Below are 107561 nucleotides of genomic sequence, written 5' to 3' on the forward strand. Positions count from 1 at the left end.
GATCGGCACCTATTGGGGCAATGTCCGCGGAATCGGCGAGCCGGTCGGCCTCAACGGCAAGACCAGCGGGATCATTCCCTTCGTCCGGGTGATGGACTCGCTTACGCTGGCCATTTCGCAGGGTTCGCTGCGCCGTGGTTCGGCCGCGTGCTACCTCGATATCTCGCATCCCGAGATCGAGGAGTTCCTCGAGATCCGCAAGCCTTCGGGCGACTTCAACCGCAAGGCACTAAACCTCCACCACGGCGTGCTGCTGACCGACGACTTCATGGAAGCCGTGCGCGACGGGGCCGAATTCGCCCTCAAGTCGCCCAAGGACGGCTCGGTCCGCGCGACGGTCGATGCCCGCGCATTGTTCCAGAAGCTGGTCGAGACCCGCCTGGCCACGGGTGAGCCCTATATCGTCTTCTCCGACACGGTGAACCGGATGATGCCCAAGCATCACCGCGACCTGGGGCTCAAGGTATCGACCTCGAACCTGTGCTCGGAAATCACCCTGCCGACGGGCAAGGACCACCTCGGCAACGACCGCACTGCGGTGTGCTGCCTGTCCAGCCTCAACCTGGAAACCTGGGAAGAGTGGAACAAGGACGAGGTCTTCATCGAAGACGTGCTGCGCTTTCTCGACAATGTCCTGCAGGACTATATCGACCGCGCCCCCGACGAGATGGCCCGCGCCAAGTATTCCGCGGCGCGCGAACGTTCGGTCGGCATGGGGGTGATGGGCTTCCATTCCTACCTGCAGAAGAAGGGCGTCGCTTTTGAAAGCGCGATGGCCAAGGCGCTGAACATGAAGATGTTCAAGCACATCGCCGCCAAGGCCGATGAGGCCAGCCTGATGCTCGCCCAGGAACGCGGCGCCTGCCCCGATGCCGCCGACATGGGCGTGATGCAGCGCTTCAGCTGCAAGATGGCGATCGCCCCGACCGCCTCGATCTCGATCATCTGCGGCGGCACCAGCGCCTGCATCGAGCCGATCCCGGCCAATATCTACACTCACAAGACGCTGTCGGGCAGCTTCGTGGTCAAGAACCCCTACCTTGAAAAGCTGCTGGCTTCGAAGAGCAAGGATTCGACCAACGTGTGGAATTCGATCCTCGAACGCGGCGGTTCGGTTGCGCACCTCGACTTCCTCTCGCCTGAGGAAAAGGCGGTCTACAAGACCAGCTTCGAGATCGACCAGCGCTGGCTGCTCGAATTCGCGGCCGACCGCACCCCCTATATCGACCAGGCCCAGTCACTGAACCTCTACATCCCCGCCGATGTCGAGAAGTGGGACCTGATGCAGCTGCACTTCCAGGCCTGGGAAAAGGGCATCAAGAGCCTTTACTACCTGCGCTCGAAGTCGGTCCAGCGCGCCGGGTTCGCCGGCGGCGTCGAAGCGGATAACACCGCCGAAGCGCCGAAGATCGAACTCGCCGCGCAGGAAACCGACTACGAGGAATGCCTGGCCTGCCAGTAATGGCAAGCCCGGTATCCGAGCGGCTGAAGGGAGCCTTGGCGATGGACCAGAAAGCAGGATGCAGCGCGGTCGGACTGGCCGTGGCGGCGGTGATCGTTGCCGCCTTCCTGATCGGCTGGCCGCAGTACCGCGTCTACCAGCAGCGGCTGGCGGGCGAGGCCGCGCTGGCCGAGGCGCAGAGCAGCCGCCAGGTCGCGATCCTCGAAGCGCGGGCCAAGAAGGAAAGCGCGATCAGCCTCGCCGAAGCCGAGGTGATCCGCGCCGAGGGGGCGGCCAAGGCCAATGCCATCCTGCAGAACTCGCTCGGCGGGCCCGAAGGCTACCTGCGCTATCTGCAGATCCAGGCGCTGGAGAACACCAAGTCCTCGCTGATCTACGTGCCGACCGAAGCCGGACTGCCGGTGACCGAGGCACGGCGCCTCGACCAGCGCTGACGGGTGGGTCTCGGCTCGCCCCTGACGCTCGGGATCGGGCTGGTCCTGCTGGCGGTCGGCGCGGTGACGCTGCTGGGCGCTCTGCGCGGCGATCAGTCGAACCAGCAGTCGGTCTATGGCCGGCGCATCGTCGGGATGATGCTGACCGCCGGGGGCCTCGCGCTGACGGTGTTCACCCTGGCGCTGGGGCACTGGTCTTGAGCCGCGCCGCGGCGGTTACAATTGGCGACACGGCAGGGGCTTGCCCCGCGTGCCGCGCTCGGCTTGTTGTTGCGAACGATTCGCAACAACCAAGGAGAATGATACGTGCGTAAATACCATCGCTGGCTTTCGGTGATTTTCGGGGTGTTCCTGCTGTGGATCTCGATCACCGGGGTGATCAGCCAGATCCCGATGTGGGGCGAAATGTTCGGCGGCGAGGGCGACGCCGATCGCCCGGTCGCGGCCGCGCCTGCGGTCCCGGCCGGCTTCACCTGCCCTGAAAGCATGGTCTGCCGCCCCAAGCCGAGCGGCAGCCGCTCGTGGGTCGGGGTGGTCCACCACCTCCATTCGGGCGAGACCTTCGGCCCGCTCGGCACGGTGATCGCCACCCTGTCGGGGCTGGCGCTGGTGTTCTTTTCCTTCTCGGGGCTGTGGCTCTACATCCAGATGTGGCGCAACCGGAAGGACCGTGCGCTCAAGCCCGGGTGGTTCTGGAAATGAGCCGCCGCGCTATCCCCAATTCGCTGCCGCGCCGCCCCTTTGGGCCTGTGCGCCTTCACCCTATACTGACCGCTTAACCGGAGTCGTTTCCCATGCCCCTGCTCGAAGCCCGCAAGACCTACAAGCCGTTCGAATATCCGTGGGCTTACGACATGTGGAAACGCCAGCAGCAGATCCACTGGATGCCCGAGGAAGTGCCCCTGGGCGAGGATTGCCGCGACTGGGCGCAGAAGATCAGCGACCATGAGCGCAACCTGCTGACGCAGATCTTCCGCTTTTTTACCCAGGCCGATATCGACGTGCAGAACTGCTATCACGAGCAGTACGGCCGCGTGTTCAAGCCGACCGAGATCAAGATGATGCTGGCCGCGTTCAGCAACATGGAAACGGTCCACATCGCCGCCTACTCGCACCTGCTCGACACCATCGGCATGCCCGAAAGCGAATACGGCATGTTCCTCGAGTACGAGGAGATGCGCAACAAGCACGATTACCTCGCCCAGTTCGGGGTCGACAATGACGAGGATATCGCCCGCACCCTGGCGATGTTCGGCGGCTTTACCGAAGGGCTGCAGCTGTTCGCCAGCTTCGCCATGCTGATGAACTTCCCGCGCTTCAACAAGATGAAGGGCATGGGCCAGATCGTCACCTGGTCGGTGCGCGACGAAAGCCTGCACTGCGAAGGCATCACCAAGCTGTTCCACGCCTTCGTGGCCGAGCGCAATTGCCTGACCAAGGCGGTCAAGGAAGACATCATCGACTGCTGTCAGAAGACCGTGCGGCTGGAAGATGCCTTCATCGACCTCGCCTTCGAACAGGGCCCGGTCCCGGGGATGAGCCCCAAGGAAATCAAGCGCTACATCCGCTACATTGCCGACTGGCGGCTGGGCCAGCTGGGCCTGCCGGCGATCTACATGGTCGAGGACCACCCCCTCCCCTGGCTCGCGCCGCTGCTCAACGGCGTCGAACACGCCAACTTCTTCGAAACCCGCGCGACCGAATATTCGAAGGGCGCGACCAAGGGCAACTGGCAGGACGTCTGGTCCAGCTTCGACCAGCGCCGCAAGGCCAAGGGCAGCGAAGTGATCGCCGCGAACGAAGCGGGCGAAGCCGGAAGCGAGCCGGATATGTTCGGCGGGGCCGGTGTGGCGGCGGAGTAGAGTTGCCGCCCGGGCATCCCCGGGCACTCCGCCCAATTTAACCGCGCGATGAAATTGCCGGTAGACTCGCCCTGCGCGCGCGGCCACCTTGGCGGGGCACAACGCACAGCAGGGAGAGAACGATGCCCGCCTATCTGGTTTTCATCAAGGAACTCGAACACGATGCCGCGACTATGGCCGACTATTCGGCCAAGGCCGGGCCATCGCTGGCCGGCCACGCCGGCACGCCGCTGGCCTATTACGGTGCGATCGAGACGCTTGAGGGGCCCGAGGCCAAGGGCGCGGTGGTGGTCCAGTTTCCGACGATGGACGAAGCGCGGGCCTGGTACCAGTCCGACGCCTATCAGGACGCGCGCAAGCTGCGCTTTGCCGGTGCAGACTATCGCGTGCTGCTGATCGACGGGCTCTAGCGCCGCACGCCCCGGCGGCAGGCAATGGCCTGTCTTCCCCGCATCACCTGCCGCCCGGCAGGTGGGCGGCGGGCTTGTTGATTCAGATCATGGCAGGTGCGCCGCGGCGTGTTATTCGGTCACGACAAGCAACCGGAAAGGACCGCTTCATGACCAGCCGCACCGCCACCGTCGTTCACCGCACCACCGTGATGCTGGGCATCGCCGCCGTGGTGGCGCTTGGCGCCTGTTCGAAGCAGCAAGCCACGGCGCCGGCCGAAGTCGAAGCCCCTTCGACCGATTTCATTGCCGAGAACCCGACCGAGCCTGCTGTCCCGGTCAACCTGCCGACCACCGCCATGACCAACGTTCCGGCCGGTGAGGCAGCGCCGGCCTCCTCGGCCAGTCCGACGAAGTAAGACCGCGCAGGCTCAGTCGCTCCAGCGCCGCTGCGGCGCCGCGCCCCCGCCGTGGACGCCCAGCAACACGCGCTGCATATCGCCCTGCTCGCGCCGCAGCAGCACCAGCAGGTAGGCCATCAGGAAGCCCCCGCCGAGCAGGAAGGCGGCGACAGCCAGCGCCCAGCCCCGGCCGCTCCACCCGTTGCGCCACCCGGTCCACAGGCCGGACAGCGCCAGCATGGTCATGAAATCGGCATTGAACTGGCCGGGCCAGTGGCCGCGCGCCATGTCGCCGAAGAACACCGGCAGCAGGTTCAGCCCGTCGCGCGCAATGACCAGCGCGGTGAAGGCGACCAGCGCGGTCCAGGCGAGGATCAGGTACAGGCGAAAGGCAGTCATCGGTCGGCTCCCCCAAGTTGCGTGCAGCATAACACCTTTGCCGCCGCGCGCGAGCCATCAGACGGGGGCTGCGTGCGCCGGATGGGATATCGCCTGGCCGGATGCCGGGCGGACTTCGCATTGCCAACGCTCCAGCCCGGTTGCACATTATGCAAATGATTCGATCAGCCTTTGCTCTGGTTTGCCTGTTCGCCGCCATGCCGGCGACTGCATGCAGCGTCGTCCGCACCTACCGTGTCCCGACCAATCTCGAGCTGGCTGGTAAGGCCGAGCTTATCGTGCTTGGCCGCGTAATCGGCGGACAAAAGATGAGCGATGGCACGATGGACGGCGTGAAAATCGTGATCCAGCCATTGTCGGCGCTGAAGGGGGCGCTGCCGCCCGCGCCGATCACGCTTCCTGGACTGTCGCTGGCACCGGACCGCTTTGCGATCCTGTCCAACCCCTATGAACTTCACCAGGCCCATCCGCTGTCATATATCGGGGGCTGCATTCGCTATATGTTTCCGATGGGAACTACGGCCCTGTTCTTCCTGTCGAAGGAGGACGGCAAATGGCGGCCGGCTGGTGGGCCTTTTTCGCGTTGGGCCGAGGATGCGCTCGACCCTCAGGGCCCTTGGCCATTGTTGACCGGGCTTTATGTACGTGCCGCCATTCTTCCCGAAGCGGAGCGCAAGGCGCTGCTCGAAGCGGAACGAGCGCGCTATGCGGCAAATGCTGCTGATCCGGTGAGCCGCTTGATCGCGGCCGATATCGAGCGTCAGCTCAAGGGGCCTGAAAAGCCTTGGAATGACCAGATGCAGGACATGATGGCAACGCCCGAACCGGCTGATCCTTCGACCACCAGTTCGGCGTCAGCGCAATCCGCAGCGCGACAGGCTGCGCTGGACGCGCGGGATGCTGCGGAAGCTGCCGCTGCCGAACTGCAGGCCCAGGCAAAGAGCAAGCGTCGCAAGTAAGGGCCCTTCCGCCAGACAGGACACCGCGATAAGCCTGCCCGCTAGACCGCCACGGCCAGTTCGGTCGCCTGCTGGATCGCGCGCTTGGCGTCGAGTTCGCCGGCCTCATAAGCGCCGCCGATCAGCTGCGCGGTTACGCCCCTTGCAACGAGATCGTCATAGAGCGACCGTTCGCTTTCCTGCCCGGCGCAGACGATGACCGTGTCGACTGCCAGCAACGACGGCTCACCGCCGATCGTGCAGTGCAGTCCGGCATCGTCGATCCGGACGTATTCCACGCCCGAGACCATCCGCACGCCGCGGCGCTGCAGGGTCAGCCGGTGCGTCCAGCCGGTGGTCTTGCCCAGCCCCTGGCCGACGGGGGTGGCCTTGCGCTGGAGCAGGGTCACCTCGCGGTCATTGCGCGCGACCTGCGGTTCGATCCCAGTCACCCCGCCGCGCGGGTGGTTGGTGAAATCGACCCCCCATTCGCGGGCGAAGACGTCGACGTCCATCGCCGCGCTGGTCCCGGCGTGGGTGATCAGCTCGGCCACGTCGAAGCCGATCCCGCCCGCGCCCATGATCGCGACCTTCTGCCCGACCGGCGCATCGCCGCGGATCACGTCGATGTAACGCACCACCTTGGGGTGATCGATCCCTGGGATGGCCGGGGTGCGCGGGGTGATCCCGGTGGCGACAACCACCTCGTCAAAGCCCTCCGCCGCCAGCGCCGCCGCATCGGCGCGGGTGTTGAGCCGCAGGTCGATCCCGTGGACTTCGATCATCCGCGCGAAATAGCGCAGAGTCTCGTGAAATTCCTCCTTGCCGGGGATGCGCTTGGCGAGGTTGAACTGGCCCCCGATCTCGCCCGCCGCGTCGAACAGCGTGACGCTATGGCCGCGCTGGGCGGCAATGGTGGCATAGGCGAGGCCGGCCGGTCCGGCCCCGACCACGGCAATCCGCCGCGGCGCAGCGGCCGGGGTAATCGCGATGTCGGTTTCGCGGCAGGCGCGGGCGTTGACCAGGCACGAGGTCAGCCGGCCGGTGAAGGTGTGATCGAGGCAGGCCTGGTTGCAGGCGATGCAGGTGTTGATCTGATCCTCGCGCCCGTCGAAGGCCTTGGCGACCAGTTCGGCATCGGCCAGCATCGGCCGCGCCATCGAGACCAGATCGGCGTCGCCGCGGGCCAGCACCTCTTCGGCCACCTGCGGCATGTTGATGCGGTTGCTGGTGATGACGGGAATCGACAGTTCCTTGCGCAGCCGCCCGGTCACCCCGGCAAAGGCCGCGCGCGGGACCATGGTGGCAATCGTCGGGACGAAGCTTTCGTGCCAGCAGAAATGGGTCGAGATGACGTCGACGCCCTCGGCCTCGAGCGCCTTGGCCAGGCTTACCACTTCGTCCCAGGCCAGCCCGCCCTGGAGCATGTCCATTGCCGAGATGCGGAAAATGAAGATGAAATCGGGGCCGACCGCGGCGCGCACGGCGCGCACCACCTCAACCGGGAAGCGCATCCGGTTCTCCCACGATCCGCCCCAGCGGTCGCTGCGCTGGTTGGTCTTTTCGACCAGGAAGGTGGAGATGAGGTATCCGGCCGAGCCGATGATCTCGACCCCGTCATAGCCCGCCGACTGGGCCAGCCGGGCGCAGTTGGCGAAGGCGGCGATCTGCTCGGCGATGCCCTCTTCGTTCAGCTCATTGGGCTGATAGCGCGCGATCCGCGACTTGACCGGGGACGGCGCAACGCAGTCCGGTGTCCCTGCCAGCGGCCCGGTATGCAGGATCTGCATGACGATCTTGACGTCGGGGGCGGCAGCGTGGACCGCGCCGGTCACCTGGCGATGCATCGCCGCGTCATTGTCGTTCAGCAGCTTGGCCCCGTGGCCCGCAACCGGGTGAGGGCCGATCCCGCCGGTGATGATCATCCCGACCCCGCCCTTCGCACGCTCGACAAAGTAGGCCGAAAGTCGTTCGGCCGCATCGGGCAGGTCTTCCAGGCCCGTGTGCATCGAACCCATCAGGATGCGGTTCTTGATCGTCTGGCTGCCGATCTGCAGCGGCGAGAAGACGTGCGGATAACGCGGGTGCGGGGTCATCGGGCGGCTTTCATTCAGGAGCATAGACGGGCGCGCGCTTTTCGATGAAGGCGCGCATGCCTTCGGCAAAGTTGGCGCTTTTGGCGCACATCAGCTGGTTGCGGTTCTCGATCGCCATGGCGCTTTCCAGGCTGCCCGCGTCGATCGCCATGACCAGCCCTTCCTTGGTCATTCTGAGGCCCATTGGCGAAGCGTGGAGCAGGTCGTCGATCCACGGCTGGGCTGCGGCCTCGAGCTGGTCGTCGGGGACCACTTCGGCGACCAGCCCGGTCGCCAGCGCCCGCGGGGCGTGAAGGAAGCGCCCGGTCAGCATCAGTTCGGAGGCGATCGACGCGCCGACCAGCCGGGGAAGGAAATAGCTGACCCCCATGTCGCAGGAAGACAGGCCGATGCGGATGAAGGCCGCGTTCATCCGCGCGCTTTCCCCGGCCAGGCGGATGTCGCTGGCCAGGGCAAAGGCAAAGCCGCCGCCGCAGGCCGGGCCGTGGATCAGCGAGACGATCGGCTGCGGGCAGCGGCGCATCTTGATGTAGACGTCGGCCAGCCAGCCCTGGAAGCCGAAGCCGCCGCCGAACGGCACTTCGCCGCGCGCATGCTCCTTGATGTCGAGCCCGGCGCAGAACGCCTTGCCCGCGCCGCGCATGACCACGACACGGACTGAGCCGTCGTGATAGAGCTTGCCGAAATAGTCGTTGAGCTCACCGACCATCGCCGCGTTGATGGTATTGAGCGCGTCGGGCCGGTTCAGCGTCAGCCAGTCGGCCGCGCCGCGCTTTTCGACCGTGATCGTCTGATAGTCGGCCGCCATGTCCCGCTCTCCCGCGTTTGTTTAATCGATCGATTAAACGGCTCGGGCAGGCAAGGCAAGCGGTTAGCTTTGCGCCGCGATCCAGTCGCGCACGGTCTCGGCGGCCTGCTGGACGTGGCCGGGCTGACCGAAGTAATAATGGTTGGCCCCGGCAATCGTGCGGTGTTCGATGCTGCAGCGGCTGGCCGCCGCCATCAGCCGCGCGGCGTGGCTGGGGGTGCAGGCATCGTCGGCGCCGTTTTCGATCACCAGCATCGGACAGGCGATCCGCGCCGCGCACTTGAGGCCGTCGGCCTGGCTATCGTCGTAGGACCACTGCGACAGCCACGAGCGCAGCGTGGTGAAGCGCGCCAGGCCGACCGGCCCGTCGTTGACCACGAAGGGATCGCCGAGCATGCAATGGTTCGGCATGCGCTCGTTGGGATCGACCGTGGGATCGAGCCAGCGCGGGTCCGCCATGGTCCCCTGGACGGTGAAGCAACGCTCGAGGTTCTCCAGTCCCTGGGCCTTCAGATCGGCCAGCTGGTCCTTGACCCAAGCGGTGATGCGGCGGTTGCGGGCGATCTGGCGAGCACGGTATTCGGTCAGGAAATCCAATGAATAGGGCGGCTTGGGGCCATCGGCAGCATAGAGGTTCCACGCCGGATTGCGCTCGAACGGGCGGCCTTCGTCCTCGATCGAGGGGTCCATCCACTCGGTCAGGGTCAGGTTGCGCGAAAGATGCGCGGCGAGCAGCATGACCCCGTCGGCCGGAATGAACTTTGCCGCGGTGAGGTCGTAAGGGTCGCCCGCCGGGGTGTGCGTGACGCGCGGATCCTGGGCTTCGGCCTGGTAGAACATCGACAGCGATCCGCCGCCCGACCATCCTCCGAGATAGACCTTTTTGTAGCCCAGCCGCTCTTTTGCATCGCGGACGCAGGCGCCCAGGTCCATCACCGCGCGCTCCATGATCAGCGCGGTGTCGTTGCCGCGATAGCGCGGGTTGCAGTAGATCGTGTGGACGCCCATTTTCGCCAGCTGGCCGACCAGCGGCAGATAGGCGCCACCGCCGATCGGGTGCGAAAAGATCACCACGCTGTCCGACGGCACATCGGGCTGGAGCAGCTGGCATTCGACCGCGACCTTGCCGATCGCGCCGCCATAGGTGTCCTTGAAGGCGCTCGTCTCGTCGAACACCACCAGGTAAGAAATCCGCTCGTAAGTACCTGCCATCTTTGCCCCCATCAGGACCGGAATTGTGCCAGCCGGTGCGCCGCTTCGTCCAGCATTACATCGTCCTTGGCAAAACAGAGCCGCAGAAAGCCGCGCTCGGGCTGCTCGGCATAGAAGGCCGAAACCGGGATCGCGGCAACGCGGGCCTCGGCGATCAGGCGCTGCGCCACCGCCTCGTCATCGGCCGGCAGACCCGAGGCAGCGAGATCGATGGTCACGAACCACGTACCGCTGGCGGGCAGCACGCAATAGCCGGCGGCGGTCAGGCTGTCGCACAACCACGCCCTTGCCGCGGCATAGCGCTGGCGGTGCGCGCGGTGCCAGTCCGGCGGCAGAGCCAGCCCTTCCGCCACCGCCCATTGCAGCGGGGTGGCAGTGGTGAAGGTCAGGAACTGGTGCTGCGCCGCCACCGCAGCGGCGAGCGGCGGCGCGGCCACGGCCCAGCCGACCTTCCATCCGGTCAGCGAGAAGATCTTGCCGGCCGAGCCGATCTTGACCGTCCGCTGCGCCAGTGCCGGAATGTCCAGCGCCGAGCAATGCGGCGTACCGTCGAGGATCATACCCTCCCACACCTCGTCGCAGACCAGCCAGAGGTCATGCGCCGCGCACAGGGCACCGATCGCCTCGAGGGTGGCACGGTCGAGCACGGTGCCGACCGGGTTGTTCGGGGTGTTGAGCACGATCCCGCGGGTCTTCGGCCCCAGCGCCGCAGCCAGTGCCGCCGGGTCGAGCGTCCAGTGCGGCGGGGCCAGGCTGACATAGCGCACCGTGCCCCCGGCCCGCGTGACCAGCGGGGCATAGGCATCGTAGCAGGGCTGGACCAGGATCACCTCGTCCCGCGGCGCCACCAGCGCCAGCAGCGCAGCCGCCAGCGCCTCGGTCGCGCCCGAGGTGACGACGATCTTTTCGGGATCGATCGCCTGCCCTTGCTCGCGCGCATAGAACGCCGCAATCCCGGCACGCAGCTCGGCCAGGCCGCGCATCGGCGGGTACTGGTTCGACCGCTCGGCCAGCGCACGCTGCGCCGCGGCGATCAGTTCGGGCGGATCGGGCAGGTCGGGGAAGCCCTGGCCCAGGTTGATCGACCCGGTCTCGCGCGCCAGGGCCGACATCCGTTCGAACACGGTGGTCGCGCGCGGTACGGCCAGTCGCTCTGCCAGGCTGGTCATCGCTGCGCCCGTGCCGGCAGGCGAACCTGCAGCAGCGCCAGCGCGGCGAGCATCAGGAAGCCGATCGCCGCGGCCTGGGCCGGGGCATAGGTCGCAAAGCGGTCATAGGTCGCACCGAAGCCGATTGCGCCGGTGGCGGTGCCGATCCAGCCGAGCCCCGACATTGCCCCGTAGATCGTCCCATAGCGTGCGAGGTCAAAGCGCCGGGCCACGAAGTAGGCGAAAATGCCGATATCGGCGCCCTGCAGCAGACCGATCAGCCCGGCAGCGAGCAGGACCGCAGCAGTGCCGCTCTGGCCGGAGAGCAGCAGGATGAAACCAAGCGCCGGAATGGCGTTGAGCATGGCGGCGACCAGCCGCGGATCGAACCGGTCGAGCAGCAGCCCGCCGCCGACCTTGCCCATCAGCTGTCCCACGGCAAAGGCCGATATGCCCAGCGCCGCGGTCGCCGCGCCGTGTCCCTGGGCCTGGATCATCGGCGATAGCTGGCTGATCGCGCCCGAGATCGCCACGGCGGCCAAGATGTTGGCCGCGGTCAGCAGCCAGAAGTCGGGCGCACGGAAAAACGACCGGTCGCCAGCTTCGGATACCAGCGACAGCGCCGGCACGGTGCGCAGCGGCTTGTCCGCGCTGCGCGGGAACAGCGCCAGCACCATTGGAATGCCGACCACGACGGCGATTGCCGCCAATGCGATATAGCCGCTGCGCCAGCCGTCTTCGCGTATGATCCGTTCGAGCAGCGGCGGCACGACAATCGTGGTGATCGATACACCCGCCCCGACCAGCCCGAGCGCCAGCCCGCGGGCAGCGCGGAAGTGGGCATTGACTGGCCGGGTCAGCACCACCACCGCACTGCCCCCGCCGACAAAGCCGACCGCGGCAATCGCCCCGGCCAGCCCGAGAATCGAGTTCACCCACCAGGCCACGAACAATTCGATCAGCCCGACCACCAGCGTGCAGCCAAGAAAAAGCGCCCGGAAGCCGATGCGATCGGCGAGATAGCCCATCACCGGCGCGCCCAGCGCCGCAGTGACGATCAGTGACTGGACCAGTCCGCCCTGCCCGCGGGTCAGCCCAAGCTCGTGCGAGATCGGCAGCAGGAACAGGCTGAAGGTGAAGAACATCAGCGACACCCCGGTGCCGTTGGCCACCGCGCAGGCGGCGACGATACGCCAGCCCAGGCGCCATTCGCCATCGCTCTGCGCCGGGCTCACTCCTCGACTGCGAAGGTAATCTCGGCGTGATCTTGCAGGCGCTTGACCAAAGCTTCGCCCAGCAGTGCGCCCGGGGTCGCCACCCCGCCCGGCGCGGTGCAGCTGAGCAGGGCGATGCCGGTTTCGGCGATCATCCGGCTGGTCGAACCATAGCCCGGATCATAGCGACCCTTGACCCCATAGCGCAGCCTTTTGCCATCAGGCCACTCGCCGATGAACAGTACGTCGTAGAAGCCGTTCTCGCGCTCTTCCTGGCTCGGCCCCTCGCCCGGTTTGGGCGGCTTGGCACCGAACGGGTTCTTGAGCATTTCACCGATCGCATGGGCGGCCTTCTCGCCAAGCTCGCCGGCGCTGGTCAGCATCATCTCGTCGTACTTGAAGTCGGCGCCATAGGGGTGGCCGAGCAGGAAATTGGTGCGGTGGACGTTCTTGGTATTGATTGTCGCCATGATGAACGGCGCGGCCCACTTGCCGACGCTCTCTTCGTATTCGGGCATCAGGCCCATCGGCTGCGACGGCCCTTCGAAACCCGGGGTCAGCCCGAACGGGCTTTGCAGGATCGGGATCAGCTTGGGGTTCTTGGCCACCGCCTTCATCGTTTCGGTCAGGCTCGCCGCAGTCCCGCCCGAGAACGTGCCCTGCATCCCCCGCACCCGGCCCTTGACCCGCGGCGCCGGGCTGCCGTGGCGCGCCACCGCTTCCTTCTGCAGCATCAGCACACCGAGATCGAACGGGATCGAATCGAACCCGGACGAGAACGCGATCCGCGCGCCAGAGGCCTTGGCCGCTTCGTGATAGGCGTCGATCATCTGGCGCATCCACGCCGGTTCGCCGCACAGGTCGGCATAGTCGGTTCCGGCTTCGACGCAGGCCTTGACCAGCGGTTCGCCGTACAGCTGGTACGGCCCGACCGTTGTCACCACCACCCGGGTGCTTTCCGCCATGGCCTTGAGGCTGGCGGGATCATCGGCATCGGCAACGATCAGCGGGGTGTCCGCCGGCGCGCCGATCAGGTCGCGCACTTCAGCGAGCTTGGAGGCACTGCGCCCGGCCAGGGCCCATTTCGGGCCCCCACTTTTTCCAGCGCCCTGATAGTGGTGCGCCAGGTATTCGGCCACCAGCCGCCCGGTATAGCCGGTCGCGCCGTAGACGACGATATCGTAGGGGCGTGATGCCTTTGCGGTGCCAGTCATGATCCTCCGTGCGGAGCGATCATCCCCACCAGCGGCGCTTGCGCACCTCGGGCACTCCGTCGCCATCGACATCGGTCACTACCGCGCCGGGGTCAACCCGTCCCGTACGCACCCCTTCGGCCATGCCCTCGGCGCGGGCGGCGCGCAGTTCGGCTTCGTGGGCCTGGCGCTGCGCCGTCAGCGTCGCGACCTCGCCCTTGCGGGCCAGCCGCATCCGGTCCCACGACCACCACATCTGGCTGTGGGCAAAGACCAGCAGCAGCCCGCCCATGATCGCCGCATTCTTCAGCGCCATGGTCAGCTGCATCGGATCGGAGAAGCGGCTGTGGAAGAACAGCGTGGCCAGCGCGGTGAAGCCGAACAGCAGAACCGCGGTCAACCGGGTCATCAGGCCAAGCGCCAGGGCCAGGCCGGCCAGCACTTCGAACATGCCGGTGGGAATGGCCAGGCCCGGGGGCAGCCCGGCGCCGGTGATCATCGCTTCGAACGTGGCAGGGCTCATCAGCTTGCCAATGCCCGAGACAATGAAGATCGCCGCAATCAGGATCCGTCCGATGACGGCAGCCAGGGTAGACATGACGAAGCTCTCCAACCGGTTGTGAAACCTAAACGACCACGCCGCGGTGAATGTTCCCGCTCAGAAGCGGTATTGCCGGCTGGCCAGATCGAACATGATCTCTTCGCTGCCGCCGCCGATCGCCATAACCCGCACCTCGCGGTAGATCCGCTCGATCCGGCTGCCGCGCATGAAACTGGCGCCGCCCAGAATCTGGCAGGCTTCGCGGGCACAGAATTCCATGGTCTGCGTGGCCTGAACCTTGAGCAGGGCGAAATCGCCGGGAAAGGCCTTGTCGTTCAGCACGCACCAGGCGCAGTGATCGATGAAGGCCTGGGTCGCCTGGATCCGCCGGACCATGTCGGCCAGCTTGTGGCGGATCACCTGGTTGGTCACCAGCGGTTTGCCGAAGGTCTCGCGCTGCCGTGCCCAGTCGAGCGCATCCTCGAAGCAGATCCGGGCAAAGGCATTGGCCTGCTGGCTCATCCCCAGGCGTTCGCCATTGAAATTGCGCATGATCCCGGCAAAGCCGCCGTTCTCCGGCCCGATCAGGTTCTCGGCCGGCACCTCGACTTCGTCGAAATGGATGGTGGCGGTATCGCTGGCGTGCCAGCCCATCTTGTCCAGCGCGGTGCGCGATACGCCGGGGCGGTCGGCTTCGACCAGCAGCAGCGAAATGCCGCCGATGCCGGGGCCGCCGGTGCGCACCGCCAGGGTGATGTAGTCGGCCCGCATGCCGGTGGTGATGAAGGTCTTCTCGCCGTTGACGACATAGTGCGCGCCCTTGCGCTCGGCCCGGGTGCGCAGGTTGGCAACATCGGACCCGCCGCCAGGCTCGGTAATGCCAAGGCAGATCAGTTTCTCGCCGGCCAGCACCGCCGGCGCGATCCGCTCCTGCAAATCCCTGCTGCCCATGGCCAGGATCGGCGGCAGACCGATCCCGTGGGTCATCAGCGAAGCGCAGATTCCACCGGCACCGGGGCGGGCCAGCTCCTCGGTCTGGACCAGGCTGTGGAACAGGGTGAAGGCGTCGCCGGTGCCGCCGAAGTGTTCGGGGTAGTTGAGGCCAAGGATGCCCGCTGCGGCGGCCTTGCGGTGCAGGTCGCGCGGTAGTTCGCCGGCGGCCTCCCATTCATCGACATGCGGCGTGATTTCCTGCGCGACGAATTTCCGCACCGTGTCGCAGACTGCTTCGTGGCTGTCGTCGTAGTGCGGGGATCGCGCGCGCCATTGATCGAACAGGGGGGTATCCATCGCCGTGCCTCTCCTCGTTTGCACGGGGATGTGGCACGATTTAATCGCGCGATGAAATGCAAAAATCTAGAGGCGCGGCAGGGTCACCCCGCGCTGGCCCATGTACTTGCCCGCGCGGTCGCCATAGCTGACCTCGCATGGCTCGTTGCCTTGCAGGAACAGGAACTGGCAGGCGCCTTCATTGGCATAGATCTTGGCCGGCAGCGGGGTGGTGTTGGAAAACTCCAGCGTGACGTGGCCTTCCCATTCGGGCTCCAGCGGGGTGACGTTGACGATGATCCCGCAGCGGGCATAGGTGCTCTTGCCCAGGCAGATCACCAGCACGTCGCGCGGGATGCGGAAATATTCGACCGTGCGTGCCAGGGCGAACGAATTGGGCGGAATGATGCAGCAGTCGGTCTTCATGTCGACGAAGCTGGTATCGGAGAAATTCTTGGGATCGACCACCGCCGAATGGACGTTGGTGAACACCTTGAACTCGTCCGCGACGCGCGCGTCATAGCCATAGGACGACAGCCCGTAGGAGATGCAGCCGCCCGCCTGCTGGCGCTCGACAAAGGGTTCGATCATGCCCGAACGGCGGGCTTCGTTGCGGATCCAGCGGTCTGAGAGAATCGACATGCCCGGTTGATCGCCCAAGCCCGCGCTTGCGGCAAGGCGAAGCCGCCCGCTTGTCCACCGAAGGCGATGATTGCTTCTATCGGCCATGCGCCTGTGTTAGTCGGCGGCCATGCCCGGGCAGCCCCCTTTCGACCGGCCCCGCTGGTATCGCGCCGCTTTGCGCCGACTCGGCACCCTGCCGCCTTCCGCGATCCTGGTCCTGCTGACCGCGGTGATCGTCGGTTTCGGCCTGCTGCTGGTGCAATCGTCCTTTGTCCAGCGCAGCGCCCGTCAGACCGCGCGGAGCGAGACCGACGCGATGATGGCGGTCAAGGCGGTCGAGCAATCGCTTCTCGACGCCGAAACCGGCCAGCGCGGCTACCTGCTGACCGGCGATCCGGGTTACCTGCGGCCCTATGATGCCGCCCGCGCGCGGATCGGCGACGAGGTCCGCACGCTCGAAGTGCAGCTGGGCACCAGCGGCAATCCCGAGGACGAGGATCGCCTGCGCGCCTTTGGCGGACTGGTTGACGGCAAGCTGGAAGAGCTGGACCAGACCGTGCGCTATGCCCGTGCCGGCAGCACCGATGCGGCGATCGAACTGGTCCGCACGGGCACCGGCAAGGCGACGATGGACACCCTGCGCCGCAATCTGGCGGCGCTCTCGGCCGGTCCGCGCATTCGCCGCGAGGCGGCCTTTGCCGCGGTCGACCGCGCCGAGGCGCGCCAGGTGCCCCTGCTCCTCGCCATGTGGGCCACGCTGGTGCTGCTGGTCTGGGCGGCAGTGCGCAGCGAGCGGCGGCGGGCCGAGGCCGAGGCCGTCGCCAGCCAGGCCGAACGCCTGCACCGCCTCAACGAGCAGGTGACCTTGCTTGCGCAGGAGCTCAACCACCGGGTCAAGAACCTGTTCGGCGTGGTCCTGTCGCTGGTCGGCATGGCCGGGCGCGACAAGGGCGAGAGCAAAGAGGTCATCGCCAGCCTGAGCAACCGCATCCATGCCCTGGCCCGGGCGCATAGCCTGGCCTTCGGCACCACGCCCGATGCCCTGACCGAACTGGAGCGCCTGCTCGGCGGGGTGCTCGACCCCTATCAGAACGCGGCGGAGGACCGCATCCGCTTGCGCGGCGGCCCCTGCGCGATTGCCGCCCAGCAGGTCACCCCGCTGGCGCTGATTGTCCACGAACTGGCGACCAATGCCGCCAAGTACGGCGCACTGTCGTCACCCGACGGGCACCTGGTGATCGACTGGTCCTGTGCGCCCACCGACAGCGGGACGACCCGGACCACGCTGATCTGGCGCGAAATGGGTGGTCCGCCGTCCCCGGCCGGCGGACCGGCCGATGCGGCCGCGGACGGCGGGTTCGGCACCCGGATGACCGATGCTGTGCTGCGCCAGATCGAAGGCACGATCGAACGCGACTGGCCGGAAAGCGGCGTGATCGTGACGCTCAGCTTTATCCGCAGCGGTCTTGAACGAGGCGACGACTGAGCGGTCAGACCCGGTGATACGCGCGGTACCAGTCGACAAAGGCGGGTACCCCCTGCTCGATTGCAGTGGTCGGCGCATAGCCAAGGTCACGGGTTATCGCGGTAATGTCGGCATAGGTCTTGTGGACGTCGCCCGGCTGCATCGGCAGGAATTCGATTTCAGCCGTCCTGCCGCAGGCCTCTTCAAGCAGGCCGACGACCTTCATCAGGTGTTCGCTGCGGTTGTTGCCGATGTTGTAAAGCGCGTGCGGCTTGACGCTGCCCCCGGCCTTTTCCGCGCCATCATCGGCAGGCGGATGGTCGAGGCAGGCCACCACCCCGGCGATGATGTCGTCGATGTAGGTGAAATCGCGGTACATCTCGCCGTGGTTGAACACCGGGATCGGTTCGCCCGCCAGGATCCGCCGGGTAAAATTCCACAGCATCATGTCGGGCCGCCCCCACGGGCCATAGACGGTGAAGAAGCGCAGCCCGGTCAGCGGCAGGCGGAACAGATGGGCGTAGGTTTCGCTCATCAGTTCGTCGGCGCGCTTGGTCGCGGCATAGAGCGAGACCGGATGATCGACCCGGTCCTCGACCGCGAAGGGCAGCTTGGCATTGCCGCCATAGACCGAGCTGGAACTGGCATAGACCATGTGATCCAGCCGGCGGTGGCGCGCAAACTCCAGCAGGTTGACGTGGCCGGCCAGGTTCGAGGCGACATAGGCCTGCGGGTTCTCGATCGAATAGCGCACCCCGGCCTGGGCGCCGAGGTGGACCACACGGTCGATCTCGTCCCCGGCCAGCGCGGCATCGAGCGCGGCCATGTCGCTGAAGTCGACTTCGTGGAAGGCAAAGCGGTTGCCCCCCGCCTCGGCCAGCGTCGCCACGCGGTCGCGCTTCAGGCTGACTTGGTAATAGGCATTGAGGTTGTCTATCCCCACAACCACGTCGCCCCGCGCCAGCAGCGCGCGCGACAGGGCATGACCAATGAACCCGGCGGCGCCGGTAACCAGAATACGCATTTGTCTTCCCTAACCGCGCCGCCTTATTTCATGGTTAACTCTCGGGTGGTAGGGGCGAAAGCGATGACCAAGCCCGCCAAAATCCTCATCGTGTTCGGCACCCGGCCCGAAGCGATCAAGCTGTTCCCGGTGATCAAGGCGCTGGAGGCCGATCCGCGCTTCGTGTCGGTGGTCTGCGTTTCGGCGCAGCATCGCCAGATGCTCGACCAGGTGCTGCAGATCGCCGGGATCGTGCCCGATCACGACCTTGACCTGATGCGCCCCGACCAGACCCTCGACGGCCTGACCGCCGCGCTGCTGACCGAGCTGGGCAAGGTGATGGACGCCGAACAGCCCGACCGGGTCATGGTCCAGGGCGATACCGCCACGGCCATGGCCGGGGCGCTGGCCGCCTATTACCGCAAGGTGCCGGTCGACCATGTCGAGGCGGGCTTGCGCAGCGGCAACATCTATCACCCCTGGCCCGAAGAGGTGAACCGCAAGATTATCGGCGCCATCGCCAGCCTGCACTTCGCCCCGACCGGGGTGAGCGAGGCGGCATTGCTGGCCGAGAACGTCCCCGCAGCCCGTGTCGACGTTACCGGCAATACCGTGATCGACGCGCTGCACTGGGTCACTGCCCGGATCGCCGCGCAGCCCGAACTGGCAGCAGGGCTGGCCGAGCTCGAGGCGCGCTTTGCCGGCAAGCGGATCATCGGCGTCACCAGCCACCGCCGCGAGAACTTCGGCGGGGGGATGGAAGCGATCGCCGCGGCGATCCGCCAGATCGCCGCGCGCCCGGATGTCGCGGTGATCTTTCCGGTCCACCTCAACCCCAATGTCCGCGCGGTGATGCACCGGGCGCTGGGCGGGCTGGGCAACGTCGCGCTGATCGAACCGCTCGACTATCCGCATTTCGCCCGGCTGCTCGCGATCGCCGAGATCATGCTGACCGACAGCGGCGGGGTCCAGGAAGAGGCCCCGGCGCTGGGCAAGCCGGTGCTGGTGATGCGCGAAACAACCGAGCGTCCCGAAGGCGTTACGGCCGGAACCGCCAAGCTGGTCGGCACCCAAACCGCTACTATCGTTACCGAAATCTTCACCTTGCTCGACGATAAGGCCGCCTACGAAAACATGGCGCGGGCGCACAATCCCTTCGGGGACGGGCACGCCGCGCAGCGCATCGTGGAGCGACTGGGGAATGAAATCGGACGTTAAACCGGACGTTTGTGTCGTCGGGCTGGGCTACATCGGCCTGCCCACCGCCGCCGTCGTGGCGCGCAGCGGCTGCAAGGTCCACGGCGTCGACGTGACCCAGGCGGTGGTCGACACGATCAACCGCGGCGAAATCCATATCGAGGAAGTCGATCTCGACGGGCTGGTCCACGGCGTGGTCCAGCGCGGACTGCTCAAGGCCTCGACCGAGATGGCCCCCGCCGACGTCTTCGTCATCGCCGTGCCGACCCCGTTCGACCAGGATCACGCGCCCGACATATCCTATGTCCTCGCCGCCGGTGAAGCCGTGGCCAGGGTGCTGAAGCCCGGCGACACGGTGATCCTCGAATCGACCAGCCCGGTCGGCACCACCGAACAGCTGCGCGACCTGATCGCGGCGCGGCGGCCAGACCTCAAGTGCCCTGACCTGACCGCCGAGACCCCGGACATTTCGATCGCCTACTGCCCGGAGCGCGTGCTGCCCGGCAAGATCCTCGAAGAACTGACCAACAACGATCGCTCGATCGGCGGGATCACTCCGCGCTGCGCGCGCAAGGCGCTGACCTTCTACAAGCTGTTCGTGCGCGGCACCTGCGTGGTCACCGACAGCCGCAGCGCCGAAATGACCAAGCTGGTCGAGAACGCCTATCGCGACGTCAACATCGCCTTCGCCAACGAACTGTCGATCGTTGCCGACCGCATGGGGCTTGACGTGTGGGAAGTGATCCGGCTGGCCAACCGTCACCCGCGGGTCAACATTCTGACCCCGGGGCCGGGGGTTGGCGGGCACTGCATCGCGGTCGATCCGTGGTTCATTGTCCACGGCGCGCCTGAGGACACCCCGCTGATCCGCACCGCGCGCGGGGTCAACGACGGCAAGATTCACCACGTGGTGCAGCGCGCCGAGGCGCTGATCGAAGCCCATCCCGGGCAAACGGTCGCCTGCCTTGGCCTGGCCTTCAAGGCCAATATCGACGATTTCCGCGAAAGCCCGGCCCGCGCCGTCGCTGCCCGCCTGGCGCGCAAATATGGCGCGCTGGTGCGCTTGGTCGAACCCTATGCCAGCGCCCTGCCGCGCGAGTTCGAGGGCACGGGGGCGCAGCTGATCGACATCGACACCGCTTTGGAGACCTGCGGCGTGCTGATCGTGCTGGTCGACCATGACCAGTTCAAGGCCGTACCGCTGGCCGAACGCGCGCGCCACCATGTCTATGACACCCGCGGTATCTGGCTCGACCAGCCCAAGCCCGCTACAAGCCAGGACCGCGAGAACCTCAAACTGGCGAGCTAGGCACGATGGAAACCGCCATTGTCTGGGTGGCAATCACCTTTTTGGCGGTCTGTCTGTTGCTTGTCGCCCGCTCCGACTGGCCGCGGCTTCAGGGCATCGGCCGCAGCGTGACCGCCGAAGTGGTCGGCCACCGCAGCCAGTACCACAACAATGTCCGTTCCTACGCGCCGATCTATCGCTTCGCCGCCGAAGGCGCCGAGCATGAGGTGATCGATCAGGTCTATGGCGGCAGCGAGCAGCCGCCTGTCGGGACCCGCATCGTGCTGTCCTATCCGGTGGGCCGGCCCGACCTTGCCCGCCCGCCCCGGCCATTGCTGTGGCTGGCAGTCTATGCCTTCCTGCTGTTTGCACTCGGCCTTATGCTGGCCAAAGCCTTCGGTTTCTTGTCAGACTAGATCGCCTCACGGCGCTCAGGGGAACCGGCAGCTTTGCGCCGGGTTAAGCCAGCAAAATCCCCTTTGCTTGGAGAGCCGCCATGGACGAACCCGAAGACCTGACCCCCGAAGCCCGCAACGCTTCGCAGGACGATGCCGCCGATCAGGCCCAGACCCTGGCGGATGAGGCGCTGGGCCGGAGCAGCGATTACGATGCCGGCGATACCGAGAAGGCCGAAAGCAATAGCGACGAAGATGACCCGTCGCTGCCCGATCTGGTCGATCACATGAACCAGATGGTCTCGAGCGGCCGGATCGACATGAGCGCGTTCCGCGGCGAACGTAATGACGACGATGTCGACGACGGCCTGGGCGAACAAGGCATGGAAGACGACTTCCCCCGCGGCGCGGAATAGGATTGCCGAACCTCCGTCAGCAGAAATCGTATGCAATTGATTGCAGGCTGGCCGCCGGCGTGTGATTGCTTACGACACGCGCAGATGGGAGGGCGGTGATGGACAGGCTTATCGGAGCGATCGAGGCGGGCGGCACCAAGTTTGTCCTGGCGCTGGCCCGCGGTGACGGAACCGTTCTGGCGGAAACCCGCATCGCCACGCGGACCCCGGCGGAATGCTTTCCCGAAGTGACCGCCTTTTTCGAACAGGCCAGCGCCGCGCATGGACCGATCGCCAGCTTCGGCGTCGCCAGCTTTGGCCCGATCGACGTCGACCCCGCCTCGCCCGCCTATGGCACGTTCACTACCACCCCCAAGCCCGGCTGGTCGGGCGCGCGGTTCCACGATGTGCTGACCCGCTTCGGCGCGCCGATCGTGGTCGATACCGACGTCAACGGCGCGGCGCTGGGCGAATGGGAAAAGGGCGCCGGGCAAGGCTGCCGGACGCTGGCCTATACCACGGTCGGCACCGGGATCGGCAGCGGGGTGCTGCGTGATGGCCAATCGCTGATGGGCTTCTCGCACTTCGAAAGCGGGCATATTCCGGTGCCGCACGACCGCGCCGCCGATCCCTATCAGGGGTTCTGCCCGTTCCACGGCGATTGCCTTGAAGGGCTGGCGGCCGGTCCGGCGATCAAGGCACGGTGGGGCCAAAGCCTGTCCGAGATGGCCAGCCCGGCGGACGAAGTGGATCTGGTCGCGGGCTATGTCGCACAGCTGGCGGTCAGCCTGGTGCTGCTCCACATGCCCGACCGGCTGATCTTCGGCGGCGGGGTGATGAAGACGCCGGGACTGATCCCGGCCTTGCGCCGCAAGACCGAGGCGCTGCTGGGCGGCTATATCAAGGCACCGCAGCTCGATCCGGGCCTTGAACGCTACATCGTCGGACCCGGGCTGGGCGACGAGGCCGGGATTACCGGGGCGATCGCGCTGGGGCGCAAGGCGCTGGGCTAAGCCGCAGCGCAGTTTGCGGCGATGTAGTCCTGATGGCTGGGCATGGCAGTGGCGGCCTGGGCCAAAGCCGCCTCCAGCTTGCGCAGATAGTCGGCGTGATCGGCCCCGCGCAGCGGCAGCAGCGGATCGGTCCCCTGCGGCACATTGCCCTGGCCGACGTGCACCGCCAGCCAGCTGGGCGGCCCGAACAGATCGGCCTCGCGCTGGACCAGTCGGCCATTGCGGCGGAAATGCTCGATTTTCCAGGTCACGGTATCGGGCACATCCATCGCCGCGCAATAGCGCCACAGCTCGCTGTCCTCGCGGCTGGTCAGCTTGTAATGCAGGATGATGAAGTCGCGGATCCGCTCGAACTCGGCAATGCCCAGGCGGTTATATTCGTCGATCACCAGCGGATCGAAATCGCGGTCGGGGAACAACGCGATCAGCTTGGCGATGCCGGCCTGGATCAGGTGGATCGAGGTCGATTCAAGCGGCTCCATGAACCCGCCTGACAGCCCGATCGCGACCACGTTCCTGTTCCAGAACAGGTTGCGCCGCCCGGTGACGAAACCCAATTTGCGCGGACTGCCCAGCGCCTCGCCGTCAAGATTGGCCATCAGCACGGCAGCGGCTTCGTCATCCGAAATGAACTGGCTGCAATAGACGTGGCCGTTGCCGGTGCGGTGCTGCAGCGGGATGCGCCACTGCCACCCGGCCTGGCGTGCAGTGCTGCGGGTATAGGGGGTGAAGGACTCGGACCGCGCACAGGGCACCGCCATGGCCCTGTCGCAGGGCAGCCAGTGGCGCCAGTCCTGATAGCCGGTCTGCAGCGCGCCTTCGATCAGCAGCCCGCGAAAGCCTGAACAATCGACAAACAGATCGCCGGCGATCTGCTGCCCGTCCTCAAGTACGACATGGCTGACCCGGCCATTCGCGCCGTCGAGCGCGACATCGGCGATCTTGCCTTCGATCCGCGTGACATTGCGCGCCTCGGCATAGCTGCGCAGGAACCGCGCATAGAGCCCGGCATCGAAGTGATAGGCATAATCATAGGTCGACAGCACGCTGCGCGGATCGGCCAGCGGCGGGGCGAACCTGCCCCGGCTGGCCGCTGCCCAGGCCATGCACAGGTCCTGGAGTTGGGGCGCATCACCGCGTTCCCGCGCGGCCAGCCAGTACTGGTGCAGCGGGACCATGTCGAAGTTGCGGCCAAAGCTGCCGAAGGGGTGAAAATAGCGGTGGTCCCGCTTGCCCCAGTCGACGAACTCGATCCCCAGCTTGAACGAGCCCTGGGTAGCGCGGACGAAGTCGTTTTCGGCGATGCCCAAGGTTTCGTTGAAGGTGCGGATCGGCGGGATCGTCGCCTCACCCACCCCGACCGTGCCGATCTCGTCGCTTTCGATCAGGGTAATGGTGCAACCGGTGCGGATGGCATTGGCCAGGGCCGCCGCGGTCATCCAACCGGCGGTGCCGCCGCCGACGATAACAACCGATCTGATCGCTTTGTCGCTGTGCATCTTGGTCCCCTAATGCGCCGGTCGGCGGATGTCGAAAGCGATGACCAGCCGTTCGCCCTGCGCGAAGGGAACGGTGCTGTGCCACATGGTCGAAGGGAACACCGCCAGCCGCCCCGGCGCCGGGGCGATCATGGCATAGGGTTCCAGCGCCAGACCCAGTTCCGGCGGCGGCGCGCCGAAGGCGATGTGTCCGGCGGGCGGCTGCCCCATCGCGTCCGCGCCGGGCAGGCTGACGTAGAACGCGGTCGAGAGCCAGCCCATCGCGTGAGTGTGCGCCACGTTGTGCCCCTGCGGCAGAAGCCGAACCGACCAGCTGCCCTCGATCAGCAGCTGGCCGCGCGGCGCGCTTAGCAGGGGATGATCGGGCTCGGGCGGGGGCAGGCCGTCGACATAGTCGCGGACCAGCGCAAGCAGCCGCGCCTTGATCGCCTGCAATTGCGGTTCGTGGCGCAGCAGGACCGAGCGGTCGGTCTGCGTTCCGCCGCGGACCGATTGCTCCAGGTAGGGCGCAGCGGCGGTATGCAGCCCGCGCAGAACATCCGCCAGCGACTCCAGTTCGGCGCTGCTGCAGCCGGTTTCGAGCGGGCGGATGAAACGGTCGGGACGGTCGAGCCACTGCGCGCGGTCGTCGTCCAGCAGGCGCCAGCACAGCGACAGGTAGGGCCAGTACAGCGTAGCCGAGGGACCGGCAGTCAGCGGTAGCGCCTCTGCTTCGGCCCGGCGCGGATCGCCGCTGCGCAGGGCATGGCGGATGCGGCACAGGCTGGAGACATCGCCGCGGTAGTGCGCCGTTGCCTCGATCAGCGCCGCGGCCGCCGGATCGCCGCTTTCCACCGCGACGAACAGGCGCGACACCTCCAGTGCGGGGGTGCGCCCAAGATGCCGCTCGGCCTCGTCCAGTACGGCCAGCGCTGCCGGCCACAATCGCGCCTGGGCAAGGTTGCGGAACCAGGCCAGCCACAGCGCATCATTCGCCGGCTGGGCGCGGCAGGCCGCGGCCAGGTGATCGCAGAAATGGTCGCGCTCGCCCGCGGTCCAGCGCAGGGTCGCCAGCGCCTTGTGTCCATCGAGCCAATCGGGATGACGCGCGAGCCGCGCTTCGAGCAGCGCGCGTGCCTCTTCGCTGCGGCCTTCCGAAATCAGCGCCAGCGCCTGGTTGCGCAGGATATCAGGATGGTCCCCGGCCAGCGCGGCGGCGCGGGCAAACAGCTCTGCTGCGGGGTAGCCCAGTTCATAGCAGGTCTGGGCCCAGCCGAAAGCCAATACAACGTCCTCGGGGAACGCCCGGACGGCGCGGTCAAAGACCTCCCGCGCCTCGCCATACTGCTGCGCGTCGCGCAGCGCGAAGCCTTGCTGGCGCAGCCGGGCAAGATCTGTTGCCGCTGTTTCCATGGTCCCTTTCCTGCGGCTGTCCGGCCGAGCTGGCAAGCCCGACACGCGAAGGGGAGACAGCCCCCCCAAGGCTGCCTCCCCCATCGCGACCCGGACTGCTCCGGTTCTGGATCAGAAGCTGTAGCGGACCGAAGCGGTGAAGGTGCGACCGATCGTCACCCCGCTGCCGATCACCCCGGCTGCGGCGTCGGCAACGTTGCCGGCCCCGCGCAGGTCGTACTTGTTGAACAGGTTGTAGGCCTGGACGCCCAGTTCGAGGTTCTCGATCGGACGGACCCGCAAGACTGCCCCAAAGGTGGTGCTGCCCGGATAGACATAGCCGTCATCGCCCAGCGTGTTGGTCTGGCCGCTGGCGTTGACCCCGAAGGAAGCCAGGTCACCGAAGTCGTAATTGGCCGACACGGTGTAGATGAAATCGGGGATGTTGGGCGAACGGCTGTAAGTGTTCGAACCCGAAGCGGCACGCGTCGCCTTCGAGAACGTCGCGTTGGCGACCAGCGAAAGCCCGCCGTTCTGGTAGGTGCCATAGAATTCGGCGCCGTAGGACTTGTACTTGGCGTCGATGATGCACCCGCCGGCAGCGCCGCCGCACTTGGTTGCCGACAGTTCGAAGGTCGACTGCTTGAAGTTGCCCTTGAGCAGCGTCAGTTCCGCCGAGAAGCGGCCGCCGGCCAGATCGCCGCGGGTCTTGATCCCGGCTTCGTACTGGTTGACGAAGTCGACCGAGGGCGAAACCCCGGCGGGCGCCAGCGAGCCGTCGGTCTTGAACTTCTGGCTGAAGGTCTGGCGATCGCCGTTGAAGCGCCCGCCACGCGAGGCGCGAACGAACAGGCTGGTGTTGGGGCTGACCTTGTACAGCCCGCCGATCGACCACGACGTGTAGTGGCGCGAATAGTCGAACACTTCCTGGGTGCCGCCAAGCCCGATGGTCGGGATGTTGACCACGACGGTCCCGCCGGTCACGGCGTTGGTGGTGGTCACCGGGGTGTTGAAGACCGGACCCGAGGCTGTGGTGTCATAGATGCCATCGCCGTTGGTGTCGGACATCAGCGTGTTGTTGATCCCGGTGCCCGAAGCCTTGACGTTGTCAAAGCGGACGCTGGCGTCGATCCCGAAATGGTCGGTATCGAGGTCAAGCGCGGCATACGGCGCGGTATCGGAATAGCTGTAGTCATAGCTGCGAGCGCAGCAATCGCCCCAGTTGTTGTTGTAGCCCGAGATGCCGTCGACGGTCAGCTTGGCCCCGGCGGCGGTGTAGAGATCGAGCCGTGCCGGGTTGTTGCCGCTGATCTCGCCCAGCGCCGGGTTGACGTGCCAGTCCATCGCGATCTTCTGGTTCATGTAGAACAGGCCGGCGCGCGCGGTCAGCTTGCCGCCCGCCATGTCGAACTTGCCCGACAGCGCCAGATCGTTGGCAAAGCTGCCGATGTCGCGGATGTTGGTCTGGAAGTTGGCGTTGTTGTTGACATAGGCGCCCGTGTAGAGCTGCCCCGCCTTGGGTCCGTTGGCATAGCGGATTTCGGCAACGGTGCCGCCGTTGACGGTCGATCCGATCACACCCGAAGCCTTGGCGACGTTGAGGAAGGCGTTGGCAAAGGCGCCGCTCATGTCGGTCCAGCGGGCGTTGTTGTCGACGGTGATGGCATCGTCGAATTCATAGTGGAACTGGTTCTGGATCGAGGTCGCCTTGGTGGTGATCCCGTCGAGCGGCTGCTTCGATACCGTGCCATCGTAGCCGACCACCGTCATGTCGCGGTTGAAGATCGAGATGTTCGACTGCCGGCGTCCATCGTAGTTGGCGAGAGGGCGGATATTGGAAACCTTGCCGCCGCTCAGCGTCGCGGTGGCGACGCCGCCGGTGTAGTTCGGCTCCTGCGTGTCGGCCCGCTTGAACAGCATCCGGAAGTAGCCCTTGCCGTCATCGAACTCCTTGGTGATGTTGGCCTTGATCTGATAGCTGTCCGAAACGTTGTAGCCCGAGTGGAGCGGGCCGCGACCGACCTTGAAGTATCCCCCGACGTGGAAATAGAGGCTGTCGGTGATGTGGCCGCCATAGCGCAGGTCGACCTTGTTCTCGTCGTAGTTGATGCCCTTGTTAAGCTGGATGTAACCGCCATCCTTCTTGCCGTAGTGGCTGATGTAGTTGATCACCGCGCCCGGCGCCTGCGACGCATAGGTCGAGGCCGAGCCGCCGCGCACGCCTTCGACGTTGGCGACGCTGGCATCGAAGTGGGTCCAGTAGTCGTTGTTGCCGAACTGGATGTCGCCGAACAGCACGGTCGGCAGGCCATCTTCCTGAATCTGGACGAATGGCGAACCGCCGGTGGCGACGGGAAGGCCGCGCACTGCGATGTTCGAGTTACCGGCCGGACCGGCGGTGCCGGCGACCTGGATGCCCGGGATCATGCGGAAGATTTCGGCTTCCGAGCTGGGCTTGAAGTTTTCGATCGTTTCGGCCGCGACGCTGGTCACCGAGATCGAGGTGTTGAGCTGGGTCTTGTCCTTGCCCGAAGCCGTGACGACGATCTGGTTGAGATCGCCGGTGTCGGCCTCATCAGCGACGGGGGCGTCCTGCGCCAGGGCCGGCACGGCGAATGCGCTGGCGGCAGCAACGGCGAATGCGGATGCGCAGACGCGCAGAATCGATTTCTTCATAACCTCTCCCTCGTTCACGTCGGGCGCTGGCCCGCATCATGTCGAGTTATGCGATTTGCACATGCAACAATCGATTGCAATGGTTTTTGTCAATCGATTGCAAATTAGTTTGTCCTGTGCCTAAACAACCACACCGCGCGGTCCTGCCCGGTGCCATCGCTACACCACCGCCGGCACGGCAGTTGACACACCGCCCCGTGCCACACATCTGCAGTCCACCGCTCCGCGTCCGAGGCCCGATCCCGAGATGAATGACCCCACACCCGTACCCGGACGCATCCGCAACATTGCCGAGCTGGCTCGCCTGGCCGGGGTATCGACCGGGACGGTGTCGCGGGCGCTGGCGGGAAGTTCGCTGGTCAACAAGGAAACGCGTGAACGGATCCAGGCCATGGCGCGCGAGCACGGTTTCCGCCCCAATCAGATGGCGCGGCGGCTGCGAGTCCAGGAAACGCGGGTTATCGGCGTTGTAGTTCCGTTGGGCCATGAACGCCGCCAGCATCTGTCCGATCCGTTCTTCATGGCGATCCTGGGCCACCTGGCCGATATCCTGACCGAGAACGGCTATGACATCATGCTCAGCCGCGTGATCCCCGATGCCGACGACTGGCTGGAACGGATCGTCTCTTCCGGCATGCTCGACGGGGTGCTGCTGATCGGCCAGTCGAACCAGTTCGAAGCGATCGAGCGCGTCGCGCAGTGGTATCGCCCGATGGTCGTCTGGGGCAGCCACCAGGCCGGGCAGACCCATTGCACCGTCGGTGTCGACAACCGCAAAGGCGGCCGCCTGGCCGGCGAATGCCTGATCGCCGCGGGCCGCACCCGGCTGGCCTTCCTCGGCGAAACCGTCGCGCCGGAACTGTCGATCCGCTATGACGGGCTGTGCGATGCGGCGGCGGCGGCTGGCCTGCCCGTGCCCCTCAAGCTCGACACCCATCTGGCATCGGACATCATGGCGGAAGAGATCGCCGCGCATATCGAACGGATCGGCACCGAGGTAGACGGGATCGTCGCCGGGTCGGACCTGATCGCGATGCACGCGGTGCGCGCACTGGCCGACAAAGGCGTGGCCGTGCCGCAGACCGTGTCGGTTACCGGGTTCGACGATCTGCCGCTGGCCGAGCAGACCATCCCGCGCCTGACCACGATCAGCCAGTCGATCGGCACCGGGGCACGCCACATGGTCGACCTGCTGTTCGCCCGGATCGCCGGCCAGGACGCCGCATCGATCGAGATGGACCCGGTCCTGATCCGCCGCGATACCGCCTGACCCGGCGGCGGATTATTCCAGCGGTGCTTCGGCCGACTGCTCGAACTGCACGGTCAGTGTTTCACCCTGCAAGCGGTGCTGCAGGGTCAGTGCCGTGCGCCCGTCCTGCGACAGCAATTCCAGGCTTCCACCATCGAGCCACAGATCGAACGCCGCGCTGCCATCGCCGTCCACCAGGCATTCGGCATCGAGGATCGGCGATACCGGATCGCGCCGCGCCGCAACCAGCCGGTTGCCGCGCCGCTCGAGCACCAGCTGGTGCCCCGCGGGATCGCCGATGACCAGCCTGAAGCCGATCGCACCGGGCAGCTCCAGCCGCACGGCTTGTTCGATCGTAGCGCCGTCGAGCGTTGCCACCGGCACCGCCGCGACTGCCGCCGGTTCGGGCTGCTGGCACAGGGCATAGCCTGTCCCGGCACGAACCAGTGACAGGCGGCGCGGCAGGCTCATCGCGCCGCGCCAGCCCTGCGTGGGCAACTTGCCCTGATAGGCATGGTTGCCCATCCAGCCGATCCACACCGGCCGCCCCGCCGCATCGCGCGGCTCGTGCCAGGCAACCGCGGCATAGAAATCGCGGCCGTGGTCGGCGACGTGCCAAGTCGGTTCATCTGGTACGAAGCGCACGCCGTCGAACCGTCCGGTCTGGTAGATCGCGCCCGAACCGGGTCCGTCGTGAAGCACGTCGACCTTGAACAGCCAGCGGGTTTCCGCGCTGCCTTCGACCGGCAGCTCGATCAGCAGCGGACATTCCCAGATCCGCCCCGGCGCCCCGGTCCCTTCGATCACCGAGAGCTCGTCCCAGTGCTTGAGATCGACCGAGCCATAGATCAGCGCACGGTTTTCGGCCGAAAGCACCACCACCATGATCCAGCGGCGGCTGGGTTCGTGCCAGAACACATTGGGATCGCGAAAGTCCGCCAGTCCGCGGTCGAGCACCGGATTTTGCGCGTATTGCTGCCAGGTCCGGCCCTTGTCGCTGCTCCAGGCCAGGGCCTGGCTCTGGTGGGCAGGACTGTGGTTGCTCGCCGCGGTGTAAAGCGCGATCAGCGCGCCCCGGCCGAAACCCGCCGCGCCCTTCGCGTCGATCACCGCCGCGCCGGAAAAGATCGCATGGTCGGCGGTTTCGGGAATCGCCACCGGCAATTCCTGCCACAGGGCCAGATCGCGGCTGACCGCGTGGCCCCACGACATGTGGCCCCATTCCTCGCCCTGCGGGTTGTACTGATAGAACAGGTGCCATTCGCCATGGGCGAAGACCAGGCCGTTGGGATCGCTCAGCCAGTTGGCGGCGGCGGCGTAGTGGTAGTGCGGACGCAAGGGTAATCCTGTGATCAGGCGATCGTGACGTGGTCGCCGGCAAAGGCCAGACGGAACGTGGGGGCGGGGGTGCCGCCGAACTGGCTGCGCAGCAGCGCGGGATCCTGCTCGAAGCTGCGGCCCTGCATCCCCCAATGGTCGATGAAGCTCCACACTTCGCCCTCGCCGGTGACCCACCAGCTGTAGCCCTGGGTGGGTTCGGTAGCGGGATTGCCGGCGACCAGGCCGGTGCCGTTGACCGGGCGGTAGGGGCCGTCGAGCCGGTCGGCGACCATCGCGTAAAGCCCATTCGGGCCGCTGACCTCGCCGGGGGCAAAGGTGCGGCGCTGGGTCGACCAGAACAGATAATAGTGCCCGTCGCGCACAATGATGTGCGGCCGTTCAAGCTCGTTGTTGACGCCCACCGCTTCGATCAACGGATCGGCCAGGTGCCAGACCCCGTCGGCGCCGCGCGTCGCCAGGCCGACCACGCCGTTGTAGGGATCGTCGTCCCAGCCGGCGCTGGCGGTGAACAATATGTGGCATGACCCCGTCGCCGGATCGCGGAACCAGGCAGGATCGCGAAACGCCTTTATCATGCCCGGCAGGCCCGCGGCCTCGGCGGCGAGCAGATAGCGCCGGCCATCGGGGCGGACGAGCTCGACCGGTTGCGCCCAGCCGCCCGGACCGTCCTGGCCAAGCCGGCCGGAGGCCGCGAACAGGCGCTGTTCGAACGATTGCGGCAGATCGCGCCGACCCGCGGCGGTGAAGAACAGGGTGACGCCCACCCCGTCGTCATGGAGCACGGCCGAACCGGCCCACTCGCGCGAGCCGGGGTTGAAGCCGTCAGGCAGGGCATTGCCATGATCGCGCCAGCCGTCCGGCCCGAGCGAGGCCAGCCGGATCCGCGCCGCATCGTGCCGCGCGCCCGGATCGGGAAAGCATGGCGCGCTGAGGAAGAACCAGTATTGCCGGCCCTCGATCGATGCGGTCCGGCCGTCCTCGTGCGCCAGCGGCCAGCTGTCCCACAGGTCGAGACCGGGAATCGCCGGGCGCACCGCATCGGCGCCGATCAGCGCAATTTCCGCGCCAGTGATCGCCGCGCTGGGCCGCCACGCGCTGCCGGTCGCAATGCCCGGGTGCGATCCATCCTTGGTTGCCTGGGTCATGTCGGCCATTCGGCTGTCTTGCTCCGCCATTGTCGTCAGACCGCCGCCTGGGCCTGCGGCACCGGGTTTTCACGCACCCGCCAGATCGCCACCGCGGCGCACAGCATCAGCACCCCGCTGAGCATCAGCACATTGCGCGGGTCGCCGCCCAGCAACGGTTCGTAGAACAGCCGCATGGTCGCGGCATAGATCAGCATCGGCGCGCAGATCATCACGTTGAACAGCCCCATGTAGACCCCGGTGCGTTCCGCCGGGATGGCATTGGCGAGGACGATATAGGGATTGCCCATGATGCTGGCCCAGCCCAGGCCAAAGCCGATGGCGGGGAGGAAGATCAGGCCCTTGTCGCCGATCTGCGGCAGGGCGAAGAAGGCCAGCGCCATGGCCACCAGGCAGGCACCGTGGAGCCGCGCCGCGCCATAGCGCTTGGCCAGGAAGGGCATCGCAAAGGCGGTGAGGAAAGCGATGAAGTTGTAGAGCGCACCAACCTTGCCATAAAGCAGCTGGGCGTGCTGGAACTCGAGGCTCTGGTTATCGGCGGTGTGGAACGCCGATCGCGCGACCGAATTGGTGGCATAGCCCCACAGCCCGCACATCGCGTACCACTGGAACAGGCTCATCCAGGCCATCGTGCGCATCTGCCGCGGCATGTCCTTCATTGCCCCGAAAATCTCGGCAAAGGTCGCGCCGACGCCCTTGGGCAGCGCGGCGATGCGGGCGCGTTCCTCATCCGACAAGGGCAGTTCGGGCACGCGCAACACCGACCAGGCGATCGTGGTGAGCGAGAGGAACGCCCCGATCCAGAACGAGATCACCACGAATTGCGGAATGGTCCCGCGCACGTCGGCGGTCTGGCTGATCCCCAGCCCGACCAGGATCGACGGCGCCAAATAGGCCAGCGTCTGGGCCAGCCCGGTAAAGGCGCTCTGGCTGAGGAAACCCCAGGTGCGCTGCTCGGGATCGAGCCGGTCGTTCACGTAAGCGCGGTAGGGCTCCATGGTCACGTTGTTACCGACGTCGAGCAGGAACATCAGCGAGAACGCCATCAGCACCGCGTTCGACAGCGGCATCAGGAACAGGCCGAGCGAACACATCAGCGCCCCGACCAGGAAATAGGGCGTGCGCCGCCCCCAGCGCCCGCCGGTGCGGTCGCTCATCACCCCGATGATCGGCTGAACCAGCAGCCCGGTCAGTGGTCCGGCAATCCCCAGCCATGAAAAGTCCGCCTCCTTGGCCCCAAGGTAACCCCAGATCGGCCCCATGTTGGCCTGCTGGAGTCCGAAACTGAACTGCAACCCCAGGAAACCCAGGTTCATTTCCAGGATGCGCACCAGCGAAAGGCGCGGTCTGCGGGTTTCCATTGCACTCTCCCAGTGCGGCTGTTGCGCCGCCTCTGCCCGGGCTATCGCACAACTCCGGACGCAGGGCAACAATCGATTGCAATCGATTGACGACGGTCAGCGACGAAGGCGTTCGGCGATGCGGGGAATGGAGCGGGTGAAGGGAATCGAACCCTCGTATTCAGCTTGGGAAGCTGCTGCTCTACCATTGAGCTACACCCGCCCGGGTGCGGGCGGCGCATTGCCACAGGGTCGGGGGGCGGTCAACCGGAGTCAGCCGCCTTGCTGGGTGCGCCCGCGCTCCATCACCGCACGGCGGCGGGCTTCGACCGATTCGCCGCTGACCGCGGCGTTGCGCGCGGATGAGACCTGCTGTTCATGGTCCATCGCCGCGCCGAAGGGCAGGGCATAGCCCTGGTCGATCAGCGCCTTGTAGGCCTGGATCATGCCGGGATCGGCGCTGGCAATATCGGCAGCAAGCGCCTTGGCGGCGGCCAGCAAGGCATCCGGTGCGACCACGCGGTTGACCAGGCCCCAGGCGCAGGCGGTCTGCGCATCGAGGAAATTGCCGGTCAGCGACAGCTCCTTGGCCCGGCTGATCCCGATCATCCGGCTGAGCTTCTGCGACAGCCCCCAGCCGGGCATGACCCCGACCCTGGCATGGGTATCGGCAAAGCGGGCATTGTCGGATGCAACAAGTATGTCGCAGGCCAGTGCCACTTCGAACCCGCCGGTGATCGCCACGCCGTTGATCGCGCCGATCACCGGCTTGCGGCACTGCTCGATCGCCTTGACCGGGTTGGCCTCGGCATTCTCCGCATTGGCCGCGCCCAGTCCGTCGACCCCTAGCTCCTTGAGATCGAGCCCAGCGGTGAAGGCGCGGGTACCGGCCCCGGTCAGCACCACGGCGCGGATGGAATCGTCGGCATCAACCGCGCGCATTGCCCCGGCCAGCTGGGACCGAAGGTCGCGCGAAAGTGCATTCATCGCCTCGGGCCGGTTGAGCGTGACCACGGCCACCGCGCCGTCGCGTTCGACAAGGACCAGATCGGCGCTCACATCCGGGTCCTTGCGCTCTGGCCATCGTCGATGCGGATCGTCGCGCCGGTGACGCATTCGCTGGACGGGGCGACGAGATAGAGCAGGGTCGAATCCATCTGTTCGGGCACCGGCACGCGCTTGCGCGGCAGATGCGGGGCAGGATCGCCGCCCATCCGCGCGAACATGCCGTCGGTCATTTCGGACACGAACATCCCCGGCGCGATGGCGTTGACGTTGATGTTGTAGTGCGCCCACTCAACCGCCAGCGCCTCGGTCATCCGGGCGATCGCGGTCTTGGTCACGGCATAGAGCGCCGCACCGCCGCCGTCGTAGCGGAAATGCGCGACCGAACTGATGTTGACGATCCGCCCGGGCTTTTCCGCCGCGATCAGCCGCCGCGCCACTTCGCAGGCGAGGATCCACGGCCCGCGCAGGTTGACCCCCAGTACCTGGTCGATAAGTTCGGTACTCATCTTGTGGGCGCGCTGGGCATCGGGCATTCCGGCATTGTTGACCAGGATGTCGACCGTCCCGAACGCGGCTTCTCCGGCCGCCACGGCAGCGACCACGCTATCGGCATCGGTCGCGTCCATCTGCACCGCCAGGGCCTTGCCGCCAGCCGCCTTGATCCTGTCCGCCAGCGCCTCGAGCCGGTCGAGCCGCCGCGCCGCCAGCACCACTGCTGCACCCTGGCTGGCCAACACCTCGGCAAAGCGCGCGCCCAGGCCTGAGGAGGCGCCGGTGACCAGGGCGACGCGGCCGGTCAGGTCGGTCGAATTATTGGGAAGGGGATAGTCGGACATTGCTGGATTTCCTCTGCCGGGTCTGCTTTGGGGGTAATTCAATCGCGCGATTAAACGCGCAGGTTCCATGCCAGGCAAGGGAAATTGCAATATGACCAGCGCGCGCGCACGCGAAATCGGAGAGCGGGTGGAACGCTTCGTCCGCGACGTCGTCATTCCGTACGAAAGCGATCCCCGCCGCGACCACCACGGCGCCCCGCTGGACGAACTGGTCTATGAAATGCGGGACAAGGCCCGCGCTGCCGGTGTCCTGACCCCCCATGTGCTGCCGGACGGCGGCCACCTGAACCAGCTGGAAACCGCATACGTGCTGCAAAAGTCGGGCCTGTCGCCGCTTGGCCCGCTGGCCTGCAACACCATGGCCCCCGACGAAGGCAACATGTACCTGCTGGGCAAGGTCGGCAATGCGGACCTCAAGGCACGTTTCCTGAAGCCGCTGGTCGAGGGGCGCGCACGCAGCGCATTTTTCATGACCGAGCCGGCGCTGGAGGGCGGGGCCGGTTCGGACCCGTCGATGATGCAGACCACCTGCCGGCTTGATGGCAACCATTGGGTGATCAGCGGACGCAAGAGCTTCATCACCGGTGCCGACGGGGCAACGGTCGGGATCGTCATGGCCAAGGCCGATGAAGGCGCCTGCATGTTCCTGGTCGATCTGCCCGATCCGGCGATCCGGATCGAACACGTGCCGAATACCATCGACAGCTCGATGCCCGGCGGCCACGCCACCGTGCTGATCGACAATCTGCGCGTCCCCGCGGACCAGATGCTGGGCGTGGCCGGCGAAGGCTTCAAGTACGCCCAGATCCGTCTGTCCCCTGCCCGCCTGTCGCATTGCATGCGCTGGCACGGCTGCTGCGAACGCGCACACGAGATCGCGGCCGACTATGCCAACCGGCGCATGGCCTTCGGCAAGGCACTGATCGACCACGAAGGCGTCGGCTTCATGCTGGCCGAAAACCTGATCGACCTGAAGCAGGCCGAACTGATGATCCAGTGGTGCGCGGGCGTGCTCGATACCGGATCGCTGGGGACGGCGGAAAGCTCGATGACCAAGGTCGCGGTTTCCGAAGCGCTGATGCGGATCGCCGATCGCTGCGTGCAGGTGATGGGCGGGATGGGCGTAACCGATCACACGATCGTCGAACAGGTGTTCCGCGAAGTCCGCGCCTTCCGCATCTATGACGGGCCGACCGAAGTCCACAAGTGGAGCCTGGCGAAAAAGATCAACCGCGACTGGAAGGCCGCACAGGGCGGTTGATCAGCCGCCCGCGGCCTCGATCACGTCGCGCAGGCGATCCTTGCCGAACCACATCTCGTCTCCAAGGAAGAAGGTCGGCACACCGAAAGCGCCGCGTGCCACCGCGCGCTCGGTGCTGGTGGCAAGCTCGGCCTTGACCGCGTCGTCCTGCACCGCCGCTCCCAGCGCCGCCTGATCAAGCCCGGCCTCGCCCAGCACGGCCGACCAGACCTCGGGATCGTCAAGCTTGCGTCCGTCCTGCCACAACGCGGTGTACATGGCCTCGCGGTAGGCCGGGCCGCAGCCCATTCGCTCGGCCGCAATCGCGCCGCGCATGGCCAGCAGTGTATTGACCGGGAAGTGCGGGTTGAATGCAAAGCCGGTGATCCCGTGGCGCGCCATGAAGCGGTCCATTTCGAGCCGGTCGTAGTTCACCTTAGCTGGAACATGACCATAGACCATCATCGGTGGTTTGTTGCCGGTGGCCTTAAAGAGCCCGCCCAGCAGCACCGGGACATAGCGGAACGTCACCTTGCCCTGCGCCTCGATCGCCGGGATCGCGCGGTGGACGAACCACGAATTGGGCCCGCCGAAGTCAAACAGGAATTCGATTTCGCGCGGCATCACCATGTCTCCCCATAGGGCCGGATCACCTGTTCGAAGGTCCAGGCACTTTTCGGCTGAGTGTAGAGCGACCAATAGGCCTGGGCCACGGCCTCGGGCGGCATCAGCAGATCGGGCTGGGCGGCCAGGGCGTCCGCACCGATCCGCTCACTCACGCGCGCACGGACCCATTCGGTATCGACCCCCGCATCGATCACCAGATGGGCGACGTGGAGTCCTTGCGGCCACAATTCGCGTGCGGCGCTTTCTGCCATCAGGCGCAAGCCGGCCTTGGCCGCGGCGAAAGCGGCATAGCCGGGGTTGCCGCGCAGCCCGGCAGTAGCGCCGGTGACGAAGATCTTGCCTCGCCCGCGCGGCGCCATGATCCGCGCCGCCTCACGCACTGCGGCGAACCCGGCGAAGCAGGCCATCTCCCAGACCTTGCGGAACACCCGGTCGGTTGTTTCGGCAATCGGGAATTGCACATTTGCGCCGACATTGAACACCACCAGTGCCAGGGGCGCGATAGCCTCAGCCTCGTCCAGAAAGGCCGCAACATCTTCGCTCTGCCGGGCATCCAGGCTGCGGCCGGTCACTGCCCCGCCAAGCAGCGGCACCAGCTTCTCGCCATTCCGGCGTCCGGCATGCACCGCAAAGCCCTCGTCGGCGAATTTCCGGACGATGGCCGCGCCGATGAAATCGCCAGCACCAATTACCGCCACCGACTGATGCGGCGCGCTCACTTGCGGTCCAGCGTGATGACGGCCGCAGTCATGCGCGACAGGCACACCAGCTTGCCCGCCTCGTCCTCGATCCGGATGGTCCAGACCTGGGTGGTCCGCCCAAGCGATTCGGGCCGTGCGGTGGCATAGACCCAGCCCGCATAGGCCGGGCGGATGTGGTTGGCATTGATCTCCATGCCCACCGCGGCATATTTTTCGCGATCGACGCAGTAGCTGGCCGCGACCGAGGCGATCGTTTCGGCCAATGCCACCGAGGCACCGCCGTGCAGACGCTGGAACGGCTGCTGAGTGCGCTGGTCGACCGGCATCCGGCCGCGGATCCAGTCATCGCCGCAATCGACAAATTCGATACCCAGGTGACCCGGCAGGGCATTCTCGCCCAGCGCGGTCATCGGCGAAAGTGGGGGACGCTGTCCTCCCCACCAGATCATTGCGTTGCTCATTGCAACGCAGACTGGCGCAGGCGGCACGGCGTGTAAACCGCTTATAGGCCGAGTTCGCTGAGCCCCGGATGATCGTCCGGTCGCGGACCCTGCGGCCAGTGGAACATGCGTTCTTCTTCACCGATCAGCAGGTCGTTGATGCTGGCGTGGCGCTCCGCCATGTGTCCGGTGTCCGAGAATGCCCAGTTCTCGTTGCCATAGCTGCGCCACCACTGCCCGGCATCGTCGTGCCACTCATAGGCAAAGCGCACCGCGATGCGGTTGCCGGTAAAGGCCCACAGCTCCTTGATCAGGCGGTAGTCGCGCTCTTTCATCCATTTGTCGGCCAGGAACGCCTCGATTTCGGCGCGGCCGGTCAGAAACCGGTCCCGGTTCCGCCAACGGCTATCCTCGGTATAGGCCAGGGCAACCCTGGCAGGGTCGCGGCCATTCCAGGCGTCTTCGGCAGCGCGGACCTTGAGTGCGGCGGTTTCGGCGGTGAAGGGCGGCAATGGGGGTCGCTGGGTCATCAGGTTTCCTTTTGAGAATTGGCCAAGGCGACACGAAGCCGCTCGTTTTCGGCGCGCAGGGCAATCACTTCGTCGAGCGTCGGCTGAAGCGCGGCGCGGACTTCCTGCTCGTTGTAACGCGGGGTGATGTGCTGCGGGCAGTTCCAGTCGAACCCGACCACGTCGATCACATAGGCCCGCTCGGCGATGGCACGGTAGCCTTCGGGCATCAGGCCGGCGACCGTGGCGGGTTCCTCGGCGGCGGTAACGATCCCGGCGTGGCCCAGGATCTTGAGCCGCCGCCGGTTCGGATAGTCCATCAGGAACAGCGACACGCGGGGATCGGCGATCAGGTTGCTGGTCGAGACATGCTGGCGGTTGCCGCGATAATCGGCAAAGCCCAGCCGGTTGCCATCAAGCAGCTTCAGAAAGCCTGCGGGGCCGCCGCGATGCTGGACATAGGGCCAGCCTTCGGGCGTCACGCTGGCCAGGTAGAAGCTGTCGCGCAGCGCGATGAACCCTGCCTCGCTGTCACCAAGCAGGTCGGGTCTGCCGTCCGCACCCGCTTCCATGCGGGCATAGGCATCGCGGCTACCATCGGCTGCCTGCAGCGCGCGGGCGGCATCGCTGAACAGGGTGTGGACATAGTTGCGGGCCATGTTGCGGCTCCTCAATTTGCCTTTGCCGGAATGCAGGCTGCGGGTGCCGGGGGCGTATGGCCGGCACCCGCATCCTGTCAGGCCGCCTTGCGGGCTTCTACGGCCGGAAAGTCGATAGCGGTCTGGAACACTTCGTTGAAGTAGTTGGTCCAGGTGTTCAGCGCGACGTGCTGGACAATTTCGACGATCTGCGCGTCGCTGTAGCCGGCGGCCCGGACCGCGGCGAAATCGGCTTCGGCGATGTGGCCGCGCAGCGCGACGACCTTGGCGGCAAAGCGCACCGCGGCATCGGCCTTGGGATCGTTGGAGGCGCCGCTGCGGTTGGCGGCGATTTCGGCGTCATCCAGCTTGGCAAGGTTCTTGCCGAGATAGGCGTGGGCCGAGAGGCAGTAGTTGCAGCCGTTGGCTTGGGCGACGGCCAGCGCGATCCGCTCGCGCGTCGCGGCTGGCAGTACGCCCTTGCCCAGCGCACCGGACATGCCGAGGTATCCTTCGAGCGCCTGCGGGCTATTGGCGATCAGGCGGAACATGTTGGGGACAGAGCCGAGCTGGGCCTGAACCGCGCCAAGCAGCGGCTGCGACTTTTCTGGCGCATCGGCGACGGTAGCGGGAGTGGGAATGCGGGACATGGTCAGTTGCCTTTCATTTTCCGGGGCGGGGGTTCGTCCGGTGAAAGGGAAATAGTCCTTTCTCTTTTTGAGGATTAGCCTGTAAGGTCTGGAGCTACCCTCTCAGATAACGGAAGATTACTTGGACCGGATCGATGCCATGAAGGCCCTGCTGGCGGCCGTTGACGAGGGCAGCCTTTCGGCCGCGTCGCGCAAGCTTGGCATGCCGCTTGCCACGATGAGCCGGAAGGTTTCCGAACTTGAGGCCCATTTGCGTGCGCAGGTTCTGATCCGGACCAGCCGCAAGTTGATCCTGACCGAAGTGGGCCAGGCCTATGTCACGGCGTGCCGGCGGATCCTCGACGAAATCGATGAAGCCGAGCGCGCCGCGGCCAGCGAGTACCGCGTCCCGCGCGGTCATCTGACGCTCGCGGCATCAGTGATGTTCGGGCAGGTCCACGTCGAGCCGGTGGTGCTGGATTTCCTTGAGGCCTATCCCGAAATCACCGTCCGGCTGATCCTGTCGGATACGGTCGCGAACATCCTCGACGATCACATCGATGCCGCGATCCGGGTCGGTACCTTGCCCGACAGCAGCATGGTCGCCCAGCGGCTTGGCGAGACCGGCTGGATCACCTGCGCCAGCCCGGCCTATCTGGCCCGGCACGGCACGCCGCAGACCCCGGCCGACCTTGCCGGGCACCGCTGCATCCTCTTCGAGGGGCATTCGAGCACACTGTGGTCAAGCGAGACCTGGCGTTTTGGCAGCGCCAAAGCGCCGCTGGCGGTGCCGATCCAGCCGCGCCTGCGGGTCAATACCGCCAGTGCCGCGCTGGCGGCGGCAATTGCCGGAACCGGCATTGTCCGCGTGTTGCGTTATCAGGCGGTCCGGGCGCTCGATGCGGGACAGCTGCAGATTGTCCTGCCGGACTTCGAACCCGATCCGATCCCGGTCCATCTGCTTCACACCGGTGGACCGATCCTGCCGCTCAAGCTCAGGGCGTTCCTCGATTTTGCCGCGCCGCGCCTGCGCGCGTCGCTGAAGGGTCAGGCCGGTTCGGCAACCTTTCGCCCGGCGCGCACCCCGTCATAGAGGAACTCGCTGCCGTCAAGGTCGATCGCCGGGAATTCGTTCTTTTCGGCCCAGTAATCCTGGTTGTGGCGCCATTCGGGCTTGTCGCCGCGCTTGGGCATCTTGTCGATGTCGCGCATCAGATAGTTGGGATTGAAGTTCTCTGCTTCGATCCACGGCAGGCGCGGCATGTTGTGATCCTCGTCGCGCGTGGTCACTTCGACCTTGCTGACGTGCAATTCGTCCATGTGCTTGAGCAGCCGGGTGACGAAATCGCCCAGCATGTCGACCCGCAGCGTCCAGCTGGCGCGGAAATAACCGAACACGTGGGCCAGGTTGGGCACCCCGGTGAACATCATCCCGCGATAGGTCAGGGTCTCTGCCCAGTCGACCGCGCGGCCATCGACGCTGAACGGGATCTTGCCCATGACCGAAAGGTGGAAACCGGTGCAGGGCACGATGATATCGGCCTCGATCTCCTTGCCCGAACTGGTCAGCACGCCCTTCTCGGTGAAGGTCTCGATCGTGTCGGTAACCACGCTGGCCTTGCCCGCCGCCACTGCCTGGAACATGTCGCCATCGGGCACGAAGGCCAGGCGCTGCTGCCAGATGCGATACTTCGGGGTGAAGTCGGGTTCGAACTTGAAGTCGGGCCCGGTATAGGCCTTGATCGCTTCCTGCAGCTCGGCAACGACGGCATCGGGTTCGTCCACGCAGCGGCGGCACAGCAGGTCCTGATCGTACATGATCTGGGCGCGGACGACGCGGTGGATGGTCGGCTCGTCGATCCCGCCCGAGCGCAGCTTGTCGGCCAACTCGTTCTGGTTGGGCGCGGCGAAGAAATAGGTCGGGCTGCGCTGCAGCATGGTCACGTGCGCGGCCTTTTCGGCAAAGGCGGGGACCACCGTCGCCGCGGTCGCACCCGAGCCGATCACCAGCACGCGCTTGCCGGCGTAGTCGATCTTCGGATCCCACAGCTGGGCGTGGACGAGCGTGCCCTTGAACCGGTCCATGCCGGGCCATTCGGGCAAGTAGGGAGTCTCGTGATCGTAATAGCCCTGGCACATCCACAGGAAGTTGCAGGTGAAGATATGTTCGGCGCCGTCCTTGGTCTGCGCGGTTACCGTCCACAGGCTGGTCTTGCTGTCCCAGCTGGAGGCTACGATGCGGTGGCCATAGCGGATGTGCTTGTCGATCCCGTTTTCCTCGATGACTTCGCGCATGTAGGTCAGGATCGCCTCGGCCGAAGCGATCGGCGTGCCGACCCACGGCTTGAAGCGGTAACCGAAGGTATAGAGATCGCTGTCCGAACGGATCCCCGGGTACTTGTGGGTTTCCCAGGTCCCGCCGAAGGTGTCCTTCATTTCGAGTACGGCATAGCTCTTGCCCGGGCACTGGTCCTGCAAGTGCCAGGCCGAACCGATCCCGGAAATCCCGGCGCCGACGATCAGCACATCGAAATGATTCGCGTTTGCCGGGGCGGCGGATGGGGTGGCTGCAGCGCTCATGGGCGTTTCCTCTCCGATTCTTAATTGCTCGATTAAACGCCTGATCGCGGGATTTGTGAAGCGGGTAATTGACCAGCGTCAAACTGAGCAGCGATCAGCGAATTGCAGGGGGCTCTCATCATTTTCCAAAGTGGAAAGTTTTCACTTGCCGAATCGGAAAGTGACGCCTATCACTTTCCAATATGGAAAATTATGGAGATCTGGAATGGACCGCAACGAGGCCTTGAAGGCACTTGATACGGTGCACGATGCCCGCGTGCAGCTGGCCCGGGCGATGGATTGCCCGCCGTGGCGCCACGCCGCCTTCGGCGCGGTGATGGCGGCGCTGGTCGCGGCCAATGCCGTGCCGCGAGCGTGGTTCGTCCCGCTGTTCGTGCTTTCGATGGCGGCCACGGTGTGGCTGGTGCGCAGCGACCGGCGCCGCACCGGCACCTTCGTCAACGGCTGGCGGCTGGGTCGGACCCTGCCGCTGTCGGGCGGGCTGTTCGTGGTCCTGCTGGCGCTGATCTTCATGGCGCGGCGCGGACAGGGCACCGCGTTCTTGACGCCAGCGGGGCTGATCGCGGTAGGCCTGTCGTTCGTCATCGGCACCGGCGTCAGCGTGTTGTGGCAGCGGGTCTATCTGGCCGAGCTGCGCGCCGGAGGCGCTGCATGAGCGGCGCGCTCGACATGGTGCTGCATCCCCCTACCCGGCTGCAGATCGCCGCGATCCTGGCCAAGGTCAGCGAAGCCGAATTCGGCAAGCTGCGCGACATTACCGGTGTCGCGGATTCGGTGATGTCAAAACATCTCTCAGCCCTGGTCGAGGCGGGCTACGTCACCTTGAAGAAGGCCCCGCTGGACGGACGCCAGCGGACCTGGGCGGCGCTGACGGCCAAAGGCGCGGCCGCGTTCAAGGGCCACCTGGCGGCGCTGCAGGCGCTCGCCGCGGGGGTGACCTAGCCCGCTGCCTGCCACTGCCGCACCGCTTCGAGCGGCCAGACCAGCATCAGCACGTTGAGCGTCAGGTTGTCGCGGATGAAGTACAGCGTGAACAATTCGAGAAACAGCGCGAGCGCGACGCTGGCCCAGACCGGCAGCTTGCTCGCCAGCCAGAAGCCCAGCACCATGAAGCCGATGTCGGACAGCGAATTGAGCACGCTGTCGCCTTCGTAGCCGAAGCTGACCGTTACCGCGCGGTAGCGGTCGATAATCAGCGGCGAGTTTTCGAGCAATTCCCAGAACGCTTCGAACACCACCGCAATCGGCAGCGCCCAGCGCACCGGGCGCCCGCCCAGCAGCTTCCAGCGCCGCCACAGCAGATGCGCGAAGAAGTAGAACAGCAGCCCGTGGATCAGGTGGCTGGCGCTGTACCAGTCGGATAGTTGCTGGCTGTTTTCAGCGGACTGGACCGTGCCCCACCACAGCCGCACGACGCCGCACTTGCAGATCGCGGTGCGGCCCATGGCGAGCAGGACCGCACCTGTGGCAAGCGCCACGCCCAGCGCGGCAAGCGCGCCGCGACGGTCGGGCATCAGACTGGTCATTGCGGTTCCACCCCCGGAGCAGTTGCCGCACCCTCGCCCAGCGCGGCCTGCATGTAAACATTGTCGAGCCAGCGCCCCTGCTTGCGCCCGATCGCCTGCAGCCGCCCGGCATGGATAAAGCCGCAAGCGGCGTGGAGCGCGACCGAGGCCGGTTCGGCGCCGCCGATCACCGCAATCATCTGGCGAAACCCGCAGGTGCGGGCCGCCTCCATCAAGGCCAGCAGCAAGGCCTTGCCGATACCCTGGCCGCGGCAATTATGGCGGATATAGATCGAATTCTCGCAGGCGAAGCGATAGGCCGGCCGGTCGCGAAACTGGCTGGCATAGGCATAGCCCAGCATTGCGCCGGCGTCGTCACAGGCAACCAGCCAGGGCCAACCCGCCGTGCTGATCCGGGCCAGGCGGCCCGCCATCTCCTGGTTCGTCGGCGGCACCGTTTCGTATGTCGCGGTGCCGTGCAGGACGTGATGGGCATAGATTTCGGCCATCGCGGGGGCGTCGGAGGGGCGGGCGGGCGCGATCTGCATGCCGTTTCATCATGCCGAATTTGGCGCGCCTAGCAAGGCCGTTGCATCCCCCTGCCGCACGGGTAGAATTCCCACCGATGCGTGCCTCAGCCAGCCTGCCGGGATCCCGCCGCGCCGTTGTGATCGGCGCGGGACTGGGCGGGCTTGCGGCAGCGATCCGGCTGCAGGCCGGGGGCATCGAAACGGTCGTGGTCGAAGCCCGCGACGCGCCGGGCGGCCGCGCCGGATGCGACAGCGAGGCACCGTTCCGATTCTGCGGCGGACCCGAGGCGCTGTCGGACCGTTCCGCGCTGGAGGAGCTTTGGGCGCTGAGCGGCACGGCGGTCGAACACGATATCGCGCTCTATCCGGTCACGCCGCTGCGGCGCCATTCGTGGCCAGACGGGACCACGTTCGATCTTCATGCCGACGAAGCCGAACTGACTCGCGAAGTGGCGCGGTTGGCCCCGGGCGATCTGGCCGGGCATGAGGAATACCAGCGGCTAAGCCGGTCCATTCTGGCCGATTTCCGCAGCCGTCCCGGGCCAGAGCCGTTCACCGACCTGCGCGCGTTGAGCGGGATGATGTCGCAACTGGCCCGCGCCCAGGCCTGGCGCTCGCTATGGTCGCTGATCTGCGCGCATGTCCACGACGAGCGGCTGCGCGAGGTGCTGGCGGTCGGCGCCTTGCAGCAGGGTGCCAATCCACTGGCCGTTTCCGCGTTGATGGCCGCCGACACCGCGCGGATGCGCGCCGGCCTGTGGTGGCCCCAAGGCGGGTTTGCTGCACTGGCAGCAGCGCTGCAAAAGCGTTTCGAACAACTGGGCGGAACAGTCCGGTTGGGCGATCCGGTTTGCCGCGTTCACACCCTTGGCAACCGCGTGCACGAGATCGAGACCCAGGGCGGCTGGAAGTCGCGCTGCGATGTGCTGATCAGCACTGCCGACCGCGACCACACCTGGCGCGACCTGCTGGCCGAAACCCGCCGGGGCGAGGAAATGGCAGCGCGAACCCGCCGCCAGCCCCACGCCCCGGGCCTGTTCACCGTGCACTTTGCACTGGAAGGGACCTGGCCGGGCATTCCCCATTCGATGGCCCTGTTCGGCCCGCGGTTTCGCGCACTGATCGAGGACATCACCATCCACGGGGTGCTGCCGCAGGACCAGCTGATCTGGCTGTGCCACCCCAGCCTGACCGATCCCAGCCTGGCCCCGCCAGGCAAAAGCGTGTTCCGCGCCCAGGTTCCGGTCGCCAACCTGGCCAGGCTGCCGATCGACTGGGAGGCGATCGGCCCGCTGCTGGAACAGCGCGTGCTGGCCGAGATCGGTCGGCGTCTGGTGCCCGACATCCGCGACCGGCTGATCACCGCGCATCACATCACCCCGCGCGATCTGGCGCTGGACTTCAACGCCGCACAGGGCAGCGGCTTCGGTCTGGCGGCCCAGCCGCTGTGGCACGCCCGCGCCTTTCACCCGCTGCGTGACAAAGGGCTGGGCAACCTCTATTTCGCCGGCGCCGCTGCCGCACCGGGCGGCGGGTTGCCGGGGGCGCTGTCCAGCGCCAAGGCGGCAACCACGATGATACTGACGGAGTAGCCAGTGAATCACGTCCGCCTTTTCACTGCCCTTCTGGCGCTCGGCCTGCCGGCCCTGGCCCAGGCCAGGCCGGTCCTGGTGTTCGAGACGCCGGGGCATACGCGCTACCTGATCGACGATGCTTCTGCGGTCGAACTGCGCCTGCGCGAGGGCACGGTGGTGATGGCGCGGGTGATGACGCAAAGCGCGCCCGATCCGCGGCTGATTTCCGGACAGGTCGCCGCCGATGGGCTGATGCAGTTCCGCTGCGACCAGAACAGCTATCGCCAGTGGAACGTCTTTTCGATTGGCAAGGACGGCAGCCGCAATCAGGTGGTCGCGCCCAACGCCGCGCGCGCCTTTACCGTCACGCGTCCGGGCAGCTTCGAGCGCAAGCTGCTCCAGGCCGCCTGCGCGCTGCAGCGGCGCCGGCCATGAAGCGCCTGGCCGTCTACTGCGGGTCCGCCACCCCCGCCGATCCGCGCTATGTCGATCTTGCACGCGATGTCGGGGCCGAGCTGGCCCGGCGCGGGATCGGCGTGGTCTATGGCGGCGGGCGGCTGGGCCTGATGGGCGCTGTGGCCAGCGGCGCATTGGCCGGCGGAGGCGAAGTCATCGGGGTGATCCCCGAAGCTCTGGTCGCCGGTGAAGTCGCCAATCACGATTGCACCGAACTGCGCGTGGTGAAGGACATGCATGAACGCAAGGCGGCCTTCACCGCCTTGTCCGATGGTTTCCTGACCATTCCCGGCGGTGTGGGCACGATGGACGAGCTGTGGGAAGCGGTCAGCTGGGCGCAGCTGGGCTATCATGCCAAGCCGGTTGGCCTGCTCAACGCCTTCGGCTTCTATGACCACCTGATCGCCTTTAACGCGCACATGATCGCGGTCGGGTTCATCCGCCCGGCGCATCAGGGGATCATCATCCACGAAGCCGAACTTGACCTGCTGCTGACCCGCATGGCGGCACACGAGCCGCACCAGCCGATCTTCGGTATGGATGCCAGCACGCTGTAAGCCCCACGAAACCGCCATTGCCCACGATTGCAAAAATGTCACAATAGGTTGCAATTCGAGATACGAAATGACCGGGCGGCTTGCCTTTGCGCAATGAAGCAATAGCCTCTCTGCCCAGCACGACCGGCGGGGGGAGTTTTCGCCGGCGATGCCCAAAAGAAACCATAAGACGGAGCATATTCATGCGATCATCCGCCATCCGGCGCGGACGTAGTGCCGCACTTGCCGCCACTGCCACCGCAACCGCCATGTCCTTCTTCCTCGCCACCCCGGCCTTTGCGCAAACCGCAGCGACCGACGAAGCCAAGAGCGACGAACCTTCGATCGTGGTCATCGGCACCCGCCGTACCGACCGCACGCAAACCGATTCCGCCTCGCCGGTCGACGTCATCGGCGCTGCAGAGCTGACCTCGCAGCCGACCGCGAACATGATCGACGCGGTCAAGAACATCGTGCCGTCATTCTACGTCGGCCAGAACTCGATTTCCGACGCCTCGACCTTCGTGCGCGCACCCTCGCTGCGCGGCCTGCCGTCGGATCAGGTGCTGGTCATGCTCAACGGCAAGCGCTTCAACCGCTCGGCGCTGGTCCAGGTCTATGTCGGCGGCGATACCGGGCTGTCGTTCGGTTCGCACGGCTCCGACCTCAGCTCGCTGCCGACTCTGGCCTTCAAGAGCCTTGAAGTGCTGCGCGACGGCGCGACCGCCCAGTACGGGTCGGACGCGATCGCCGGCGTGCTCAACTATGGCCTGCGCGACGATGCCGGGATCGAAATGGTCGCCCGTTATGGCCAGTATTACAAGGGTGACGGCGAAAGCTACCAGATCGCTGCCAATGTCGGCACCAAGATCGGCGATCGCGGCTTCATCAACGTCACCGGCGAATACGATGACGATGGCCAGACCAGCCGCGGCGAAACCCGCCCGATCGCTGCTGCCCTCGCGACCAATTTCCCGAGCCTGGCCAGCCAGCTGCCGCACTATCCGCTGCCCGCGCAGATCTGGGGCAGTTCTCCGGGCTGGGGCTGGAAAGCCGTGGTCAACGCCGAGTACGAACTGAGCGATTCCGCCAAGTTCTATGCTTTCGGCAACTTTGCCCATGCCAAGGCGGACCAGAGCTTCAACTACCGCCCCTATTACCCCGGTTCGGTTACCCTGCAGCGCGACAGCGGCGCAGGCCCGGTTCCGGTTTCGGTCAGCGGCAACGCGAACTTCAACTTCCCCTATTACCTGACCAACTGCCCGACCGGCAGTGCCACCTGCCTTGCCGGCGGCGTGGTCCAGGATACCAACGTGTTCAATCTCAACACGCTGTATCCGGCCGGCTTCACCCCGCGCTTCGTCGGCAAGACCGACCAGGCATTTGGCGTGGCGGGCATCAAGGGCGACATGGGCAAGCTCAACTATGACCTGTCCGCGTCGCTCAGCCGCAATCAGCTCGACCTGTCGATGTATAACTCGATCAACTTCTCGTACGGGCCGCAGTCGCAAACCGCGTTCCAGTTCGGCAAGCTGATCCAGAAGGAATTCAACGCCAACCTCGACCTGACCTATGAACTGGATGCCGGGCTGGCCAGCCCGCTGACTGTTTCGGGCGGTCTCGAATACCGCCGCGAAACCTACACCAGCACCGAAGGCGATGTGCAGTCTTATGCGGCAGGGCCCTTTGCCCTGTCACGACCGCTCTACACCCAGACGTCACCTGGCGTGTATGCCTTGGTCGGGACCAGCACCAACTGTTCGGACCCCGGCGCGGTCTGCACCCGTGCCAGGTCGCCCGCAGCCAGCGGTTACGGCGGGACCAGCCCGGTCTATGCCGGAACCAGCCATGAAAGCAGCTATGGCGCCTATATCGGCCTCGAAGGCGACTTGACCGATACGCTGTCGATGGGCCTTGCCGCCCGCCTTGAACATTACGACAGCTTCGGTGAAGCCGTGGTGAGCAAGGTCAACGCGATCTGGCACGCGACCCCGCAGATCGCTCTGCGCGGCACGATCGGTACCGGCTTCCATGCGCCGTCGCCTGGCCAGAACAACACCCAGGTGCTGACCACCAACTTCCGGGCCGGCAACGCTATCCAGACCGGCACCTTTCCGGTGACCAGCGCCATCGCGCAATACTATGGCGCGATCCCGCTCAAGCCGGAAAAGTCGACCAACTACGGTGTTGGCCTGGTGCTCGAGCCGACCAGCAACATCAACCTGACGATCGACCTGTACTCGATCCAGGTGCGTGACCGGATCTTCATCTCGCAGACCTATACCGTGACTCCGGGTGACATCACTGCCTTGCCGGAACTAGCCTCGGTGGGCGATGGCGGCGACGTCAACTACTTTACCAACGCGCTTGATACCTCGACCCGGGGCATCGACGTGGTCGGCACCTACCGGACCGACCTGGCTGACGGAAAGCTCAACCTGACGCTGGCCTACAATTACAATGAAAACACCGTGAAGCGGTCGGTTGCCGGCACGATCAGCCCCGAGCAGATCGATGTGATCAAGAACCTGGCACCGCACCACCGGCTTAACCTGACAGCGGGTTGGACCATGGGCGACTTCGGGCTCAACCTGGCTGGCCACTACTACAGCAGCTGGCGCGCCGAGACTGACTATCCGGGCCAGACGTTCGGTGCGAAGGTCACGGCCGATGCCGAAGTGAGTTATACCTTCATGGATCACTTCACCCTGGCAGTGGGTGCGAACAATCTGTTCGACACCTATCCTGACCGGATCAAGGCAACCGCTGACAATCCGATCTTCACGCTGACCAACAGCACGGCCGACGGCCAGGTCTACCCGCGTATGGGCGGACCTTTCGGCTTCAACGGCGGGTTCTGGTACGCCCGCCTGAAGGTCAAGTATTGATCGCGGCCTGACAGTCCGAGACAGATCGGGGCGGGGAGGCACAGGCTTCCCCGCCCCATTCTTTTGTGCCACTGCCAAAGGCGAGGAAAAAACGAGCAACCCAGGGGGAGATGACGATGAACGCGCTGCGCAAAGGACTTGGCCTGCTGGTATCGGTGGCCCTGACGGCCACGCCCATCCTCGCTGCGTCACCCCAGCCTTCGGCATCGTCCAGCGGCATGGTGGTCAGCGCCCACCGCCTCGCCACCGACGCCGGGCTGGCGGTGCTGAAGCGCGGCGGCAATGCCGTCGATGCCGCGGTGACCGTCGCCTATGCCCTGGCGGTGACCTATCCCGAAGCCGGCAATATCGGCGGCGGCGGCTTCATGACGGTGCGCATGGCCGATGGCCGCACCGCCTTCATCGACTTTCGCGAGACCGCCCCTGCGGCGGCCACGGCAACGATGTACCAGGATGCCAGCGGCAAGCTGATCCCCGAGAAGAGCACCCGCGGCCACCTTGCCGCGGGCATTCCCGGCACGGTTGCCGGGCTGGAATTGGCGCTGGGCAAGTACGGCAGCCGCCCGCGCGCCGAGCTGATGGCCCCGGCGATCGATCTGGCCGCCAAGGGCTTCGTTCTCGACGCCAACGATGCCGCCTTCCTGTCCGAAGGCGCGGCCGATTTCGCCAAGGACCCGGCCAGCGCGGCGATCTTCCTCAACCGCGGTAAGCCGTGGCAGGCCGGGCAGCGTCTCGTCCAGACCGATCTCGCCCGCACCCTGGCCGCCGTCGCCAGGGGCGGCGGTGCAGCGTTCTACAAAGGCCCGCTTGCCGCCCGCATCGCTGCCGCCAACCGCGCCGGCGGCGGGATCATGACCTCCGCGGATTTTGCCGCCTACAAGGCGGTGGAGCGCAAGCCGATCGAATGCGACTATCGCGGCTATCACGTGATCTCTGCCCCGCCGCCCAGCTCGGGCGGGGTGGTGCTGTGCGAAACCTTGAACGTGCTCGAAGGCTATGACCTGGGCGCGATGGGCTTCCATGCCTCCAGCGCGGTCCATGTCACGACCGAGGCGCTGCGCCGCGCGTACCGCGACCGCAACCTCAACCTCGGCGATCCCGATTTCGTGCCTTTCGATACCAGCCGCTTCACCAGCAAGGCCTATGCCCAGGAACTGCGCGCCGGGATCAGCCTGGACCGCGCCACGCCTTCGGACAGCCTGCGCGCGCCGGGCAACGGCAAGGAAGGCAAGTCGACCACCCATTTCTCGATCGTCGACAAGGCCGGCAATGCCGTCTCGCTGACCTATACCCTCAACGACTGGTTCGGGGCGCGGGTCACCGCGGCGGGGACCGGGATCCTGCTCAACGACGAGATGGACGATTTCGCCGCCAAGCCGGGCGAGCCCAACATGTACGGGCTGATCGAAGGGCCCAACAACGCCGTCGCGCCGGGCAAGCGGCCGCTCTCGTCGATGACCCCGACCATCGTCACCAAAGATGGCAAGCTGTTCATGGTCGTCGGCACGCCGGGCGGCAGCCATATCCCGACCGGGGTGCTGCAAGTGATGGTCAATGTCATCGACCACAAGATGCAGCTCAGCGATGCGGTCAACGCCCCGCGGATCCACGCCCAATGGCTGCCCGACGTGATCTTTCACGAAGGCGATGCGCTGTCCGCCGATACTCGCGCCGCGCTGGTCGCCAAGGGCCACAAGCTGGAGCAGATGGATTACTGGAACCAGATCGCGGTGATCCTGGTCGGCACCCCAGGCGTGGGGGCCAAGCCGATCGGCACGGCGACGCTGTACGGCGCGATCGATCCGCGCCTGCCGACCGGGACCGCGCAAGGGTTCTGACGATGGCGCTGACTCACCGCCTGGCAACTGAAGAAGACTTGCCCGCATTGAATGCGCTGATGACCCGCGCGATCGAGCATCTGCAGGACGGCTTCCTCAGCCCCGAACAGGTCCGTGCCAGCCACAAGGTGATGGGGCTCGACACCCAGCTGGTGAAGGACCGGACCTATTTTCTGGTCGAGGAAGACGGCAAGCTGGCCGGGTGCGGCGGCTGGTCGTACCGCGCCACGCTTTATGGCGGGGACGACAGCGTCGTCGCGCGCGAGCCGGCGCGGCTGAATCCGGCCAGCGATGCGGCCAAGGTCCGCGCGATGTACACCGACCCGGCGTTCGTGCGGCGCGGGATCGGCAAGCTGGTGCTGGCGCTGTGCGAAGGCGCGGCGAAGGACGCCGGTTTTGCCCGGGTCGAGCTGATGGGCACCATGGCCGGGGTGCCGCTGTACCAGGCGGCGGGCTATGTCGGGGTGGAAGAGGTGCTCTCCGCCCCGATCGACGGAGTCCAGGTGCCGTTGCTGCGCATGGAAAAGCCGCTATAGGCCGCGCGAAAACAGGACCGATCATGCATTCCTACCCCGCCCCCGCGCTCGCCCGTGTCGAGCAGATGGTCGCCGCCGCCGCCGCCGATCCCGCCCGCGCGATCAGCTTTCAGGGTGCACCCGGCTGCAACGGCCACCGCGCCGCGCAGGAATGGGATGCGGACTGCCTGCCGCTGCCCTGCTTCAGCTTCGAAGACGCGCTCGATGCGGTCAAGGACGGACGCGCCGCGCGGGCGGTGATCCCGATCGAGAACTCGCAGCACGGGCGCGTCGCCGATATCCATTTCCTGCTACCCGAAAGCGGGCTGCACATCGTCGGTGAGCATTTCATGCCGATCCGCCACGCGCTGATGGCGCTTGGTGACGGCCCGTTCACCGCAGCCTATTCGCATCCCCAGGCGCTGGGCCAGTCGCGCCAGTTTCTGCGCCAGCGCGGGATCGTCCCGCTGGCCTATGCCGACACCGCCGGGGCCGCGGCCTTCGTGGCCGAGAGCGGGGATACGACCATCGCTGCAATCGCGCCCAGGATCGCGGCCGAGCTCTATGGCCTGAAGATCATCGCGGACAATGTCGAGGACGCCGCCGATAACATGACCCGTTTCGTCGTGCTGGCGCGCGAGGCGCTCGATCCCGCCGCGCTGGCCGGCCAGCCGGCGATGACCACCTTCGTCTTCGAGGTGAAGAATATCCCCGCCGCGCTGTACAAGGCGATGGGCGGTTTCGCCACCAACGGGGTCAACATGACCAAGCTGGAAAGCTATCAGAAGGGCGCCAGCTTTGCCGCGACAACGTTCTACGCCGACATCCTCGGCGCCCCCGGCGATCCCGCGGTCGACCGCGCGATTGAGGAACTGGCGTTTCACAGCAAGGAACTGCGCGTACTTGGCACCTATCCGCAGGAACGCGCGCGCGGTTAGGTCTTTGTTCGTCATAACCGTTACTTGCGGGGCAAGGCCTGCCGTGCGATCACATCGATCGTGATACTGACCGCCCCGGCCATTCAAGGTGCTCAAGCCGCCCAGGATGCCGCGCGTGACTGGCAGGCGGTGCACGCCGATCCGACGATCCAGTACGCCCCGCTGCCGCCGCTGCAGGTGCCGCCACAGGTCGACCCGGCCTGGCTGAAGTTCCTGCGCGGCCTGCTGGAGCCGATCGGCAGGGCGCTGGGCATGTCGTGGCCGGTGCTGCAATGGGTGCTGATAGGCCTTGCCGCGGCGCTGGTGCTCTACGCCGCGTGGCGGCTGAGCGAGCCCTGGCGTGAGCGGCTCGCCCCGGCACCGGATCCGGTCGATCCCGGCTGGACGCCTGACCGCGACGCGGCGCTGGCGCTGCTTGAAGATGCCGACCGGCTGGCGGCCGAGGGCCGCTATGACGAGGCGGCGCACCTGCTGCTGCAGCGCAGTGTTGGCCAGATCGCCAGTGCCCGGCCCGACTGGGTCCAGCGCGCCACCACCGCGCGCGAGATCGCCGCAATCCCTGCCCTGCCCGGCGCGGCGCGGCAAGCCTTTGCGGTGATCGCGGGCCGGGTCGAACGCAGCCTGTTCGCGCTGCGCAGCCTCGACCTGACCGACTGGCAGGCAGCGCGCGCCGCCTATGCCGACTTCGCCTTGCAGCAATTGCCCCACGGAACCGCGTCATGAGCGACGCTGGACGCAGCACCGGGCCGTTTTCGCCGCGCATGGCGCTGGCGCTGGTGGCCGGCGGGATCGCGCTGTTCCTGCTGGTGCTGTGGATGATCGGTTCGGGGATGAGCGAGCGCAAGGCCAACAACGGCGGCGCCCATGCCGCTGCAAAAGGCCTGACCGGCTATGCCGCCTTTGCCCAGTACATCGGCAAGCGCGGCTACCCGGTGGCCCTGGCCAAGTCCCCCGGCGCGCTGCACCAGCCGGGCACGCTGGTGCTGACCCCGCCGGCCTATACCGACACCGCAGAACTCAGCCGGATCGTCCAGCGCCATCGCAGCTTTGGCCCGACGATTGTTGTCCTGCCCAAATGGGGCGCGTTCCGCCTGCCGCGCACTCGCCCGGACGTCAAGGAAGGCTGGGTCGAGCTGGGCCAGCCGCTGGTCGCCAGCTGGAAGGGCTTCTACGACGACATCACCCTTTCGCTCGACCGCAAGCGCCCCCGCCAGATCACCAGCGGATGGGTCGGGGCGGGCCTGGCCGGGCCCATGCCGGCACCTGGCGTGATCCTCTCGGGCAGCGGGCCAAGGCTGGTTCCGTTGGTTGAGACGGCGGAGAGCGGACAGGTCCTGGCCGCCTATGTTGCCGATGGCGGCGACTATCCGGGCCTGCGCGACATGGCGACCCGTGCGGAACCCGAAGTGGACGAGGACGAGACCCACGGCGACTATCCTGTGGTGTTTATCTTCGATCCCGACCTGATCGACAACTATGGTCTGGCGAACCCGACCAATGCCCTGCTGGGCGAAAGACTCCTGGCTGCCGCGATCGAAGGCGATGACAGGCGCGTGGTCTTCGACCTGACGCTCAACGGCCTGGGCCGATCGCGCAGCTTGCTGACCCTGGCGTTCGAGCCGCCGTTCCTGGCCGCGACTCTGTGCCTGATGCTGGCCGCGCTGGTGCTGGGCTGGCGCGCCTTCAACCGCTTCGGTCCGCCCTTGCTGGGCACTCGCGCGCTGGCTTTCGGCAAGCGTGCGCTGGTTTCCAACGCCGCCGGCCTGATCCGCCGCACCCGCCGCATGCATCTGATCGGCGGGCCCTATGCCGATGCCGCGCGAGATCGGCTGACCCGCGCGCTGGCGCTGCCCGCGCGGCTGAGCGGCAGCGATGCCGAAGCCGCGATCGACCGCGCGCTGGTAACCCGCGATCCGCAATCGCCCGCTTTCTCTGCCACTGCCGCCGCGCTGCGCACCGCGCGCCGCCCGATCGACATGCTGCGCGCCGCGCGCACACTCCACCTGCTGGAAAGGACCCTGACCAAATGAGCGCTTCCCAACTGACCCTGGACGAGGTCGGCACCCTGGGCCAGGCGATCCGCGCCGAAGTGGGCAAGGCCGTGGTCGGCCAGACTGCGGTGATCGATGCCCTGCTGATCGCGCTGTTCGCGCAGGGCCACGTCCTGCTCGAAGGCCCGCCGGGCACCGCCAAGACCTTTCTGGCGCAGTGCTTTGCCACCGCCGTCGGGCTCGATTTCGGGCGGATCCAGTTCACCCCGGACCTGATGCCGGGCGACATTCTGGGATCGAACCTGTTCAATTTCCAGACCAGCCAGTTCACCCTCAGCCGCGGACCGATTTTCTGCGAACTGCTCCTGGCCGACGAAATCAACCGCACCCCGCCCAAGACCCAGGCGGCGCTGCTGGAAGCGATGCAGGAACGCCGCGTCACGCTGGACGGTACCGCCCACGCCCTGCCGGCCAATTTCCTGGTGGTGGCGACGCAGAACCCGATCGAGAGCCAGGGGGTCTATCCCTTGCCCGAAGCCCAGCTCGACCGCTTTCTGTTCAAGGTGCTGGTCGCCTATCCCAGCCTCGAGGAAGAGGCGCGGATCGTCACCACCTTCGGCCAGCGCGCCGGGCCGCAGCGCCCCGCCGACCTGGGCCTGGGCGCGGTCACCGACGCTGGGACGATCGCGGCGGCAGCCGCTGCGGTGAAGGGCGTGACCCTGGCCGACAATGTCACCGACTATGTCGTGCGGCTGATCCGCGCCACCCGCGACAGCGCCGATCTGGCTTCGGGGGCAAGCCCGCGCGCGGCGGTGCTGCTGGCCAATGCCGCCCGCGCCCGCGCCGCGCTTGACGGGCGCGACTTTGTCCTGCCCGACGATGTCAAGGCGCTCGCCGGATCGGTCCTGCGCCACCGCCTGCTGCTTTCCCCCGCGGCCGAAATCGAGGGCAAGCAGGTCGAGGCGCTGGTCGCCGACCTGGTCGAAGCCACCGAAGCGCCGCGGTAAGCACCACCGATGGCAACCACCCCCACCCGTCTGCGCGCCCGCGTGGTGCCGACGGCCCGCGCCGCGGCGCTGGTCGTTGTCGCGGCACCGGTGGCGGTGCTGATCGCCGCGCTCGCGCCCGAGGCGTGGGTGATCGCCCCGCTGATCGGCGCGGTGGTGCTGGGGCTGATCCTGCTCGACGCCGCACTGGCCGGACGCGCCACCGACCTGGCAGTGACCGCGCCGCGCGATGTCGAGGTCGGCCACGATGAAACCTTCCGCATCGCTGCCGCCTTCGCCGGGGGCCGGCGCAGCAGCGTCTCCGCCGCAGTATCCAGCGACGCGCGGTTGCTGCCCGGCGGGCGGGCCGAACGCACGCTCGACCCGCTCGATCGCAATAGCTGGCAGGGCGCGCTGGCCTATGTCCCCAGCCGCCGCGGCACCGGCACGCTGGAGCATGTCTGGCTGCGCTGGGCCGGGCCGCTCGGCCTTGGCGCGCGGCAGGTGGCGCGGACGCTCGACCAGGCGGTGCGGGTGCTGCCCAACCTCTCGCTGACCCGCTCGCCGACGTTGCAGGCCTATCTCAAGGATGCGCAGTTCGGCCTGATCGCGCGGCGGATCCGCGGCGAAGGGACGATGTTCGAGGCGCTCGCCGAATACCAGCCGGGGATGGACCGCCGCCGGATCGACTGGAAGGCCAGCGCGCGCCACGCCCACCTTTACGCCAAGGAAATGGAGGCCGAGCGCAACAACCAGATCGTCTTCGCCTTCGATTGCGGCCAGGCGATGTGCGAGCCGGTGGCAGGCATGGCGCGGATCGACCGTGCGGTTTCGGCCGCGCTGGCCACCGCCTATGTCGCGCTGAAAGGCGGGGACCGGGCGGCGCTGTTCGGCTTTGCCGCGCGGCCCGAGGTGTTCACCCCGTTCGTCGCCGATGCGCGCGATTTCCACCGATTGCAGGGCGCGGCGGCGGCGCTCGACTATCATGCCCAGGAACCCAATTTCACCCTGGCGCTGGCGACGCTGGCCGGGCGGCTGCAGCGGCGCAGCCTGATCGTGGTCTTCTCCGACTTCACCGATCCGACCAGCGCGCAGCTGATGATCGAATCGATCGGCCGGCTGACCCAGCGCCATCTGGTGCTGTTCGTGACCATGGCCGATGCCGAGCTCGATGAACTGGCGACCCGCCCGCCCGCCGACATGCAGAGCCTGGCCATGGCCGCCACCGCCGATGCCCTGCTGCGCCAGCGCGCGCTGGTGCTGTCGCGGCTGCGCCAGCTGGGGGTCGACGTGATCGAGGCGCCGCACGACAAGATCGGGATGCGGCTGATCGACAGCTACATGGCGATCAAGCGCAAGGGGGCGATTGGCTGATGGCGCTGCTCGGAATCTTCGGGGGCAAGCCCAGCGCGAGCGATGCCGCAGTCGAGGCGGCGGCGCTGCGTTCCGACCGCTTCCGGCAGGAACGCGAGGGCGACTGGATCCGGCTGGAGGACATCGTCCAGCGGATGGAAACCGGCCGCACCCGGCGCTTGTCCGACGGCGATGTGCTGGCCTTGCCGGTGCTGTATAGGACCGTCGCCTCCAGCCTGTCGGTCGCGCGCGAAACCTCGCTCGACGCGGCGACGCTCGGCTATCTCGAAACGCTGGTCCAGCGCGCCTGGTTCCAGGTCTATGGCCCGCGGGTGACGCTGTGGGGCTGGCTGCGGCGCTTCTTCGGCGGCGAATGGAGCCGTTCGGTCCGCGCGCTGTGGCCCGAAGTGCTGGCCTCGCTGGCGCTGATGGTGGCCGGGGCGGTGGTCGGCTGGCTGCTCGTCGCCGGTGACCAGGACTGGTATTTCAGCCTGGTCCCCAGCGATTTCATGGACGTGCGGGTGCCAGGTGCCAGCCGCGAGGTGCTGCGCTCCACCCTGTTCGACGGATCGAAGCAGGACGGGCTGACGGTCTTCGCCACCTTCCTGTTCAGCCACAACGCCGGCATCGCGATCATGTGCTTTGCCCTGGGCTTTGCCTTCGGGGTGCCGCCGCTGCTGCTGCTGATCCAGAACACCGCGACGCTGGGGGCGATGCTGTGGCTGTTCCACAGCCAGGGGCTGACTTACGAATTCGTCGGCTGGCTATCGATCCACGGCACCACCGAACTGCTGGCGATCCTGCTGTCGGGCGCGGCCGGGCTCCACGTCGGGCGCTCGATGGCCTTTCCCGGCCAGCGTTCGCTGCTGGAAGCCGCGGCCGAGGCCGGGCAGCGCGCCGCAGTGGTCATGGCCGGGGTGGTGCTGATGCTGATCTGCGCCGGGCTGCTCGAAGGGCTAGGCCGCCAGCTGATCGAGGTTACGCCGGTGCGCTATGCCATCGGCTATGGCATGCTGGCCTTCTGGCTGGTCTATTTATTCGCCTTCCGCCGCGCCCCGCAAGGGAGCGATGGGGCATGAGCGGCGCGGTGATCCCGCAAGGCCGGGCCAAGCGCGCCGACCGGCGCCGCACGCTGGTCACCCCCGAAGGAATCGCTCTGCAGATCGTGCTGGCCAGCCGCGGTTCGCGCTTCGGGGCATTGCTGATCGACCTGACGATCATTTTCGTCTCGATCATCGTCTCCTCGATCGTGCTCGGGCTGATCGGGGTCAAGCTGTGGGGCGGCAAGGGCGGCGATGCCGGTGCGGCGCAATTTGTGGTGATCGTGTGGCTGGTGGTGATCTGGCTGACCCGTTACGCCTATTTCCTGTTCTTCGAGCTGGGTCCGCGCGGTGCCACCCCGGGCAAGCGGATGACCGGGATCCGCATTGCTGCGCGCAGCGGCGGGCGGCTGACCGCGGAAATGGTCCTGGCCCGCAACCTGCTGCGCGACATCGAGATCTTCCTGCCGTTGCAACTGCTGATCAGCGCGCGCGGGATCGACGGCACCGACTATACCGGGCTGGCGGCGGGGCTGTGGTTCCTGCTGTTCGCGCTGCTGCCGATGTTCAACCGCGACCGGCTGCGCGCGGGCGACCTGATCGCCGGGACCTGGGTGATCGAAGCGCCCAAGCGCAAGCTGGAAGCGGCACTTTCGACCAGCGGCACCGCCTTGCGCGGGGCCAGTTCAACCACCGGCGCGGTCTACAAGTTCAGCGATGCCGAGCTGGCGGTCTATGGCGAGTACGAGCTGCAGACGCTGGAACGCGTGCTGCGCGAGGGTCGCCCCGAAGCGATGGCCGCGGTCCAGGACGCGATCTGCCGCAAGCTGGGCTGGAACCCCGGCGCGGGAGACGAGCGCGCTTTTCTGGAAGCCTATTACACCCAGCTGCGCGCGCGGCTGGAAGCCGGCATGCGGATGGGCAAGCGCAAGGCAGACAAGAATACGGGGACGGCCTGAGCCGCCCCCGGCGCGGCCTTTCGGCTTATTTCTTCCAGACCAGGGCACGCAGCAGCTGCGAGCCCATCTGGTGCCGGTACTTGGCGCGGTCGGCCGAGGCGGCCTGCATCTCCGCGTCGGTCATCTTCATCTGCGCGCGCATCAGATCGCTACGCCGCTTGCCTTCGGCGGTATCGGCAAAGTTCTTGAACCGCACGACAAGATAGAGATCGGGTTCGCCCGGGCGCTTGTCATCGTTGGAGAGGATCTCGTACCCGGTAATCCAGCCCTGGGCCTTGGCATAGTCCTGGTTGCGCCGCCACAGTCCTGACAGGTAGTTGAGGTAGTCGAGATCGTGCCCGTCATCGATCGAGATCATCGAGACCGAGACATAGTCGCCAGGCTCGACCGGATAGGCGTCGTCGGCAAATGCCGGCGTGGCACAGGCAAGCGAAAGCGACGCGGCCAGAATGGCCGCCTTGCGGAGCGTCAACATTGGTTAGTCCTCCTGTTGCAAAGCCGGTCCGGACGATCCGGAGACGGCCTGCGCCTTGCGCTGGAGACGGGCGACCCGGAAAACTTGCGTTTCCGGCAGCAAGGGGGCGGAGGCTAGCCCTGTTAACCAAAGAGTCAACCGAGTCCGTTCGCACCCTTGTCAGCGGTGCTGCTTCGCGGCAAATGCGCTGCATGGGCGGGCGCTACACCATCATCGAGGACGATCTGAGCGGCGCGGACATCGCCGCGCTGCTGCGCCTGCACATGGACGAGATGCACCAGTGGTCGCCGCCCGAAAGCGTCCATTCGCTGCCGATCGAGCGGCTGCGTGCGGCAGACGTCGCGTTTTTCGCGGCGTGGGACGGCGCGCGCCTGGCGGCCTGCGGGGCGATCAAGGACCTGGACCAGGGTCATGCCGAGCTGAAATCGATGCGCGCCCATCCCGACTATCGCGGCAAGGGTGCGGGCCGCGCGATTCTCGAGCATTTGCTGGATGTGGCCAGGGCGCGCGGGTGCCGGCAGGTCAGCCTGGAAACCGGGCGTCCAGAGGCCTTCGCCCCGGCGCGGCGGCTTTACGAAAGCTATGGGTTTGCCCCGTGCCCGCCATTTGGCAGCTATACTGACGATCCCTTTTCGATCTGCATGACGAGGATGTTATGAGCCAGGTAACCTTGCGCGCCATGACGGTTGCCGACATTCCCGCCCTGTCGCAGCTGGCGCGCGCGGCCTTCGTCGACAAGTTCGGGCACCTTTATGCGCAGAGTGACCTCGATGCGTTTCTGGACGCGGTCCTGTCCGAACACGGCATCGCCGCGGACTTTGCCGACCCGGGACAGATCTATTGCCTGGCCGAGGTTGACGGCGCGCTGGCCGGGTTCTGCAAGATCGGCCTGAAGCCGTGCCGCGCCGATCTGGCCCGGGGCACGAACACGATGGAGCTGAAGCAGCTCTACACTGCCGCCGGGGGCACCGGGCGGGGCATCGGGGCAAAGCTGATGGACTGGGCAATGGACCAGTTCGCGGCGCGCGGCGCGGACGAGGTGCAGCTGTCGGTCTACGCCGAAAACTTCGGCGCGCACCGCTTTTACGAACGCTATGGCTTCGCCAAGGTCGCCGACATCACCTTTACGGTCGGCAGCCATGTCGATCCCGAATTCCTCTTCGCGCGCCGGCTTCCCTAGTCCGCCAGCCCCGGCTATGGGCAGCGCGCAATGACTGCGCTGCGCCGCCTGCCCCCCTCAGCTGCCTTGCTGGTGCTGGCCCTGGCCGTGCTGGCGCGGCTGGCTTTGCCAAGCGGATGGATGCCGGTGGCCCATGCCGGCGAAATCAAGATCATGCTCTGTTCGGGCGCCGGGCCGGTTGCGGTGAGCCTCGACCTTGGCAAGGGCACCGCGCCGCAGACGCCGCGCGATCCCTGCCCCTATGGTGTGGCCAGTGCGGCACCGGCCGACCTGCCCCCACCGATTGCCTTGCCCGACGACCGGCACTGGCCTGAAGTCCCGGCCTTTGCCGCGCCGCACGCCGCCCGGCTGGTGGCCTGGCGCGCCACTCGTCCACCGGCCCGGGGGCCGCCGCACCGCGCTTGATCCACCGTCTCTAAATCACCCGATCAAGCGAGAACTGCAATGAAATCGATACTGAAGGGCAGCGCTGCGGCGCTGTCTCTGGCGCTGTGCGCCGCCCCCGCCCTGGCCCAGGATACTGCCGCAGACAATACCGTCATGGCGGTCGACGAAATCGTCGCCCTGGGCTTTCGCCCCGACGCCCACGGCCCGGCCGGGACGATGGCCGACCACGTCCACAAGTCCGGCGACGTGATGGTCGCGCTGTCCTGGATGCACGACAGTCATGGCGGCACCAACCGCCGCGGCACCGCGCCGATCAGCGATGCCGCGATCGTCGCCGCCGGCTACACCGCCAAGACCACGGCGATGACCATGGACATGGCCATGCTCCACGTGATGTGGGCGCCTAGCGACCGGGTCACGCTGATGCTGGTGCCCAGCTGGATGCGGATGGACATGACGATGGAAGGGATCGCCCCCGGCGTCGCGCACGGCGGTCACCACGCGCTGGCGGTGGGCGAGACGATGCGCCACACCGCGCAGGGGATCGGCGATACCCAGCTGGGCGCGCTGGTCTCGCTGTCGCGGCGACCGGCGCTGTCGCTCCACGCCGGGTTGATGGTCTCTGCCCCGACCGGTGACGCGCGCCGCAAGGACGAGGACGGCAATTACCTGCACTACATGATGCAGGGCGGATCGGGGACCTGGGACCTCAATCCCTCGCTCACCGCGCACGGCCTGGCCGGCGGAATCGGCTGGGGCGCGCAGGTCGCCTATCTGTTCCGCGCCGAGAAGAAGAACGCCGCCGGCTTCCGCTTTGGCGACCGGTTTACCGCCACCACCTGGCTGTCCGCCCCGGTCACCCCGCGGCTGTCGCTGTCGGCCCGCGCGGCGTGGAGCAGCGAAGGCAAGGTCGAAGGCCATTACAATTCCGGCCACAACCACGCCGCGCCGGCCGACCGCCAGGCCAATTACGGCGGGCAAAAGCTTGAGGCCGGGCTGGGCGCCAACGTGATGCTGGGGGATCGGCTGCGATTGGGGCTGGAGGCCAATGTGCCGGTCTATCAGGACCTGCACGGCATCCAGCTGCCCAAGCGCTGGGGTGCCAGCGCCGGGATCGGCGTGATGTTTTAAGGGACAGGCACGCGCGGGCGGGGTTTCCCCGTCCGCCGCGCTGCTCTATGGACGCGGCCATGTCCATTCGTCCCTGGCGCGATATCGCGCGTCGTCAATCGCGTCAGATCATGGTCGGCAACGTGCCCGTCGGCGGCGATGCGCCGATCACGGTCCAGACCATGACCAATACCCTGACCAGCGACGCCGCGGCGACGATCGCCCAGATCAGGCGCTGCGAAGAGGCCGGGGCGGATATCATCCGGGTGTCCTGCCCCGATGTCGAAAGCACCGCCGCGCTGGGCCAGATCGTCCGCGCCGCCACGGTGCCGATCGTCGCCGACATCCATTTCCACTACAAGCGCGCGCTCGAAGCCGCCGATGCCGGCGCCGCCTGCCTGCGTATCAACCCGGGCAATATCGGCAGCAGCGAGCGCGTCGCCGAAGTGGTCCGCGCGGCCAAGGCCAACGGCTGCGCGATTCGCATCGGGGTCAATGCCGGCAGCCTGGAAAAGGACTTGCTCGAAAAATACGGCGAGCCCTGCCCCGAGGCGCTGGTCGAGAGCGCGCTCGATCATATCAAGCTGCTCCAGGACCACGATTTCCACGAATACAAGGTGGCGGTGAAGGCCAGCGACGTGTTCCTGGCGGTGGCCGCCTACATGGGCCTGGCCGAAGCGGTCGATTGCCCGCTGCACCTGGGCATCACCGAGGCCGGCGGGCTGATCGGCGGCACCGTCAAGTCGAGCATCGGCATCGGCAACCTGCTGTGGGCCGGGATCGGCGACACCATCCGCGTCTCGCTCTCGGCCGAGCCCGAAGAGGAAGTGCGGGTCGGCTACGAAATCCTCAAGTCGCTGGGCCTGCGCACTCGCGGGGTGCGCATCGTCTCGTGCCCCAGCTGCGCGCGCCAGGGCTTCGACGTGATCCGCACCGTGCAAAAGCTGGAAGAGGCGCTGCAGCACATCCGCACCCCGATGAGCCTGTCGGTGCTGGGCTGCGTGGTCAACGGCCCGGGCGAAGCGCGCGAAACCGACATCGGCATCACCGGCGGCGGCCAGGGCAAGCACATGGTCTACCTTTCGGGCGTAACCGACCACCACGTCCAGGACGCCGAGATGATCGCCCACATCGTCAGGCTGGTCGAAGCGAAGGCGGCGGAAATCGACGCCGGCCGCTCGATCTCGATGGACGAAAGCCACGGCAAGGCGGCCTGAGTAGAGCATTTCGATTGCGGTAACTTTCGCTTGCTAGGGTTGGGCCATGCTCAACCGGCTTGTCGCCTTTGCTCTGGCCTCGATCGCGATCACTGCGCTGCTCGCGCCGCGCCTGCAGACCAGCGCGCCACCGCCGCCGGGGGCGATCACTTCCGAAGAACTGCTGCGCAGCACCGAGAAGAGCGCGAAGCCCGCTGGCAACAGCGACGTGATGGTATTGCAGCGCGACGGCAGCGGCCAGTTCCGCCTCACCGCCTCGATCGACAACGAGGATGTCAGCTTCATGGTCGATACCGGCGCCGATGTCGTCGCCCTGACCGAAGCCACCGCCGAGCGGCTGCGGATCCTGCCGGCCGAGGATGAATTCCAGCCGCTGATGAAGACCGCCTCGGGCACCGGATACGGCGCGCCAATCGTGCTCGACACGGTCGAGATCGGCGGCGAGAAGTTCCAGCAGGTCGAAGCCGTGGTGATGAAGGGTCTGGAAACCGACCTGATGGGCCAGTCGGTGCTGCGCCGCATGGGCGGGGTCGAGCTGCAGGGCGATTCGATGGTGATCCGCCCTAGCTAGGCGCACAACCTTCGGCTAGGCGGCCCCGATGGGGACCCCGCACCGCGCCGCCTTGCCACTATCGCACCTAGCCCTGGCGCTGGCAGTGACCGCCGTGTGGGGCACCAATTTCGTGGTGATCAAGCAGGCGCTCGCGCATCTGCCGCCGCTGACCCTGGCCTTGCTGCGCTTTGCCCTGGCGTTCTTCCCGCTGGCGCTGTTCTTGCCGCGCCCCAAGGTGCCGTGGCGCAACCTGGCCGGCTATGGCGTGCTGATCGGCGCGGGCCAGTTTGGCCTGCTTTTCACCGCGATGCGCGCCGATATTACTCCGGGCCTCGCCAGCCTGGTGGTCCAGGCCCAGGCCTTTTTCACCATCCTGCTGGCGATGCGGATCAGCGGCGAGAAGCTCGCCGGATACCAGCTCGCCGCGCTGCTGCTGGCGACCGCCGGGATCGCCACCATCGCGCTGCACACCGATGGCAGCGCCACCCCGCTGGGGATCGCGCTGGTGCTGCTTGCCGCACTGAGCTGGTCGGGCGGCAACATGGTCAATCGCGCGGCGGGGCCGGTCAACATGCTGGCCTATGTCGTCTGGTCGAGCCTGTTCGCGGTGCCGCCGCTGCTGGTCATGGCCCTGCTGACCGAAGGCTGGCCGGCGATGCGCGCCGGAATCGCCGCCGCCGACGCCGCGACCTGGGGCGCGGTGCTGTGGCAAGCGGTGGGCAACACCATGTTCGGTTACGGCGTGTGGGGCTGGCTGCTCGGCCGTCACCCCGCCGGGACGATCGCCCCGCTGGCGCTGCTGGTCCCGGTTTTCGGCCTGGGTTCAGCCGCGCTGATCCTGGGCGAGCCGCTGCAATGGTGGAAGATTCTTGCATTCGCGCTGGTCATGGCCGGGCTGGCGCTGGGCATTGTCTGGCCGCGCTTGCGAAAGGCTCCCGCATGACTCTGTCGATCCGTTCCGCCGCTCCCGCCGACCTGCCGCTGATCGCCGATCTGATCCGCGCTTTGGCGGACTATGAAAAGCTCGCCCACGAGGTGCGTTTCGATGACGCCGTGCTGGGTGAAAAGCTGTTCGGGAGCCGCCCCTACGCCGAAGTGCTGATCGGTGAGATCGACGGCGCGGCGCAGGGCTTCGCCTTGTTCTTTCACAACTTTTCGACCTTCGAGGGCAAGCCGGGGATCTATCTGGAGGACCTGTTCGTCCAACCCGCGGCGCGCGGATCGGGGCTGGGCAAGGCCTTGCTCGCCCGGCTCGCGGCGCTGGCGGTGGAGCGCGACTGCGCCCGGCTCGAATGGTCGGTGCTCGACTGGAACGAACCCGCGATCGGCTTCTACAAAAGCCTTGGCGCACGGCTGATGGACGAATGGACCGTGATGCGCGTGGATGGTGCATCGCTGCATCGTCTGGGCGCAGAATCACGCGTTTCTGCCGAATAGGTCTTCCGATCCGTTCAGATTCGCTTTATCCAAAGCATGCTATGAAGGGGATCATGGACCGTCGCTCGATTCTGCGTGGAACACTGGCCAGCGGCGCGCTGCTGGCGCTACCGGGTCGTGCCCTAGCGCAATCGGTAACCGACCAGTTCGACCAGGTCTTCGGCGCGGTGCCCAATCCCGCCGCGGTTGAGCCGGTGCATCCGATGCTGCCCGTGGTCGCCCCGCCCAACCCGCTGTACGACGCGAAACTGCGTGAAATTGCCAAGCGCGAGCTTGAGCGCGCCGGGCCCACGGTCTGGCGCCGCGATCTGGTCGGCATCGCCGATTTCGCCCGCCCCTCGACCCTGCCGCGGCTCCATTTCGTCCATCTTGAAAAGGGCGAAATCCGCTCGTTCTTTGTCAGTCACGGGCGCGGTTCGGATCCCGAGCATTCGGGTTTCCTGCAAACCTTTTCCAACAGCGTCGGCTCTGAGGCGACGTCGCGCGGCGCCTACCTGACCTGCGAATGGTACAAGGGCAAATACGGCACCTCGATCCGCCTCGAAGGGCTGGACCAGGACAATTCCAATGCGCATGACCGCGCGATCGTGATGCACCCAGCCGCCTATGCCGCCGACGACATGATCCAGAAGTTCGGCAAGCTTGGCCGCAGCGAAGGCTGCTTTGCCATGGGGCCCGAGCACTTCAACGAGGCGCTGTGGCATCTCTCGGGCGGGCGGCTGCTCTACGCCGACCGGATCGAGGTCTGAGTCATCGATCGGTGCGGTCAGGCCATACGGCCTGACCTTGGCAACACCGGCCCACTCCCCCGGCCCGACCACCCACAAGGTACCTTCGACGGGTGGTCGGGCCGGGGGAGTGGGCCGGTGTTGCTAGCCAATCGCGGAGGCGATTGGCGCACCAAAACTACAACGGGTTATCCAGCTTGATCACCTTTTCGCTGGTGGTGCGCTGGCCGTTCCATGCCTCGCGCGGCTTGGCGAAGCTGGCCAGGACCGGGACGTCGCGGCCATAGATGTCGGCGAACTTGCCCATCTTGCCGTCGATCCCGGTCGCCATGGTGAAATAGGTCAGATAGACCGGGAAGGTCTTGGTCATCGGCACCTTGGTGTACTTGCCCGACAGGCTGTACTGCACCGCCTGCTCAGGCGTCAGCCCTGCACCCAGGATCGCCATGGTCATGCCCAGCTCGACCGCGCGCTCGGTCCGCACGCAGCCGTGGCTATAGGCGCGGACCGGGGTGTTGAAGAGCGCCTTGGACGGCGTATCGTGAAGGTAGATCGCGTGCGGATTGGGCATGTCGATCTTCATCCGGCCCAGCGAATTGCCATCGCCCGGCTGCTGGACGACAGTGAACGTACCGTCCTTGTTCTTGGTGATCTTGTAGTTTTCGCGCGCCGCCGCCTTGGGGTTGGCCCACAGCCGCGCCCCCAGCCCCTCGCCGACAACGATCGACTGCGGCACCGTCCAGGTCGGGTTGAACACCACGTTCTGCACGGTTTCGGCCAGGTTCGGGGTCGCGGTCTTGCCCGGCTTGCCGACCACGGTGCGGTAGGAACGGATGATCGTGTTGTCGACCGTCAGGCGCAGCTGGAACTCGGGTAGGTTGGTCAGCAGGTAATACTTGCCCATCTCGCGCGGCAGCCAGCGCCAGCGATCAAGGTTGATCTGGATCAGCTTGCGCGCCTTGTCGGCCTTGGGCGTGGCCACATAGAGCGCCTTCAGTGCGACGTAGTCAGGGTGGGTCGGTGCCAGTGCGGCAATCGTGCCGGCGATGTCGTGGTTGGCCAGGGCGGCGGCCATCACGCCGGAAATGCTGCTTTTTTCGACGTCCTTGTCAACGACGTACCACTGCAGGCGCGATTGCATCCGGGTGCGGCCATCGCGCATGTCCTCGGCCAGCCAGGCAAAGGACTTGCTGGCCTGAGCATCGAGCGCGGCGCCGGGGCCGGCGGCAATCGCGGCGCGCAGCTTGGCCGGTTCGTAGTCTGCCGGGATCAGACCGTCGGCGTCGACCTTCTCGATCACCGCCAGCAGGGCCTGGGCATCGGCGACGGGCCAGGCCATGACCGGCTCGTCGACCGGCAGGACGGTGGGCATGGCCGGCGGTGTCGGCACCGGCGCGGCGACAGGCGCTGGCTGGATCTGCGGCGCGGGCGTTGCCGTGGCGGCCGGAGTCGGCTGCGCGGTCGGCGCGGGCAGGATACTGACCGGCTGACCAGTGGCCGGCTTTTGCGCAGGCGGGGTGGCGGGCTGGGCGGCATTCTGGGCGGCGGAGGCCGTCCCGGGCAGGCACACCGCACCCAGCGCGGCCAGGCCCACACCAAAGCCAAGACCCGTTTTACCCCGATGCACCATGTTCGACTCCGCTGGAAATAGATCGGCGCGCGCAAGGGCGCGCGCCTGCGAGCCTAATGCCCGCAATCAAACGCCCCTTCAAGCATGGCGGCTTGCCGCAAGCTGAATTTGCGGCACAAGGAGTGGGACGGCGATTCAAGCCGCTAGCGAAAGGGTACGTGGCGAATGCAGATCGGTTTCATCGGACTGGGGCGGATGGGCGGCAACATGGTCCGGCGGCTCAGCAAGGGCGGGCACCAGTGCCATGTCTACTCGAACAAGCCCGAGGAAGGCACGGCGCTGGCCGCCGAAACCGGTGCGATTGCCGCGGCCAACCTGGGTAAACTGGTTGCCGGTCTGACTGCGCCGCGCACCGTCTGGCTGATGGTTCCTGCCGGCAAGATTACGCAGGGCGTTATCGACGAATTGTCCGGTCTGCTGAGCGCGGGCGACACGATCATCGACGGCGGCAATTCGAACTACCGCGACAGCGTGGCCCGCGCCGCCACGCTGGCCGAAAAGGGCCTGCACTTCCTCGACTGCGGCACCTCGGGCGGGCTGTTTGGACTGGAGCGCGGCTATTCGCTGATGATCGGCGGGGACGATGCCGGGGTCGCGGCAGCGCGCCCGGTATTCGAGACGCTGGCCCCCGGGGTAGAGGCAGCGCCGCGCCTACCGGTCAAGGACGGCGGGCCCTTGCAACCGGGCGAGGCGGGCTGGCTGCACTGCGGCAAGCCCGGGGCCGGGCACTACGTCAAGATGGTCCACAACGGCATCGAATACGGGATCATGCAGGCCTTCGCCGAAGGCTTCGCGCTGTTCGCCAGCGCCAACGATCCGGTCGTGCCGAAAGAACGCTCCTACAGCTTCGATCTGCCTGCGATAGCCGAGGTCTGGCGGCGCGGCAGCGTCGTCTCGTCGTGGTTGCTCGACCTCGGCGCGGAAGCGTTGGCCGGAGGCAAGGGCCTGGCCGACTACAGCCCGCGCGTCGCCGATTCGGGCGAAGGGCGCTGGACGCTCAATGCCGCGATCGAGCAGGGCGTGGCCACCCCGGTGATCGCCGACGCGCTGTTCGCGCGCTTTACCAGCCACGATGATCTGGGTACCGCCAACCGCTTCCTATCGGCGCTGCGCAACAAGTTCGGCGGCCACGACGGGGTGCCGGTGAAGACTGGCTGACGTGGCGATGGGGGTACCACAGTTCGATTTCCGCACACCGCCGGGCGAAGCGGCACTGTGCGCGCCCGATTCGATCAGTTGGCGGGTGTTCAAGAACCCGATCGCGCTGGCGGTCGGGGGGGTTGCGGCGGTGCTGCTGGAATTTGCCGACCCCAGGGTTCGCGACGGGGTCTGGCACCATTCAACCTTCCCGACCGACCCGCTGGCGCGGATGCGGCGCACCGGCATGGCCGCGATGGCGACGATCTATGGCGCGCAAAGCCGGGCTGCCGCGCTGATCGCCGATGTCGGGCGAATGCACGCGCGGGTCGCCGGAACGACGAGCGAGGGCAGCCCGTACAAGGCGCTTGACCGCGAACTGCTCGACTGGGTCCAGGCCACCGCGACCTTCGGGTTCACTCTGGGCTATGCCACCTTCTGCGCCGATCTGAGCACCGCCGACATCGACCGCGCCTTTGCCGAGGCGCGGGCGCCGGGGCGGCTCTATGGCGCAATTGGCGCGCCGCACGACCTGGCTGGGTTCACCGCGATGAAGGACCGGCTGCTGCCCGGCTTTCGGCCCTCTCCCATCGTGTTCGAATTCCTGGATATCATGGACCGGGTCAAGGCGCTGCCAGCGCCCTTGCGACCGTTGCAGCGCGCCGCGGTGCGCGGCGGAATCGCGATCCTGCCTCCCGACGTGCGCGCAGTACTTGAACTGGGCCCCGAATGGGACCTGACCCCCGGCCAGCGCCGCGCCTTGCGCTGGGCAGGGCGCGCCGCGGAAATGGTCGTCATCCCCGGCAGTCCGGCAGCCCAGGCAGCGCAGCGGCTGGGACTGCCGCGCGGGACGGCCTGGAAGGCGGCCTAGCGGTATCCGGTCGGATTGTCACGCCACCACGGCGTTGCAGGCATATCGGCCGAAACGGTCAGCGGGAAATCCGGTGTGCGCTTTTCAAGGAATGCCGCCACGCCTTCGCGGACGTCGGCCTGCTGGCCGAGCGCAATGTTGAGCGGGGCGTCGACCGCCAGGGCCCCACGCGGGCTGTCCTCGGCCGAAAGCTGCCACAGCATCCGCCGGGTCAGCGCCAAGGCGACGGGCGAGCAGTTGGCGGCTATTTCCAACGCCAGTTCGCGCGCCCGGCTTTCCACCTGATCGGCCGGAACCGTCTCGCTGACCAGTCCGGCGGCGAGGGCTTCGGCAGCGGGGACCAGCGCCCCGGTCAGGCACCACTTGAGCGCGGTCGCAAGGCCAACCAGGCGCGGAAGGAACCAGGCCGACCCGGCTTCCGGCACCAGCCCGCGGCGTACGAAGACGCAGCCGAACTTCGCGTGATCGGCAGCGATGCGGATGTCGCAAGGCAGGGTCAGGGTCAGGCCGACCCCCGCGGCCGAGCCGTTGAAGGCGACGATCGAAGGCTTGCGGCAGTTCATCATCGCGGCGATGAAATCGCTCCGCCGCCCGCCGCTGCCACCGCCGAAGTTCTTCGCGCCCGCGCCGCTGGCGGTATCGAAGGCCCCCGCCCCGGCGGACACGTCGGCGCCGGCGCAGAACACCTTGCCCAAGGCGGTCAACACCACCACGCGTACGCTGTCGTCGCCGTCGGCGTGGTCGAAAGCGGCGGCCAGCTCCGCGCCCATCGTCGCGGTATAGGCGTTCATCGCCTCGGGCCGGTCGATCCGCACCCACAGGATCGGACCGTCCTGCTCAAGTCGGATCTGGGTCGTGGCGGGCAGTGCGCTCACAGCGGCGCGATCTTCACCGGCATTGCGGTGAAGCCGTGGAGGAACGGGCTGGCCAGCCGGGTCGGCGCGCCTTGTGGGATCACGCGGATGTTGCGCCTGACGATCTCGCCGATCAGCGTCGCCAGCTGGTCTTCGGCCAGCTTGGCCCCGACGCAGCGGTGGATGCCGTGGCCGAAGCCGAGGTGGCGGCGCGCATTGGCGCGGCCGACGTCGAACTTCTCCGCATCGGGAAAGACCGCTTCGTCGCGGTTGGCGCTGATATACCACATGACGATCTTCTCGCCCTTGCGGATGGTCTGCCCGGCGAGCCGTGTATCTTCCAGCGCGGTGCGGCGCATGTGGGTGACCGGGCTCTGCCAGCGGATGATTTCCTGCGCGGCATTGGGGATCAGCGAAGGATCGGCGCGGAGCCGTTCGAGCTGATCGGGGTAGGTGTCGAAGGCCTCGACAAGCGCCGACATCGAATTGCGGGTGGTGTCGTTGCCGCCGACGATCAGCAGCGCAATGTTGGCGATCCGCTCCATCGGCTCCATGTGACCCATCGCCTCGGAGTGAACCATCCGGCTGAGCAGATCGTCAGTGGGCGGCTTGCCGCGGCGATCCTCCAGTTCGCGGTCGAAACGGGCCAGCATCTCGCCCATCTGGGCCAGAAACTGGGCGCGGTATTCCTCGTTGAGATTGTCCGCCGAAACCCCGCTGGCCCAGTCCGACCAGCGCTTGATGTCGCGCCATTCCTCGAACGGCATGTCGAACAGGATGCACAGCATCCCCAGCGTCTGCGGGATCGAGACGCGTTCGACCCAGTCGAAGGTCTCGCCCACCGGCAGGCCGTCCATCAGCTCCTTGGTGCGCGCCTTGACCGCCTTGTCCAGCTTCATCATCTGGCTGGGCGAAAAGGCCGGGGCAATCACCCGGCGCTGGGCGGTGTGGATCGGCTGGTCCTGGGCGATGAAGTTGGGAAAGCCCTCGCCATTGACCGCCTCGGCGATGGTGATGTTGCCCATGTCCCAGCGCGACGAGAACACGTCGTGGCGCAGCTCGACTTCAGCTACGAGATCGTGCGTCACCGCCGACCAATAAGGCCCGAACGGGCTATCCGGACAGTACGACAGCGGCATCTCCGCGCGCAGCCGGGCAAAGGGTTCGCGCCAGGTGTCTTCGACATAGAGCGCGTCCTGGCTGACGTCGAAGGTGTTGATCGGACGATCGGCAAGCGTGGCCATGTCAGGCATCCTCAAGCTGATGGGATTGAACGGGCAGGCGGTTGCCTGCTGCGGCGGCGCGCCTGGCCCCCTTGTCGAGTTCTTTCAGCAGCGCGCGGACGTAATGGTCGAAATCGAGCTGGATGGTGTGGCGCCGCGCGGCATAATACTGCCCGGTGTAATAGTCCTCGTCGGCCTTGATGATCCGCTCCATCTCGGCCGCGTCGGGCGGCAGGTACTGCCCGGCCAGGTAAGCCGCCACCAGCTTTGACTGCTGCTCGGCAAAGTTGACCAGCGTCGGCAGCGGCTGGGCCAGCCCCATGTAGAACAGGTCGGGCACGCCGGGCTTCATGATCCGCTTGTACAGCGGCGGCGGGCGGTTGTCGGCATCGGCCTTGAAGCTGGGTTCGTCAAAGAACGGGAAGCTGATGTCATAGCCGGTGGCCCAGACGATCACGTCGATCTGTTCGCGCGATCCATCGGCGAAGACCACCCCGTCGCCGTCGAGCCGCTCGATCCCGCCCTTCATCGTGATGTCGCCCGAACCGGCGCGGACCAGGAATTCGCCCGAAACGGTGCCGTGGCTTTCGAACGGGCCGATCTCGGGTTCGGGCAGGCCATAATCGCTCATCTTGCCGACCAGCCCCTTGACCATCCGTGCGCCAAGCCACTGCTTGATGCCCTTGGGCAGCCAGGCCGGGGCGGGGTTCTTGTCGAGCGGCTGGCCCTTGTAATACTTGGGGAAGATCCACACCCCGCGGCGGGTGGAGACGAACAGCTTTTGCGCCATCGGCCGCTGCGACAGTTCGCTCGCCACGTCCATCGCCGAATTGCCCATGCCGACCACCAACACCCGCTTGCCCACGCAGTCGACCGGTTCGAACGGGGTGCGGTAATTGTGGCTGTGGATCTGCGCGCCGTCGAAGTGGCCTGGATAGTCGGGAATGCGCGCCGCCCAGTGATGCCCGTTGGCGACGCACAGCGCGTCGTAATGCATCACCTCGCCGGTCGACAGAGTGATCCGCCAGCCGCCGTGGGCCAGACGCTCAGCCTTTTCGACCCTGGTGTTGAAGCGGATGTGCTCCCTCAGGCCGAAATGGTCGACGTAGTCATGGAAGTACTGCAGCAGCAGCGAATGGTGCGGATAGTCAGGCCAGTCCGCCGGAACCGGATAGTCCTCGAAAGCCAGGCGCCATTTCGACGTGTCGATGTGCAGGCTTTGATAGCAGGCCGACTGGCCGTTGGGGTTGTTGTAGTACCAGGTTCCGCCGATGTCGTCCGACGCCTCGTAGACGTCGAACGGGATGCCGTAATCCTTGAGCCGCTTGGCCGTGGTGAAGCCGCTGCATCCGGCTCCGATAATGCACACGCGTGGCTTGGTCATTGCGTCACTCTCCCAGGGCCGGGAGTATGTTTAATCGTGCGGTTAATGTCCAGCGGCGATACGCGATGACGAATAGGGGGCAAGCAGGGTCGCCGCGCGCGCCCAGTCGCCATTGAGCCACAGCTGCCACGCCGCCGGATTATCCGGCAGGATCACCGGCATCGCGGCGTGCCCGGCCTCGCGCCAGGCGGCGTTGGCCGCGCAGGTCAGCAGCGCGAAGCTGGGAATTTCGCTGTCCTTCCACACCCCGGCCATGGCGAACAGCGGCTGATCGGTGCAGCCGAGCCACAACTGCGGGCGCTTGCCGGTGGCTGGATGGGCTCGCCCCCAAACCATCACCGCGGTCGCCGGGACCAGGCAGCGGAACTCGCTGTTGCGCAGGTTGCCGATCCAGAACGGGCTGTCGGGATTGCGCACGGTCAGCACACCGCGCCCGGCATCCCCGGCGGCGGGCGGCGGCGGGACGCCCCACAGCCGCGGGACCATGCGGCGCGGCTGGCCGGGCGCGCGCGGCCCGGCGATCGCCTCGCGCCCGGCGGTAATGACGGGTGCGAACTGGCCCGGCGCGATCGTACCGCCGCTCCACGGATCGCCCCCCGCCGCCGCGCCAAAGCGCGCGGCAATCGCAGCTGCATCGGTGGCCAGACGATAAAGTACGGTCATTGCCGAAGTCCCGGCAGGGTCGCGCTTGACCGATAGTCAATTTGTGTCATATATACTCAACTTGTAGCATATGGAGTCCGGCGATGTCGCTGCACTATGCCATTCTTGTCGCGCTTACCGATGCGCCAAAATCGGGCTACGACATTGCCAAGCAGTTCGATGAAAGCACCGGCTTTTTCTGGCGCGCCCGGCAATCCCAGATCTACCGCGAGCTCGGCAGCCTCAAGGCCCGCGGTTGGGCCGAATCAGAGGAAATCGCCCAGGTTGGCAAGCCCAACCGGATCGTCTTCACCATCACCGCAGCGGGGCGGCAGGCTTTGATCGATTGGTCGCGCAAGCCCAGCGAGGTGCAGGAGCTGAAAGACGATTTCCTGGTTCAGCTCTATGCGCTTGAACATATCGATCTTGACGGGCTGCGCGCCAATATCCTGGCCCGTCAGGAACGTCACCGCGACCATCTGGCGCAATACCAGGCAAAGTTCAGCGCGCTTGAAGGCAAGCGTGATCTCAACGCGATCGGCCGCCGCCTCGCGCTGGAAGTGGCGCTGATCTATGAACGCGAATGGGCCGATTGGTCAGAGCGCGCGCTGGCGGCGCTCAGTCCGGACAGCCTGGGCGGGCGGGACACCGTCGTGCCGATTACCAAGGGGGGAAGTGGCCATGCTTAGTGAAAGCCGTCGCAGTCTGCTGGTGTTCAATGGCGTCGGGCTGATCGCCACGGCGATCCTCAGCGGCTGGATCTACTTCTTCTTCCTGCTTGGCGCGGTCGACCTGTGGCCCTTTGTCACCGATGTTCCGATCCACTTGCCGGGGGACCGGCGGGCCTGGAACATGGCCCACCTCGAAGGCATCACCAACGGCACCATGCTGATCGCGATCGGCGCTGCGGGCGGGTATCTTCGCCTTGGCGAGCGGGCCCAGGCGGTGCTGGTCTGGGCGGCGCTGGCATTTGGCTGGCTGTTTACATTGCCGGCGATTGCCAACGCCCTGTTCGGCACCCGCGGGCTGGAGTTCGGCGGCGGTCCGTTTCCTGGCAGCGTGACGCTCAACAACCTGGTCTTCCTGGCCGGCTGGCCGGCGATGATCGGGGTGCACGTCGCCTTCGCACTGCTGCTGTGGGGAGCGTGGCAGTATCGCCGTCAAGCGCGGGTCCAGGCATGACCGGCGCGGCAATCCAGGTCAGGCGAATCCCCTTCGCCTTCGACGAGGCGATCGATCCGGTCTGGCACCCCGGCCGCCCTGAGTGGAGCCACATGGTCAACGGCGCATCGCTGGCCATGCCCTATCTCGAACCGTTCCTGATCAAGACCGTGACCGAAGCACTGAAGCAGGTCAGCGACCCGGCGCTGCGGGCCGATGTCCAGGCCTTCATCGGGCAAGAGGGCGTGCACTTTCAAAGCCATCGCCGCTACAACGAGATTCTCAAGCGGACCTGTCCCGAGCTGGCCGAAGCCGAGGCCGAGATGGAGGCCGACTATCGCCGCTTCCAGAAGCGCAGCCTCAAGTGGCGCCTGGCCTATACCGCCGGGTTCGAGACGATGACCATGGGGATCACCGAATGGCTGATCCGCCAGCGCGGACTGCTGTTTGCGGGAGCCGATCCGGCGGTGACGTCGCTGGTGCTGTGGCACATGGTCGAGGAGACCGAGCACAAGAACGTCGCCTATGATCTCTACACGCACCTGTTCGGCGACTATCGCGGCAAGGTCTGGGGACTGCTTTGCGGATCACTCCACGTCGCCTGGGCCAGCCGCAAGGGTTATGTCCGCCTGCTCAGGCGCGACGGCTTGTGGCACAGCCCGCGCAGCCGGCTGCGGCTGTGGACGATGGTGGCGCGGTTCCTGATTCACGCCTCGCCTGCCATGATCCGGTCGCTGCTGCCCGGCTATCATCCCTCGCGGGTCCGCGATCCGGCCTGGGTGGCGCGCTGGACCCAGGCCTATGCCGGCTTGCCCGAAGGCCGCATTCCCCTGCTCGATACCGCCGATCCGGAGATCCCGGCCCGCTTTGCCTGACTCCGGCCAAACCGGACGATATAACAGGTCTGCGCATTGCGCTGACCCCCCGCGGGCAAAACCGGACGCACCTTCCATGATCTGGTTTATCAGATCGCGCCCTGGGCTGATCTCGGATGCGGGCAAGATCATCGCATTGCCTGCGGCCCTAAATCGCGTCGAGCGGCAACTTCAGGTAGCGGCGGCCATTGCCGTCCGGCTCGGGCAGCCTGCCGGCGCGGATGTTGACCTGGAGCGAGGGCAGGATCAGCTGCGGCGCATCCAGCGTGGCATCGCGGGCCTGGCGCATCGCCACGAAGTCGGCCTCGGCAATGCCATCGTGAATATGGACATTGCCCTGGCGCTGCTGGGCCACGGTGGTTTCCCAGACGATGGTGCTGCGCCCGGCTGGCAGGTAATCGTGACCGACGAAAACCCGGAATTCGGGCGGCAGAGCCAGCAACTTGCGGATCGAGGCATAGAGCATGGCCGCGTTGCCGCCGGGAAAGTCGCAGCGCGCGGTGCCATAGTCGGGCATGAACAGCGTGTCGCCGACGAACACCGCATCGCCAACGACATAGCTGACGCAGGCCGGGGTGTGCCCGGGGGTGTGCAGCACCTCGATCTGCAGGAGGCCGAGCGGCAGGCGATCGCCTTCATCGACCAGTCGGTCGAACTGGCTGCCGTCGGGGACCAGGTCATCAAGCGCGAACAGCGTGCCGAAGACATCTTGAATCGCGGTGATCCCTGCGCCGATGGCCACGTGCGCACCGGTCTTTTCGCGCAGGTAATTCCCCGCCGACAAGTGATCGGCGTGGGCGTGGGTTTCCAGAATCCAGTCGAGCGTCAGGTCGTGCTCGGCCAGGTGCGCCAGCAGCGCATCGGCCGATCGGGTGGCGGTGCGCGCGTTGTTCGGCGTAAAATCCAGCACCGGGTCGATAATTGCGGCGCGGCGGGTGGCTGGATCGGACACGATGTAGCTGACGGTGTGTGTCGCAGGATCGAAAAAGGCGGCAACGGTGGGAACGGCGGTCATGACGACTCTCCTCTGCGTTCTATATGAGCACTTGCTAAATTAGAATCAATGCATATAATGGAATTCATGTTCGACCTGACCCGCTTCGACCCTGCCCTTTTTGCCGAAAGCGCCGGCCGCGCCGCCGCGCTGCTGCGCCTGCTTGGCAATGAAAAGCGCCTGATGATCCTGTGCCAGCTGGCCGACGGCGAATTGTCGGTCGGCCAGATCCATGACCGGATCGACCTGTCGCAATCGGCCTTGTCGCAGCACCTGGCGATGCTGCGGCAGCAAAGCATCGTCGCAACCCGGCGCGAAGGCCAGACGATTTTCTACCGCATTGTCGATCATGCTGCGCTGCAGGTGATCCAGACCCTGGCCGAACTGTACTGCCCCCCTGAATTGAGGAATGCACAATGACCGCTCGCCTGGTTTCCCTGACCCCTGCCGAACTCTCCGAGCGCCTCGCCGCAGGCCGTGCGGTGCTGGTCGATGTCCGCGAGGCCGACGAGTTCGGCCGCAGCCACATCGCCGGTGCACTTTCGCGCCCGTTGTCGCAATGGGAGCGCGCGCATCTGGCCGTCCGGCCTGAAACCGACGTCGTCTTCACCTGCCGCTCGGGCGTCCGCACCCAGGGCGCCTGCGACCGACTGGCCGACCGGGTCGAGGGGCCGGCCTATGTGCTTGAAGGCGGAATCGACGGCTGGAAGCGCGCCGGATTGCCGCTGAAGGTCGCGCGCAAGGCCCCGCTCGAGATCATGCGCCAGGTCCAGATCGCGGCGGGGACGCTGGTCCTGCTCGGCGTGCTGCTGGGCCTGACCGCCAGCCCGGCGTGGTTCGGCCTTGCCGCTTTCGTCGGTGCCGGACTTACCTTTGCCGGAATTTCGGGCTTCTGCGGAATGGCCAGAGTGTTGCTGCTGGCCCCGTGGAACCGGCCGCGGCGGGCCTGAGCCGATGGACCTCGCACCGCTCCTGCTTGCCGCGCTGGGCGGCGGTCTCGTCGGGTTCCTGCTGACGCTGTTCGGCGGGGGCGGATCGGTGCTGGCGACGCCCTGGCTGATCTATGTCGTCGGGGTCGCCGATACCCATGTCGCCATCGGCACTTCGGCAGCGGCGGTCGCGGTCAATGCGGTGACCGGGCTGGTCGCCCAGGCCCGCGCTGGCCGGGTCAAGTGGCCCTGCGCCACCGTCTTCGCGCTGACCGGGCTGGCCGGGGCGCTGATCGGCGCCCACCTGGCGCAGCTGGTATCGGGCGCGGCATTGCTGACCTGGTTTGCCGTGGCGATGATCGCGATTGCCGTGTCGATGCTGATCCCGCGCAAGAACCAGGGCGATCCCGCGGTGCATATCACCTGGCCGATCGTCGCGCGGCTCGCCCCGCTGGGGCTGGCCGCCGGGCTGGCCGCAGGCTTCTTCGGCATCGGCGGGGGATTCCTGATCGCGCCCGGCCTGATGGCTGCCAGCGGCATGACCCTGGCCAATGCCGGGGCGAGCAGCCTGGTTTCGGTGGCGCTGTTCGGCAGCGCGACCAGCCTCAGCTATGCCGCCGCGGGCAAGGTCGCCTGGCCGCTGTTCGCCGCACTGGTCGCGGGCGGCGCGGTTGGCACGCTGGTCGCCCTGCCGCTGGCCAAGCGGCTGGAAAGCCGCGCGCCGCTGGCCCGCAAGTTGTTCGCCGGGCTGGTCATCGCGGTGGCGCTCTACATCCTGTTGCGCTGACCCGGGCGCAGGCCTACAACGCCGCATCCCCGGGGAGCGCGCCTGCGCTGAGAGGGGCGGATGGCACCGCCCGACCCGTCGAACCTGAACCCGTTAGCACGGGCGGAGGGAGGGCCGGCATCCGCGCTCCTGCTCCGTCCTATCAAGGACTTTGCGCATATGGCCGACATTCCCAGCAAGCTCGAGATTGGCGTCACCACCGGGCCGATCCGCGGCAGCAAAAAGGTCCACGTCGGACCGCTCGGCGTGGCGATGCGCGAAATCCACCTCGAGCCTTCAAGCGGCGAGGCCCCGGTGCGGGTCTATGACACCAGCGGCCCCTACACCGATCCCGCGGTACGGATCGACATCGCCCAGGGCCTGGCCGAACTGCGCAAGGACTGGATCCGCGGCCGCGGCGATGTCGAGGAGGTGACCCAGCGCGAGGTCAAGCCCGAGGATAACGGCCAGCTTGGCCCCGACCGTTCGGGCGGCGTCCCCGCCTTTCCCAACGTGCGCCGCACGGTGCTCCGCGCCAAGCCGGGCGGCAACGTAAGCCAGATGCACTACGCCCGCCGCGGCATCGTCACCCCCGAGATGGAATACGTCGCCACGCGCGAGAACCTGGGGCGCGAGCAGATCATCGGCCACATTCGCGACGGGCAGGACTGGGGCGCGGAAATCCCGGACTATGTCACCGGCGAATGGGTCCGCCAGGAAGTCGCCCGCGGCCGCGCGATCATCCCCAGCAACATCAACCACCCGGAATCGGAGCCGATGGCGATCGGCCGCAACTTCCTGGTCAAGATCAACGCCAACATTGGCAACTCGGCGGTGGCCAGCGATGTCGCCAACGAAGTCGACAAGATGGTCTGGTCGATCCGCTGGGGCGCCGACACGGTGATGGACCTCTCCACCGGGCGCAACATCCACGACACCCGCGAATGGATCCTGCGCAACAGCCCGGTGCCGATCGGCACCGTGCCGATCTACCAGGCGCTGGAAAAGGTCGGCGGAATTGCCGAGGACCTGACCTGGGAGGTGTTCCGCGATACCCTGATCGAACAGGCCGAACAGGGGGTCGATTACTTCACAATCCACGCCGGGGTGCGCCTGCCCTATATCCCGATGACCGCCAAGCGCGTCACCGGGATCGTCAGCCGCGGCGGCTCCATCATGGCCAAGTGGTGCCTGGCGCATCACAAGGAATCGTTCCTCTACGAACGCTTCGATGAGATCACCGAGATCATGAAGGCCTATGACATCGCCTACAGCCTGGGCGACGGGCTGCGCCCCGGATCGATCGCCGATGCCAACGACGAAGCCCAGTTCGCCGAGCTCTACACCCTGGGCGAGCTGACCAAGCGCGCCTGGGACCAGGACGTCCAGGTGATGATCGAAGGCCCCGGCCATGTGCCGATGCACAAGATCAAGGAGAACATGGACAAGCAATTGAAGGCCTGCGGCGAAGCGCCGTTCTACACCCTCGGGCCGCTCGTCACCGACATTGCCCCGGGATACGATCACATCACCAGCGGGATCGGCGCGGCGATGATCGGCTGGTTCGGTACGGCGATGCTCTGCTACGTGACGCCAAAGGAACACCTCGGCCTGCCCGACCGCGACGACGTCAAGGTCGGCGTGGTCACCTACAAGCTCGCCGCCCACGCGGCGGATTTGGCGAAGGGCCACCCCGCAGCCAAGGTCCGCGACGACGCCCTGAGCCGCGCCCGCTTCGAATTCCGCTGGCGCGACCAGTTCAACCTCAGCCTCGATCCCGACACCGCCGAGCAGTACCACGATCAGACCCTCCCCGCCGAAGGCGCCAAGACCGCGCACTTCTGTTCGATGTGCGGGCCGAAGTTCTGCAGCATGAAGATCACGCAGGAAGTGCGCGATTTTGCGGCGAAGCAGAATGCCGCGCCCGACACCTTCCTTGCCGCAGAGGCGGCAGGGAAGCTTGTGCCGAGCGAAGTCGAGGCGGGGATGGAGGAGATGAGCCGGGTCTACAACGAAGGCGGGCGGGAGTTATATATCGGGCAAGGCGACCGGGAGCACGATTGACCACAAGCGCGCGCGTGGCGACGCGCGCGCTTGTAAGGTCGCCGTTACGCGCCGCCGCTGACGCCGATGACCTCACCTGTGATCCACCGCGCGTCGTCGGACGCGAGAAACACGGCCGCCACGGCGATGTCGTCGGGCTGACCGGCGCGGCCTAGTGGCGTCTGGGCAATGATCTGGTCGGCAAAGTCGGACCCTTCGACAATTCCCGCAGCATCGGTCCCTTCGGTCAGCGTCATGCCCGGCGCGATCGCGTTGACGCGGATCCGGCGCGGTCCCAGTTCGGTCGACAGAACCCGCGTGATCGCATCGGCCGCGGCCTTGCTGGCCGTGTAAAGCGACGCACCGGGCAGCTTCATCCGCGTGATGTTCGACGAGATGTTGATCACGCTCGCGCCTTCAGCAAGATGCGGCACCGCGGCTTTCGTGACGTTGAGCAGCCCAAGCACATTGATCCCGAACATGCGGTGATACTCCAGCGGATCGAATTGCTCGATCGGCGCAAAGGCATAGACCCCGCTGTTGTTGACGACGATATCAAGCCGCCCGAATTCACGCAGCGCGGCGTCGACCAGCGTCGCCGCCTGGGCCGGATCGGCCACGTCGGCGCCAACCGCGACGGCCTTGCCGCCACCATCCGTGATCGCAGCAACGGTGGCTTCGGCGCCTTCGCGGCTGCTTGCGTAGTTGACAATTACTGCGGCGCCTTCTGCCGCCAGCGCCTTCGCAATGGCCGCGCCGATGCCCTTCGATGCTCCGGTGACAATGGCGACCTTGTCCTGCAATCGAGCCATGGTGAATTTCCTTTCTGAAACGCCTCGGCCACAAGCGGCCATAGTGCGATAGTTCAGGAATATGGAACTATTGAACTCAAGGACAAGGGGGACTATCTGCTTTTTTGTCATGCGCCCGTTCATTCACCCATCAATCGAAAGCGTCACGCCGCAGGCCATCCTGCATGCGCTGTCCGATCCCGAGCGCGCGCGCATCTATGCTGAAATCGCCGGCCTTGGCTGCGTTCGGGGGTGCGCGACCCTTGCCGACACCGGCGACCGGGTCATTCCCAAATCATCTCTGTCCCATCATTTCCGAATTCTGCGGGAAGCAGGTCTGATCCGGTCCGAAAGACACGGTGTGGAGATGCGCAATTATCCGAGATGCGCCGAACTCGACGCGCGCTATCCAGGTCTGCTGAAAGCAATCATGGGCGCTTACACCGGCACGCAAGGGACCGATAGTTCAGGCAGCGGGCACTAAGCGTTCCACCAACCGCTTCAACTCCGCCGGCGTCGTGTGTCCCGCGATCACCTCGTGATACCCGATCCCCGCCTTGCGCATCGCTTCCTTCTTCACCGCGTCCCCTGCTGTCGCTGCGCCTCCCGGCAAGTGATGCCCGCTGCCCTGGTATTCGAACGCGTGGCGGACCTGGGCGGGCTCGTCCAGCAGGGCGAGATTGACGCGCTATCGCGCTGGCCGTGCCAAGGCTTCGTTTACCGGATGCGGCATATCGTCTGCCGATGGCACGCCACCATCCGACTCGCCGCCACGGTGCAACACGGCGAAGCCCGCCGCCCCAGCGCGGCGGTGGGGGCTGGCTTGTGGGCGCGGCCTTGTTCGGGACGGTTGGCGGGATTGGCACACTGGCCCTGTCGGAAGATGGCCGCGCCGCGATCACCGCGCGGGTCAAGCCAGTCGCGGTGACAATGGGTCTGATGTGGGCGCGAACGCCGCGGGCCGGGGATCACTGGCGCGGCTGCGATCCGGTGCGGGCGGCGGGTTCGGCCCCGCTCTATCGCGGCGAGCCGGGCTACCGCGAAGACATGGATGGCGACGGCGACGGGGTGGCCTGCGAGCCGATCCAGTAAGCGGGCCGTCACGGTTCGAAGCTGGATCCCCGCCTTCTCTGGGATGACGAGGGAGGGCCGTTGCGCTCAGGGCTCAGGCCTTTCCTACATCGCCGCCGTGTGGCATAGTCCCGGCGATGCGCCTGCCTGCCAGCCCTGTCCTGTCCATGCCTTGCAGCGGTGGCTCCGACCGGCGATCGGCGCTTCACAGGGATGTGAACTTTGCCCGCATGTACCCTGTGAACTTCGGTGTGAACTTCCACCGCGGCCCCAACCAAAAAGGGCCCGGCGGATGCCAGGCCCTTCATGGGATGCGCCCCGTCCGGGGCTTGTCTCGCCGCACGGGTCAGATCACGGCGGCGGGCATGACCTGGACCAGGAAGGCAAGGCTGAACAGCGTGGCGAATGCGGCTGAAACGGCGGCGTTGAAGCGGGTGGCGGTCATTGTTCTTCTCCTGAATGGCCGGGCGGGAACCATTCCTGCCCGATGACCAGGGCTATACCCCAGGCCGCGCTGGGGGGTGGAACACTGTTCTTGCATAGGGGCTATGCACGGATGCATAGTCGCGCCGAAAGGCGAGGAAACCGCCGATGTTCGACTGGAACGACCTCAAGTTCTTCCTCGCCGTGGCCCGGGGTGGCAGCACGCTGGCGGCATCGCGCAAGCTGCGGGTCAGCCAGGCGACGGTGTCGCGGCGAATCGCCTTCATCGAGGAGCAGCTGGGGGTCGAACTGTTCGCCCGCGCCGCATCGGGCCATGCCCTGACCGCCCGGGGCGAGGCGCTGGTCATTCATGCCGAGGCGGTGGAGCGCGCCGCCGGGGCCTTTGCCGAGGCAGTCCAGTCGGAATCGCGCCGCCTGGCGGGCACGGTGCGGGTTACGACGGTGGAATCGGCGGCCAGCGCCTGGGTGATCCCGGCGATTGCCGGACTTCACGAAAGCCTGCCCGGAGTGCAGGTGGACGTCATCTCGACCGACGAGAATCTCGATGTGGCGCGCGGCGATGCCGATTTCGCGATCCGCTTTGGCCCGATGCCCGAAGGCGAGACGCTGATCGTGCGGCGGCTGACCGAGCTGCACGAGTGCGTCTATGCCGAACGCGAGCTGGTTGCGCGGCTGGGCCGGCCCGAGACCGTGGCCGGGCTTGACGCCTATCCGCTGATCATCGAAACCTCGGCACCGTTCGGGCGGTTCGCGAAATGGCTGATGGCCGCGGCGCCGGGCGGGCGGATCGTCCAGCGGGTGACCAGCCTGTCGAGCGTGATCGCCGGGGTCCGTGCCGGGATCGGGGCGGCGCTGTTGCCGACGATCATCGGCGACGGACTGAAAGGCGTGGTCCGGGTCACCCCGCCGATCCCGGAGCTGACCACGCCGTGCTGGCTGGTCACCACCGATCAGGCGCGCCGCCAGCCCCACATCCGCGCGGTGATCGATTGCGTCGCCGACTACGTAGCGCGCCAGAGCCGGCCGCCGCAGGACCTGGGCAGCGAGCCATCGAGCCTGCCGGGGCGGACCGGAACGGCGGTCTGATCACGTTTGAACAGGGGGAATGACAATGGAGCAAATCATCCTGGGCGCCGCCGCGGCGTTCAACTTCGTCATCGGCGGGCCTGGCCTGATGCAGAATGACGCCAGCCGCGACGGGCGCGTGGTCAGCCTGCTCGTGGTCTGTTTCGGCGTGGTCTATGCCGTGGCTGCCAGCGATCCGGCGCGGTTCCTGCCGATGCTGTGGGCCGGGGTCCTGGGCAAGCTGGGGGTGATCGCGCTGATGGCCCCGGCACTGCGGCGGGGCGAACTGCCGCGCGCGGTAGGCTGGGTGCTGGCCGGCGACGGCCTGTTCACCGCGGCGTTCCTGGTCATGCTGCTGCGCGGCTGAGCACCATGGCGCACGACAGCCGCATCGTCACCTGCACCGGGCCGCAGGATCCTCACGCTTTCGATGGCATACCCCTGCTGCCGCGCAGCGGGGCGCTGGACCGGGTGTGCCCGCTGTGCGCCGGGCATGGGCAATGGAATGTCGAAATCGACCTCGCCAGCCAGCGCAGCAAGCGCTGCCTGTGCGGCAAGTGCGACGGGCGCGGCTGGATCGAGACCGGGGATGATCCGGTGCCTTCGCCCGACATCGAGTGCGCCCCCGGCGAAGCGCCGCGCTGGATCACCCGGCTGGCGCCGTCGGACGACCGCGATCCCGACGCGGCGGACTAGCCGCGCTTCATGTTGTCCAGCCCGGGCAGCACGCCGGGCTTGAGGCTGGGCTTCGAGGCGTTCTGCTTGGGCGCCTTTTCCGCCTTGGGCTTGCGCGCTTCGCGGCTCGATTTCTTCTGCCCTTTGGCCATGACCTGTCCTTCGCGGCGGAGTGCCGATGGGCCGGTCCTGCGCCTTTGCCGGCGCAATGTCGAAGGAATTGCACGGCGCGGCGCAGCGGCCGCGAACAGCGCGCCCGGCCGTGCCATGGGGCTGCCATAGCAATCGGGTTAGCGAGGGGTTGCACAATGTTGAGTACCAGAAGGCGCCGCGCCTTGGCGGGGCTGGCCGTGCTGGGCCTGTTACTGGGCCCACAGGGCGCAGCGGCGCGCAGCCGTCCGGCCAAGCCGCCCGCGCAAAAGGCTGCGGCGGCAAATGAGCGGAGCAAGACGGCTGAGACTGCGACCGCGCCGGACAAGGCGAAGGCCCGTCCGGTGCAGCGCGGCGGATCGCTTTACGCCGTGGTCATGGGTCCGGGTCCGGCGTGGAAAAAGGGCCAGCCGCTGCGCAAGAGCCGCAGCGACGAACACTGGCGTTACTGGCAAGACCTGCACGACAAGGGTCTGGTCGAAAGCGCCGGGCCGGTCGGCAAGGATACCGGCTTTGCCTTGCTGCGCGCGCGTAACCAGCGCGAGGCCAATGCCGTGCTGGCCGCCGATCCGGCGATCCGCGCGGGCCGCTTTCGCGGTGTCGCGCGGCCCTATGACGAGACGATTGGCGACTGAGGCGGTGACTGGGCCCTATTCGCTGTCGAGCGCGACGACGGTGATCACCTTGGCCTCGACCGGCGCCTCTTCGGGCGCTTCTTCGGGCGTGGCCACCGGTTCCGGCGCCGCATTGGCCGTGGCGGGCGCGGCGGGCTCAGCGGCCGGGCGCAGCGCAATCGCTTCGCGGTAGGCCAGCCGATAGGCTCGCTCGGCCTCGGTGGCGGCTTGCTGCGCAAGGCGTTCCTGCGCGGCGTATTCCGGCGGAAGCTGCAACTGCGCCGGATCGTCGAGGCGCATCACGGCCAGGCCCATGGCCGAGCTGTCTTCGGGACCTGCGCCGTGGCTGGCGGAGTAGGCCTGCTGATACTGCGGCTGGATCAGGCTGCGCCACGCCGGCTCGGCCGGACCGGCGGCCAGTTGCGGGATTGCACTGGCCGCAGCGGTGCCAAGGACAATGCCGCCGATCACGGCTGAAATCAGAAGGGGACGTGCCTGCATCGGCCTGCTCCGGGTCGCGGGGGGTTCCCGGTCTAAACCCGGGCGCGGCGGATCTGTTCCCGTGGGCGTGTCAGGCCAGTTCGCGCAGCAGCCGGTCGACGTCTTCGGTGCGGCACAGGTCGGTGCCAGGATGGAGCACTGCAGCGGTGCCCGAGGCAATCGCGCGGAGGAAGGCGCGTTCGATCCCTTCGCCCAGGATCAGCCCGGTAACCAGCCCGCCGACGAAGCTGTCACCCGCACCGGTGGTCGATTCGGCAACAGCCTTGATCCCCGGGTGGGTCAGGACCCCGCCGCGGTGGACCAGAACCGCGCCCTCTTCGCCCATGGTCACTGCCACGATCTGGGCCTTGCCGGCGTCGACCAGCGCACCGGCGGCCTCGGCCACTTCGCCGTGGGTCTTGAGTTGGCGGCCCAGCAGGGTCTCGAACTCGCCCACGCTGGGCTTGGCGATGTACATCGATCCGGCGGCAAAGCAGGCGGCCAGCGAAGCGCCCGAGGTATCGACTACCAGCTTGCGTTCCTGCGCCAGCAGCGGCGCGGCGAGGCGGGCGAAGAAATCGTCGGGCACCCCGCGCGGCAGCGATCCCGAGGCGACGACCCATTCCGCCGGGCTCGCGAAGCAAGCACCGAGCAGCGCGCGCCATTCGTCCTCGGCCACCTTGGGGCCTTCGGGGACGAAGCGGTATTCGTGGCCGCTGCAGCGTTCATAGACCGCCAGGCTCATCCGGGTGTGATCGTGGATCGGGATCGCCCGGCGCGGCAGGCCGGAATTGTCGAGCAGCTCGTCGAGCAGGGCCCCGGTCGGACCGCCCGAGAGGTAGACCGCCTCGACCGGGACACCGAAGCGGTGCAGGACGCGCGCGACATTGAGCCCGCCCCCGCCCGGATCGTAGCGCTCGCCAAAAGTGCGTATCTTTCGGGTCGCCGACACTGCCTCGGCCTCGCAGGCCGAATCGATCGCCGGGTTGAGAGTCAGCGTGGCGACGCGGTCCATCGATCGCGGCTCAGCGCTTGCGCACGAACTCGGCGCGCAGAACCAGGCCCTTGATCCCCGGATAGCGGCAGTCGATCTCCTGCGCGTCGCCGGTCAGGCGGATCGACGGGATCACGGTGCCTTGCTTCAGCGTCTGGCCCGCGCCCTTGACCGTCAGGTCCTTGATCAGTGTCACCGCATCGCCGTCGGCCAGCAGGTTGCCCACCGCGTCGCGCACTTCAACCGCGCTTTCGGCGGCACGCTTGGCCGCGAGCTCCGAGGCCGGCAGCCACTCGCCGCTGTCCTCATCATAGACGTAGTCTTCGTCGTCTGCTGCCATGGCCCGCTCCTTCGCTCACGGCATGGCAGCCGGCGCCGCGCTTGACCAGCCTGCGTGGCTGCGAATGCCGCGCGAAAGACGTATTCATCGTCTGTCGCAACATTTGTGCAGGTCGGCGCAATCCACGTCGGCCGATCTTGTTTGCGGCCCCGCATAAGCGCACCGCGATTGCGGGAGGGTCGTAACATGAACAGTACCTGTGTGGTCGCCATTGCGGCGGCCTTGGCCGTGGCCATTGTCGGTCACGGAGCGCCGGCGTTTGCCCGGACCGTACGCGGCGGCACCGCGCAACCCCTGGCAAGCAACATGGCCAATGAGCACCTCTGGCACCTGCGCGCCGGGCTCAACGTTGCGGCCTTGTCGTGCCGTGGCAGTGGGCGCGAAACGGTCGCGCCGGACTACTCGCGGCTGCTGAGCCGGCATCGTGGGCTGCTCGCCTCGGCCTATGCGGCCGAACAGCGCAAATACAGCGGCGGGATGGATCGTCATCTGACCCAGCTGTACAACCGCTTTGCCCTGCAGCGTTCACCCGGACAGTTCTGCGCCAGGGCCGCGGATGTCGCATCTGAAGCGGCAGCGATGGATTCGCCGACGCTGGCGCGCAGTGCCGGATCGCTGCTTGCGCGGATCGATTGAGCTCAGGCGCCGAGCCCGTCCCAGACGAGCTTGGCGCCCAGCAGCACCATCAGCCAGTAGATCAGGCCATAGAACCGCGCCGGATCCATCCGGCGGATCAGCCAGACCGCGCCCAGCGTGCTGAGCACGGCCAGCGGCACCAGCAGCGCCGCCGCGGTCAGCACCGCGCGGTCGAACGATCCGATCAGGATGAAGCTGGGCACCTTCATCCAGTTGATCGCGGCAAAGGTCACCGAACTGGTACCGACGAAGACCTGGTGCGGCAAGCGGCGCGGGGTCACCCACATCTGGAACGGTGGCCCGCCGGCGTGGGCGATCTGGCTGGTGAAGCCTGTCGCCACGCCGAACAGCGTACCGACCCAGCCGGGCGAATCCGAAGCCGCGACAATCCGCCCGCCGCGCCCCAGCCACAGCCGGTACAGCCCGAAACCCAGGGTAATCGCGCCCAGCACCAGCATGACCCGCGCCTCGTCGACCGAAGCGGCAAACCACGCCGCCAACGCCACGCCAATTGCCGCGCCGGGCAGCATCCGGGCGACGATCCAGCGGTCCCAGGACTTGCGGAACGACCATACACTGACGACGTCCTGAACCAGCAGGATCGGCAGCAGCAGCGCGGCGGCCCTGGTTGGCGGCAGGACCAGCGCCAGCATCGGCGTGGCCAGCGCGCCTAGGCCGGAGAACCCACCCTTGGCCAGCCCAAGGATGAACACCGCGATGACAGTCACGGCCAGGATGGCGGGATCGGAAAGCAGGTCCATAACCGCTGCCAAGCACAGCGGCCCGCTGTGCGCAACCGGCGCGCCCCCTTTGCCGGTGTTGCATCCGCCACTAGAAAGTTGGGAGACGCAACTGGAGGGAGACCGTCCTGCCAGATCCCGAGGCAATGGATCAGACAATAATAACACTGGCTTCGGCTCCGCTGGGTTGGTCGCCGCCCTGGCCTGGAACGAGTCGATCAAGGCAACGCTGGCCAAGCTGGGACTGAGCGACGACCTGACGGGCCTAAACACCTATGCGATCCTGGCGACGGTGATTGCGTTCGTGGTCCTGGCGCTGTTTGGCCGACTCGCTGCGCGGTTCGGTGGCGACGCTGCCTTTGAGCGCGAAAACCAAAGGCTATGGTACCGGGACCTCGCCGGGCTCGCCCCTGACGATCAGGGTGTTAGGCTGACCTTGCAAAGGGGTGAGTCGATGCAGGATCACGTCCGCCGCCGCAGCGTCGTCAAAGCCGGGCTTTCGCTCGCCGCGGTGGCAGCCGCGGCGCCGTTGCGCGCGGCGCAAGGCCCGGACGATCTGGGCACGCTGCTGGGCGGCAAGCTGCCCGATCCACTGCGCGCCGCTTTTCCCGCCGGACTGGGCCAGGTCGCGCAGATTGTTGCGCAGGTCCTGCGGCTGGAGCAGCAGGCCAAGGCACTGCGCCTGCCCGCTTCTCCGCTGTCGACCGGGGAAGGCGGTCTGCCGGCCGATCCGGGCCGGTTCTACGAAGCGACGATGCCGCGCCTGGTTGCGCTGATTGACCGGGCCGGGACGATCGATCCGCAGCTGGGTGACGAGGCCGGGGCGCTGCTGGCCCGGCTGCACCGCACCCAGTACGACGCCCCCGATGCCTGGTTCAGCCAGGTCGACGCAGCGGCGGCCCAGGTCAAACCCGACGGCGGCGGACTGCTCAATCTGCCCTCGCTTCCGGTGCGCCCCATGCGCCTGGCCGAGCCGCCCGAAAGCGAGCCACTGGCCTTGCCGCGCCCGCAATTGCCCGAACCGGCAGGTTCCCGCCGGGCGCCCACAGCGCTGGCTACCGCCCAGCGCCTCGGAGGACAGCGCCAGCGATGCACTGCGGCTGATGGGCTTTGCCGATCAGGACGACTGGTCGCTGCCGCGGCTGCTCTACCGGCTCGAAACCTACAACGGTTTTGGTTATTGCCGCGCGGGCCGGGCCAGCCCCTATCTGTGGAGTTTCTCGACACTGTACGAGCGCGGCAAGTTTGTCGCCGACGGCCGGTTCGATGCCAGTGCCCGCTCGCAGCAATGCGGCGCGGCGGTCATGCTGAAGGTCCTGGCCGATGCAAGAGAACTGCCAACTTTCTGATCAAGTTCTTGTAGTCTATAGATAATCGCGTTAACCGCAGTGCAATTATAGTACAGTAATCAGGAGTTACCATGCGTCTTGCTACCCTTGTCGCCACTGCTGCCGGTTTTGTCCTCTTGCCGTCCGCCGCACATGCCGGTGCCTGTGAAGACGGTTTCGTCAAGAAAGGCAATTTCATTACCGGACTGCGCTACACCGCGTCCCAGACAGTGGTCGACCTGCCGCCCGATGTGGCGATCAACCAGCTGCGCGGTATTACCGCAAAGCGCGGCTATCAGATCATCGCTGCTGAACCCACGGTCGGTTCGCTGCTGATCGAGCAGGACCGCCAGAGCAATGCCCGCGGTTTTCCAATCGAATTTGCCGCCACGCAGGAAAAGGGGCTGGGCACTGTCCGTGTCGAAGCAAAACTGCCCGCGGGCATGAATGCAAAGACGGAGGCTGTCCGGCCCGAATTGTGCGGCATGCTGGGTGAGCTCAAAGGCGGCAAAGCCGGTAGGCTGGCGGCCGCCGGGGGGGCAAACGCGGTAGGTCAGCAAGCTGCGCCGACCGTGCTTTCGGCTCAGGAGTTTTCGCAACAGATATCGAAAGACGCCGAACGGAATTCGGCGATCATCCCGCTACGCTATGCCAATCGCAGGTATACGCTGTCGGGCAATGTCGATTATGTCATTCGTGACGGCAGTGTCTATCGCGTCGCTTTCAAGATTCTGCAGCCGTACCAGCTGGCGCTCCGTCTGCCCAACATGGCGTCAACGTTGTCTCAAGTCAGTTGCCTGATGGGCCCAGGTACGTCAGTCTATACACTCCAGCTCAAGCCTGGGAAATCGGTCAAGCTGACCGGCACTTTCTACGAATATGCGGAGTTCAAAGATGTTGTCTGGTTCAAGGACTGCACCCCGGCAAAATGACATGGTAGCGGCGCTGCGCCCTGTCTTCCTGTTCGCGCTGCTGTTTGCTGCGGAGTCTGCCGTAGCGGCAACGCCCGAACAGGTTGCGGCGGCGGCGCTGGCCGCGGCACCGGTGTGGGACGGACACAACGACGTGCCCGAACAGATGCGCGACCGGCGCAAGAACGTGCTGGCGGACTTCGACTTTCGCGACACCACCAGCACCGGTGATGCAGCAAAGGGTATTGCGCCGATGATGACCGACCTCAGGCGGCTCAAGGCCGGCAAGGTCGCCGCGCAGTTCTGGTCGGTCTATGTCTCGGCCAATCTGCCCGAACCGCAAGCGGTCCAAGCCACGCTTGAACAGATCGACGTGATGAAGCGGATCATCGCGCGCTACCCCGCCGAAATGCAGTTCTGCACCGACAGCGCCTGCGTCGAAAGCGCGTGGAAAGCGAAGAAGGTCGCCTCGCTGATCGGGATGGAGGGCGGTCACTCGATCGGCGGATCGCTGGCGGTGCTGCGCCAGATGCACGCACTGGGCGCGCGTTACATGACGCTGACCCATTTCAAGAACCTGGCCTGGGCGGAAAGCGCCACCGACGTGCCGATGCCGCAGGGTCTGACCCCGTTCGGCAAGGACGTGGTGCGCGAAATGCAGCGGCTTGGCGTGCTGGTCGATCTCGCCCATGTCAGTGAAAAGACGATGATGGACGCGCTGGCCGTGGCCCGCGCACCGGTAATCGTCAGCCATTCCAATGCCCGGGCGATCAACCACCATCCGCGCAACGTGCCCGATGCCGCGCTAGACGCGATCAAGGCCAATGGCGGGATCGTAATGGTCAATTTCTACCCCGCCTACGTGGTCGAGGATACGCGCCAGTACAATGCCCGCCGCGCCGGGGAAGAGGCGCGGCAGAAGGCGCTGAACACCGGCAATCCGGAAGGAACCAAGGCCGCCATGGCCGAATGGGACAAAGCCAACCCGGCCCCCATCGGCTCGATCGCCGATGTCGCCGGGCAGATCGACTATATCGCCAGGCGCATCGGCGCCGACCACGTCGGGCTGGGCGGCGACATGGACGGGATCGAAGTATCCGTGAAGGGCATGGAGGATGTCTCCAAATACCCCGACCTGTTCGTGGCTCTGGCGCGCAGGGGATGGGCCCAGGCCGACCTGGAGAAACTCGCCAGCCGCAACATGATGCGCGTGCTCAAGGCTGCCGAGGCCTATTCAGCCGCGCATCGCAGCGATCCGCCGATCGAGAACCCGACGAGCTTCTGACCCTACATCGCGCCGCTGGCCGCGGCCTTGGGTGCCTGCGTTCCATCGGTACTTGTCAGCGCCCCGGTCACCCAGGCAATGGTCATGGCCGCGCAGGCCAGCAGCAGGCTGATCAGCAGGACAGTAAACACGTGATTGCCGCGGAGGCCGCCCTTGGCTTCCTCGGTCGTGATGTGGATCTCTTCCCCTTCGCGGTGCATTGTCGTTCTCCTGCAGCTGGGATTTGCAGGTGAAACGCCGCGCGGCGACGCAGGTTCCGCAAACCCGGTTCTGCCCCACGCGGTCAGTGTGCCTCAATCCGGCCCAGCATGCGAAAGAAAAACGCGGTAGACCACCCAAGCAGCACCATGCCGAGGATGCTTTCAAATGCACCGAGCAGCCGCCATTCGATGGCGATATGGGTGTCGTTGTAGCCCACGGTTGAATAGCTAATGGTCGAAAAGTACAGCGCCTCTTCCAGTGATGGGATCGCCCCGATACCCAGATAGATCAGGGTGAAGGCCCAGATCTCGAGTCCGTGCAGCGCGAGCATGGCTATCACTATGGCCAGCGTAAAGGCGACGCCACGCGGGCTGAGCGGACGGATATGGCGCAGCCGTTCAACTCCGGTTTCGCTACGCACCAAGCGCGCCAGACCGAACAGGCCGAAACCGTGGATGATGACGCAGGCCACGACCATGATCCCCGAAAGGATGAACTGGACGAGAAGCTGCGACACGGCCCGCGTCAGTCGCGCAGCAGATCGTTGATCCCGGTCTTCGCGCGGGTCTGGGCGTCAACCGTCTTGACGATTACCGCGCAGTACAGCGAGGGGCCGGGCGAGCCGTCGGGCAGCGGCCGTCCCGGCATCGAACCGGGAACGACGACACTGTAGGGCGGAACCACGCCGATGTGCACCTGGCCGGTAGCCCGGTCGACGATCTTGGTCGATGCGCCAAGGTAGACCCCCATCGACAGCACCGCACCTTCGCAGACCCGCACCCCTTCGACCACTTCGCTGCGTGCGCCGATGAAGCAATTGTCTTCGATCACCACCGGCCCGGCCTGGAGCGGCTCGAGCACGCCGCCGATCCCGACCCCTCCGGACAGATGGACATGGGCGCCGATCTGCGCGCAGGACCCGACCGTAGCCCAGGTATCGACCATCGTCCCCTCGCCAACGCGGGCACCGATATTGACGAAGCTGGGCATCAGGATCACGCCCTTGCCGATGAACGAGCCGCGCCGCGCAACCGCACCGGGCACGACGCGAAAGCCAGCCTCGCGAAAGCGATTCTCGCCCCAGCCGGCAAATTTGGAAGGAACCTTGTCATAGGCCGGAGCACCACCGGCACCGTGTTCGACCACGACATTGTCGTTCAACCGGAAACTGAGCAGCACTGCCTTCTTGAGCCACTGGTTGACTTGCCAGCCGCCATTCCCGTCGGGCTGCGCGACGCGGGCCTGGCCGTTGTCGAGCAGTTCGAGCGCAGCCTCGACCACGTCGCGCACGTCGGCGCTGGCCGGAGTGACGGTATCGCGCGCATCCCAGGCGGCTTCGATGGCGGCGGCAAGATCGGCGGACATGGTGCAACTCCGGGCGGTTGGTCGTTCTTGCCGCCTATACCCGTCCGTCCGCCGATGCCAAGCTACATCCCCGCGAGCTTCGCATACTCGGTGGCGCGATCGACCAGCGGCTGGACACGTTCGGATTGCGCCTTGGCATGGGCCGAGCTGGCGGTACCGTCGATCACGCGCTTCTTGATGCCCTGAAGAATCCCGGCCAGGCGGAAAAAGTTGTAGGCAAAAAGCCAGTTCATGTCGGGCACGCTGTCGCGCCCGGCAGTCTGGCAATAGCGTTCGACCACTTCGTCCAGCTCGGGAATGCCCAGCGCCTTGCGGTCCAGGTCAGCGACGCCGGAACGACCGCCGTTTTCGGTGACCCAGGCCATGCAAACATAGGAAAAATCGCCGAGCGGATCGCCCAGGGTCGACAATTCCCAGTCGAGCACGGCGAGCACCTTGGGTTCATCCTTGGCCCAGATCATGTTGTCGATCCGGTAATCGCCGTGAACCACGCTGGTCCGGGTCTGTTCGGGCAGCGTCGAGGGCAGCCATTCGATCAGCCGTTCCATGTCGGGCATGTGCTCGGTCTCGGACAGCTTGTACTGCTTGGTCCAGCGATCAATCTGCCGCCCGAAATAGTTGCCAGGCTTGCCGAAATCGGACAGTCCGACCGCCTCGACATCGACGGTGTGGAGCTGGGCCAAGGTATCGATCATCGCCATGTAGGTGGCGCGGCGGTACTCGGGTTCGGCACCGGGCATCGCCCCATCCCAGATGGTCTTCCCGTCGACCATGTCCATGATGTAGAACCACGAACCGACCACGCTGTCGTCGGTGCACAGGCCATATTGCTTCGCCGCCGGGAAGCCGGCCTTGTTCAGCGCGTTCTGGACCTTGTATTCGCGGTCGACCGCATGGGCGCTGGGCAGCAACGGCCCGAATGGCTTGCGCCGCAGCACATAGTTGCCGCTCTTCGCCGCGACCTTGTAGGTCGGATTCGATTGCCCGCCCTTGAACTTGGTCAGGTGCAACGGGCCTTGGAAACCGGCGACGTTGGCCGTCATCCATTCGGCCAGCTTGCCCTCGTCAAGCTTGTCGGCGCCTTCCGGCTCGACCGTGCCGACAAAGGCTTCGTCCGCGTTGATTGCGTCGCTCATGGCTTGGCCCCTATTGGTCGAACACGATGACCGAGCGCGCCGAAGCGCCCGACTTCATCGTCTCGAAGCCCTGGTTGATCTGCTCCAGCGGAATCCGCTCGGCGATGATCGTGTCAAGATCGAGCAGCCCGCGCATGTAGAAATCGACCAGCCGCGGCATATCGACCGGGAAGCGGTTCATCCCCATGATCGCGCCCTGCAGCTTCTTGCCCGAAAGCAGGTCCATCGCGCTGAGCCCAACCGAATGGCTGAGCGGCATCATGCCCAGGATGGTGGCGGTGCCGCCGCGGCGCAGCGACTTGACCGCCAGTTCGCCCGAAGCCGGCCGACCAACCGCCTCGATCGCGTGATCGACCCCGCCCTTGGTCAGTTCCTGGATCTGGGCAGCGGCATCGGGGGCCAGGGCATCGACCACGTCGGTCGCGCCAAGCTTGATCGCCAGATCGCGCTTTTCCGCCATCGGATCTGCAGCGATGATCCGTCCCGCCCCGGCGATCTTGGCCGCGTTGATCGCGGCGAGGCCCACGCCGCCGCAACCGACCACGGCGACGGTTTCACCCGGGGTCAGCTTGCAGGCGTTGAAAATCGTCCCGGCGCCGGTGGTCACCGCGCAGCCGATCACCGAAGCGCGATCGAGCGGCATTTCCGGGTCAATCGCGGTGCAGGCGTGTTCGTGGATCAGCATCATTTCGGCAAAGGCCGACAGGTTGAGCATCTGCGCAACCGGGCTGCCGTCGCCCCGCGACAAGCGCGGTTCGGCACCCGGGGCGCGCCGCGTTTCGGCGCCCAGGCACAGTGACATGCGGCCGCTGACGCAGAACTCGCAGTGGCCGCAGAACGCCGACAGGCAGGTCACCACCGCATCGCCGACCTTGACCGTGCGCACTTCGCTGCCGACCGCCTCAACGATCCCGGCCGCCTCGTGCCCAGGAACTGCCGGCAGGGCGTGGGGATAGGTCCCTTCGATGAAATGCAGGTCGGAATGGCACAGCCCGCAGGCCGCGGTGCGGATCAGCACTTCGTGCGGACCCGGCTTGCTGATCTGCAGCTGCTCGATCTCGAGCGGCTGGTTCGGTGCGATCAGGACGGCGGCTTTCATCCATTATTCCTTAGAAAGTCCGTTAGCATCGAGCGAAGTCGAGATGCATCGCAGGGTGTCTCGACCAGGCTCGACACGAACGGAGTTGGTTTAATTACCGCGACACCCCGATATCGCCCGAGCTGGGGCCAGAGGTGGGCTGCGGCGCATATTTGCCCATTTCGATTCGCGCGATCGAGCGGTTGTGGACTTCGTCCGGGCCGTCGGCGATGCGCAGGGTGCGCTGGCCGGCATACATCTTGGCCAGGCCGAAGTCTTCGGACACGCCGCCGCCGCCATGGGCCTGGATCGCATCGTCGATGATCTTCAGCGCCATGTTGGGCGCCTTGACCTTGATCATCGCGATTTCGGCCTGGGCGGCCTTGTTGCCGACCTTGTCCATCATGTCCGCCGCCTTGAGGCAGAGCAGGCGCGAGCATTCGATTTCGATCCGGGCTTCGGCGATGCGCTGTTCCCAGATCGAATGCGTGCTGATCGCCTTGCCGAAGGCAACGCGACTCGACAGCCGCTGGACCATCCGCGACAGCGCTTCCTCGGCCACGCCGATCGTGCGCATGCAGTGATGGATGCGGCCCGGACCGAGGCGGCCCTGGGCGATCTCGAACCCGCGGCCTTCACCCAACAGCATGTTGCTGGCCGGAATGCGGACGTTGTTGAGCTTGATTTCCATGTGCCCGTGCGGGGCATCGTCATAGCCGAACACCGGCAGGTGGCGCAGGATCTCTACCCCCGGGGCATCGAGCTCCATCAGCACCATCGATTGCTGGGCGTGCTTTTTGGCCTCGAAATCGGTCTTGCCCATGACGATGGCGATCTTGCAGCGCGGATCGCCCGCGCCCGACGACCACCACTTGACGCCGTTGAGCACGTATTCATCGCCCTCGCGGCGGATCGAGCATTCGATGTTGGTCGCGTCCGAGCTGGCGACCTGCGGCTCGGTCATCAGGAAGGCCGAACGTATTTCGCCGTTCATCAGCGGCTTGAGCCACTGCTCCTTCTGTTCGCGCGTGCCATAGCGGTGCAGCACTTCCATGTTGCCGGTATCGGGCGCGGAGCAATTGAACACTTCGGAGGCAAAGCCGACCCGGCCCATTTCCTCGGCGCAAAGCGCGTATTCAAGGTTGGTCAGACCGGGGCCTTCGAATTCGAAGGTGTCGTCGACATGGGTGCGGCCCGACTGCGGCGGCATGAACAGGTTCCAGATGCCCTGGGCCTTGGCCCGGGCCTTTTCTTCCTCGACCACCGGCAGCACTTTCCACCGGTCGCCTTCGGCGTCCTGCTTCTTGTAATCGCCCTGGCGGGGACGGACGTGGTTCTCGATGAACTGGCGAACTCGGTCGCGCCAATACACCTGCCGGTCAGTCGGGTCGAAATCCATGGGGTCTTCCTTTCCTTATACTGTCGAGTCTCGCCCGGTTCCCTGCCACGGGCGGCAGGCTGCGCCAAGTACGAATTAAGCGGTCGGTTAAAGTGCAGCGTCCTCCCGCCCGGCCAATCGAGCGAGCCGCTGCGCATGATCGGCGCGGGTAATCGGGAACCGGGATATGAAGGCGAGCGAGGCGAGCGCGATCAGCGTCAGCGCAATCAGGAAATAGAGTGCAAAGGCATCAAGTACCGGAGCTGCCACCGCGCCAGGCTCTGCCTTGGCGGGAAAGCCCGACGCCGTCACGATCGATCCGGCCAGGAATATGCCCAGGCCCGTGGCGCACTTCTGGGTGAAGAAGTAGGCCGAGAAGAACAGACCCTCGGTGCGCTCACCCGTGCGTTCCTGCGAAGCCTCGATCACGTCGGCCCCCATCGACTGCACCAGCATCGAGGATGATACCGCCAGCCCGTTCGAAATGGTCATCAGGGTGAACAGACTGGGGATCAGCATGGGATGGCCGTTTTCAGGAAATGCCCCGGCCGTGCGCAGCAGGTAAGGGCTCACCCCGAAAGCCAGCGAGAGCAGCCCGGTCGCCACGGCCCCGGTGCGCTTTTCGATCCGGCTTTGCAGGAAGCCGATCAGGAAGAACGCCCCGACAACCCCGACGAACAGCGAGATCGAATAGGTGATGAACCCGCTTTGCGGCATCTCCCAGTAATAGGTCAGCAGATAGGTCGCGGTCGAAAAGGTCATGCCCAGGTTGATATAGGCGAATAGCGTGCAGCCAAGCAGGATCAGGAAGGCATGGTTGGCCAGCGTCCGGCCGATCTTGCGCACTGTCTGGCCCAGCGGCAGGTGCGTTGCCGGGCTGCTGTCCAGCGCGGCAATGCGGCGATGGGTGGTCAGCGCGCAGATCAGCGTGGCGACGACCATCATCGCCGCACCAGCCCAGCCATAGCGATTGTAGCCTTCGATATTGAGCAGCCCGGAAGGATAACCGGGACCCGGCACCAGGAACACGCCGAAGGCAAGGATCAGCATGATCAGCCCCCCTGCCCAGGCGAAGACATAGCGCCAGCGCGTCAGCGACGTGCGCTCGTCATAGTCGCTGGTCAGCCCCGGGACCACGGACAGCGCGGGGATTTCATAGCAGGAGACTGCGGCACGCATCAGGAAGGCGAACAGCAGCAGATAGCCATACAGCCAGCTTGTGCTGGTCTGCGGCGGGTGCCACAGCATGATCCACGCCGCCGCCATCGGCAGGATCGCCGCGTACATCCACGGATGGCGCTTGCCCCAGTGGCTGTGGGTCTTGTCGCTCCAGTACCCGACCAGCGGATCGATCATGGCATCGAGCAACAGTGCGACCAGCAGGACCAGCCCGACCAGTCGTGCTTCCAGACCCATGACCTGGCTGTAGAACATCAGCAGCAGGGTGGAGAAACCGTTGTCCTTGACGCCATAGGCGGCAGAACCGATCCCGTTGCCCAGCTTGATGCGCAGCGGGAGGCGCTCTGTCGGAGGCAGAACGGCGGCTGGACTGGTGGATGTCACGCTCACTGTCCGGTGCCCGGGACCGCCCCTTCCGCCATCGCTTGCAGCGCATCGAACATGCCTGGCGCTTCGGGGTCCCAGGAATGGCGCGGGCCGACCGTGATCCCGCCATCGACGATGAGCGAAGCGCCGGTCATGAAGCTGCCGGCGTCGCTGGCCAGGAAGGCCACGGCATTGGCGATATCGTCGGGCATGCCGGCGCGCGAGACGGGCTGGGCATGGCTCGACACCTGCATGATCATCGCCTTGGCCTGATCGACCATGTCGGCGGGCATTTCCAGCGCCGAAGTGAAGATGTTGGTATTGATGAAACCGGGCTGCACCGCGTTGACCCTTATGCCGTGCGGCGCCAGCTCGGTCGCGGTGCACTTGGTCAGATGCAGCACGCCGGCCTTGGCCACGGCATAGGCGGTGGGCGAATAGCCCGGCCCGACCGCGGCGATGCTGCTGGTGTTGACGATATTGGCCCCCGGCCGCTGCTTCATGTGCGGCACGGCATAGCGGATGCCCATCGCCACCGACCGCAGGAGCAGGTCCATCGTGCGGTCCCAGCCCGCCGCCTCGATCTCGTCGATCGGGGCGCGGTCGCCCGCCGCCCCGGCATTGTTGAAGACCACGTCGATCCCGCCGTGCGCCGCCGCGGCCTGGTCCATCAGCGCCTTGATCTGCGCCACGTCGCAAACGTCACAGGCCACTGCGGTGATGTTCTCACCCTCTGCGGCGACGGATTTGGCCCCGGCCAGATCGAGATCGGCGGCAAAGACGTGCGCACCTTCGCGAGCGAATAGCAGCGCGGTCGCCCGGCCAATTCCCGAGGCCGCCCCGGTGACGACGACACATTTTCCGGCGAATCGCATTGGCATTCCTCTCCATACCGCTTTTTCGACAACTTACGGCGACAGGCGCGGCGGTCAACGCTGGCGTGCTTACGCTACGGCATCGCGGAATCTTTGCAAATGGCCAAACTCCGCGCTTGCGCCTGCCGCCCGAGTCGCCTTAACCTTGCGCTTAAGAAGGGAGAGGAAATCACATGTCCGACCTTGAGAATTTCCGTCAGGAACTGCGTGCCTGGCTTGAAGAAAACTGCCCGCAGGAAATGCGCCAGCCCGTTCGCGACGAGGATGACGTCTGCTGGGGCGGACGCAAGTTCCAGTTCAAGAGCCCGGCGCAGAAGGCCTGGCTCGATGCCTGCGTGGCCAAGGGCTATACTGTGCCCGACTGGCCGGTTGCCTATGGCGGCGCGGGGATGACCCCCGAGCAGGCCAAGATCTGGCGCAGCGAATGCGCGCGGATCGGGGCGCGGCCGCCGCTGTCCAGCTTCGGCATCTGGATGCTGGGCCCGGCGCTGCTCAAGTTCGGAACCGAGGAACAGAAGGTCCACTACCTCGGCCAGGTCGCCCGCGGCGAGATCCGTTGGTGCCAGGGCTATTCCGAACCGGGTTCGGGATCGGACCTCGTCTCGCTGCAGACCTTTGGCGAAGACAAGGGCGACCATTGGGTGGTCAATGGCAGCAAGATCTGGACCAGCTATGCCGACAAGGCCGACTGGATCTTCTGCCTGGTCCGTACCGACAAGGCGAACAAGTACCAGGGGATCAGCTTCCTGCTGTTCGACATGGAAAGCCCCGGGGTCTCGACCAAGCCGATCCTGCTGATCAGCGGCAATTCGCCGTTCTGCGAGACCTTCTTCGACAATGTGAAGGTCCCCAAGGACCAGATCGTCGGCGAACTGAACCGCGGCTGGGACGTCGCCAAGTACCTCCTCGGGCACGAGCGTGAGATGATTTCCGCGACCGGCGGGGGTGACCGCGCCGGATCGCTGGGCGCAGCGGTCAGCCGCGCCGCCGCGCTGGAAGATCCGGTGCTGCGCGCCGATCTGGCGATGTTCGACGTCGATGCCCTGGCCTTCACCGCGATGAGCGAAAAGTTCATGGACGAGGTCAAGGTCGGCCGCGGCCACCCGGCCCAGCCCAACATGATGAAGTACGCCGGGACCGAGCTCAACAAGCGCCGGCTCGAGCTGGTCATGGCGGCGGGCGGCAGCGCCGCGCTGGAATGGGACAGCGAGGCATCGGGCGGCGGATCAAGCGCGCGCAACTGGCTGCGGACCAAGGCCAATTCGATCGAGGGCGGGACCAGCGAGGTCATGCTCAACGTCATTTCCAAGCGCATCCTGGACCTGCCGGGGGCTTAACATCACAACGACCGTCATTCCCGCGAAAGCGGGAGCCCATCACGCATGCGTGCCCTAGGCCGCGACGTTGGGAGATGGATCCCCGCTTTCGCGGGGATGACGAGCAAGGAGTTTACGATGGCTTTGTACCACACCGACGACCAGACCATGCTGGCCGACACCGCCCGCCAGTTCATGGCCGAGGAAGGCAGCATCGCCAAACAGCTGCGCCACTACCGCGACATCCAGTGCAAGGACGGCTTCGGCCACGCGCTGTGGAAAAGCCTGGCCGAGCTGGGCTTTACCGGCATTCTGGTCAGCGAGGCCGACGGCGGCCTTGGCATGGGTCATGTCGAGGCCGGGATCGTCCTGGAAGAGATCGGCCGCAACCTCACCCCTTCGCCGTTCCTGACCAGCGCGGTGGCCGCAGCGACGGCGTTGGGCGCGGGCAGCAACGAGCTGCGCGGTCGCTACCTGTCCGGCCTGCTATCGGGCGACAGCGTCTTTGCCGTCGCGATCGACGAAGGCCGCAAGCACCGGCCAGAGCGGATTGCGACGCGGGCGGAACGCAGCGGTAACGGCTTCAAGCTGAACGGCAACAAGGCCTGCGTCATTCACGGCGGCAGTGCCGACATGCTGGTGGTCGCGGCGCGCACTGCCGGGGCAGATGACGACAATGACGGGGTGACCCTGTTTGCCGTGCCGCGCGATTCGGCCGGGCTGAGCCAGGACGCGGTGCGGCTGGTCGACAGCTCGATGGCCACCCACGTCCGGTTCGACAATGTCCAGCTGGATGCCGACGCGGTCATCGGCGAGGTCGATGGCGGGCGCGCGGTGCTCGACAAGGTGCTGAGCGCCGGCCGGATCGGTGCGGCGGCAGAAAGCATCGGGGTGGCCTCCGGCGCCTTCGACATGACCGCAACCTATCTCAAGCAGCGCAAACAGTTCGGCAAGCTGATCGGCGAGTTCCAGGCGCTGCAGCACCGCGCCGCGCACCTCTATTCCGAGATCGAGATCGCCCGCGCCGCGACGATCAAGGCCCAGCAGCTGCTCGACGGCGGCAGTGACAAGGCCGACCTGATGGTTTCGGTGGCCAAGGCCAAGGCCGGCAAGGCCGCCGGGTTGGCGGTGCGCGAAGGCGTGCAGATGCACGGCGGGATCGGCATGACCGACGAATACGACATCGGCCTCTACATGAAGCGTGACCGTGCCCTGGCCGAGTTCATGGGCGACCAGTATTACCATGCAGAACGCGTCGCGCGGCTGAGCGGATATTGAGGAGCAGGACGATGGCGTTCGATTTTACCAAACTGTTCAGCCTTGAAGGCAAGGTCGCGCTGATCACCGGCGGCAGCCGCGGGATCGGCAAGATGCTGCTCGAGGGCTTCCTCGCCGCCGGTTGCGAACGGGTCTATGTCACCGCACGCAAGCGCGAGCAGATCGCCGAAACCCTGGCGGAATTCGAGGCCGCCTATCCCGGCAAGGTTATCGGCCTGCCCGGCGACCTCAGCCAGATGGACGAGATCAAGCGCCTGGCCGAAGAGCTGGCTGGCCGCGAATCCCGGCTCGACATTCTGGTCAACAATGCCGGCGCGGCCTGGGGGGCGGAGTTCGACCAGTTTCCCGAGGCCGGGTGGGACAAGGTCATGGACCTCAACGTCAAAAGCCTGTTCTTCCTCACCCAGAAGCTCTTCCCGCTGCTGAAAGCTGCCGGAACCTTCGATCGTCCGGCCAAGGTGATCAATATCGCCTCGGTCGACGGGCTGCGCCCCAATCCTTGGGAAACCTATTCCTACCAGGCGTCGAAGGCGGCGGTGGTCCACCTGACCAAGCGCATGGCGGCGCGGCTGATCAAGGACAACATCGTCGTCACCTGCATCGCGCCGGGGGCCTATCCCAGCGAGATGAACAAGGCCGCCGCCAAGAACCCCGAAGGCAGTGCCAAGGGTATCCCCTACAAGCGCATCGGCGTGGCCGAGGATATCGCCGGCGGGGCGATCTACCTGGCGAGCCGCGCCGGCGACTATGTTGTCGGCACGACGATTCCGATTGATGGCGGGATCGTCAACGGCTGGATTCCCGAAGTATTCAACGATCCATCGGGGCACTGATCGCCATGAAGCACCAGCTGCGCACCCTCGCCACCGGAATTTACTTCGGTGAAGGGCCGCGTTGGCGGAATGGCCGGCTGTGGTTCTCGGATTTCTATGCCAGCCAAGTGAAATCGGTCGATCTTGCTGGTGACCTGCGCACCGAATTGGACGTCGAAGGCCGCACTTCGGGGCTGGGCTGGATGCCCGACGGATCGTTGCTGGTGGTGCGGATGGAACTGCGTGCAGTCTGGCGGCGCTGGCCTGACGGGCGTTTCGAACAGCACGCCGACCTGGCGGACTATTCGGCCTTCCTGTGCAACGACATGGTCGTCGATGGCGCGGGCCGCGCCTATGTTGGCAACTTCGGCTTCGATCTTGATGCCGAAATTCGCGCACGCGGCGCTGCAAGCGTCATCGCCGAACACCCGACCACGATGCTCGCTCTGGTTCAGCCGGACGGTACCGTCAGCGACGCTGCGCCGGGCGAACGCTTCGGCTTTCCCAATGGCATGGTAATCAAGCCCGACGGCAAGACTCTTGTGGTGGGCGAAACCCTGGCCGGACAGCTGACCATCCTCGACATCGGCGAGGACGGGACACTTTCCAATCGCCGCCAGTTCGCCCCGACCGTGCCGCGCCTGCCCGACGGGATTTGCCTCGACGCCAGCGGCGCGGTGTGGATCGCCAACCCGGTCGCCCCCGAATGCGCGCTGATCGCGCCGGGCGGCGAAGTGCTCGACGTGGTCGAAACGGACGGCCTCAACTGCTACGCCTGTATGCTCGGCGGACCGACCGGACGCCACCTGTTCATGCTCGTCGCGCCCAGTTCAGATGCCGGCGCGGCAGCGAAAAGCCCCAAGGGCAAGGTGCTGGTGACCGAAGTCAAGGTGCCGGGCGCGGGCTGGCCCTAGTCCCGCATCAATCCGCGGACGAAGCCGATCAGACCGGTCTGGCGGGCGCGCTTCATCCGTTCGGCGTGAAGGATCTCGCGCACCTTGGCAAAGCACAGCTGGATATCGTCGTTGACCACGACATAGTCATAGCCGTCCCAGTGGCTGATCTCGCCCCGGGCGCGGTCCATGCGGGCCTGGATAACATCGCTGCTGTCGGTGCCGCGCCCGGTCAGGCGGCGGCGCAGTTCATCGATGCTGGGAGGGAGCAGGAACACCCGGACGACGTCGGTTTCCAGCTTTTGATAAAGCTGCTGGGTGCCCTGCCAGTCGATGTCGAACAGAAAGTCCTGGCCTTCGCGCAGGCCCGCCTTGACCTGGGCCTTGGGTGTTCCATAGCAGTGCCCGAAGACCGACGCCCATTCGAGGAAATGGTCGTCCTCGACCATCTGGTCGAAGGCCTGCTGATCGACGAAGATGTAATCCTTGCCGTCGATTTCGCCGGGCCGCATCGGGCGGGTGGTGACCGAAACCGACAGGCAGATTTCGCCATCTGCGTCGAGCAGCATCCGGCTGATCGTGGTCTTGCCCGCGCCGGAGGGCGAGGACAGGATGAACATCAGCCCGCGGCGCTGCAGGGTATCGCTTGATTCCATGGGCCTCAATTGCCCAAGCCGGGGCGGCGATCAAGCGTCGGAGGTATCCGCGCCGCCCTTTTCCGCCTGCTTGTCCACCGCAGCCTTGCCTTCGGCGCGCGCGGCGGCCTTGCCGCGGCGGCGGTCGAACAGCGTCTTGGCGAGAAGCCCGCCGCCGATCACCAGCGCGCCGGGGATCGAGCGGGTCGCGACCCGCGCCAGCACGGTGCCGACCACGGTCTGGCCGATCGAGCGGCCCTTGACGATCGCCTTGGCCTTGCCTTTCGAATAGCGGGTCTGGAGCAGGCTGCGTTCGACCGCATGGCGCAGCAACTGCCCACCGCCGCGCAGGACGATGTCGGCCAGGACCAGATTGGTCATCGGATTGGGGCTGATATCGGCGGCCTTGTCGGCAACGGTGTCGCCGGCCTCTTTCGCCGCCGCCTTGGTTTTCCTGGCAAGGATCCGGGGCGCCTTGACCATGGCCCTATTTCTTGCGTCCGAAATCGACCGAGACCACGTTCGAGCCGTCATCGCTGCCGGTGGGCGGAGCGCCATCGGGCTCGTCGTTTTCGGCCATGTCGTGCGGCTCGGGGCCGTCGGGACCGCCAACCGCCTGGAACTGCAGCCCGAAATCGACCGCGGGATCGACAAAGGCGGTAATCGCCGAGAACGGCACCACCAGCTTGGCCGGGATCTGGTTGAAGGTCAGCCCGACGGTGAAATGATCGTCGTTGACGGCCAGGTCCCAGAACTTGTTCTGCAGAACGATCGTCATCTCGTCCGGGAAGCGCTCTTTCAGATGCGGCGGGATCGAGACGCCGGGGGCTTCGGTCTTGAACGTGATATAGAAATGATGCGCGCCCGGCAGGGTACCGCCCGCCGCCTCGACCTCGCCCAGAACGCGGCCGACCACGGCGCGCAGGGCCTCCTGGACGATGTCGTCATAGGGGATCAGGCTGTCTGGGGCTTCGTCGCTCATGGTGGTCAAGTGGCGTCCTGCGCGCGGATGGTCAAGGGAATGCGGTAACACGTGCTACAGCGAATGGTTGCACGCGCTGCAATGTGTCTTATAGGCCAGCCCCATGCGTACCGCCAGAATTGCCCGCAAAACGCACGAAACCGACATTCTCGTCGAAGTGAACCTCGACGGCACCGGGGCCTATGATGTCAGCACCGGGATCGGCTTTCTCGACCACATGATCGAGCAGTTTTCGCGTCATTCGCTGATCGACGTCACGTGCCGCATCAAGGGCGACCTCCACGTCGACCAGCACCACACCACCGAAGACAGCGCGATCGCGATCGGCCAGGCGATCGGCCAGGCGCTGGGCGACAAGGCCGGGATCGGTCGCTACGGCACCGCCTACAGCCCGATGGACGAGGCGCTGGCCCGCGTCGCGCTCGACATTTCGGGGCGGCCGTGGCTGGTTTGGAACGCCGGGTTTACCCAGGAACGGCTTGGCGAAATGGATACCGAGCTGTTCGAGCACTGGTTCCAGTCGATCGCCCAGGCAGTCGGGATCACGCTGCACATCGAACTGCTCTATGGCAGCAACAACCACCACATCTGCGAAGGCATCTACAAGGGCTTTGCCCGCGCGATGCGGCAGGCGGTGGAGCTCGATCCGCGCAAGGCAGGAGCGATTCCCTCGACCAAGGGCCAGCTCGGTGGCTGAGGTTGTCGCGCTGGTCGATTACGGCGCGGGTAATCTTCATTCCGTCGCCAACGCACTGAAAGCCGCGGGCTGCGATGCGGTTACCCTGACCGACAATCCCGACGTGGTGCGCGCCGCCGACCGGATCGTCCTGCCCGGGGTCGGCAGCTTCAAGGCCTGCGCCGAAGGGCTGCAGGCGATCCCCCATCTGGTCGAGGCGATGCGCGAGCGGGTTTTTGTCGGCGGGGCGCCGTTCCTCGGCATTTGCGTCGGGATGCAGCTGCTCGCCACAACCGGGGTCGAACATGGCAACACGCCAGGACTTGACTGGATTCCCGGCGAAGTCCGGCTGATCGAACGCACCGACCGGGCGATCAAGGTGCCGCACATGGGCTGGAACGATGTCCAGACCACGCCCCATGCGGTGCTGGTCGAGCCGGGCGAGGGCTATTTCCTCCATTCGTACCACTTCGCGCCCGATGATGGTCACCACGTGCTGGCGATGACCGACCACGGCGGCGGTCTGGTCGCCGCGGTCGGGCGCGACAATCTGGTGGGGGTGCAGTTCCATCCGGAAAAGAGCCAGG

At 66.3% G+C, this 107561-nt stretch carries 118 protein-coding genes and 1 tRNA gene (2 of these 119 only partly in view); 66 read left to right on the forward strand and 53 right to left on the reverse strand.

Annotation, left to right across the window (positions count from 1 at the left end; all coding sequences use genetic code 11):
- The 7 genes from ACFFF7_RS05065 to ACFFF7_RS05095 form a co-directional block, all read left to right on the forward strand.
- On the forward strand, positions 1–1462 hold the 3' portion of the coding sequence (locus ACFFF7_RS05065; RefSeq protein WP_379480266.1) for a ribonucleoside-diphosphate reductase subunit alpha. 566 nt of this gene lie to the left of the window's left edge; only the last 1462 of its 2028 coding nucleotides appear in the window; its start codon lies off the left edge, out of view; its stop codon occupies positions 1460–1462.
- Between the two features lie 41 nt (positions 1463–1503).
- Positions 1504–1896, forward strand: coding sequence for an SPFH domain-containing protein (locus ACFFF7_RS05070; protein WP_379480267.1), 393 nt, complete (start codon positions 1504–1506; stop codon positions 1894–1896).
- A gap of 3 nt (positions 1897–1899) precedes the next feature.
- The gene (locus ACFFF7_RS05075; RefSeq protein WP_379480268.1) at positions 1900–2097 is read left to right on the forward strand and encodes a hypothetical protein; all 198 of its coding nucleotides are present in this window, start codon (positions 1900–1902) and stop codon (positions 2095–2097) included.
- 105 nt (positions 2098–2202) lie between these two features.
- Positions 2203–2598, forward strand: coding sequence for a PepSY domain-containing protein (locus tag ACFFF7_RS05080; RefSeq protein ID WP_379480269.1), 396 nt, complete (start codon positions 2203–2205; stop codon positions 2596–2598).
- Between the two features lie 92 nt (positions 2599–2690).
- Positions 2691–3758, forward strand: coding sequence for a ribonucleotide-diphosphate reductase subunit beta (locus ACFFF7_RS05085; protein WP_379480270.1), 1068 nt, complete (start codon positions 2691–2693; stop codon positions 3756–3758).
- Positions 3759–3880: 122 nt separating this feature from the next.
- Positions 3881–4168, forward strand: coding sequence for a DUF1330 domain-containing protein (locus tag ACFFF7_RS05090; protein WP_379480271.1), 288 nt, complete (start codon positions 3881–3883; stop codon positions 4166–4168).
- 149 nt (positions 4169–4317) lie between these two features.
- On the forward strand, positions 4318–4566 hold the full coding sequence (locus ACFFF7_RS05095; protein ID WP_379480272.1) for a hypothetical protein: 249 nt from the start codon (positions 4318–4320) through the stop codon (positions 4564–4566).
- A gap of 12 nt (positions 4567–4578) precedes the next feature.
- Here ACFFF7_RS05095 and ACFFF7_RS05100 read toward each other — a convergent pair whose 3' ends face one another.
- Complete coding sequence (locus ACFFF7_RS05100) at positions 4579–4947, reverse strand: hypothetical protein (protein WP_379480273.1); 369 nt, start codon at positions 4945–4947, stop codon at positions 4579–4581.
- Between the two features lie 155 nt (positions 4948–5102).
- On the opposite strand from ACFFF7_RS05100, the gene ACFFF7_RS05105 reads away from it, so the two are divergent.
- Positions 5103–5906: a hypothetical protein gene (locus tag ACFFF7_RS05105; RefSeq protein WP_379480274.1), complete on the forward strand. Its 804-nt coding sequence runs from the start codon at positions 5103–5105 to the stop codon at positions 5904–5906.
- A 41-nt stretch (positions 5907–5947) separates the two neighbouring features.
- Here the strand turns inward: ACFFF7_RS05105 and ACFFF7_RS05110 are convergent, their stop codons facing one another.
- From ACFFF7_RS05110 to dcd, 9 genes are all read right to left on the reverse strand, one after another.
- A complete protein-coding gene (locus ACFFF7_RS05110; protein WP_379480275.1) occupies positions 5948–7981 on the reverse strand; it encodes an oxidoreductase in 2034 nt (677 codons plus the stop codon).
- Between the two features lie 10 nt (positions 7982–7991).
- The gene (locus tag ACFFF7_RS05115; RefSeq protein ID WP_379480276.1) at positions 7992–8789 is read right to left on the reverse strand and encodes an enoyl-CoA hydratase/isomerase family protein; all 798 of its coding nucleotides are present in this window, start codon (positions 8787–8789) and stop codon (positions 7992–7994) included.
- A 63-nt stretch (positions 8790–8852) separates the two neighbouring features.
- Positions 8853–10001, reverse strand: a complete 1149-nt coding sequence (locus tag ACFFF7_RS05120; RefSeq protein ID WP_379480277.1) for an alpha/beta fold hydrolase — start codon at positions 9999–10001, stop codon at positions 8853–8855.
- Between the two features lie 11 nt (positions 10002–10012).
- Positions 10013–11170, reverse strand: coding sequence for an aminotransferase class I/II-fold pyridoxal phosphate-dependent enzyme (locus ACFFF7_RS05125; protein WP_379480278.1), 1158 nt, complete (start codon positions 11168–11170; stop codon positions 10013–10015).
- A complete protein-coding gene (locus ACFFF7_RS05130; RefSeq protein ID WP_379480279.1) occupies positions 11167–12384 on the reverse strand; it encodes an MFS transporter in 1218 nt (405 codons plus the stop codon). The genes ACFFF7_RS05125 and ACFFF7_RS05130 overlap by 4 nt, the downstream gene beginning before the upstream one ends.
- The gene (locus ACFFF7_RS05135; RefSeq protein WP_379480280.1) at positions 12381–13577 is read right to left on the reverse strand and encodes a saccharopine dehydrogenase family protein; all 1197 of its coding nucleotides are present in this window, start codon (positions 13575–13577) and stop codon (positions 12381–12383) included. The genes ACFFF7_RS05130 and ACFFF7_RS05135 overlap by 4 nt, the downstream gene beginning before the upstream one ends.
- Positions 13578–13596: 19 nt before the next feature.
- On the reverse strand, positions 13597–14154 hold the full coding sequence (locus ACFFF7_RS05140) for a DoxX family protein (protein ID WP_379480281.1): 558 nt from the start codon (positions 14152–14154) through the stop codon (positions 13597–13599).
- A gap of 60 nt (positions 14155–14214) precedes the next feature.
- Positions 14215–15387, reverse strand: coding sequence for an acyl-CoA dehydrogenase family protein (locus ACFFF7_RS05145; protein ID WP_379480282.1), 1173 nt, complete (start codon positions 15385–15387; stop codon positions 14215–14217).
- A 66-nt stretch (positions 15388–15453) separates the two neighbouring features.
- The gene (gene dcd / locus ACFFF7_RS05150) at positions 15454–16008 is read right to left on the reverse strand and encodes a dCTP deaminase (RefSeq protein WP_379480283.1); all 555 of its coding nucleotides are present in this window, start codon (positions 16006–16008) and stop codon (positions 15454–15456) included.
- 109 nt (positions 16009–16117) lie between these two features.
- Here dcd and ACFFF7_RS05155 point away from each other — a divergent pair, with 109 nt between their 5' ends.
- Positions 16118–17476 (forward strand): sensor histidine kinase, encoded by a 1359-nt coding sequence (locus tag ACFFF7_RS05155; protein ID WP_379480284.1) that lies wholly within the window; start codon positions 16118–16120, stop codon positions 17474–17476.
- A 4-nt stretch (positions 17477–17480) separates the two neighbouring features.
- Here ACFFF7_RS05155 and ACFFF7_RS05160 read toward each other — a convergent pair whose 3' ends face one another.
- Complete coding sequence (locus ACFFF7_RS05160; RefSeq protein WP_379480285.1) at positions 17481–18479, reverse strand: NAD-dependent epimerase/dehydratase family protein; 999 nt, start codon at positions 18477–18479, stop codon at positions 17481–17483.
- 63 nt (positions 18480–18542) lie between these two features.
- Here ACFFF7_RS05160 and wecB point away from each other — a divergent pair, with 63 nt between their 5' ends.
- The 5 genes from wecB to ACFFF7_RS05185 all read left to right on the forward strand — a co-directional run bounded on the left by wecB (position 18543) and on the right by ACFFF7_RS05185 (position 22746).
- Positions 18543–19676, forward strand: a complete 1134-nt coding sequence (gene wecB, locus ACFFF7_RS05165) for a non-hydrolyzing UDP-N-acetylglucosamine 2-epimerase (RefSeq protein WP_379480286.1) — start codon at positions 18543–18545, stop codon at positions 19674–19676.
- Positions 19660–20964, forward strand: a complete 1305-nt coding sequence (wecC, locus tag ACFFF7_RS05170; protein WP_379480287.1) for a UDP-N-acetyl-D-mannosamine dehydrogenase — start codon at positions 19660–19662, stop codon at positions 20962–20964. The genes wecB and wecC overlap by 17 nt, the downstream gene beginning before the upstream one ends.
- A gap of 5 nt (positions 20965–20969) precedes the next feature.
- Positions 20970–21359 carry a hypothetical protein gene (locus tag ACFFF7_RS05175; protein ID WP_379480288.1) on the forward strand — a complete coding sequence of 130 codons (390 nt, stop codon included), beginning with the start codon at positions 20970–20972 and terminating at the stop codon, positions 21357–21359.
- Positions 21360–21439: 80 nt separating this feature from the next.
- Positions 21440–21754 (forward strand): hypothetical protein, encoded by a 315-nt coding sequence (locus ACFFF7_RS05180; protein ID WP_379480289.1) that lies wholly within the window; start codon positions 21440–21442, stop codon positions 21752–21754.
- A 98-nt stretch (positions 21755–21852) separates the two neighbouring features.
- Positions 21853–22746, forward strand: a complete 894-nt coding sequence (locus ACFFF7_RS05185; RefSeq protein WP_379480290.1) for an ROK family protein — start codon at positions 21853–21855, stop codon at positions 22744–22746.
- Here the strand turns inward: ACFFF7_RS05185 and ACFFF7_RS05190 are convergent.
- From ACFFF7_RS05190 to ACFFF7_RS05200, 3 genes are all read right to left on the reverse strand, one after another.
- A complete protein-coding gene (locus ACFFF7_RS05190) occupies positions 22743–24245 on the reverse strand; it encodes a tryptophan halogenase family protein (RefSeq protein WP_379480291.1) in 1503 nt (500 codons plus the stop codon). The two genes, ACFFF7_RS05185 and ACFFF7_RS05190, sit on opposite strands and share 4 nt — an antisense overlap.
- A 9-nt stretch (positions 24246–24254) precedes the next feature.
- A complete protein-coding gene (locus tag ACFFF7_RS05195) occupies positions 24255–25637 on the reverse strand; it encodes a putative 2OG-Fe(II) oxygenase (protein WP_379480292.1) in 1383 nt (460 codons plus the stop codon).
- 111 nt (positions 25638–25748) lie between these two features.
- On the reverse strand, positions 25749–28292 hold the full coding sequence (locus tag ACFFF7_RS05200) for a TonB-dependent receptor (protein ID WP_379480293.1): 2544 nt from the start codon (positions 28290–28292) through the stop codon (positions 25749–25751).
- Positions 28293–28539: 247 nt separating this feature from the next.
- Between ACFFF7_RS05200 and ACFFF7_RS05205 the strand changes: the two genes are divergently transcribed.
- Positions 28540–29562: a LacI family DNA-binding transcriptional regulator gene (locus ACFFF7_RS05205; protein ID WP_379480294.1), complete on the forward strand. Its 1023-nt coding sequence runs from the start codon at positions 28540–28542 to the stop codon at positions 29560–29562.
- 12 nt (positions 29563–29574) lie between these two features.
- Here ACFFF7_RS05205 and ACFFF7_RS05210 read toward each other — a convergent pair whose 3' ends face one another.
- The 6 genes from ACFFF7_RS05210 to ACFFF7_RS05235 form a co-directional block, all read right to left on the reverse strand.
- Positions 29575–30879: a glycoside hydrolase family 32 protein gene (locus tag ACFFF7_RS05210; protein WP_379480295.1), complete on the reverse strand. Its 1305-nt coding sequence runs from the start codon at positions 30877–30879 to the stop codon at positions 29575–29577.
- 14 nt (positions 30880–30893) lie between these two features.
- On the reverse strand, positions 30894–32057 hold the full coding sequence (locus ACFFF7_RS05215; RefSeq protein WP_379480296.1) for a glycoside hydrolase family 68 protein: 1164 nt from the start codon (positions 32055–32057) through the stop codon (positions 30894–30896).
- Between the two features lie 5 nt (positions 32058–32062).
- Positions 32063–33388, reverse strand: coding sequence for an MFS transporter (locus ACFFF7_RS05220; protein WP_379480297.1), 1326 nt, complete (start codon positions 33386–33388; stop codon positions 32063–32065).
- 128 nt (positions 33389–33516) lie between these two features.
- Positions 33517–33590: transfer RNA gene (locus tag ACFFF7_RS05225), tRNA-Gly, on the reverse strand.
- A 50-nt stretch (positions 33591–33640) separates the two neighbouring features.
- The gene (locus ACFFF7_RS05230) at positions 33641–34426 is read right to left on the reverse strand and encodes an enoyl-CoA hydratase (protein ID WP_379480298.1); all 786 of its coding nucleotides are present in this window, start codon (positions 34424–34426) and stop codon (positions 33641–33643) included.
- Positions 34423–35211, reverse strand: coding sequence for an SDR family NAD(P)-dependent oxidoreductase (locus ACFFF7_RS05235; RefSeq protein WP_379480299.1), 789 nt, complete (start codon positions 35209–35211; stop codon positions 34423–34425). The genes ACFFF7_RS05230 and ACFFF7_RS05235 overlap by 4 nt, the downstream gene beginning before the upstream one ends.
- 91 nt (positions 35212–35302) lie before the next feature.
- On the opposite strand from ACFFF7_RS05235, the gene ACFFF7_RS05240 reads away from it, so the two are divergent.
- On the forward strand, positions 35303–36472 hold the full coding sequence (locus tag ACFFF7_RS05240; protein ID WP_379480300.1) for an acyl-CoA dehydrogenase family protein: 1170 nt from the start codon (positions 35303–35305) through the stop codon (positions 36470–36472).
- Here ACFFF7_RS05240 and ACFFF7_RS05245 read toward each other — a convergent pair whose 3' ends face one another.
- The 6 genes from ACFFF7_RS05245 to ACFFF7_RS05270 form a co-directional block, all read right to left on the reverse strand.
- The gene (locus ACFFF7_RS05245) at positions 36473–37075 is read right to left on the reverse strand and encodes a 2-hydroxychromene-2-carboxylate isomerase (protein WP_379480301.1); all 603 of its coding nucleotides are present in this window, start codon (positions 37073–37075) and stop codon (positions 36473–36475) included.
- Positions 37075–37797, reverse strand: coding sequence for an SDR family NAD(P)-dependent oxidoreductase (locus tag ACFFF7_RS05250; RefSeq protein ID WP_379480302.1), 723 nt, complete (start codon positions 37795–37797; stop codon positions 37075–37077). The genes ACFFF7_RS05245 and ACFFF7_RS05250 overlap by 1 nt, the downstream gene beginning before the upstream one ends.
- Complete coding sequence (locus tag ACFFF7_RS05255) at positions 37794–38240, reverse strand: hotdog fold thioesterase (RefSeq protein WP_379480303.1); 447 nt, start codon at positions 38238–38240, stop codon at positions 37794–37796. The genes ACFFF7_RS05250 and ACFFF7_RS05255 overlap by 4 nt, the downstream gene beginning before the upstream one ends.
- 41 nt (positions 38241–38281) lie before the next feature.
- On the reverse strand, positions 38282–38749 hold the full coding sequence (locus tag ACFFF7_RS05260) for a nuclear transport factor 2 family protein (protein WP_379480304.1): 468 nt from the start codon (positions 38747–38749) through the stop codon (positions 38282–38284).
- Positions 38749–39387, reverse strand: a complete 639-nt coding sequence (locus tag ACFFF7_RS05265; RefSeq protein WP_379480305.1) for a pyridoxamine 5'-phosphate oxidase family protein — start codon at positions 39385–39387, stop codon at positions 38749–38751. Before ACFFF7_RS05265 ends, ACFFF7_RS05260 begins: the two co-directional genes overlap by 1 nt.
- 77 nt (positions 39388–39464) lie before the next feature.
- Complete coding sequence (locus tag ACFFF7_RS05270) at positions 39465–40016, reverse strand: carboxymuconolactone decarboxylase family protein (RefSeq protein WP_379480306.1); 552 nt, start codon at positions 40014–40016, stop codon at positions 39465–39467.
- 121 nt (positions 40017–40137) lie between these two features.
- On the opposite strand from ACFFF7_RS05270, the gene ACFFF7_RS05275 reads away from it, so the two are divergent.
- Positions 40138–41088: a LysR family transcriptional regulator gene (locus ACFFF7_RS05275; RefSeq protein ID WP_379480307.1), complete on the forward strand. Its 951-nt coding sequence runs from the start codon at positions 40138–40140 to the stop codon at positions 41086–41088.
- Here the strand turns inward: ACFFF7_RS05275 and ACFFF7_RS05280 are convergent.
- A complete protein-coding gene (locus tag ACFFF7_RS05280) occupies positions 41043–42575 on the reverse strand; it encodes a flavin-containing monooxygenase (RefSeq protein ID WP_379480308.1) in 1533 nt (510 codons plus the stop codon). The two genes, ACFFF7_RS05275 and ACFFF7_RS05280, sit on opposite strands and share 46 nt — an antisense overlap.
- Before the next feature lie 205 nt (positions 42576–42780).
- Here ACFFF7_RS05280 and ACFFF7_RS05285 point away from each other — a divergent pair, with 205 nt between their 5' ends.
- Entirely contained in the window at positions 42781–43230 is a 450-nt protein-coding gene (locus ACFFF7_RS05285) for a hypothetical protein (protein ID WP_379480309.1), read from the forward strand.
- Positions 43227–43517, forward strand: a complete 291-nt coding sequence (locus ACFFF7_RS05290) for a transcriptional regulator (RefSeq protein ID WP_379480310.1) — start codon at positions 43227–43229, stop codon at positions 43515–43517. Before ACFFF7_RS05285 ends, ACFFF7_RS05290 begins: the two co-directional genes overlap by 4 nt.
- On the opposite strand, the gene ACFFF7_RS05295 is transcribed toward ACFFF7_RS05290, so the two are convergent.
- Both ACFFF7_RS05295 and ACFFF7_RS05300 read right to left on the reverse strand, forming a co-directional pair.
- Positions 43514–44101 carry a DUF2585 domain-containing protein gene (locus ACFFF7_RS05295; RefSeq protein WP_379480311.1) on the reverse strand — a complete coding sequence of 196 codons (588 nt, stop codon included), beginning with the start codon at positions 44099–44101 and terminating at the stop codon, positions 43514–43516. The genes ACFFF7_RS05290 and ACFFF7_RS05295 overlap by 4 nt on opposite strands.
- A complete protein-coding gene (locus ACFFF7_RS05300) occupies positions 44098–44628 on the reverse strand; it encodes a GNAT family N-acetyltransferase (protein ID WP_379480312.1) in 531 nt (176 codons plus the stop codon). Before ACFFF7_RS05300 ends, ACFFF7_RS05295 begins: the two co-directional genes overlap by 4 nt.
- Positions 44629–44705: 77 nt before the next feature.
- Here ACFFF7_RS05300 and crtI point away from each other — a divergent pair, with 77 nt between their 5' ends.
- The 13 genes from crtI (at position 44706) to ACFFF7_RS05365 (ending at position 59684) form a co-directional block, all read left to right on the forward strand.
- Positions 44706–46202, forward strand: coding sequence for a phytoene desaturase family protein (gene crtI, locus ACFFF7_RS05305; protein WP_379480313.1), 1497 nt, complete (start codon positions 44706–44708; stop codon positions 46200–46202).
- A gap of 3 nt (positions 46203–46205) precedes the next feature.
- A complete protein-coding gene (locus ACFFF7_RS05310; protein WP_379480314.1) occupies positions 46206–46619 on the forward strand; it encodes a hypothetical protein in 414 nt (137 codons plus the stop codon).
- The gene (locus ACFFF7_RS05315) at positions 46616–47197 is read left to right on the forward strand and encodes an LOG family protein (protein ID WP_379480315.1); all 582 of its coding nucleotides are present in this window, start codon (positions 46616–46618) and stop codon (positions 47195–47197) included. The genes ACFFF7_RS05310 and ACFFF7_RS05315 overlap by 4 nt, the downstream gene beginning before the upstream one ends.
- 182 nt (positions 47198–47379) lie before the next feature.
- Complete coding sequence (locus ACFFF7_RS05320; protein ID WP_379480316.1) at positions 47380–50064, forward strand: TonB-dependent receptor plug domain-containing protein; 2685 nt, start codon at positions 47380–47382, stop codon at positions 50062–50064.
- 116 nt (positions 50065–50180) lie between these two features.
- Positions 50181–51902, forward strand: a complete 1722-nt coding sequence (ggt, locus tag ACFFF7_RS05325; protein WP_379480317.1) for a gamma-glutamyltransferase — start codon at positions 50181–50183, stop codon at positions 51900–51902.
- Between the two features lie 2 nt (positions 51903–51904).
- Positions 51905–52438, forward strand: coding sequence for a GNAT family N-acetyltransferase (locus ACFFF7_RS05330; RefSeq protein ID WP_379480318.1), 534 nt, complete (start codon positions 51905–51907; stop codon positions 52436–52438).
- A 23-nt stretch (positions 52439–52461) separates the two neighbouring features.
- Positions 52462–53355 (forward strand): prephenate dehydratase, encoded by an 894-nt coding sequence (locus ACFFF7_RS05335; protein ID WP_379480319.1) that lies wholly within the window; start codon positions 52462–52464, stop codon positions 53353–53355.
- A gap of 60 nt (positions 53356–53415) precedes the next feature.
- Positions 53416–54078 (forward strand): hypothetical protein, encoded by a 663-nt coding sequence (locus ACFFF7_RS05340; RefSeq protein WP_379480320.1) that lies wholly within the window; start codon positions 53416–53418, stop codon positions 54076–54078.
- Positions 54075–55385: a DUF4350 domain-containing protein gene (locus ACFFF7_RS05345; protein ID WP_379480321.1), complete on the forward strand. Its 1311-nt coding sequence runs from the start codon at positions 54075–54077 to the stop codon at positions 55383–55385. The genes ACFFF7_RS05340 and ACFFF7_RS05345 overlap by 4 nt, the downstream gene beginning before the upstream one ends.
- On the forward strand, positions 55382–56353 hold the full coding sequence (locus ACFFF7_RS05350) for an AAA family ATPase (protein WP_379480322.1): 972 nt from the start codon (positions 55382–55384) through the stop codon (positions 56351–56353). The genes ACFFF7_RS05345 and ACFFF7_RS05350 overlap by 4 nt, the downstream gene beginning before the upstream one ends.
- Positions 56354–56362: 9 nt before the next feature.
- Positions 56363–57706 (forward strand): DUF58 domain-containing protein, encoded by a 1344-nt coding sequence (locus ACFFF7_RS05355; RefSeq protein WP_379480323.1) that lies wholly within the window; start codon positions 56363–56365, stop codon positions 57704–57706.
- On the forward strand, positions 57706–58764 hold the full coding sequence (locus ACFFF7_RS05360; protein WP_379480324.1) for a stage II sporulation protein M: 1059 nt from the start codon (positions 57706–57708) through the stop codon (positions 58762–58764). The genes ACFFF7_RS05355 and ACFFF7_RS05360 overlap by 1 nt, the downstream gene beginning before the upstream one ends.
- Positions 58761–59684: an RDD family protein gene (locus ACFFF7_RS05365; protein WP_379480325.1), complete on the forward strand. Its 924-nt coding sequence runs from the start codon at positions 58761–58763 to the stop codon at positions 59682–59684. The genes ACFFF7_RS05360 and ACFFF7_RS05365 overlap by 4 nt, the downstream gene beginning before the upstream one ends.
- Positions 59685–59709: 25 nt before the next feature.
- On the opposite strand, the gene ACFFF7_RS05370 is transcribed toward ACFFF7_RS05365, so the two are convergent.
- Entirely contained in the window at positions 59710–60159 is a 450-nt protein-coding gene (locus tag ACFFF7_RS05370; RefSeq protein WP_379480326.1) for a hypothetical protein, read from the reverse strand.
- Between the two features lie 191 nt (positions 60160–60350).
- On the opposite strand from ACFFF7_RS05370, the gene ACFFF7_RS05375 reads away from it, so the two are divergent.
- Genes ACFFF7_RS05375 through ACFFF7_RS05415 form a run of 9 tightly spaced genes read left to right on the forward strand, consistent with a single transcriptional unit; the run spans position 60351 to position 66792 of the window.
- On the forward strand, positions 60351–60818 hold the full coding sequence (locus ACFFF7_RS05375; RefSeq protein WP_379480327.1) for a GNAT family N-acetyltransferase: 468 nt from the start codon (positions 60351–60353) through the stop codon (positions 60816–60818).
- Positions 60815–61339 carry a GNAT family N-acetyltransferase gene (locus tag ACFFF7_RS05380; RefSeq protein ID WP_379480328.1) on the forward strand — a complete coding sequence of 175 codons (525 nt, stop codon included), beginning with the start codon at positions 60815–60817 and terminating at the stop codon, positions 61337–61339. Before ACFFF7_RS05375 ends, ACFFF7_RS05380 begins: the two co-directional genes overlap by 4 nt.
- 30 nt (positions 61340–61369) lie before the next feature.
- Entirely contained in the window at positions 61370–61744 is a 375-nt protein-coding gene (locus ACFFF7_RS05385) for a hypothetical protein (protein WP_379480329.1), read from the forward strand.
- Positions 61745–61783: 39 nt separating this feature from the next.
- Positions 61784–62857, forward strand: coding sequence for a transporter family protein (locus ACFFF7_RS05390; protein ID WP_379480330.1), 1074 nt, complete (start codon positions 61784–61786; stop codon positions 62855–62857).
- A 59-nt stretch (positions 62858–62916) separates the two neighbouring features.
- Positions 62917–64053: a flavodoxin-dependent (E)-4-hydroxy-3-methylbut-2-enyl-diphosphate synthase gene (gene ispG, locus ACFFF7_RS05395; protein WP_379480331.1), complete on the forward strand. Its 1137-nt coding sequence runs from the start codon at positions 62917–62919 to the stop codon at positions 64051–64053.
- A gap of 46 nt (positions 64054–64099) precedes the next feature.
- Positions 64100–64624 carry a retropepsin-like aspartic protease family protein gene (locus ACFFF7_RS05400; protein ID WP_379480332.1) on the forward strand — a complete coding sequence of 175 codons (525 nt, stop codon included), beginning with the start codon at positions 64100–64102 and terminating at the stop codon, positions 64622–64624.
- Between the two features lie 28 nt (positions 64625–64652).
- The gene (locus ACFFF7_RS05405) at positions 64653–65549 is read left to right on the forward strand and encodes an EamA family transporter (protein WP_379480333.1); all 897 of its coding nucleotides are present in this window, start codon (positions 64653–64655) and stop codon (positions 65547–65549) included.
- Positions 65546–66043 (forward strand): GNAT family N-acetyltransferase, encoded by a 498-nt coding sequence (locus ACFFF7_RS05410; RefSeq protein WP_379480334.1) that lies wholly within the window; start codon positions 65546–65548, stop codon positions 66041–66043. The genes ACFFF7_RS05405 and ACFFF7_RS05410 overlap by 4 nt, the downstream gene beginning before the upstream one ends.
- 53 nt (positions 66044–66096) lie before the next feature.
- Positions 66097–66792 (forward strand): murein L,D-transpeptidase catalytic domain-containing protein, encoded by a 696-nt coding sequence (locus ACFFF7_RS05415; protein ID WP_379480335.1) that lies wholly within the window; start codon positions 66097–66099, stop codon positions 66790–66792.
- Positions 66793–66949: 157 nt separating this feature from the next.
- Here the strand turns inward: ACFFF7_RS05415 and ACFFF7_RS05420 are convergent, their stop codons facing one another.
- Entirely contained in the window at positions 66950–68401 is a 1452-nt protein-coding gene (locus tag ACFFF7_RS05420) for a L,D-transpeptidase family protein (RefSeq protein ID WP_379480336.1), read from the reverse strand.
- A 165-nt stretch (positions 68402–68566) separates the two neighbouring features.
- On the opposite strand from ACFFF7_RS05420, the gene gnd reads away from it, so the two are divergent.
- Positions 68567–69559: a phosphogluconate dehydrogenase (NAD(+)-dependent, decarboxylating) gene (gnd, locus tag ACFFF7_RS05425; protein WP_379480337.1), complete on the forward strand. Its 993-nt coding sequence runs from the start codon at positions 68567–68569 to the stop codon at positions 69557–69559.
- Between the two features lie 7 nt (positions 69560–69566).
- Positions 69567–70409 (forward strand): oxygenase MpaB family protein, encoded by an 843-nt coding sequence (locus tag ACFFF7_RS05430; RefSeq protein WP_379480468.1) that lies wholly within the window; start codon positions 69567–69569, stop codon positions 70407–70409.
- Here the strand turns inward: ACFFF7_RS05430 and ACFFF7_RS05435 are convergent.
- From ACFFF7_RS05435 to ACFFF7_RS05450, 4 genes are read right to left on the reverse strand one after another with little or no spacing between them, the layout of a single operon-like run.
- Positions 70406–71284 carry an enoyl-CoA hydratase-related protein gene (locus ACFFF7_RS05435; RefSeq protein WP_379480338.1) on the reverse strand — a complete coding sequence of 293 codons (879 nt, stop codon included), beginning with the start codon at positions 71282–71284 and terminating at the stop codon, positions 70406–70408. The genes ACFFF7_RS05430 and ACFFF7_RS05435 overlap by 4 nt on opposite strands.
- Positions 71281–72507, reverse strand: coding sequence for a cytochrome P450 (locus ACFFF7_RS05440; protein WP_379480339.1), 1227 nt, complete (start codon positions 72505–72507; stop codon positions 71281–71283). The genes ACFFF7_RS05435 and ACFFF7_RS05440 overlap by 4 nt, the downstream gene beginning before the upstream one ends.
- A 1-nt stretch (position 72508) precedes the next feature.
- The gene (locus tag ACFFF7_RS05445) at positions 72509–73870 is read right to left on the reverse strand and encodes a flavin-containing monooxygenase (RefSeq protein WP_379480340.1); all 1362 of its coding nucleotides are present in this window, start codon (positions 73868–73870) and stop codon (positions 72509–72511) included.
- A 42-nt stretch (positions 73871–73912) separates the two neighbouring features.
- Positions 73913–74533, reverse strand: coding sequence for an SOS response-associated peptidase family protein (locus ACFFF7_RS05450; RefSeq protein ID WP_379480341.1), 621 nt, complete (start codon positions 74531–74533; stop codon positions 73913–73915).
- 83 nt (positions 74534–74616) lie between these two features.
- On the opposite strand from ACFFF7_RS05450, the gene ACFFF7_RS05455 reads away from it, so the two are divergent.
- Genes ACFFF7_RS05455 through ACFFF7_RS05465 form a run of 3 tightly spaced genes read left to right on the forward strand, consistent with a single transcriptional unit; the run spans position 74617 to position 76548 of the window.
- The gene (locus ACFFF7_RS05455) at positions 74617–75201 is read left to right on the forward strand and encodes a PadR family transcriptional regulator (RefSeq protein ID WP_379480342.1); all 585 of its coding nucleotides are present in this window, start codon (positions 74617–74619) and stop codon (positions 75199–75201) included.
- On the forward strand, positions 75194–75694 hold the full coding sequence (locus ACFFF7_RS05460) for a styrene oxide isomerase (protein WP_379480343.1): 501 nt from the start codon (positions 75194–75196) through the stop codon (positions 75692–75694). The genes ACFFF7_RS05455 and ACFFF7_RS05460 overlap by 8 nt, the downstream gene beginning before the upstream one ends.
- Positions 75691–76548 carry a metal-dependent hydrolase gene (locus ACFFF7_RS05465; RefSeq protein ID WP_379480344.1) on the forward strand — a complete coding sequence of 286 codons (858 nt, stop codon included), beginning with the start codon at positions 75691–75693 and terminating at the stop codon, positions 76546–76548. Before ACFFF7_RS05460 ends, ACFFF7_RS05465 begins: the two co-directional genes overlap by 4 nt.
- A 148-nt stretch (positions 76549–76696) precedes the next feature.
- Here ACFFF7_RS05465 and ACFFF7_RS05470 read toward each other — a convergent pair whose 3' ends face one another.
- A complete protein-coding gene (locus ACFFF7_RS05470) occupies positions 76697–77563 on the reverse strand; it encodes an MBL fold metallo-hydrolase (protein WP_379480345.1) in 867 nt (288 codons plus the stop codon).
- 66 nt (positions 77564–77629) lie between these two features.
- Between ACFFF7_RS05470 and ACFFF7_RS05475 the strand changes: the two genes are divergently transcribed.
- The 4 genes from ACFFF7_RS05475 (at position 77630) to thiC (ending at position 81301) form a co-directional block, all read left to right on the forward strand.
- The gene (locus ACFFF7_RS05475; protein WP_379480346.1) at positions 77630–77962 is read left to right on the forward strand and encodes an ArsR/SmtB family transcription factor; all 333 of its coding nucleotides are present in this window, start codon (positions 77630–77632) and stop codon (positions 77960–77962) included.
- On the forward strand, positions 77959–78492 hold the full coding sequence (locus tag ACFFF7_RS05480; RefSeq protein ID WP_379480347.1) for a rhodanese-like domain-containing protein: 534 nt from the start codon (positions 77959–77961) through the stop codon (positions 78490–78492). The genes ACFFF7_RS05475 and ACFFF7_RS05480 overlap by 4 nt, the downstream gene beginning before the upstream one ends.
- 4 nt (positions 78493–78496) lie before the next feature.
- Entirely contained in the window at positions 78497–79258 is a 762-nt protein-coding gene (locus ACFFF7_RS05485) for a sulfite exporter TauE/SafE family protein (protein ID WP_379480348.1), read from the forward strand.
- Positions 79259–79417: 159 nt separating this feature from the next.
- The gene (thiC, locus tag ACFFF7_RS05490) at positions 79418–81301 is read left to right on the forward strand and encodes a phosphomethylpyrimidine synthase ThiC (RefSeq protein ID WP_379480349.1); all 1884 of its coding nucleotides are present in this window, start codon (positions 79418–79420) and stop codon (positions 81299–81301) included.
- Positions 81302–81345: 44 nt separating this feature from the next.
- On the opposite strand, the gene ACFFF7_RS05495 is transcribed toward thiC, so the two are convergent.
- Positions 81346–82092, reverse strand: a complete 747-nt coding sequence (locus tag ACFFF7_RS05495; protein ID WP_379480350.1) for a glucose 1-dehydrogenase — start codon at positions 82090–82092, stop codon at positions 81346–81348.
- Positions 82093–82201: 109 nt separating this feature from the next.
- Here ACFFF7_RS05495 and ACFFF7_RS05500 point away from each other — a divergent pair, with 109 nt between their 5' ends.
- The 5 genes from ACFFF7_RS05500 to ACFFF7_RS05520 all read left to right on the forward strand — a co-directional run bounded on the left by ACFFF7_RS05500 (position 82202) and on the right by ACFFF7_RS05520 (position 85347).
- Entirely contained in the window at positions 82202–82555 is a 354-nt protein-coding gene (locus ACFFF7_RS05500) for an ArsR/SmtB family transcription factor (RefSeq protein WP_379480351.1), read from the forward strand.
- Between the two features lie 260 nt (positions 82556–82815).
- Positions 82816–83163, forward strand: coding sequence for an excalibur calcium-binding domain-containing protein (locus ACFFF7_RS05505; RefSeq protein WP_379480352.1), 348 nt, complete (start codon positions 82816–82818; stop codon positions 83161–83163).
- 570 nt (positions 83164–83733) lie between these two features.
- Complete coding sequence (locus tag ACFFF7_RS05510; RefSeq protein ID WP_379480353.1) at positions 83734–84672, forward strand: LysR family transcriptional regulator; 939 nt, start codon at positions 83734–83736, stop codon at positions 84670–84672.
- 25 nt (positions 84673–84697) lie between these two features.
- Entirely contained in the window at positions 84698–85018 is a 321-nt protein-coding gene (locus ACFFF7_RS05515) for a hypothetical protein (RefSeq protein ID WP_379480354.1), read from the forward strand.
- Positions 85019–85023: 5 nt separating this feature from the next.
- Positions 85024–85347: a hypothetical protein gene (locus tag ACFFF7_RS05520; protein WP_379480355.1), complete on the forward strand. Its 324-nt coding sequence runs from the start codon at positions 85024–85026 to the stop codon at positions 85345–85347.
- Here the strand turns inward: ACFFF7_RS05520 and ACFFF7_RS05525 are convergent.
- Positions 85344–85478, reverse strand: a complete 135-nt coding sequence (locus ACFFF7_RS05525) for a hypothetical protein (protein ID WP_379480356.1) — start codon at positions 85476–85478, stop codon at positions 85344–85346. The genes ACFFF7_RS05520 and ACFFF7_RS05525 overlap by 4 nt on opposite strands.
- Before the next feature lie 156 nt (positions 85479–85634).
- Between ACFFF7_RS05525 and ACFFF7_RS05530 the strand changes: the two genes are divergently transcribed.
- Positions 85635–86111 carry a YciI family protein gene (locus tag ACFFF7_RS05530; protein WP_379480357.1) on the forward strand — a complete coding sequence of 159 codons (477 nt, stop codon included), beginning with the start codon at positions 85635–85637 and terminating at the stop codon, positions 86109–86111.
- A gap of 15 nt (positions 86112–86126) precedes the next feature.
- Here ACFFF7_RS05530 and ACFFF7_RS05535 read toward each other — a convergent pair whose 3' ends face one another.
- The 3 genes from ACFFF7_RS05535 to ACFFF7_RS05545 all read right to left on the reverse strand — a co-directional run bounded on the left by ACFFF7_RS05535 (position 86127) and on the right by ACFFF7_RS05545 (position 87904).
- Positions 86127–86591 (reverse strand): hypothetical protein, encoded by a 465-nt coding sequence (locus ACFFF7_RS05535; RefSeq protein WP_379480358.1) that lies wholly within the window; start codon positions 86589–86591, stop codon positions 86127–86129.
- A 70-nt stretch (positions 86592–86661) separates the two neighbouring features.
- A complete protein-coding gene (locus tag ACFFF7_RS05540) occupies positions 86662–87585 on the reverse strand; it encodes a 1-phosphofructokinase family hexose kinase (RefSeq protein WP_379480359.1) in 924 nt (307 codons plus the stop codon).
- A gap of 10 nt (positions 87586–87595) precedes the next feature.
- Entirely contained in the window at positions 87596–87904 is a 309-nt protein-coding gene (locus ACFFF7_RS05545) for an alkylphosphonate utilization protein (RefSeq protein ID WP_379480360.1), read from the reverse strand.
- A 186-nt stretch (positions 87905–88090) separates the two neighbouring features.
- Between ACFFF7_RS05545 and ACFFF7_RS05550 the strand changes: the two genes are divergently transcribed.
- Positions 88091–88540: a hypothetical protein gene (locus ACFFF7_RS05550; protein ID WP_379480361.1), complete on the forward strand. Its 450-nt coding sequence runs from the start codon at positions 88091–88093 to the stop codon at positions 88538–88540.
- Between the two features lie 2 nt (positions 88541–88542).
- On the opposite strand, the gene ACFFF7_RS05555 is transcribed toward ACFFF7_RS05550, so the two are convergent.
- The gene (locus ACFFF7_RS05555) at positions 88543–89301 is read right to left on the reverse strand and encodes a sulfite exporter TauE/SafE family protein (RefSeq protein WP_379480362.1); all 759 of its coding nucleotides are present in this window, start codon (positions 89299–89301) and stop codon (positions 88543–88545) included.
- A 166-nt stretch (positions 89302–89467) separates the two neighbouring features.
- Here ACFFF7_RS05555 and ACFFF7_RS05560 point away from each other — a divergent pair, with 166 nt between their 5' ends.
- Genes ACFFF7_RS05560 through ACFFF7_RS05570 form a run of 3 tightly spaced genes read left to right on the forward strand, consistent with a single transcriptional unit; the run spans position 89468 to position 92804 of the window.
- On the forward strand, positions 89468–90643 hold the full coding sequence (locus tag ACFFF7_RS05560) for a DUF5654 family protein (RefSeq protein WP_379480363.1): 1176 nt from the start codon (positions 89468–89470) through the stop codon (positions 90641–90643).
- Positions 90644–90700: 57 nt separating this feature from the next.
- Positions 90701–91540, forward strand: a complete 840-nt coding sequence (locus ACFFF7_RS05565; protein WP_379480364.1) for a hypothetical protein — start codon at positions 90701–90703, stop codon at positions 91538–91540.
- A gap of 1 nt (position 91541) precedes the next feature.
- Entirely contained in the window at positions 91542–92804 is a 1263-nt protein-coding gene (locus ACFFF7_RS05570) for a dipeptidase (protein WP_379480365.1), read from the forward strand.
- A gap of 2 nt (positions 92805–92806) precedes the next feature.
- Here the strand turns inward: ACFFF7_RS05570 and ACFFF7_RS05575 are convergent, their stop codons facing one another.
- The 8 genes from ACFFF7_RS05575 to ACFFF7_RS05610 form a co-directional block, all read right to left on the reverse strand.
- Positions 92807–93004, reverse strand: a complete 198-nt coding sequence (locus ACFFF7_RS05575) for a hypothetical protein (protein WP_379480366.1) — start codon at positions 93002–93004, stop codon at positions 92807–92809.
- Positions 93005–93087: 83 nt separating this feature from the next.
- Positions 93088–93522 carry an ion channel gene (locus tag ACFFF7_RS05580; RefSeq protein WP_379480367.1) on the reverse strand — a complete coding sequence of 145 codons (435 nt, stop codon included), beginning with the start codon at positions 93520–93522 and terminating at the stop codon, positions 93088–93090.
- An 8-nt stretch (positions 93523–93530) separates the two neighbouring features.
- On the reverse strand, positions 93531–94370 hold the full coding sequence (gene dapD / locus ACFFF7_RS05585) for a 2,3,4,5-tetrahydropyridine-2,6-dicarboxylate N-succinyltransferase (protein WP_379480368.1): 840 nt from the start codon (positions 94368–94370) through the stop codon (positions 93531–93533).
- A 62-nt stretch (positions 94371–94432) separates the two neighbouring features.
- The gene (locus tag ACFFF7_RS05590; RefSeq protein WP_379480369.1) at positions 94433–95506 is read right to left on the reverse strand and encodes a phosphotransferase family protein; all 1074 of its coding nucleotides are present in this window, start codon (positions 95504–95506) and stop codon (positions 94433–94435) included.
- Between the two features lie 10 nt (positions 95507–95516).
- Entirely contained in the window at positions 95517–96605 is a 1089-nt protein-coding gene (locus ACFFF7_RS05595; RefSeq protein ID WP_379480370.1) for a Zn-dependent alcohol dehydrogenase, read from the reverse strand.
- Between the two features lie 94 nt (positions 96606–96699).
- Complete coding sequence (locus ACFFF7_RS05600) at positions 96700–97983, reverse strand: acyl-CoA dehydrogenase family protein (protein ID WP_379480371.1); 1284 nt, start codon at positions 97981–97983, stop codon at positions 96700–96702.
- A gap of 87 nt (positions 97984–98070) precedes the next feature.
- Complete coding sequence (locus ACFFF7_RS05605; protein ID WP_379480372.1) at positions 98071–99525, reverse strand: MFS transporter; 1455 nt, start codon at positions 99523–99525, stop codon at positions 98071–98073.
- A 2-nt stretch (positions 99526–99527) separates the two neighbouring features.
- Positions 99528–100382: an SDR family NAD(P)-dependent oxidoreductase gene (locus ACFFF7_RS05610; protein WP_379480373.1), complete on the reverse strand. Its 855-nt coding sequence runs from the start codon at positions 100380–100382 to the stop codon at positions 99528–99530.
- Between the two features lie 173 nt (positions 100383–100555).
- On the opposite strand from ACFFF7_RS05610, the gene ACFFF7_RS05615 reads away from it, so the two are divergent.
- The 4 genes from ACFFF7_RS05615 (at position 100556) to ACFFF7_RS05630 (ending at position 104702) form a co-directional block, all read left to right on the forward strand.
- Positions 100556–101719, forward strand: coding sequence for an acyl-CoA dehydrogenase family protein (locus ACFFF7_RS05615; RefSeq protein WP_379480374.1), 1164 nt, complete (start codon positions 100556–100558; stop codon positions 101717–101719).
- Positions 101720–101836: 117 nt separating this feature from the next.
- Positions 101837–102976 carry an acyl-CoA dehydrogenase family protein gene (locus ACFFF7_RS05620; RefSeq protein WP_379480375.1) on the forward strand — a complete coding sequence of 380 codons (1140 nt, stop codon included), beginning with the start codon at positions 101837–101839 and terminating at the stop codon, positions 102974–102976.
- An 11-nt stretch (positions 102977–102987) separates the two neighbouring features.
- Positions 102988–103809 carry an SDR family NAD(P)-dependent oxidoreductase gene (locus ACFFF7_RS05625; protein ID WP_379480376.1) on the forward strand — a complete coding sequence of 274 codons (822 nt, stop codon included), beginning with the start codon at positions 102988–102990 and terminating at the stop codon, positions 103807–103809.
- 5 nt (positions 103810–103814) lie between these two features.
- Positions 103815–104702, forward strand: a complete 888-nt coding sequence (locus ACFFF7_RS05630) for an SMP-30/gluconolactonase/LRE family protein (RefSeq protein WP_379480377.1) — start codon at positions 103815–103817, stop codon at positions 104700–104702.
- Here ACFFF7_RS05630 and gmk read toward each other — a convergent pair.
- From gmk to ACFFF7_RS05645, 3 genes are read right to left on the reverse strand one after another with little or no spacing between them, the layout of a single operon-like run.
- Complete coding sequence (gene gmk / locus ACFFF7_RS05635; protein WP_379480378.1) at positions 104699–105337, reverse strand: guanylate kinase; 639 nt, start codon at positions 105335–105337, stop codon at positions 104699–104701. The two genes, ACFFF7_RS05630 and gmk, sit on opposite strands and share 4 nt — an antisense overlap.
- Positions 105338–105367: 30 nt before the next feature.
- Positions 105368–105799: a hypothetical protein gene (locus tag ACFFF7_RS05640; protein ID WP_379480379.1), complete on the reverse strand. Its 432-nt coding sequence runs from the start codon at positions 105797–105799 to the stop codon at positions 105368–105370.
- 4 nt (positions 105800–105803) lie between these two features.
- Positions 105804–106298, reverse strand: coding sequence for an SspB family protein (locus ACFFF7_RS05645; RefSeq protein WP_379480380.1), 495 nt, complete (start codon positions 106296–106298; stop codon positions 105804–105806).
- Positions 106299–106401: 103 nt separating this feature from the next.
- Between ACFFF7_RS05645 and hisB the strand changes: the two genes are divergently transcribed.
- A complete protein-coding gene (hisB, locus tag ACFFF7_RS05650; protein ID WP_379480381.1) occupies positions 106402–106995 on the forward strand; it encodes an imidazoleglycerol-phosphate dehydratase HisB in 594 nt (197 codons plus the stop codon).
- On the forward strand, positions 106988–107561 hold the 5' portion of the coding sequence (hisH, locus tag ACFFF7_RS05655) for an imidazole glycerol phosphate synthase subunit HisH (RefSeq protein WP_379480382.1). The gene runs 47 nt beyond the window's last position; the window shows 574 of its 621 coding nt (coding positions 1–574); the start codon lies at positions 106988–106990; the stop codon falls past the right edge of the window. The genes hisB and hisH overlap by 8 nt, the downstream gene beginning before the upstream one ends.

Origin of the sequence: Novosphingobium aquiterrae (assembly GCF_042434435.1) — a bacterium.
Lineage (GTDB): Bacteria > Pseudomonadota > Alphaproteobacteria > Sphingomonadales > Sphingomonadaceae > Novosphingobium > Novosphingobium aquiterrae.

Bases quoted from the DNA above. Each gene is read 5' to 3' on its own strand.
- ACFFF7_RS05070 (WP_379480267.1), top strand. From the start codon at position 1,504: ATGGACCAGAAAGCAGGATGCAGCGCGGTCGGACTGGCCGTGGCGGCG.
- ACFFF7_RS05085 (WP_379480270.1), top strand. From the start codon at position 2,691: ATGCCCCTGCTCGAAGCCCGCAAGACCTACAAGCCGTTCGAATATCCG.
- ACFFF7_RS05090 (WP_379480271.1), top strand. From the start codon at position 3,881: ATGCCCGCCTATCTGGTTTTCATCAAGGAACTCGAACACGATGCCGCG.
- ACFFF7_RS05095 (WP_379480272.1), top strand. From the start codon at position 4,318: ATGACCAGCCGCACCGCCACCGTCGTTCACCGCACCACCGTGATGCTG.
- ACFFF7_RS05100 (WP_379480273.1), bottom strand. From the start codon at position 4,947: ATGACTGCCTTTCGCCTGTACCTGATCCTCGCCTGGACCGCGCTGGTC.
- ACFFF7_RS05105 (WP_379480274.1), top strand. From the start codon at position 5,103: ATGATTCGATCAGCCTTTGCTCTGGTTTGCCTGTTCGCCGCCATGCCG.
- ACFFF7_RS05110 (WP_379480275.1), bottom strand. From the start codon at position 7,981: ATGACCCCGCACCCGCGTTATCCGCACGTCTTCTCGCCGCTGCAGATC.
- ACFFF7_RS05115 (WP_379480276.1), bottom strand. From the start codon at position 8,789: ATGGCGGCCGACTATCAGACGATCACGGTCGAAAAGCGCGGCGCGGCC.
- ACFFF7_RS05120 (WP_379480277.1), bottom strand. From the start codon at position 10,001: ATGGCAGGTACTTACGAGCGGATTTCTTACCTGGTGGTGTTCGACGAG.
- ACFFF7_RS05125 (WP_379480278.1), bottom strand. From the start codon at position 11,170: ATGACCAGCCTGGCAGAGCGACTGGCCGTACCGCGCGCGACCACCGTG.
- ACFFF7_RS05135 (WP_379480280.1), bottom strand. From the start codon at position 13,577: ATGACTGGCACCGCAAAGGCATCACGCCCCTACGATATCGTCGTCTAC.
- ACFFF7_RS05140 (WP_379480281.1), bottom strand. From the start codon at position 14,154: ATGTCTACCCTGGCTGCCGTCATCGGACGGATCCTGATTGCGGCGATC.
- ACFFF7_RS05145 (WP_379480282.1), bottom strand. From the start codon at position 15,387: ATGGATACCCCCCTGTTCGATCAATGGCGCGCGCGATCCCCGCACTAC.
- dcd (WP_379480283.1), bottom strand. From the start codon at position 16,008: ATGTCGATTCTCTCAGACCGCTGGATCCGCAACGAAGCCCGCCGTTCG.
- ACFFF7_RS05155 (WP_379480284.1), top strand. From the start codon at position 16,118: ATGCCCGGGCAGCCCCCTTTCGACCGGCCCCGCTGGTATCGCGCCGCT.
- ACFFF7_RS05160 (WP_379480285.1), bottom strand. From the start codon at position 18,479: ATGCGTATTCTGGTTACCGGCGCCGCCGGGTTCATTGGTCATGCCCTG.
- wecB (WP_379480286.1), top strand. From the start codon at position 18,543: ATGACCAAGCCCGCCAAAATCCTCATCGTGTTCGGCACCCGGCCCGAA.
- wecC (WP_379480287.1), top strand. From the start codon at position 19,660: ATGAAATCGGACGTTAAACCGGACGTTTGTGTCGTCGGGCTGGGCTAC.
- ACFFF7_RS05175 (WP_379480288.1), top strand. From the start codon at position 20,970: ATGGAAACCGCCATTGTCTGGGTGGCAATCACCTTTTTGGCGGTCTGT.
- ACFFF7_RS05180 (WP_379480289.1), top strand. From the start codon at position 21,440: ATGGACGAACCCGAAGACCTGACCCCCGAAGCCCGCAACGCTTCGCAG.
- ACFFF7_RS05185 (WP_379480290.1), top strand. From the start codon at position 21,853: ATGGACAGGCTTATCGGAGCGATCGAGGCGGGCGGCACCAAGTTTGTC.
- ACFFF7_RS05190 (WP_379480291.1), bottom strand. From the start codon at position 24,245: ATGCACAGCGACAAAGCGATCAGATCGGTTGTTATCGTCGGCGGCGGC.
- ACFFF7_RS05195 (WP_379480292.1), bottom strand. From the start codon at position 25,637: ATGGAAACAGCGGCAACAGATCTTGCCCGGCTGCGCCAGCAAGGCTTC.
- ACFFF7_RS05200 (WP_379480293.1), bottom strand. From the start codon at position 28,292: ATGAAGAAATCGATTCTGCGCGTCTGCGCATCCGCATTCGCCGTTGCT.
- ACFFF7_RS05205 (WP_379480294.1), top strand. From the start codon at position 28,540: ATGAATGACCCCACACCCGTACCCGGACGCATCCGCAACATTGCCGAG.
- ACFFF7_RS05215 (WP_379480296.1), bottom strand. From the start codon at position 32,057: ATGGCGGAGCAAGACAGCCGAATGGCCGACATGACCCAGGCAACCAAG.
- ACFFF7_RS05220 (WP_379480297.1), bottom strand. From the start codon at position 33,388: ATGGAAACCCGCAGACCGCGCCTTTCGCTGGTGCGCATCCTGGAAATG.
- ACFFF7_RS05235 (WP_379480299.1), bottom strand. From the start codon at position 35,211: ATGTCCGACTATCCCCTTCCCAATAATTCGACCGACCTGACCGGCCGC.
- ACFFF7_RS05240 (WP_379480300.1), top strand. From the start codon at position 35,303: ATGACCAGCGCGCGCGCACGCGAAATCGGAGAGCGGGTGGAACGCTTC.
- ACFFF7_RS05245 (WP_379480301.1), bottom strand. From the start codon at position 37,075: ATGCCGCGCGAAATCGAATTCCTGTTTGACTTCGGCGGGCCCAATTCG.
- ACFFF7_RS05255 (WP_379480303.1), bottom strand. From the start codon at position 38,240: ATGAGCAACGCAATGATCTGGTGGGGAGGACAGCGTCCCCCACTTTCG.
- ACFFF7_RS05260 (WP_379480304.1), bottom strand. From the start codon at position 38,749: ATGACCCAGCGACCCCCATTGCCGCCCTTCACCGCCGAAACCGCCGCA.
- ACFFF7_RS05265 (WP_379480305.1), bottom strand. From the start codon at position 39,387: ATGGCCCGCAACTATGTCCACACCCTGTTCAGCGATGCCGCCCGCGCG.
- ACFFF7_RS05270 (WP_379480306.1), bottom strand. From the start codon at position 40,016: ATGTCCCGCATTCCCACTCCCGCTACCGTCGCCGATGCGCCAGAAAAG.
- ACFFF7_RS05280 (WP_379480308.1), bottom strand. From the start codon at position 42,575: ATGAGCGCTGCAGCCACCCCATCCGCCGCCCCGGCAAACGCGAATCAT.
- ACFFF7_RS05285 (WP_379480309.1), top strand. From the start codon at position 42,781: ATGGACCGCAACGAGGCCTTGAAGGCACTTGATACGGTGCACGATGCC.
- ACFFF7_RS05290 (WP_379480310.1), top strand. From the start codon at position 43,227: ATGAGCGGCGCGCTCGACATGGTGCTGCATCCCCCTACCCGGCTGCAG.
- ACFFF7_RS05295 (WP_379480311.1), bottom strand. From the start codon at position 44,101: ATGACCAGTCTGATGCCCGACCGTCGCGGCGCGCTTGCCGCGCTGGGC.
- ACFFF7_RS05300 (WP_379480312.1), bottom strand. From the start codon at position 44,628: ATGCAGATCGCGCCCGCCCGCCCCTCCGACGCCCCCGCGATGGCCGAA.
- crtI (WP_379480313.1), top strand. From the start codon at position 44,706: ATGCGTGCCTCAGCCAGCCTGCCGGGATCCCGCCGCGCCGTTGTGATC.
- ACFFF7_RS05315 (WP_379480315.1), top strand. From the start codon at position 46,616: ATGAAGCGCCTGGCCGTCTACTGCGGGTCCGCCACCCCCGCCGATCCG.
- ACFFF7_RS05320 (WP_379480316.1), top strand. From the start codon at position 47,380: ATGCGATCATCCGCCATCCGGCGCGGACGTAGTGCCGCACTTGCCGCC.
- ggt (WP_379480317.1), top strand. From the start codon at position 50,181: ATGAACGCGCTGCGCAAAGGACTTGGCCTGCTGGTATCGGTGGCCCTG.
- ACFFF7_RS05330 (WP_379480318.1), top strand. From the start codon at position 51,905: ATGGCGCTGACTCACCGCCTGGCAACTGAAGAAGACTTGCCCGCATTG.
- ACFFF7_RS05335 (WP_379480319.1), top strand. From the start codon at position 52,462: ATGCATTCCTACCCCGCCCCCGCGCTCGCCCGTGTCGAGCAGATGGTC.
- ACFFF7_RS05345 (WP_379480321.1), top strand. From the start codon at position 54,075: ATGAGCGACGCTGGACGCAGCACCGGGCCGTTTTCGCCGCGCATGGCG.
- ACFFF7_RS05350 (WP_379480322.1), top strand. From the start codon at position 55,382: ATGAGCGCTTCCCAACTGACCCTGGACGAGGTCGGCACCCTGGGCCAG.
- ACFFF7_RS05355 (WP_379480323.1), top strand. From the start codon at position 56,363: ATGGCAACCACCCCCACCCGTCTGCGCGCCCGCGTGGTGCCGACGGCC.
- ACFFF7_RS05360 (WP_379480324.1), top strand. From the start codon at position 57,706: ATGGCGCTGCTCGGAATCTTCGGGGGCAAGCCCAGCGCGAGCGATGCC.
- ACFFF7_RS05365 (WP_379480325.1), top strand. From the start codon at position 58,761: ATGAGCGGCGCGGTGATCCCGCAAGGCCGGGCCAAGCGCGCCGACCGG.
- ACFFF7_RS05370 (WP_379480326.1), bottom strand. From the start codon at position 60,159: ATGTTGACGCTCCGCAAGGCGGCCATTCTGGCCGCGTCGCTTTCGCTT.
- ACFFF7_RS05375 (WP_379480327.1), top strand. From the start codon at position 60,351: ATGGGCGGGCGCTACACCATCATCGAGGACGATCTGAGCGGCGCGGAC.
- ACFFF7_RS05380 (WP_379480328.1), top strand. From the start codon at position 60,815: ATGAGCCAGGTAACCTTGCGCGCCATGACGGTTGCCGACATTCCCGCC.
- ACFFF7_RS05385 (WP_379480329.1), top strand. From the start codon at position 61,370: ATGACTGCGCTGCGCCGCCTGCCCCCCTCAGCTGCCTTGCTGGTGCTG.
- ACFFF7_RS05390 (WP_379480330.1), top strand. From the start codon at position 61,784: ATGAAATCGATACTGAAGGGCAGCGCTGCGGCGCTGTCTCTGGCGCTG.
- ispG (WP_379480331.1), top strand. From the start codon at position 62,917: ATGTCCATTCGTCCCTGGCGCGATATCGCGCGTCGTCAATCGCGTCAG.
- ACFFF7_RS05400 (WP_379480332.1), top strand. From the start codon at position 64,100: ATGCTCAACCGGCTTGTCGCCTTTGCTCTGGCCTCGATCGCGATCACT.
- ACFFF7_RS05405 (WP_379480333.1), top strand. From the start codon at position 64,653: ATGGGGACCCCGCACCGCGCCGCCTTGCCACTATCGCACCTAGCCCTG.
- ACFFF7_RS05410 (WP_379480334.1), top strand. From the start codon at position 65,546: ATGACTCTGTCGATCCGTTCCGCCGCTCCCGCCGACCTGCCGCTGATC.
- ACFFF7_RS05415 (WP_379480335.1), top strand. From the start codon at position 66,097: ATGGACCGTCGCTCGATTCTGCGTGGAACACTGGCCAGCGGCGCGCTG.
- ACFFF7_RS05420 (WP_379480336.1), bottom strand. From the start codon at position 68,401: ATGGTGCATCGGGGTAAAACGGGTCTTGGCTTTGGTGTGGGCCTGGCC.
- gnd (WP_379480337.1), top strand. From the start codon at position 68,567: ATGCAGATCGGTTTCATCGGACTGGGGCGGATGGGCGGCAACATGGTC.
- ACFFF7_RS05430 (WP_379480468.1), top strand. From the start codon at position 69,567: ATGGGGGTACCACAGTTCGATTTCCGCACACCGCCGGGCGAAGCGGCA.
- ACFFF7_RS05440 (WP_379480339.1), bottom strand. From the start codon at position 72,507: ATGGCCACGCTTGCCGATCGTCCGATCAACACCTTCGACGTCAGCCAG.
- ACFFF7_RS05445 (WP_379480340.1), bottom strand. From the start codon at position 73,870: ATGACCAAGCCACGCGTGTGCATTATCGGAGCCGGATGCAGCGGCTTC.
- ACFFF7_RS05450 (WP_379480341.1), bottom strand. From the start codon at position 74,533: ATGACCGTACTTTATCGTCTGGCCACCGATGCAGCTGCGATTGCCGCG.
- ACFFF7_RS05455 (WP_379480342.1), top strand. From the start codon at position 74,617: ATGTCGCTGCACTATGCCATTCTTGTCGCGCTTACCGATGCGCCAAAA.
- ACFFF7_RS05460 (WP_379480343.1), top strand. From the start codon at position 75,194: ATGCTTAGTGAAAGCCGTCGCAGTCTGCTGGTGTTCAATGGCGTCGGG.
- ACFFF7_RS05465 (WP_379480344.1), top strand. From the start codon at position 75,691: ATGACCGGCGCGGCAATCCAGGTCAGGCGAATCCCCTTCGCCTTCGAC.
- ACFFF7_RS05470 (WP_379480345.1), bottom strand. From the start codon at position 77,563: ATGACCGCCGTTCCCACCGTTGCCGCCTTTTTCGATCCTGCGACACAC.
- ACFFF7_RS05475 (WP_379480346.1), top strand. From the start codon at position 77,630: ATGTTCGACCTGACCCGCTTCGACCCTGCCCTTTTTGCCGAAAGCGCC.
- ACFFF7_RS05480 (WP_379480347.1), top strand. From the start codon at position 77,959: ATGACCGCTCGCCTGGTTTCCCTGACCCCTGCCGAACTCTCCGAGCGC.
- ACFFF7_RS05485 (WP_379480348.1), top strand. From the start codon at position 78,497: ATGGACCTCGCACCGCTCCTGCTTGCCGCGCTGGGCGGCGGTCTCGTC.
- thiC (WP_379480349.1), top strand. From the start codon at position 79,418: ATGGCCGACATTCCCAGCAAGCTCGAGATTGGCGTCACCACCGGGCCG.
- ACFFF7_RS05495 (WP_379480350.1), bottom strand. From the start codon at position 82,092: ATGGCTCGATTGCAGGACAAGGTCGCCATTGTCACCGGAGCATCGAAG.
- ACFFF7_RS05500 (WP_379480351.1), top strand. From the start codon at position 82,202: ATGCGCCCGTTCATTCACCCATCAATCGAAAGCGTCACGCCGCAGGCC.
- ACFFF7_RS05505 (WP_379480352.1), top strand. From the start codon at position 82,816: ATGGCACGCCACCATCCGACTCGCCGCCACGGTGCAACACGGCGAAGC.
- ACFFF7_RS05510 (WP_379480353.1), top strand. From the start codon at position 83,734: ATGTTCGACTGGAACGACCTCAAGTTCTTCCTCGCCGTGGCCCGGGGT.
- ACFFF7_RS05515 (WP_379480354.1), top strand. From the start codon at position 84,698: ATGGAGCAAATCATCCTGGGCGCCGCCGCGGCGTTCAACTTCGTCATC.
- ACFFF7_RS05520 (WP_379480355.1), top strand. From the start codon at position 85,024: ATGGCGCACGACAGCCGCATCGTCACCTGCACCGGGCCGCAGGATCCT.
- ACFFF7_RS05525 (WP_379480356.1), bottom strand. From the start codon at position 85,478: ATGGCCAAAGGGCAGAAGAAATCGAGCCGCGAAGCGCGCAAGCCCAAG.
- ACFFF7_RS05530 (WP_379480357.1), top strand. From the start codon at position 85,635: ATGTTGAGTACCAGAAGGCGCCGCGCCTTGGCGGGGCTGGCCGTGCTG.
- ACFFF7_RS05535 (WP_379480358.1), bottom strand. From the start codon at position 86,591: ATGCAGGCACGTCCCCTTCTGATTTCAGCCGTGATCGGCGGCATTGTC.
- ACFFF7_RS05540 (WP_379480359.1), bottom strand. From the start codon at position 87,585: ATGGACCGCGTCGCCACGCTGACTCTCAACCCGGCGATCGATTCGGCC.
- ACFFF7_RS05545 (WP_379480360.1), bottom strand. From the start codon at position 87,904: ATGGCAGCAGACGACGAAGACTACGTCTATGATGAGGACAGCGGCGAG.
- ACFFF7_RS05550 (WP_379480361.1), top strand. From the start codon at position 88,091: ATGAACAGTACCTGTGTGGTCGCCATTGCGGCGGCCTTGGCCGTGGCC.
- ACFFF7_RS05555 (WP_379480362.1), bottom strand. From the start codon at position 89,301: ATGGACCTGCTTTCCGATCCCGCCATCCTGGCCGTGACTGTCATCGCG.
- ACFFF7_RS05565 (WP_379480364.1), top strand. From the start codon at position 90,701: ATGCGTCTTGCTACCCTTGTCGCCACTGCTGCCGGTTTTGTCCTCTTG.
- ACFFF7_RS05570 (WP_379480365.1), top strand. From the start codon at position 91,542: ATGGTAGCGGCGCTGCGCCCTGTCTTCCTGTTCGCGCTGCTGTTTGCT.
- ACFFF7_RS05575 (WP_379480366.1), bottom strand. From the start codon at position 93,004: ATGCACCGCGAAGGGGAAGAGATCCACATCACGACCGAGGAAGCCAAG.
- dapD (WP_379480368.1), bottom strand. From the start codon at position 94,370: ATGTCCGCCGATCTTGCCGCCGCCATCGAAGCCGCCTGGGATGCGCGC.
- ACFFF7_RS05590 (WP_379480369.1), bottom strand. From the start codon at position 95,506: ATGAGCGACGCAATCAACGCGGACGAAGCCTTTGTCGGCACGGTCGAG.
- ACFFF7_RS05595 (WP_379480370.1), bottom strand. From the start codon at position 96,605: ATGAAAGCCGCCGTCCTGATCGCACCGAACCAGCCGCTCGAGATCGAG.
- ACFFF7_RS05600 (WP_379480371.1), bottom strand. From the start codon at position 97,983: ATGGATTTCGACCCGACTGACCGGCAGGTGTATTGGCGCGACCGAGTT.
- ACFFF7_RS05610 (WP_379480373.1), bottom strand. From the start codon at position 100,382: ATGCGATTCGCCGGAAAATGTGTCGTCGTCACCGGGGCGGCCTCGGGA.
- ACFFF7_RS05615 (WP_379480374.1), top strand. From the start codon at position 100,556: ATGTCCGACCTTGAGAATTTCCGTCAGGAACTGCGTGCCTGGCTTGAA.
- ACFFF7_RS05620 (WP_379480375.1), top strand. From the start codon at position 101,837: ATGGCTTTGTACCACACCGACGACCAGACCATGCTGGCCGACACCGCC.
- ACFFF7_RS05625 (WP_379480376.1), top strand. From the start codon at position 102,988: ATGGCGTTCGATTTTACCAAACTGTTCAGCCTTGAAGGCAAGGTCGCG.
- ACFFF7_RS05630 (WP_379480377.1), top strand. From the start codon at position 103,815: ATGAAGCACCAGCTGCGCACCCTCGCCACCGGAATTTACTTCGGTGAA.
- gmk (WP_379480378.1), bottom strand. From the start codon at position 105,337: ATGGAATCAAGCGATACCCTGCAGCGCCGCGGGCTGATGTTCATCCTG.
- ACFFF7_RS05640 (WP_379480379.1), bottom strand. From the start codon at position 105,799: ATGGTCAAGGCGCCCCGGATCCTTGCCAGGAAAACCAAGGCGGCGGCG.
- ACFFF7_RS05645 (WP_379480380.1), bottom strand. From the start codon at position 106,298: ATGAGCGACGAAGCCCCAGACAGCCTGATCCCCTATGACGACATCGTC.
- hisB (WP_379480381.1), top strand. From the start codon at position 106,402: ATGCGTACCGCCAGAATTGCCCGCAAAACGCACGAAACCGACATTCTC.